The organism is Xanthomonas sp. WHRI 6108 (assembly GCF_040202385.2).
Taxonomy (GTDB): Bacteria; Pseudomonadota; Gammaproteobacteria; order Xanthomonadales; family Xanthomonadaceae; genus Xanthomonas; species Xanthomonas arboricola.
Genome location: NZ_CP168198.1, coordinates 3,487,576 through 3,602,918 on the forward strand (window position 1 = coordinate 3,487,576; position 115,343 = coordinate 3,602,918).

94 protein-coding genes, 1 tRNA gene, 3 pseudogenes and 1 riboswitch (2 of these 99 only partly in view) are annotated in these 115,343 nt (G+C 64.1%); of the genes and pseudogenes, 43 read left to right on the top strand and 55 right to left on the bottom strand.

What is annotated here, in order from left to right; all coding sequences use genetic code 11:
• Positions 1–779 carry the 3' portion of a type III PLP-dependent enzyme gene (locus tag ABQ039_RS14675; protein WP_349777998.1) on the top strand. The gene continues 508 nt to the left of window position 1, outside the view, so the window shows 779 of its 1,287 coding nt (coding positions 509–1,287); the start codon falls outside the window, past its left edge; it ends in the stop codon at positions 777–779.
• Here the strand turns inward: ABQ039_RS14675 and ABQ039_RS14680 are convergent.
• From ABQ039_RS14680 to ABQ039_RS14745, 14 genes and pseudogenes are all read right to left on the bottom strand, one after another.
• Positions 686–1,594, bottom strand: coding sequence for a GyrI-like domain-containing protein (locus ABQ039_RS14680; RefSeq protein ID WP_349777997.1), 909 nt, complete (start codon positions 1,592–1,594; stop codon positions 686–688). The genes ABQ039_RS14675 and ABQ039_RS14680 overlap by 94 nt on opposite strands.
• Before the next feature lie 76 nt (positions 1,595–1,670).
• Positions 1,671–1,872 (bottom strand): annotated as a pseudogene (locus ABQ039_RS14685) (histidine phosphatase family protein); the annotation flags it as partial.
• Positions 1,869–2,915, bottom strand: a complete 1,047-nt coding sequence (gene cobT, locus ABQ039_RS14690; protein ID WP_024940845.1) for a nicotinate-nucleotide--dimethylbenzimidazole phosphoribosyltransferase — start codon at positions 2,913–2,915, stop codon at positions 1,869–1,871. The gene cobT and the pseudogene ABQ039_RS14685, both read right to left, overlap by 4 nt.
• Positions 2,912–3,062: pseudogene (locus ABQ039_RS14695) on the bottom strand (bifunctional adenosylcobinamide kinase/adenosylcobinamide-phosphate guanylyltransferase); the annotation flags it as partial. The gene cobT and the pseudogene ABQ039_RS14695, both read right to left, overlap by 4 nt.
• A gap of 44 nt (positions 3,063–3,106) precedes the next feature.
• Entirely contained in the window at positions 3,107–4,984 is a 1,878-nt protein-coding gene (gene btuB / locus ABQ039_RS14700; RefSeq protein ID WP_349777996.1) for a TonB-dependent vitamin B12 receptor, read from the bottom strand.
• A 114-nt stretch (positions 4,985–5,098) separates the two neighbouring features.
• A riboswitch (cobalamin riboswitch) is annotated at positions 5,099–5,322 on the bottom strand.
• A gap of 748 nt (positions 5,323–6,070) precedes the next feature.
• The gene (locus tag ABQ039_RS14705) at positions 6,071–7,357 is read right to left on the bottom strand and encodes an aminotransferase class V-fold PLP-dependent enzyme (RefSeq protein WP_349777995.1); all 1,287 of its coding nucleotides are present in this window, start codon (positions 7,355–7,357) and stop codon (positions 6,071–6,073) included.
• A 143-nt stretch (positions 7,358–7,500) separates the two neighbouring features.
• Positions 7,501–8,412 carry a DUF6624 domain-containing protein gene (locus ABQ039_RS14710; RefSeq protein ID WP_184608740.1) on the bottom strand — a complete coding sequence of 304 codons (912 nt, stop codon included), beginning with the start codon at positions 8,410–8,412 and terminating at the stop codon, positions 7,501–7,503.
• Between the two features lie 125 nt (positions 8,413–8,537).
• Positions 8,538–11,123 carry an ATP-dependent chaperone ClpB gene (clpB, locus tag ABQ039_RS14715; RefSeq protein WP_024940653.1) on the bottom strand — a complete coding sequence of 862 codons (2,586 nt, stop codon included), beginning with the start codon at positions 11,121–11,123 and terminating at the stop codon, positions 8,538–8,540.
• Positions 11,124–11,321: 198 nt separating this feature from the next.
• The gene (locus tag ABQ039_RS14720) at positions 11,322–12,125 is read right to left on the bottom strand and encodes an ATP-binding cassette domain-containing protein (protein ID WP_349777994.1); all 804 of its coding nucleotides are present in this window, start codon (positions 12,123–12,125) and stop codon (positions 11,322–11,324) included.
• Positions 12,122–12,916, bottom strand: coding sequence for an aliphatic sulfonate ABC transporter permease SsuC (gene ssuC / locus ABQ039_RS14725; protein ID WP_054592220.1), 795 nt, complete (start codon positions 12,914–12,916; stop codon positions 12,122–12,124). The genes ABQ039_RS14720 and ssuC overlap by 4 nt, the downstream gene beginning before the upstream one ends.
• A gap of 127 nt (positions 12,917–13,043) precedes the next feature.
• Positions 13,044–14,042 (bottom strand): aliphatic sulfonate ABC transporter substrate-binding protein, encoded by a 999-nt coding sequence (locus ABQ039_RS14730; protein ID WP_349777993.1) that lies wholly within the window; start codon positions 14,040–14,042, stop codon positions 13,044–13,046.
• Positions 14,039–15,079 (bottom strand): L-glyceraldehyde 3-phosphate reductase, encoded by a 1,041-nt coding sequence (mgrA, locus tag ABQ039_RS14735; protein WP_046343907.1) that lies wholly within the window; start codon positions 15,077–15,079, stop codon positions 14,039–14,041. Before mgrA ends, ABQ039_RS14730 begins: the two co-directional genes overlap by 4 nt.
• A gap of 16 nt (positions 15,080–15,095) precedes the next feature.
• Positions 15,096–16,424, bottom strand: coding sequence for an LLM class flavin-dependent oxidoreductase (locus tag ABQ039_RS14740; protein ID WP_184433759.1), 1,329 nt, complete (start codon positions 16,422–16,424; stop codon positions 15,096–15,098).
• Between the two features lie 64 nt (positions 16,425–16,488).
• On the bottom strand, positions 16,489–18,744 hold the full coding sequence (locus tag ABQ039_RS14745) for a TonB-dependent receptor (RefSeq protein ID WP_349777992.1): 2,256 nt from the start codon (positions 18,742–18,744) through the stop codon (positions 16,489–16,491).
• Between the two features lie 271 nt (positions 18,745–19,015).
• Here ABQ039_RS14745 and ABQ039_RS14750 point away from each other — a divergent pair, with 271 nt between their 5' ends.
• Both ABQ039_RS14750 and ABQ039_RS14755 read left to right on the top strand, forming a co-directional pair.
• Positions 19,016–19,324, top strand: a complete 309-nt coding sequence (locus tag ABQ039_RS14750; RefSeq protein ID WP_349777991.1) for a GIY-YIG nuclease family protein — start codon at positions 19,016–19,018, stop codon at positions 19,322–19,324.
• A gap of 45 nt (positions 19,325–19,369) precedes the next feature.
• Positions 19,370–20,077 (top strand): glutathione S-transferase family protein, encoded by a 708-nt coding sequence (locus tag ABQ039_RS14755; RefSeq protein WP_349777990.1) that lies wholly within the window; start codon positions 19,370–19,372, stop codon positions 20,075–20,077.
• Between the two features lie 133 nt (positions 20,078–20,210).
• On the opposite strand, the gene ABQ039_RS14760 is transcribed toward ABQ039_RS14755, so the two are convergent.
• The 5 genes from ABQ039_RS14760 to ABQ039_RS14780 all read right to left on the bottom strand — a co-directional run bounded on the left by ABQ039_RS14760 (position 20,211) and on the right by ABQ039_RS14780 (position 26,101).
• The gene (locus tag ABQ039_RS14760; protein WP_349777989.1) at positions 20,211–21,026 is read right to left on the bottom strand and encodes a DUF3014 domain-containing protein; all 816 of its coding nucleotides are present in this window, start codon (positions 21,024–21,026) and stop codon (positions 20,211–20,213) included.
• Positions 21,027–21,840: 814 nt separating this feature from the next.
• Positions 21,841–23,010, bottom strand: coding sequence for a lysozyme inhibitor LprI family protein (locus ABQ039_RS14765; RefSeq protein ID WP_349777988.1), 1,170 nt, complete (start codon positions 23,008–23,010; stop codon positions 21,841–21,843).
• Positions 23,007–24,608: a hypothetical protein gene (locus ABQ039_RS14770; protein WP_102580633.1), complete on the bottom strand. Its 1,602-nt coding sequence runs from the start codon at positions 24,606–24,608 to the stop codon at positions 23,007–23,009. The genes ABQ039_RS14765 and ABQ039_RS14770 overlap by 4 nt, the downstream gene beginning before the upstream one ends.
• A gap of 135 nt (positions 24,609–24,743) precedes the next feature.
• On the bottom strand, positions 24,744–25,616 hold the full coding sequence (locus tag ABQ039_RS14775) for a hypothetical protein (protein WP_349777987.1): 873 nt from the start codon (positions 25,614–25,616) through the stop codon (positions 24,744–24,746).
• Between the two features lie 11 nt (positions 25,617–25,627).
• The gene (locus ABQ039_RS14780) at positions 25,628–26,101 is read right to left on the bottom strand and encodes a DUF3574 domain-containing protein (protein WP_024939416.1); all 474 of its coding nucleotides are present in this window, start codon (positions 26,099–26,101) and stop codon (positions 25,628–25,630) included.
• Between the two features lie 228 nt (positions 26,102–26,329).
• On the opposite strand from ABQ039_RS14780, the gene ABQ039_RS14785 reads away from it, so the two are divergent.
• From ABQ039_RS14785 to ABQ039_RS14815, 7 genes are all read left to right on the top strand, one after another.
• Positions 26,330–28,765, top strand: coding sequence for a TonB-dependent siderophore receptor (locus tag ABQ039_RS14785; protein ID WP_039525848.1), 2,436 nt, complete (start codon positions 26,330–26,332; stop codon positions 28,763–28,765).
• 125 nt (positions 28,766–28,890) lie between these two features.
• Positions 28,891–29,649, top strand: coding sequence for a trehalose-phosphatase (otsB, locus tag ABQ039_RS14790; protein WP_102580636.1), 759 nt, complete (start codon positions 28,891–28,893; stop codon positions 29,647–29,649).
• A gap of 48 nt (positions 29,650–29,697) precedes the next feature.
• Positions 29,698–31,476 carry a glycoside hydrolase family 15 protein gene (locus ABQ039_RS14795; protein WP_349777986.1) on the top strand — a complete coding sequence of 593 codons (1,779 nt, stop codon included), beginning with the start codon at positions 29,698–29,700 and terminating at the stop codon, positions 31,474–31,476.
• Entirely contained in the window at positions 31,473–32,840 is a 1,368-nt protein-coding gene (otsA, locus tag ABQ039_RS14800) for an alpha,alpha-trehalose-phosphate synthase (UDP-forming) (RefSeq protein ID WP_024939412.1), read from the top strand. Before ABQ039_RS14795 ends, otsA begins: the two co-directional genes overlap by 4 nt.
• A gap of 609 nt (positions 32,841–33,449) precedes the next feature.
• A complete protein-coding gene (locus tag ABQ039_RS14805; protein WP_349778090.1) occupies positions 33,450–35,888 on the top strand; it encodes a glucose/quinate/shikimate family membrane-bound PQQ-dependent dehydrogenase in 2,439 nt (812 codons plus the stop codon).
• Between the two features lie 49 nt (positions 35,889–35,937).
• The gene (locus ABQ039_RS14810; protein ID WP_349777985.1) at positions 35,938–36,255 is read left to right on the top strand and encodes a hypothetical protein; all 318 of its coding nucleotides are present in this window, start codon (positions 35,938–35,940) and stop codon (positions 36,253–36,255) included.
• A 170-nt stretch (positions 36,256–36,425) separates the two neighbouring features.
• Entirely contained in the window at positions 36,426–38,294 is a 1,869-nt protein-coding gene (locus ABQ039_RS14815; RefSeq protein ID WP_349777984.1) for a methyl-accepting chemotaxis protein, read from the top strand.
• A 265-nt stretch (positions 38,295–38,559) separates the two neighbouring features.
• Here ABQ039_RS14815 and ABQ039_RS14820 read toward each other — a convergent pair whose 3' ends face one another.
• From ABQ039_RS14820 to rluD, 4 genes are all read right to left on the bottom strand, one after another.
• Positions 38,560–38,985, bottom strand: coding sequence for a thiol-disulfide oxidoreductase DCC family protein (locus tag ABQ039_RS14820; RefSeq protein WP_181097756.1), 426 nt, complete (start codon positions 38,983–38,985; stop codon positions 38,560–38,562).
• Positions 38,986–39,055: 70 nt separating this feature from the next.
• Positions 39,056–39,580 carry a DUF4166 domain-containing protein gene (locus ABQ039_RS14825; protein ID WP_349778089.1) on the bottom strand — a complete coding sequence of 175 codons (525 nt, stop codon included), beginning with the start codon at positions 39,578–39,580 and terminating at the stop codon, positions 39,056–39,058.
• A gap of 2 nt (positions 39,581–39,582) precedes the next feature.
• Positions 39,583–40,398 (bottom strand): peptidoglycan editing factor PgeF, encoded by an 816-nt coding sequence (gene pgeF, locus ABQ039_RS14830; RefSeq protein ID WP_349777983.1) that lies wholly within the window; start codon positions 40,396–40,398, stop codon positions 39,583–39,585.
• A gap of 1 nt (position 40,399) precedes the next feature.
• Complete coding sequence (gene rluD / locus ABQ039_RS14835) at positions 40,400–41,395, bottom strand: 23S rRNA pseudouridine(1911/1915/1917) synthase RluD (protein WP_054592204.1); 996 nt, start codon at positions 41,393–41,395, stop codon at positions 40,400–40,402.
• A gap of 120 nt (positions 41,396–41,515) precedes the next feature.
• Here rluD and ABQ039_RS14840 point away from each other — a divergent pair, with 120 nt between their 5' ends.
• A complete protein-coding gene (locus ABQ039_RS14840; RefSeq protein WP_024939405.1) occupies positions 41,516–42,397 on the top strand; it encodes an outer membrane protein assembly factor BamD in 882 nt (293 codons plus the stop codon).
• A gap of 325 nt (positions 42,398–42,722) precedes the next feature.
• Entirely contained in the window at positions 42,723–43,709 is a 987-nt protein-coding gene (locus ABQ039_RS14845) for a hypothetical protein (RefSeq protein ID WP_184518091.1), read from the top strand.
• A 9-nt stretch (positions 43,710–43,718) separates the two neighbouring features.
• Here ABQ039_RS14845 and ABQ039_RS14850 read toward each other — a convergent pair whose 3' ends face one another.
• From ABQ039_RS14850 to ABQ039_RS14860, 3 genes are all read right to left on the bottom strand, one after another.
• Positions 43,719–45,359, bottom strand: a complete 1,641-nt coding sequence (locus ABQ039_RS14850) for an NAD+ synthase (RefSeq protein ID WP_184608707.1) — start codon at positions 45,357–45,359, stop codon at positions 43,719–43,721.
• A 201-nt stretch (positions 45,360–45,560) separates the two neighbouring features.
• Positions 45,561–46,382 (bottom strand): MBL fold metallo-hydrolase, encoded by an 822-nt coding sequence (locus tag ABQ039_RS14855; RefSeq protein WP_260297087.1) that lies wholly within the window; start codon positions 46,380–46,382, stop codon positions 45,561–45,563.
• 213 nt (positions 46,383–46,595) lie between these two features.
• A complete protein-coding gene (locus tag ABQ039_RS14860; protein ID WP_184608702.1) occupies positions 46,596–47,240 on the bottom strand; it encodes a DsbA family protein in 645 nt (214 codons plus the stop codon).
• 122 nt (positions 47,241–47,362) lie between these two features.
• Here ABQ039_RS14860 and ABQ039_RS14865 point away from each other — a divergent pair, with 122 nt between their 5' ends.
• Positions 47,363–48,262, top strand: a complete 900-nt coding sequence (locus ABQ039_RS14865) for a LysR family transcriptional regulator (RefSeq protein ID WP_221232316.1) — start codon at positions 47,363–47,365, stop codon at positions 48,260–48,262.
• Positions 48,263–48,480: 218 nt separating this feature from the next.
• Here ABQ039_RS14865 and sucD read toward each other — a convergent pair whose 3' ends face one another.
• Complete coding sequence (gene sucD, locus ABQ039_RS14870; protein ID WP_011038208.1) at positions 48,481–49,356, bottom strand: succinate--CoA ligase subunit alpha; 876 nt, start codon at positions 49,354–49,356, stop codon at positions 48,481–48,483.
• A 24-nt stretch (positions 49,357–49,380) separates the two neighbouring features.
• On the bottom strand, positions 49,381–50,550 hold the full coding sequence (gene sucC / locus ABQ039_RS14875; protein WP_039519379.1) for an ADP-forming succinate--CoA ligase subunit beta: 1,170 nt from the start codon (positions 50,548–50,550) through the stop codon (positions 49,381–49,383).
• A 231-nt stretch (positions 50,551–50,781) separates the two neighbouring features.
• On the opposite strand from sucC, the gene ABQ039_RS14880 reads away from it, so the two are divergent.
• Positions 50,782–52,395, top strand: coding sequence for a PAS domain-containing sensor histidine kinase (locus tag ABQ039_RS14880; RefSeq protein WP_039525813.1), 1,614 nt, complete (start codon positions 50,782–50,784; stop codon positions 52,393–52,395).
• Positions 52,396–52,587: 192 nt separating this feature from the next.
• Positions 52,588–53,982: a sigma-54 dependent transcriptional regulator gene (locus tag ABQ039_RS14885; protein WP_349777982.1), complete on the top strand. Its 1,395-nt coding sequence runs from the start codon at positions 52,588–52,590 to the stop codon at positions 53,980–53,982.
• Positions 53,983–54,195: 213 nt separating this feature from the next.
• Here the strand turns inward: ABQ039_RS14885 and pilB are convergent, their stop codons facing one another.
• Both pilB and ABQ039_RS14895 read right to left on the bottom strand, forming a co-directional pair.
• Positions 54,196–55,905, bottom strand: coding sequence for a type IV-A pilus assembly ATPase PilB (gene pilB, locus ABQ039_RS14890; RefSeq protein ID WP_349778088.1), 1,710 nt, complete (start codon positions 55,903–55,905; stop codon positions 54,196–54,198).
• 288 nt (positions 55,906–56,193) lie between these two features.
• Entirely contained in the window at positions 56,194–56,643 is a 450-nt protein-coding gene (locus tag ABQ039_RS14895; RefSeq protein WP_349777981.1) for a pilin, read from the bottom strand.
• A gap of 376 nt (positions 56,644–57,019) precedes the next feature.
• On the opposite strand from ABQ039_RS14895, the gene ABQ039_RS14900 reads away from it, so the two are divergent.
• Genes ABQ039_RS14900 through ABQ039_RS14915 form a run of 4 tightly spaced genes read left to right on the top strand, consistent with a single transcriptional unit; the run spans position 57,020 to position 60,041 of the window.
• Entirely contained in the window at positions 57,020–58,279 is a 1,260-nt protein-coding gene (locus ABQ039_RS14900) for a type II secretion system F family protein (protein ID WP_349777980.1), read from the top strand.
• A gap of 6 nt (positions 58,280–58,285) precedes the next feature.
• Entirely contained in the window at positions 58,286–59,149 is an 864-nt protein-coding gene (locus tag ABQ039_RS14905) for an A24 family peptidase (RefSeq protein ID WP_104559904.1), read from the top strand.
• A 13-nt stretch (positions 59,150–59,162) separates the two neighbouring features.
• Complete coding sequence (coaE, locus tag ABQ039_RS14910) at positions 59,163–59,786, top strand: dephospho-CoA kinase (protein WP_349777979.1); 624 nt, start codon at positions 59,163–59,165, stop codon at positions 59,784–59,786.
• A 9-nt stretch (positions 59,787–59,795) separates the two neighbouring features.
• Positions 59,796–60,041, top strand: coding sequence for a SymE family type I addiction module toxin (locus tag ABQ039_RS14915; protein WP_374057868.1), 246 nt, complete (start codon positions 59,796–59,798; stop codon positions 60,039–60,041).
• A 102-nt stretch (positions 60,042–60,143) separates the two neighbouring features.
• Here ABQ039_RS14915 and ABQ039_RS14920 read toward each other — a convergent pair whose 3' ends face one another.
• The 4 genes from ABQ039_RS14920 to rimK form a co-directional block, all read right to left on the bottom strand.
• A complete protein-coding gene (locus ABQ039_RS14920; RefSeq protein ID WP_016904089.1) occupies positions 60,144–61,478 on the bottom strand; it encodes a HAMP domain-containing sensor histidine kinase in 1,335 nt (444 codons plus the stop codon).
• Positions 61,471–62,148 carry a response regulator transcription factor gene (locus ABQ039_RS14925; protein ID WP_006448355.1) on the bottom strand — a complete coding sequence of 226 codons (678 nt, stop codon included), beginning with the start codon at positions 62,146–62,148 and terminating at the stop codon, positions 61,471–61,473. The genes ABQ039_RS14920 and ABQ039_RS14925 overlap by 8 nt, the downstream gene beginning before the upstream one ends.
• Before the next feature lie 31 nt (positions 62,149–62,179).
• Positions 62,180–62,650, bottom strand: coding sequence for a hypothetical protein (locus ABQ039_RS14930; RefSeq protein WP_258077002.1), 471 nt, complete (start codon positions 62,648–62,650; stop codon positions 62,180–62,182).
• A 226-nt stretch (positions 62,651–62,876) separates the two neighbouring features.
• On the bottom strand, positions 62,877–63,782 hold the full coding sequence (gene rimK / locus ABQ039_RS14935) for a 30S ribosomal protein S6--L-glutamate ligase (RefSeq protein ID WP_166767257.1): 906 nt from the start codon (positions 63,780–63,782) through the stop codon (positions 62,877–62,879).
• A 487-nt stretch (positions 63,783–64,269) separates the two neighbouring features.
• Here rimK and glgX point away from each other — a divergent pair, with 487 nt between their 5' ends.
• Both glgX and ABQ039_RS14945 read left to right on the top strand, forming a co-directional pair.
• Positions 64,270–66,402 carry a glycogen debranching protein GlgX gene (glgX, locus tag ABQ039_RS14940; RefSeq protein ID WP_349777978.1) on the top strand — a complete coding sequence of 711 codons (2,133 nt, stop codon included), beginning with the start codon at positions 64,270–64,272 and terminating at the stop codon, positions 66,400–66,402.
• Between the two features lie 226 nt (positions 66,403–66,628).
• Positions 66,629–66,895 carry a hypothetical protein gene (locus ABQ039_RS14945; RefSeq protein WP_349777977.1) on the top strand — a complete coding sequence of 89 codons (267 nt, stop codon included), beginning with the start codon at positions 66,629–66,631 and terminating at the stop codon, positions 66,893–66,895.
• Positions 66,896–67,051: 156 nt separating this feature from the next.
• Here ABQ039_RS14945 and ABQ039_RS14950 read toward each other — a convergent pair whose 3' ends face one another.
• Entirely contained in the window at positions 67,052–67,444 is a 393-nt protein-coding gene (locus ABQ039_RS14950; RefSeq protein WP_023904915.1) for an H-NS family nucleoid-associated regulatory protein, read from the bottom strand.
• Between the two features lie 88 nt (positions 67,445–67,532).
• Positions 67,533–67,919 carry a hypothetical protein gene (locus tag ABQ039_RS14955; RefSeq protein ID WP_026064907.1) on the bottom strand — a complete coding sequence of 129 codons (387 nt, stop codon included), beginning with the start codon at positions 67,917–67,919 and terminating at the stop codon, positions 67,533–67,535.
• Between the two features lie 826 nt (positions 67,920–68,745).
• Between ABQ039_RS14955 and ABQ039_RS14960 the strand changes: the two genes are divergently transcribed.
• A complete protein-coding gene (locus ABQ039_RS14960) occupies positions 68,746–69,087 on the top strand; it encodes a hypothetical protein (RefSeq protein ID WP_099206759.1) in 342 nt (113 codons plus the stop codon).
• Between the two features lie 52 nt (positions 69,088–69,139).
• Here ABQ039_RS14960 and ABQ039_RS14965 read toward each other — a convergent pair whose 3' ends face one another.
• Positions 69,140–70,744: a MobA/MobL family protein gene (locus ABQ039_RS14965; protein ID WP_260812208.1), complete on the bottom strand. Its 1,605-nt coding sequence runs from the start codon at positions 70,742–70,744 to the stop codon at positions 69,140–69,142.
• A 267-nt stretch (positions 70,745–71,011) separates the two neighbouring features.
• Here ABQ039_RS14965 and traD point away from each other — a divergent pair, with 267 nt between their 5' ends.
• Complete coding sequence (gene traD / locus ABQ039_RS14970) at positions 71,012–71,338, top strand: conjugal transfer protein TraD (RefSeq protein WP_260812207.1); 327 nt, start codon at positions 71,012–71,014, stop codon at positions 71,336–71,338.
• A gap of 525 nt (positions 71,339–71,863) precedes the next feature.
• A complete protein-coding gene (locus ABQ039_RS14975; RefSeq protein ID WP_349777976.1) occupies positions 71,864–72,259 on the top strand; it encodes a hypothetical protein in 396 nt (131 codons plus the stop codon).
• A gap of 99 nt (positions 72,260–72,358) precedes the next feature.
• Here the strand turns inward: ABQ039_RS14975 and ABQ039_RS14980 are convergent, their stop codons facing one another.
• The 3 genes from ABQ039_RS14980 to ABQ039_RS14990 all read right to left on the bottom strand — a co-directional run bounded on the left by ABQ039_RS14980 (position 72,359) and on the right by ABQ039_RS14990 (position 77,752).
• The gene (locus ABQ039_RS14980) at positions 72,359–73,009 is read right to left on the bottom strand and encodes a hypothetical protein (RefSeq protein ID WP_169705297.1); all 651 of its coding nucleotides are present in this window, start codon (positions 73,007–73,009) and stop codon (positions 72,359–72,361) included.
• 40 nt (positions 73,010–73,049) lie between these two features.
• Complete coding sequence (locus ABQ039_RS14985) at positions 73,050–76,943, bottom strand: hypothetical protein (protein WP_260812422.1); 3,894 nt, start codon at positions 76,941–76,943, stop codon at positions 73,050–73,052.
• A gap of 167 nt (positions 76,944–77,110) precedes the next feature.
• Positions 77,111–77,752, bottom strand: coding sequence for a DUF1629 domain-containing protein (locus ABQ039_RS14990; RefSeq protein ID WP_169708078.1), 642 nt, complete (start codon positions 77,750–77,752; stop codon positions 77,111–77,113).
• A 226-nt stretch (positions 77,753–77,978) separates the two neighbouring features.
• Between ABQ039_RS14990 and ABQ039_RS14995 the strand changes: the two genes are divergently transcribed.
• Positions 77,979–78,998: an exodeoxyribonuclease VII large subunit gene (locus tag ABQ039_RS14995; RefSeq protein WP_169705296.1), complete on the top strand. Its 1,020-nt coding sequence runs from the start codon at positions 77,979–77,981 to the stop codon at positions 78,996–78,998.
• Between the two features lie 43 nt (positions 78,999–79,041).
• On the opposite strand, the gene ABQ039_RS15000 is transcribed toward ABQ039_RS14995, so the two are convergent.
• The 3 genes and pseudogenes from ABQ039_RS15000 to ABQ039_RS15010 all read right to left on the bottom strand — a co-directional run bounded on the left by ABQ039_RS15000 (position 79,042) and on the right by ABQ039_RS15010 (position 80,406).
• Positions 79,042–79,239 carry a hypothetical protein gene (locus ABQ039_RS15000; RefSeq protein ID WP_169705295.1) on the bottom strand — a complete coding sequence of 66 codons (198 nt, stop codon included), beginning with the start codon at positions 79,237–79,239 and terminating at the stop codon, positions 79,042–79,044.
• Between the two features lie 69 nt (positions 79,240–79,308).
• On the bottom strand, positions 79,309–79,788 hold the full coding sequence (locus tag ABQ039_RS15005) for a RadC family protein (RefSeq protein WP_260812205.1): 480 nt from the start codon (positions 79,786–79,788) through the stop codon (positions 79,309–79,311).
• 394 nt (positions 79,789–80,182) lie between these two features.
• Positions 80,183–80,406, bottom strand: a pseudogene (locus ABQ039_RS15010) (hypothetical protein).
• 546 nt (positions 80,407–80,952) lie between these two features.
• On the opposite strand from ABQ039_RS15010, the gene ABQ039_RS15015 reads away from it, so the two are divergent.
• Genes ABQ039_RS15015 through ABQ039_RS15025 form a run of 3 tightly spaced genes read left to right on the top strand, consistent with a single transcriptional unit; the run spans position 80,953 to position 83,837 of the window.
• Positions 80,953–82,353: a site-specific integrase gene (locus ABQ039_RS15015; RefSeq protein ID WP_260812204.1), complete on the top strand. Its 1,401-nt coding sequence runs from the start codon at positions 80,953–80,955 to the stop codon at positions 82,351–82,353.
• A 60-nt stretch (positions 82,354–82,413) separates the two neighbouring features.
• Positions 82,414–83,478 (top strand): type II toxin-antitoxin system RnlA family toxin, encoded by a 1,065-nt coding sequence (locus ABQ039_RS15020; protein ID WP_349777974.1) that lies wholly within the window; start codon positions 82,414–82,416, stop codon positions 83,476–83,478.
• Positions 83,475–83,837 carry a type II toxin-antitoxin system RnlB family antitoxin gene (locus ABQ039_RS15025; protein ID WP_144368077.1) on the top strand — a complete coding sequence of 121 codons (363 nt, stop codon included), beginning with the start codon at positions 83,475–83,477 and terminating at the stop codon, positions 83,835–83,837. The genes ABQ039_RS15020 and ABQ039_RS15025 overlap by 4 nt, the downstream gene beginning before the upstream one ends.
• 59 nt (positions 83,838–83,896) lie before the next feature.
• On the opposite strand, the gene ABQ039_RS15030 is transcribed toward ABQ039_RS15025, so the two are convergent.
• From ABQ039_RS15030 to ABQ039_RS15050, 5 genes are all read right to left on the bottom strand, one after another.
• Positions 83,897–85,426 (bottom strand): DndE family protein, encoded by a 1,530-nt coding sequence (locus tag ABQ039_RS15030; protein ID WP_033474639.1) that lies wholly within the window; start codon positions 85,424–85,426, stop codon positions 83,897–83,899.
• Between the two features lies 1 nt (position 85,427).
• On the bottom strand, positions 85,428–87,506 hold the full coding sequence (gene dndD / locus ABQ039_RS15035) for a DNA sulfur modification protein DndD (protein ID WP_017154969.1): 2,079 nt from the start codon (positions 87,504–87,506) through the stop codon (positions 85,428–85,430).
• Positions 87,496–87,711, bottom strand: a complete 216-nt coding sequence (locus ABQ039_RS15040) for a DNA modification system-associated small protein (protein WP_017154970.1) — start codon at positions 87,709–87,711, stop codon at positions 87,496–87,498. The genes dndD and ABQ039_RS15040 overlap by 11 nt, the downstream gene beginning before the upstream one ends.
• A 20-nt stretch (positions 87,712–87,731) precedes the next feature.
• Positions 87,732–88,862 carry a DNA phosphorothioation system sulfurtransferase DndC gene (gene dndC / locus ABQ039_RS15045; RefSeq protein WP_260812202.1) on the bottom strand — a complete coding sequence of 377 codons (1,131 nt, stop codon included), beginning with the start codon at positions 88,860–88,862 and terminating at the stop codon, positions 87,732–87,734.
• Between the two features lie 174 nt (positions 88,863–89,036).
• On the bottom strand, positions 89,037–89,312 hold the full coding sequence (locus ABQ039_RS15050) for a helix-turn-helix domain-containing protein (RefSeq protein ID WP_374057869.1): 276 nt from the start codon (positions 89,310–89,312) through the stop codon (positions 89,037–89,039).
• A gap of 161 nt (positions 89,313–89,473) precedes the next feature.
• On the opposite strand from ABQ039_RS15050, the gene ABQ039_RS15055 reads away from it, so the two are divergent.
• The 5 genes from ABQ039_RS15055 (at position 89,474) to ABQ039_RS15075 (ending at position 92,851) form a co-directional block, all read left to right on the top strand.
• Positions 89,474–90,235 carry a hypothetical protein gene (locus tag ABQ039_RS15055; RefSeq protein WP_260812200.1) on the top strand — a complete coding sequence of 254 codons (762 nt, stop codon included), beginning with the start codon at positions 89,474–89,476 and terminating at the stop codon, positions 90,233–90,235.
• 41 nt (positions 90,236–90,276) lie between these two features.
• Complete coding sequence (locus ABQ039_RS15060) at positions 90,277–90,591, top strand: hypothetical protein (protein WP_260812199.1); 315 nt, start codon at positions 90,277–90,279, stop codon at positions 90,589–90,591.
• Entirely contained in the window at positions 90,588–90,968 is a 381-nt protein-coding gene (locus ABQ039_RS15065) for a hypothetical protein (RefSeq protein WP_349777973.1), read from the top strand. The genes ABQ039_RS15060 and ABQ039_RS15065 overlap by 4 nt, the downstream gene beginning before the upstream one ends.
• Positions 90,969–91,135: 167 nt before the next feature.
• Positions 91,136–92,002: a hypothetical protein gene (locus ABQ039_RS15070; RefSeq protein WP_260812197.1), complete on the top strand. Its 867-nt coding sequence runs from the start codon at positions 91,136–91,138 to the stop codon at positions 92,000–92,002.
• A gap of 186 nt (positions 92,003–92,188) precedes the next feature.
• On the top strand, positions 92,189–92,851 hold the full coding sequence (locus tag ABQ039_RS15075; RefSeq protein WP_260812196.1) for a phosphoribosyltransferase: 663 nt from the start codon (positions 92,189–92,191) through the stop codon (positions 92,849–92,851).
• Positions 92,852–93,142: 291 nt separating this feature from the next.
• Here ABQ039_RS15075 and ABQ039_RS15080 read toward each other — a convergent pair whose 3' ends face one another.
• From ABQ039_RS15080 to ABQ039_RS15090, 3 genes are all read right to left on the bottom strand, one after another.
• Complete coding sequence (locus tag ABQ039_RS15080; protein ID WP_260812195.1) at positions 93,143–94,705, bottom strand: site-specific integrase; 1,563 nt, start codon at positions 94,703–94,705, stop codon at positions 93,143–93,145.
• 67 nt (positions 94,706–94,772) lie between these two features.
• A tRNA-Gly gene (locus ABQ039_RS15085) sits at positions 94,773–94,846 on the bottom strand.
• Between the two features lie 104 nt (positions 94,847–94,950).
• On the bottom strand, positions 94,951–96,735 hold the full coding sequence (locus tag ABQ039_RS15090) for an autotransporter outer membrane beta-barrel domain-containing protein (RefSeq protein ID WP_102580655.1): 1,785 nt from the start codon (positions 96,733–96,735) through the stop codon (positions 94,951–94,953).
• 190 nt (positions 96,736–96,925) lie between these two features.
• Between ABQ039_RS15090 and thiS the strand changes: the two genes are divergently transcribed.
• From thiS to ABQ039_RS15110, 4 genes are all read left to right on the top strand, one after another.
• Positions 96,926–97,126, top strand: a complete 201-nt coding sequence (thiS, locus tag ABQ039_RS15095) for a sulfur carrier protein ThiS (protein ID WP_024939391.1) — start codon at positions 96,926–96,928, stop codon at positions 97,124–97,126.
• Positions 97,127–97,175: 49 nt separating this feature from the next.
• Positions 97,176–97,970 (top strand): thiazole synthase, encoded by a 795-nt coding sequence (locus tag ABQ039_RS15100; RefSeq protein WP_016903327.1) that lies wholly within the window; start codon positions 97,176–97,178, stop codon positions 97,968–97,970.
• A 173-nt stretch (positions 97,971–98,143) separates the two neighbouring features.
• A complete protein-coding gene (gene trmB / locus ABQ039_RS15105) occupies positions 98,144–98,902 on the top strand; it encodes a tRNA (guanosine(46)-N7)-methyltransferase TrmB (RefSeq protein ID WP_053045691.1) in 759 nt (252 codons plus the stop codon).
• Positions 98,903–98,977: 75 nt separating this feature from the next.
• Positions 98,978–100,840 (top strand): SLC13 family permease, encoded by a 1,863-nt coding sequence (locus ABQ039_RS15110; protein WP_024940321.1) that lies wholly within the window; start codon positions 98,978–98,980, stop codon positions 100,838–100,840.
• A gap of 19 nt (positions 100,841–100,859) precedes the next feature.
• Here the strand turns inward: ABQ039_RS15110 and ABQ039_RS15115 are convergent, their stop codons facing one another.
• Entirely contained in the window at positions 100,860–101,201 is a 342-nt protein-coding gene (locus ABQ039_RS15115; protein ID WP_039512348.1) for a Rieske (2Fe-2S) protein, read from the bottom strand.
• A 252-nt stretch (positions 101,202–101,453) separates the two neighbouring features.
• Between ABQ039_RS15115 and ABQ039_RS15120 the strand changes: the two genes are divergently transcribed.
• The 5 genes from ABQ039_RS15120 to ABQ039_RS15140 all read left to right on the top strand — a co-directional run bounded on the left by ABQ039_RS15120 (position 101,454) and on the right by ABQ039_RS15140 (position 105,921).
• Complete coding sequence (locus ABQ039_RS15120) at positions 101,454–101,729, top strand: hypothetical protein (RefSeq protein ID WP_053045694.1); 276 nt, start codon at positions 101,454–101,456, stop codon at positions 101,727–101,729.
• Positions 101,730–101,945: 216 nt separating this feature from the next.
• Positions 101,946–102,659, top strand: coding sequence for a fumarylacetoacetate hydrolase family protein (locus ABQ039_RS15125; RefSeq protein ID WP_349777972.1), 714 nt, complete (start codon positions 101,946–101,948; stop codon positions 102,657–102,659).
• A gap of 60 nt (positions 102,660–102,719) precedes the next feature.
• Entirely contained in the window at positions 102,720–103,151 is a 432-nt protein-coding gene (gene mscL / locus ABQ039_RS15130; RefSeq protein WP_024940317.1) for a large-conductance mechanosensitive channel protein MscL, read from the top strand.
• A 109-nt stretch (positions 103,152–103,260) separates the two neighbouring features.
• The gene (locus ABQ039_RS15135; RefSeq protein ID WP_039519353.1) at positions 103,261–104,679 is read left to right on the top strand and encodes a M28 family peptidase; all 1,419 of its coding nucleotides are present in this window, start codon (positions 103,261–103,263) and stop codon (positions 104,677–104,679) included.
• Positions 104,680–104,868: 189 nt separating this feature from the next.
• On the top strand, positions 104,869–105,921 hold the full coding sequence (locus ABQ039_RS15140; RefSeq protein ID WP_039525778.1) for a LacI family DNA-binding transcriptional regulator: 1,053 nt from the start codon (positions 104,869–104,871) through the stop codon (positions 105,919–105,921).
• A 236-nt stretch (positions 105,922–106,157) separates the two neighbouring features.
• On the opposite strand, the gene ABQ039_RS15145 is transcribed toward ABQ039_RS15140, so the two are convergent.
• Both ABQ039_RS15145 and ABQ039_RS15150 read right to left on the bottom strand, forming a co-directional pair.
• Entirely contained in the window at positions 106,158–109,094 is a 2,937-nt protein-coding gene (locus tag ABQ039_RS15145; protein WP_349777971.1) for a TonB-dependent receptor, read from the bottom strand.
• Positions 109,095–109,235: 141 nt separating this feature from the next.
• Positions 109,236–112,706 (bottom strand): LamG-like jellyroll fold domain-containing protein, encoded by a 3,471-nt coding sequence (locus tag ABQ039_RS15150; protein WP_349777970.1) that lies wholly within the window; start codon positions 112,704–112,706, stop codon positions 109,236–109,238.
• Positions 112,707–112,925: 219 nt separating this feature from the next.
• Here ABQ039_RS15150 and ABQ039_RS15155 point away from each other — a divergent pair, with 219 nt between their 5' ends.
• Positions 112,926–114,890: a glycoside hydrolase family 97 protein gene (locus tag ABQ039_RS15155; protein WP_349777969.1), complete on the top strand. Its 1,965-nt coding sequence runs from the start codon at positions 112,926–112,928 to the stop codon at positions 114,888–114,890.
• A gap of 84 nt (positions 114,891–114,974) precedes the next feature.
• On the opposite strand, the gene ABQ039_RS15160 is transcribed toward ABQ039_RS15155, so the two are convergent.
• On the bottom strand, positions 114,975–115,343 hold the 3' end of the coding sequence (locus ABQ039_RS15160; RefSeq protein ID WP_349777968.1) for a carboxylesterase family protein. Its footprint extends 1,146 nt past the window's final position; the window shows 369 of its 1,515 coding nt (coding positions 1,147–1,515); the start codon falls outside the window, past its right edge — the gene reads right to left on this strand; it ends in the stop codon at positions 114,975–114,977.

Below are 115,343 nucleotides of genomic sequence, written 5' to 3' on the forward strand. Positions count from 1 at the left end.
ACCCGGACGATCTGGACGCGGCGATCCAGCGGCTGCGGGCCAGCCCCTCGCTGTGGCTGGAAGGCTTCCATTTCCATCTGATGTCGCATCAGCGCGATGCCGGCGCGCAGCTGCATCTGATCGCCGCCTACCTGCACACCGTGCAGCAGTGGCGGCAGGCCTACGCGCTTGGCCCGTTGCGGGTGAATGCAGGCGGCGGCTTCGGTGTGGATTATCTGGCGCCGGAATCGTCGTTCGACTGGGCCGGCTTCTGCGCCGGCTTGCCTGCCTTGCTACGCGAACACGGCCAGGCGCTGCGCCTGCGGCTGGAACCCGGGCGCTATGTCAGCGCCAGCTGCGGCTGGTATCTGATGGACGTGCTGGACCTCAAGCGCAGCCACGGCGCGTGGTTTGCGATCGCCCGCGGCGGCACCCATCACTTCCGCACCCCGGCCGCGCAAGGCCACGATCATCCGTTCCGCGTATTGCGTGGCAGGCACGCGCCGGTGCTGCGTGACACCCCGGTCACCCTGGTCGGGCAGCTGTGCACGCCCAAGGACGTGCTGGCGCGCAACCAACCTGTCGCAGCGCTGGCGCCAGGCGACTGCCTGGCCTTCCCGCTGGCCGGCGCATATGCGTGGAATATCTCGCACCAGCAGTTCCTGATGCATCCGCCGCCGCAGATGGTGTTCCTGCCAGTGGCAGCTCAGGCGGCATCGGCGTCCGTCGCGGGCCGGACCGGCACGCGAATGTCGGCACGCAGCTCTGCCTCTGCCACCGCTTCGGGGTCGTCCAGGTAGAGGTAATGCAGCGGCGCATCGCGCAGGACGTAGCCGCTGTCGGGCAGCCATTGCGCGAGCACGCGGTCGAGCGCGTCTTCGATACCTGCATAAGAGCCCACATGGCGCAGCACCGCGTGCGCGCCGCCGTCGAGCTGGCGCAGTTGCAGCGGCGCCGGCGGCGACAGTGCGGCGTCGAAGACCATGCCGCATTCGAATAGATGCCGATGTGCCGGCACATCGCGGTGGTCGCTGAGCGGCAGGCCGATCAAGGCCTGCAGTTGTTCGATCGCACCGGCGCGCTCGGCCCAGGCCGCGATGCGGCCGAAGCCACGGTCCAGATCGTCGAAGGCGCCGCGCTGGCGCAGCACCACCACTTCCAGCGGATCGAGCATTTGCACCAGCACCTGCAAGGGTGCGCCGGACATCTGCGGCGGCAGCGAGGGCATGGCCAGCTGTTGCAGTTTCTGTGCGCGCACAGCGGGCGCGTTGCGCAAGCTGCTCGGGCTGGCCTGCAACAGGCTGCGGAACGCGCGTGCCAGCGCCTGCGGGGTCTGATAACCCACCGCCAGCGCCACCTCGGTCACCGTGCTCGTCGGCTCGCCCAGCAGATGCAGCGCATAACTCAGACGCAGCCGCGCGATGGTCTGCCCCAGGGTTTCGCCGGCCAACGCGCGATAGACCCGATGGAAATGATGCGGCGACTGCTGCGCCACGGCCGCCAATGCGGCCAGGTCCGGCAGCGGTTCGCCGGCGCGGATGCTGGCCTGCAGATGGGCGACGACGCGCTCGACGCTGCGCTGGCGATTGAAGACGACCGAAGCGGCTGCTGGCATGGGGCGACTCCTGTTGGACAGCCCCAGCATCGCGCAGATCGGCTGGGCCTGCGGTCCCGATCTTGCGCAGTGTCGCTGGCGCGTCCGGCTGCATACAACCCGGTGGCGAACCGGGCGCAGGTGTTACAGCGTCGAGGCCACCACCGCGTCCCATGCGCCGTCCGCGGTGGCCGCGCGCAGTTGCTGCCAGCCAGTTAAGCGAGCGGGTCGTCGAGCTGACCGCGGTCGCTGCGCTGGCCGGTGTCGCCGTGCCGCAGCAGGATGATCTGCACACTCATGCGTCGGACACGCCGGCTTCGGCAAATGTGGCCATGCCGTTGTGCAAGGCGCAGGCGTGACGCAGCAGCGGAATCGCCACCGCTGCGCCGCTGGCCTCGCCCAGGCGCAGATCCAGTTGCAGCAAGGGTTCGGCATCCAGTGCGCGCAGCAAGGCGGCGTGGCCGCGCTCCTGCGAGCGATGGCCGAACAACAGCCATTCGCGCACGCCGCCATTGAGATGGGTGGCGACCAGCGCTGCAGCAGTGCTGATGAAGCCATCCACCAGCACCGGAATCCCGGCCTGCGCAGCGGCGATGTAGGCACCGACCAGGGCGGCGATCTCGAAACCGCCCAGCCGGCGCAACCGCTCCAACGGCGTCGCAGCATCGGCATGCAGGGCCAGCGCACGGGTGATCACAGTGGCCTTGTGGGCGATGCCCTCGGCATCCAGCCCGGTGCCGGCGCCGGCCATCGCCTGCGGAAACTGCGACAGCAGCGCGCAGCCCAACGCCGCGGCCGAGGTGGTGTTGCCGATGCCCATTTCGCCGCCGACAAACAGCTGCGTGTCGCAACTCTTTGCCTGCGCGACGCTTTCGGCGCCCGCGGCAAGCGCGTCGCGCAGCTGGGTGGAGCTCATCGCCGGCTGCTCGCAGATATTGGCACTGGCCGGCGCGATCCAGGCACGCCGCACCCGCGGCAACTCGCCCGGGTCGTTGACCACGCCCAGATTGACCACTTCCAGGCGCGCACCGAGCTCGCGCGCCAGCACCGCAATGGCGGCGCCACCGCGGGCGAAATTGCGCACCATCTCGCCGGTGACCGCCTGCGGAAACGCAGACACGCCCTCGGCGGCGACGCCATGGTCGGCGGCATACACCGCGATCCAGACCCGCTGCACGGTGGGGTGCTCATTGCGCTGCCAGGCCGCCAGCTGCACTGCCAGCTGTTCCAGCCGGCCCAGCGCGCCGTGCGGCTTGGTCAGTTGCTCCTGCCGCGCCAGCGCAGCCGCGCGCACGCGCGCGTCCGGCACCGCACAGGCACCATGGATCCAATCGCTTGTCACACCGCCTCTCCCGTCAGAACCATCGGCAAACCTGCCATCACCAGCACCACACGCTCGCACTGTAGCGCCAATGCCTGGTGCAGCCGGCCTGTCGACAAATCGAGGCGTGAGTTCGCCCAGCGGCACGACGCCCTGCCCCGCTTCGTTGCGCGCTCACCCCACAGTGCGCATGCCCGGCGCAACAGCCGCGCTTACTGCGCGGCCTGATAACGCAACGTCAGCAGATAATTGCGCCCGGGCTGCGCGTACCAGCGTGCGGTTTCGTACTGGCGATCGAACACGTTGTTGGCGGTGAGCGAGACCTTCCAGTCCGCAGTCACGGCATAGCTCACGCGCAGATCCAGCAACCCGTAACCGGCCAGGCGCTCGGTGTTGGCCAGATCGTCGAAGCGCTTGTCGGACCCGAACAGGCTCGCCCCAACGCCGAATGCACCGAAGCTGCGGTCCGCATCGATGCGCCCGCTCTGCCGCGCGCGCCGCGGCAACCAGTTGCCGTTGTTGACCCCGCCATCGGCCTGCGGCTGCAGCCAGGTCAAGGCGCTGCGCACGGTCCAGCCGGCCAGCTCGGTGTCGTAGCCGGCTTCCATGCCGCGGATGCGCGCCTGATCGATATTGTTCGGCTGCCCGAACGGATGCGCCGCATCCACCAACGACGCGTCGTAGGCGATCAGATTGTCGATGCGGGTCTGGAACGCGCTCAGCGTCCAGGTGCCCCAGCCGTAGCTGCCACGCAGGCCGAGCTCGGCGCTCTTGGAGGTTTCCGGCCCCAGCAACGGATTGCCGAAATCGGGGTAATACAACTCGTTGAAGGTGGGTGCCTTGAACGCGGTGCCGTAGCTGGCGGTCAGGCGCAGATGCTCGGCAACATCCCAGCCCCACAGCAGGCTGCCGGTGGTCTTGCCGCCGAACTGGCTGTTGTCGTTGCGACGCAGGCTGGCCTGCAAGGACTGCGCACCGAAGCTCTGTTGCCACTGCGCGAATGCGGCGCGGTCGATGCGGCTGTCGGCATCGTAATTGTCGCTGCTGGCGATGGCGTCACGCTGCCAGTCGAAGCCGACCGTGAACAGGCCCGCGCCGGCAGCGATATCGGCCTGCAATGCGCCCTGCTTGCGGCGGGTGTCATAGGTGGACAGATACGCGCCGTCGTAATACGCATCGCTGAAGTCGGAACTGCTGCCGACGCTGGCAGTGAGCTTGACCGCATCGGTAGGCGCGTAACGCACACGGCCACCGACCGCCTGCTGCACGCCCTTTGACAGGTTGCCGCCGAAGGCCGAGCCGTCGTATTCGTTGCGGCTTTGCGCGCGCAAGGCATGCACGTCGGCGTCCCACTGGCGATTGAAGCGCCAGCCGCCCTGCATGCTCAGCGAATCGTTGCGGTAGCCATCGCGATCCGGGTCGTAGTCGCTGGAGCTGGTGTCCAGATACGCGTTGATGCCATCGGTTTCGTCATGCACCGCGTTGGCCGAATACCAGCCACCGCTTTCGCTCAGATCGCCTTCGCTGCGCCCGGCCAGGCCCGCGCTATAGCGGCGCGCATTGTCGCTTCCGGCCGCCGCGCTGAAGGTGGGTACGAAGCGGCCTTGCGGGCGCCGGGTAAAGATCTGGATCACCCCGCCCAGCGCCTCGGAACCGTACAGGCTGGAGAACGGACCACGCACGATCTCGATGCGCTCGATCTGCTCGATCGGCAGATCCTGCAACGCCGCCCCGCCCGAGGTGGCCGAGCCGATGCGCACACCATCGATCAGCACCACCACCTGATCGGACTCGGTGCCGCGCAGGAACAGCGAGGTCGGCTTGCCCGGGCCGCCGTTGTTGGCCAGCGCCACCCCGGCTTCGCCACGCAGCAGGTCCTGCAGCGAATTCACCTGGCGACGCTCGATCTGCGCGCGGTCGATCACGGTGACCGGCGCCAGCGTCTGGTCCTGGGTCTGCGCAGTACGCGAGGCGGTGACCACGACCTGGTCGAGATCGATGGCGGCCTCGGCATGGGCCAGGGTGGCCACGCACAGCGACAGCCCCACGGCCAGCACCGCACGACGCGGCAAAACGGAAGAAACGGACATCGACTGCTGCTCCTGGAACCGCGCCTACCCGCGCGGGGGCAATGGGGCGGCAGGCAGCAACGGGCCAGGCGTCCAACGCGGCAGCGCCAGACGATCAAGGCCACGCCCACCGCGTGCCGGTTCAATCCCTCAGGCCGGTCTCCGGGCTCGCGAGTGGAAGCCTGCGCCTCCGATGCCGCGCCTTCCCATGCGACTGCACAGTGGCGTGTTGCGGCATCTGACCTCGCCCACCGTTGCGGGGGCAGCTCCGGCATTGCAGTTCGCCAAGGCGATCCGCGCACCGGATTCCCGTTTAAACCACCGGCAAACCGGCAGTCACCTCAGGGGCGCGCATGGTAGCAGGATTGGCCAGAGGCGCTTCCGAGGTCTGTGGCAGGCGGCCAAGCGCAACGCGTCGCCACGCGTCTGGATGGCGAATGGCCGATTCCTTCTCCCACCGGGAGAAGGTGCCCCGAAGGGGCGGACGAGGGTACGGAGCGAAGCCTCATGCCATGGCTGAAAGCAGCATGCCGGGACTACCGGCATGGCCGCATGCCTGCCACCTTGCGTCATCTCGCACATGCGAGTGGGCTTCGCCCCCGTACCCTCACCCCACCCCCCGCTCCGCGCCCCGGCCCGCGCTTGCGGCGCGGGCGCTCCCTGGCACGCGCGCCCATGGCGCGCCAGCTTTGCCTCCTCTCCCCGACGGGAGAGGGGCTTCGGGTAACTTCGTCATGACCGCGTTCAGCACTTTTCGAAGTCGCGGCAACAACGTGCCGAGGCGGCAGCGTGGCCGGGGATCGGCGGAGAGCGGCACAGGGGTGTGCCGCGGCGGCGAGTCAGACAGGATGTCTGACCGAGCCGAAGAGCCGATCCCCGGCCACGCTGCCGCCCTGACCGAAGCCAGAGACAGACGGCGTACTTGGCGGTGCCTGGAGAACCCGTACCCTCACCCCAAGCCCCGCTCCGCGCCCCGGCCCGCGCTTGCGGCGCGGGCGCTCCAAGGCACGCGCGACCATGGCGCGCCAGCTGTGCCTCCTCGCCCCGACGAGAGAGAGGCTAGCTCGTCCCTTCCCGCACTCCTGCTCAGTTCACGGCTATCAAACCTCACGCCCCCTGCAGCGCCTGCTCCAGATCCGCCAGCAGATCGTCGATGTGCTCGATGCCGATCGACAGCCGCACCGTGTCTTCGCTGACCCCGGCATGTTCCAGTTCGGCCGGGCCCAGCTGACGGTGCGTGGTCGATGCCGGATGCGTTGCCAGCGACTTCGCATCGCCGATGTTCACCAGCCGCGTGAACAACTGCAGCGCATCCAGAAAACGCGCGCCGGCCGCGCGCCCGCCGGGCAGGCCGAAGGTCAGCACGCCCGAGCCATGCCCGCCCAGATACTTCTGCGCCAACGCATGCTCCGGATGATCCGGCAGCGCGGCGTAATTGACCCAGGCAACCCGCGGGTGCTGCTGCAGATACGTCGCAGTCGCCAGCGTGTTGGCATTGATGCGCTCCATCCGCAACGGCAGCGTTTCGATGCCTTGCAGGATCAGGAATGCGTTGAACGGCGACAGCGCCGCGCCGGTATTGCGCAGCGGCACCACGCGCGCACGGCCGATGTATGCCGCCTCGCCCAGCGCTTCGGTATAGACCACGCCGTGATAGCTCACGTCCGGCTCGTTGAGGCGTGGAAACCGCTGTTTGTGCGCCGCCCACGGGAAGCGCCCGCTGTCCACGATCGCCCCGCCGATGCTGTTGCCATGGCCGCCCAGATACTTGGTCAGCGAATGCACCGCGATGTCGGCGCCGAAGTCGATCGGCCGCAGCAGCGACGGCGTGGCCACGGTGTTGTCCACGATCAGCGGCACGCCATGCGCATGCGCCACCGCGGCCACGGCCTCGATATCGGTGATGTTGCCGCGCGGATTGCCGATCGACTCCACGAACACCGCCTTGGTACGCTCATCGATCAAGCCGGCAAACGCCTGCGGATCGCGATAATCGGCAAAGCGCGTGCTGATGCCGAACTGCGGCAAGGTATGCGCGAACAGATTGTAGGTGCCGCCATACAACGCACTGGAGGAGACGATGTTGTCGCCGGCCTCGGCGATGGTCTGGATCGCATAGGTCACCGCGGCCTGCCCGGAGGCCAGCGCCAGCGCACCGATGCCACCTTCCAGCGCAGCCACGCGCTGCTCCAGCACGGCGTTGGTCGGGTTCATGATGCGGCTGTAGATATTGCCCTGCACCTTGAGGTCGAACAGGTCCGCGCCATGCTGGGTATCGTCGAAGGCGTAGGCGACGGTCTGGTAGATCGGCACCGCCACCGCCCGCGTGGTGGGATCGGGCTGATAGCCGCCGTGCACGGCGATGGTTTCGGGCTTCCACTGCGGATCGGTCATGGCGCGGCTCGCTCGGACAGGACATTCGACAATACCCGGCTACCGGCCCGCACCTCATGCCAGCACGCCATGACGACATCGCCAGCGGTTAGTTCCGTTGACGCCCGGTTTGACTACGCGATTGCGTACCCAGTGCGCGACGATCAACGCACTGGCGTGTGATACGTCTCTTGCAGCATCCGCTTGTAATCGGCAATGGACGGCAACCCCACTGCGCGCCGCCGCGCATCGAGTCCCGCTTCGTCCTCGGTAGGTTGCAGCGACATGTGCCCGTCTGCTTCGGTCTCAAACTGCGTTCCGTAACGCTGCGGTTTGCCTTGTGCACGCAACACGCGATCAGTCAGCAACGCAACATGGTCTGCCGCTACATCTCTGCGGGAAAGCGCCGCTTCCAGCAACGGCAACATCTGCGCCTGAAACGTCGGATCTGCATCGGCATGCTGTACCAGTATCCACGCGGCCTCTGCGCCGTCCTCTCCAACCAGTTCATTGCCTGGCCAGCCTTGGCGTGCGACGACTTGCTTCAACCATGCGGTGTTATCGCGATCGACCGGTGCGATGCGTGCCCAATCTTCCGGCTTTCCGCCGGCAGCAATCGCGGCGCGACGGACCTGCTGGTCTTTTTCGACACGCGCCAGCAGTTCCTGTCGCAGCGCTTGATCCAAAAAAGCATTTTGCTGCGCACCAAGACGCTCTGCCTTCGCCAACAACGCTGGCCACGCCTCGGTCTTGCGTAGTCGATTGAGTCCGGGACGATCTTTACCACGCAGGTCTTCGACAGAGATACGACCGTGCGGAATCTCCGAATCGAGATAACGCAACGCTTCATCGGTGCGGCCAGCTGCCGCAAGACACTCCACCTGCAACAGCTGCGCATTTTGTGGAAACGGGATGGAAGCGCGTTGCAGCGAGCCTAAAATCTCCGCGCAGCGCGAATAGTCCTTTGCTTCATAGGCATCGACGGCAGCCACGAAATCCGGTGATTGGGCGGCGTGGCCCGCAACTGCCGAGCCTGTCCACATGACGATACCGATGATCAGATCAGCCATGCGCATCTGTGTTTCTTCCGTGGGTCTCTGGCCCGATAGTACCGGGAGACTGCTTGCCCCGGAACACCATCCGAACACGTTGCCCGACGTCAGCGGATCGTCCCGCATTCTGCGGGACGATCCTTACTCACTCAGCCCTTGCCAAACACCAGCCGCCCACCCTCGGCACGCACGCGCACGGTGTCGCCGCCGAGGTACTGGCCGGACAGGATCTGCTGGGCCAGCGGGTTTTCCACCTGCGACTGGATCGCACGCTTGAGCGGGCGGGCGCCATACACCGGATCGAAACCGACATTGCCCAGCAATTCCAGCGCGGCATCGTCCAGGTCCAGCTTGAGGCCGCGCTCGGACAGGCGCTTTTCCAGCCCATGCAACTGGATGCGCGCGATCGACTTGATCTGCGCCTTGTCCAGCGGGTGGAACACCACGATGTCGTCGAGCCGGTTGATGAACTCCGGGCGGAAATGCGCCTGCACCACGCCCATCACCGCTGCCTTCATCTGCGTATAGGCCTCGGCACTGCCGTCGCCGGACAGCTCCTGGATCTGGTGCGAGCCCAGGTTGGAGGTCATCACGATGACAGTGTTGCGGAAGTCCACCGTGCGGCCCTGGCCATCGGTCAGGCGGCCGTCGTCGAGCACCTGCAGCAGGATGTTGAAGACATCGGCATGCGCCTTTTCCACCTCGTCCAGCAGGATCAGCGAATACGGGCGCCGCCGCACCGCCTCGGTCAGATAGCCGCCTTCCTCATAGCCCACATAGCCTGGAGGCGCACCGATCAACCGCGAGACCGAGTGCTTCTCCATGAACTCGCTCATGTCGATGCGGATCATCGCCTCGGTGCTGTCGAACAGGAAGTCCGCCAGCGCCTTGCACAACTCGGTCTTGCCCACGCCGGTCGGGCCCAGGAACAGGAACGAGCCGCTCGGACGATTGGGATCGGACAGGCCGGCACGCGAACGCCGCACCGCGTCGGAGACGACCTTGATCGCCTCGTTCTGGCCGACCACGCGCTGGTGCAGCTCGTCTTCCATGCGCAGCAGCTTGTCGCGTTCGCCCTCGAGCATCTTGTTGACCGGGATACCGGTCCAGCGCGACACCACTTCGGCGATTTCCTCGGCGGTCACGCGGTCCTGCACCAGCTTGAAGTCGTGATGTTCGACCTCGTTGGCCAGCGCCATCTGCTTTTCCAGCTGCGGCAGCACGCCGTACTGGATCTCGCTCATCTTGGCGTAGTCCTGGCGCCGTTGCGCGGCCTCCAGCTCCAGCTTGGCGTGCTCGATCTGCTCCTTGACCTTGGTGGTGCCCTGCAGCGCGGCCTTTTCCGACTTCCACAACTCGTTGAGGTCGTAGAACTCGCGCTCGAGCTTGTCGATGTCGGTTTCCAGATCGGCCAGGCGCTGACGCGAGGCGTCGTCCTTTTCCTTCTTCAGCATCTCGCGCTGGATCTTGAGCTGGATCAGGCGGCGCTCCAGGCGATCAAGTTCCTCCGGCTTGGAGTCGATCTCCATGCGGATGCGCGATGCCGCCTCGTCCATCAGATCGATCGCCTTGTCCGGCAGCTGGCGGTCGGTGATGTAGCGGTTGGACAAGGTGGCGGCGGCAACGATCGCCGGGTCGGTGATCTCCACGCCGTGATGCACCGCGTAGCGCTCCTTCAGCCCACGCAGGATCGCGATGGTGTCTTCCACCGTCGGTTCGCCCACGAACACCTTCTGGAAGCGCCGCTCCAGCGCCGCGTCCTTTTCGATGTACTTGCGGTATTCGTCCAGCGTGGTGGCGCCGATGCAATGCAGCTCGCCGCGCGCCAGCGCCGGCTTGAGCATGTTGCCGGCATCCATCGCGCCATCGGCCTTGCCGGCGCCGACCATGGTGTGCAGCTCGTCGATGAACAGGATGATCTGGCCTTCGTTCTTGGACAGGTCGCTGAGCACCGCCTTCAGCCGTTCTTCGAACTCGCCGCGGAACTTGGCACCGGCGATCAGCGCGCCCATGTCCAGCGACAGCACGCGCTTGCCGCGCAGGCCTTCGGGCACTTCGCCGTTGATGATGCGTTGCGCCAGGCCTTCGACAATGGCGGTCTTGCCAACGCCCGGTTCGCCGATCAGCACCGGGTTGTTCTTGGTGCGCCGCTGCAACACCTGAATGGTGCGGCGGATTTCTTCGTCGCGGCCGATCACCGGATCGAGCTTGCCGCTCTCCGCACGTGCGGTCAGGTCGATGGTGTATTTTTCCAGCGCCTGGCGTTGTTCCTCGGCGTTTTCCGATTGCACGGTCTCGCCGCCGCGCAACTTGTCGATGGCGGCTTCGATCTTCTTCTTGTCGCCGCCGGCCGCGCGCAGGGCCACGCCCAGCGGGCTGGCATCGTCGGCGGCGGCCAGCACGAACCACTCGCTGGCGATGAAGGCGTCGCCATGTTGCTGGGCCAATTTGTCGGTCTGGTTGAGCAGGCGGTTGAGATCGTTGCCGATCGACAGGTTGCCTTCCTGCCCGGAGACCTTGGGCAGCGTGTCCAGCGCCTCGCCCAGCCGCTCGCGCAGCAGCGGCACGTTGACGCCGGCCTGCGACAGCAGCGGGCGTGTGCTGCCGCCACTCTGGTCGAGCAATGCGGCGAGCACGTGCACCGGCTCGATGATGTTGTGGTCGCGGCCCACGGCCAGCGACTGCGCGTCGGCCAGCGCCTGCTGGAACCGCGAGGTGAGCTTGTCCATCCGCATGGGGATAATCCTCTGAACTGGTGGCCGGCGACGCCGACGATACCGTGCAGATGCGGCTGCCGTGCGGGGTTTCAAGGTTTGGCGGCTGCGCAGGTGCCGATGCGGGGCAGCAGGACCGGCTCACACACGGTGGCGCCTGGGCTGGGCGGTGTGGGTTCGCCCACTGACCTGGACCACCCCAGGCAGACGGACACGTCGTTAGACGATCCGCCGCAGCGGTAGCGACGCAGGTGCCACGGCAGGATTCTCCGCAGCCGCTGACGCCGGAAGGTGCGATGCCCCCAGCAGACGCGACAGCACCTGCGCCTGGATTGCCGCCAGGGCCGGCGCGCCGGGGGCACGCGGATGCGGCACCGGCACCGGCAGATCCAGGCCGACCTGGCCGTGTTCGATCAGCACGATGCGATCGGCCAGCGCACTCGCCTCGGCCACATCGTGGGTCACCAGCACCAGGGTGAAGCCGTACTGCCGCCACAACTGCACGATCAGCTGCTGCATCTCGATGCGCGTCAACGCATCCAGTGCGCCCAGCGGTTCGTCCAGCAACAGCAGCCGCGGCCGATGGACCAGTGCGCGCGCCAGGGCCACGCGCTGGCGTTGACCGCCGGACAGCGCCGCCGGCCACTCGCCACCGCGTGCGCCCAGCGCCACCGCATCCAGCGCCGCCTGTGCCTGCGCACGCCCGGCACGCCCCAGGCCCAGCGCCACGTTGTCGATCACGCGCTTCCACGGCAACAACCGCGCGTCCTGGAACATCAGCCGCACCGCATCGCGCTGCGCTGCCAGCGCTGCATGACCGCTGTCGACGGTGCCGGTATCGGCTGCTTCCAGCCCAGCGATCACGCGCAGCAAGGTGCTCTTGCCGCAGCCGCTGCGCCCGACCACCGCCACGCAGGCGCCGGGCGCGATCTCCAGGTCGATGCCACGCAAGACCTCGCTGTCGCCGTAGCGCTTGCCGATGCCGCGCAGGCTCAGCGGCAGGCCGGTGTCGGCCGCGCTCACCGGCGCAGCTCCGCACGCTGTTGCTGCGCCGGATGCCAGCCCAGCCACCAGGCTTCCAGCCCGCGTGCGGCCAGATCGGCCAGCTTGCCGAGCAGCGCGTACAGCACGATGGCCACCACCACGATGTCGGTCTGCAGAAACTCGCGTGCGTTGGTGGCCAGATAGCCGATGCCGGAACTGGCGGAAATGGTTTCGGCCACGATCAGGGTCAGCCACATCAGGCCCAACGCAAAGCGCAAGCCGACCAGAATCGACGGCAATGCGCCGGGCAACAACACATCGACAAACAGCTGCGGGCCGCGCAGGCCGTAATTGCGCGCCATCTCGATCAAGGCCGGGTCCACGCTGCGGATGCCATGGTAGGTATTGAGATAGATCGGGAAGAATGTGCCCAGCGCCACCAGGAACAGCTTGGCGCCCTCGTCGATCCCGAACCACAGGATCACCAGCGGAATCAGCGCCAGATGCGGCACGTTGCGCAGCATCTGCAAGGTGCTGTCGAGCAGGCGTTCGGCCATACGCGACACGCCGGTGAGCAGGCCCAGCGCAAACCCGATGCTACCGCCGATGGCCAGGCCCACTGCCGCACGCCAGCTGCTGATGGCCAGGTGTTGCCACAACTCGCCGGTTTGCACCAAGGTCACTGCGGCACGTAATACCGCATCCGGTGCGGGCAGGATGCGCTGCGGCAACCAGCCGCCGGAGGCCGCGACCTGCCAGGCCACCAGCAAGGCCAGCGGCACTAACCAGGGCACCAGCACGTTGCCTAATCGCTGCGAGCGGCGACTCATCGCACGGCCTTGTTGGTTGGGCGATGCAGCGAAACAACGGCGTGCGCCTGCCCGCTCACGGGTGCTCGGCATGCGTTCTGGCCTGCGCATGCGCTCCTGCGTGCGGGTGTAGTACTGCTGGCGTGCATCACTTGCCCACCGCCTGCTTGCCTGCCGCTGGCACCGCGGCAACTGCGGGCGCACGCCACACCGCCGGCGCCACCAGCACGCGTTTGGGCAGCAGGCGCTGCGCGTAGAACAGATCGGCAGTCGCCTGCTGCGCCTTGATGACCTCGGCGCTGAGCGGTTGCACGCTGGCCGGCGGGCGATGCGCCAGCGTGCGCTCGACCACTGCAGGCGACAGCCCGCTGACCTGCGCCAGCACCTTGATGCTGCCGGCGCGGTCGCGCTCCAGCAAGCCATCGGCCTGGTTGAGCTGCAGCATCACCTGCTGCACGAACGGACCCCACGCGGTGGCGTAATGCCGCGAGGACAGAAAGAACCCGCCGGTCAATCCCAGCCCTTCGCCATTGGCGAGCAGGCGTGCGCTGCCATCCAGCGTCAATGCCGAATACCACGGGTCCCAGATCGCCCAGGCATCCACCTGCCCGGCCGCGAACGCCGCACGTGCGTTGGCCGGCGACAGATACAACGGCGTGATGTCGCGCATGCTCAGGCCGGACTTGGCCAACAACCGCAGCAGCAGGTTGTGCGCGCTGGAACCCTTCTGGAAGGCCACCCGCTTGCCCTTGAGGTCGGCCACGCGCCGCAGCGTGCTGCTGGCCGGCACCAGAATGGTCTCGGCCTTGGGCGTGGGCGGCACCCAGCCCACGTACAGCAGATCGGCACCGGCGGCCTGCGCGAACAATGGCGGAATATCGCCCGCACCGCCCAGGTCGATGCTGCCCACGTTCAAGGCTTCCAGCAGCTGCGGGCCGGCCGGAAACTCGACCCAGCTGATTCTGGTGCGCGGGAAGCGCTGCTCCAGCAACCGATGCTGCTTGGCCAGCACCAGGCTGGACACCGCTTTCTGATAGCCGATACGCAACTGCGCCGGCTCGGCCGCCGCTGCGGGTTGCAGCCACGCGATGCCGGACAACAGCAACGCAGCAATCAAAAAGCGGTAGCGCATCAGAGTGTTCCTCATTGCCAATCGGTGGACGGTTTTTCCCAGAGGTTGACGCCACCTTCGACCGCAAAGCGATCGATCTCGGCCAACTCGTCCGCACTGAACCCGGGCGTCTGCAAGGCCGCGACGTTTTCGATCAACTGCTCCGGGCGGCTGGCGCCCAGCAGTGCCGAGCTCACCCGCGGGTCGCGCAACACCCAGGTCAGGGCCAGCTGCGCCAGGCTCTGCCCACGCCGCTGCGCGATCGCATCCAGCCCGCGTGCGCGCTGCAGGTTGGCCTCGGCCAGATGTTCCGGCCGCAGCGAGTCGCCACCGGGACGATTCACGCGCGCATCGCTGGGTACGCCATTGAGGTACTTGCCGGTCAACAGGCCCTGCGCCAGTGGCGTGAATGCGATCACTCCGGCGCCGACCTCGTCGGTCGCATCGAACAGCTCATGCTCGGCCCAGCGATTGAACAGGTTGTAGGCCGGCTGGTGGATCAGCAGCGGCACCTTCCACTCGCGCAGCAACGCGGCGATCTCGCGCGTACGCGCCGCTGAATACGACGACACGCCCACATACAGCGCCTTGCCCTGCTGCACCGCGCTAGCCAGTGCGCCGGCGGTCTCTTCCAACGGCGTGTCTGCATCGAAGCGGTGCGAGTAGAAGATGTCCACGTAGTCCACGCCCAGCCGCTGCAGGCTCTGATCCAGGCTGGACAGCAGGTATTTGCGCGAACTGCCGCCCTGCCCGTACGGACCCGGCCACATGTCCCAGCCGGCCTTGGTGGAAATGATCAATTCATCGCGATACGGTTTGAAGTCTTCACGCAGCAGGCGGCCGAAGTTGATTTCCGCGCTGCCATACGGCGGGCCGTAGTTGTTGGCCAGATCGAAATGGGTGATGCCCAGGTCGAAGGCGGTCCGCAGCAATGCGCGCTGCGTGTCGATCGGCGTGCTGTCGCCGAAGTTGTGCCACAGGCCCAGCGACAGCGCAGGCAGGACAAGGCCGCTGCGGCCGACACGGCGGTAGGCGATACGGTCGTAACGATCGGGATGTGCGAGATAGGTCATCAGGGTATCCGGTGAGTCAGCGTGCGCTGAAGCGATTGACGGGGCGTGCCAGCCCCAAATGATCGCGCAGGGTGCGCCCTGCATATTCACGCCGGAACAGTCCACGCCGCTGCAACTCGGGCACCACGTGCGTGGCCACATCGGCCAGGCCGCCGGGCAGATGCGGCACCAGCACGTTGAAACCGTCCGCGGCCCCGCCTTCGAACCAGGCCTGCAGCTCGTCGGCAATCTGTGCCGGCGTGCCGATCAGGCTGTAGTGCCCGCGTCCGCCTGCGATGCGCCGACCGAGCTGGGCAATGCTCAGCTGCTCCTGTCCGGCCAGCTCGGTGAACAACTGCTGGCGGCTGCGCTGGCCGGTTTCGGTGAGCGGCAGCTCCGGCAACGGCCCATCGGGGGGATAGCCGGACAGATCGAAGTTGCCCAGCATGCGCGACAGCAGCGCGATGCCGACCTCCGGCTCCACCAGCTCCTGGAACTGCGCGAACTTGTCCTGCGCCTCGGCCTGGCTCTGCCCGACCACGATGAACACACCCGGCATCACCTTCAACGCATCGCGCGCGCGCCCGAACTGTTCCAGCCGCCCCTTGATGTCGGCATAGAACGCCTGCGCCTTGGCCAGCGACGATTGCGCGGTGAACACCACCTCGGCGGTTTCCGCAGCCAGCGCGCGCCCGGGCTCGGACGAGCCGGCCTGCACCAGCACCGGATGCCCCTGCGGCGCGCGTGCGATGTTGAGCGGGCCGCGGACCTGGAAGTGCGCGCCGCGATGATCCAGCACATGCAGCCGCGCCGGATCGTAGTGCACGCCTGCAGCGGTGTCGGCGATGAAGGCATCGTCGTCCCAGCTGTCCCACAGCCCCGCGACCACCTGCTGGAATTCGCGCGCCCGCGCATAACGCTCGGCATGCACGTAATGCGCGTCGCGGTTGAAGTTCAATGCTTCGTCGGCGGCATCGGAGGTGACCAGATTCCAGCCGGCACGCCCACCGGACAGATGATCCAGCGAGGCGAACTTGCGCGCCACGTGATACGGCTCGTTGTAGCTGGTGGTCATGGTGGCGATCAGGCCGATGCGCTCGCTCACCACCGCCAACGCGCTCAGCAGCGTGAGCGGTTCGAACAGGCTGGAGCGCGCCATCCGCGACGCCACCGGCCCACCGGCCGCAGCCAGGCTGTCGGCGACGAACACCGCATCGAACTTGGCGGCTTCGGCGATGCGCACCATCTCGCGATAATGGTCGAACACCAGCGGGTCGGCACTGGCCTGCGGGTGCCGCCATGCGGCCACGTGATGGCCGGTGGCCATCAGGAACGCACCGAGCGAGAGCTGTCGTGCAGCGCTCATCGCAGCCCACCGTGCGGTGCGCCTGCATTGCTCGAATCAGCATCAACAAACATCACGGACATCGTCAAAAATCCTTGTGCAGTTGCAGCCCGACATAGCGCTGGTCGTCGCGCGGCACCAGCCGGAACACGTTGCCGGTGGCATTGGCCAGCAACGGGGCATATGAGCGGTCGCCGAGATTGCGGCCGAGCACCGCCACGCGCCAACCATGCACATCGTCGGCAAGCGCGATGCTGGCATTCCAGATCGCGTACGGGCCCTGGATGGTCTGCGGGGTCTGGCTGAGGTCGTACTGCACGCTGTCCTGCCAGCTCACGTCTCCGTTGAATTCCAGTGCCAGGCTGCCGCGCAGCGGCACCCGGTAACCGGCGCGCAGATTGCCCTTCCAGTCCGGCGAAAACGGCAACGGCCGGCCATCGACATTGCAGTTGGCCGCCGCTGCCGCCGGGCATGCGAAGCGCTGGATGCGCGCCTGCGTATACGCCAGCGATGCGGCCAGGCTGAGCCGCTCGGTGGGCCGGTAGTCCAGATCCAGTTCCAGGCCCTGCGTGCGCACCTGCCCGGCGTTGATCAGGCGCGTCACCACCTGCCCGGCCACGGTGTCGAAGAAGTTGGCCTGGTAGTTGGCGTATTCGGTATGGAACAGCGCCACGTTCGCACTGAGGCGATCGTCCAGGGCGCGCGCCTTGAGGCCCAGCTCCCAGGCGTTGGAGGTCTCCGGTTTCAGCGCCGGCGTATCGCGCGGCTGCATGTTGAAGAACACGTTGTAGGCCGGGCCCTTGTAGCCGCGCGAATAGGTGATGTAACCGGTGGTCCGCGCGTCGACGTCGTATTGCAGGCCGGCGCGGCCGGACACGCCGTTTTCTGCGGTGCTGCCGCTGCTTGCGGTGGACGGCTGGATGCCGGTGGCTGCGGTTGCCGAGCTGGACACGCGCTGATGCCGGTAGTCGAGCGTGTCGCGGGTGAAGCGCGCGCCCAGCAGCGCACGCAGATCCGTGCGCCAATGCCAGGTGGCTTCGCCGAAGGCGGCATAGGTTTCCGCGCGGGTGGCGTAATCGGCCACGCCCATGTTGCTGGCGGTGGGCGTCGTCACCGTGCGGCGGTAGGTTTCGTCGTTGCGCGCATGCAGGTAATACAGCCCGGCGACCGCCTCCACCGCACGATCGCGCGGGGTCTGGATGCGCACTTCCTGCGAATACTGCGTGTAGCCCAGGTCGCCACGGTCGTGCGAGGACGGAAACGCCGCGCTGCGTTGCGCGGTGCGATCGCCATCCTGGAACTGGGTGTTGTCCCATTGCCGCCACGCGCTGATCGAGGTCAGCAGTGCATCGCCGAGCTGCTGATCCAGCTGCAGCGAGGCGCCCTTGTTGATGTCGTCCAGATACGTGCGGTAATCGCTGTTGATCTGCCGGTTGTCGTCCCTGGCGACGACCGGTGCCAGCGCCGCGGCGAAGTCGGCACGCGTGCTGTCCACCACCACACCGCTGGGCGCGTCGCTGTGCGATTGCAGGTAGTCGGCGAGCAGCGTCGCGTTCAAGCCAGGGTTCGGGCTCAGGTCCAGCCGCAAGCGCGCGCCGGCGCGCCGGTAGCCGTTGACGGTCTGGCCGTCGGCCACGTTGCGCACGTTGCCGCCGTACTCGGCCCACAATGCCGACACGCTGGCCTTGAGCAGCTCCGGCACCAGCGTGCCGCCGACACTGGCACGCACACGGTCTTCGTCGCCGCCACCGAAGTGCGAGTAATCCACATAGCCGCCGAACAACTCCGGCGCCGGCTTGCTGACGATATTGAGCACGCCGGCGGAGGCATTCTTGCCGAACAAGGTGCCCTGCGGCCCGCGCAGGACTTCGATGCGCTCGACATCGAGCAGGTCCAGCGTGGCCTGGCCCGGACGCCCCAGCACCACGCCGTCGATCACCGTCGCCACGCTGGGCTCGACCCCTGGCGAGGTGGAGATGGTGCCCACGCCACGCAGGAACAACGAGGTGTCCTTGTTGGAGGCACCGTTGCGAAAGCTCAGGCTGGGCACCAGCGCCGGCAAGTCGGCCACGCTGTTGCGGTTTTCGCGCTCCAGCGTCTCGCCCTGCACCACCGATACCGCCACCGGCACCTGCTGCAAGGTGGTTTCGCGACGCGTGGCTGTCACGGTGACCGCGCCCAGGGTCTGCGCGCCGTGCTCCGGCGTCGCAGCAGCCTCGCCCACTTCATCGGCCAGCACCGGCGCACATGCCCACGCCAGACTCCACGCCAGCACCTGCGGCCTGGCCAACCATCTCGAAGCAGCGAGGATCCTTGCAGGGGTCCGGTGTCGCGCAGGCATGTACGTCCTTTCGTGGCGTCGGCTGTCGTGCAGCAGCGTGGGGAGATTTTTTGCGAATTGGCGGTCGCCATGCATGTACGGCGACCCGTCGCAGTGCAGGCCGACACGGCGCTGCAATGCAGTAGCGCATGCTGTTTGCAGCGGCCGCGAGCGTCAAATAACCAATGTTTAGGTGGTTATTCACTCACGCGCCGCCGCGTGTCGACCACCCTGCCCAGCGCTCGCCAATATCTTCGCTGCACGACACCAGGCCAATGGCGATAATGGGCCCATGGATGCACCCAAGCCCTGGCACCTCTATCTGCTGCTATGTCGCAACGGCAGCTATTACGCCGGCATCACCAACGATCTGGAGCGGCGCTTCCAGGCGCATCAGCGCGGGACCGGCGCGCGCTACACCCGTGCAAACCCACCGCTGGAGCTGCTTGCCAGCCATCCGTATGCGGACCGCGCCGCCGCCTCGCGCGCAGAGTGGCAGCTCAAGCAGCAACCGCGTGCGCGCAAGCTGGCCTGGCTGCTGGCGCAGCCGCACGACGGCACCGGGTCACAGCCCGCTGACGCTTCGCTCACGCCCACCTAGCCGCGCGATTTCTACGCTGTAGCGCCATCGATCGCGGAGCAGCGCATGCACTATCAGCTCTATTACTGGACCGGCCTGCAAGGCCGCGGCGAATTCGTCCGGCTCGCACTGGAAGACGCCGGCGCCGGCTACACCGACGTGGCGCGTGTCGAAGGCGATGAGGTGATGAATGCCTTTCTGGAAGGCCACCAGGCCGGCGCGCAGCCGTTCGCACCGCCCTCCCTCAAGGCCGGCGATACGGTGGTTGCGCCGGTGGCGGCCATCCTGCATGTCATCGGACCGCAACTGCAGCTGGTGCCGGACTCGGACGCACAGCGCATCCAGGCATTGCAGTTGCAGCTGACCATCGCCGACCTGGTGGCCGAGGTGCACGACAGCCATCATCCGATCGCCACCGGCCTGTATTACGAAGACCAGAAAGCCGAGGCAGCAAAGCGCGCCAAGGATCTGCGCGACAACCGCCTGCCCAAGTTCCTGGGCCACTTCGAGCAGGTGCTGCAACAGGCCGGCGGCACGCATGTGCTTGGCACGCATTCCTATGTGGATCTGTCGTTGTTTCAGCTGATCAGCGGGCTGGAATACATGTTCCCCAAGCGCATGAAGACACTGTCAGCCGAGCTGCCAGGCCTGAAAGCGCTGCAACAGCGCGTGGCCGCCCGCCCACGCATCGCCGGCTATCTCGCCTCCGAACGACGCGTGGCGTTCAATACCAACGGCATCTTCCGCCACTATCCGGAGCTGGATGCGGCGTAAGCGATGGCGGCGCGTGATGCACCGCATGCCGCCGAAGTTGCGTTGTTTCCCTGCTGGGCTGGCGCACGACGCTGCATCCATGCATGCAAGGCCGCATTCGGGCGGCCTTCTCCTCACGTCATCACACGCTGCGTCAACGTCCCTGCAGCAACGCCGTCCGGATCCGCTGCAACTGCGCCTTCACTGCAGCCGCTTGCGCTGGCCCCAACCGCAGCAGCGCCTTTTGACCGACCGACAGCGACTCCAACGCGGGATCGACAAAACGATAACGGCCACGCTCGTCGCGCTGCACCTTGATCGGCTGTACCGGGTCGGGCGTGCGCAGCAGATGATCGATCACGTCGATCACGCGGTCGTTGAAGTAGCGGTCTGGCGCACCAAGATCGGCATAGGCCTGCTGGAACAGCGGATAGAAACGCACATAACTGCGCACCAGCGCCTGCGCATCCACCTGGGTGAACGCCGCCACATAAGGCGCATACCGCGCCGCATTGGCCTGATCGATCACCACACTGCCGCTGGCATCGGACACTGCCAATTCACCCGCCACCGGCTGCAGCACCGAGGCGCGACGGCTGATGCTGGGCTGGGTGAGATTGTCGATCATCACCACCACGCGTTCGATCAGGTGCTTGCGCAGCACGATCGACAAGGCGCCATCGTCCTGCACCAGTTCCAGCAAGGCCTGCCACGCAGCGGCATCGCTCTGTGCCAGCGCAGGAATCGCAGCGTCGGCGGCATCGGCCGAGGGCTGCTGCACCGGATGCCGCGGCCCTGCCGGTGCCGGCGGCGCTGGGGCCACCGCCGCTGCCACGGCGCTGGCGGTCTGGCTGATCGGCGCAGGCAACGCGCCCGGCGCCGTGGGTGACCCGCTGAATAGCCACCAGGCAGCGCCAGCCACCACTGGCACCGCCAGCAGCCACGGCCAACGCGAAGACTTGGATTGCATCGTGGAACTCCTTACATCGACGACATCCATGGTGTGACAACCAGATATCGCGGTGGTTCCATCGATGTGCGGCGATGACGCGATCAAGCAGACCATGTGCATCGCACAAGGGCGATTGGCCGCGAAGAGGACTGTTTCTGGCAGAGAACGCTGGCTGCAGCGCTAGAACTGGCAACGACATACGCCTGACCACCGTCCTCATTGCGAACCGATCACGCGCGCAGCGAAATCCGATGCAGTCACAACTCAGTGATCGAGGGGCGCGATGCCCTCACCGCTTGCGGGACACGCCGTGAATCCGTCCGTGGAGGCTCCTTGGCTGCATCCATGCCGCCAAGGGTCCCGCAACCGGCAAGGACACCGCGCCAGGAGGTTGGTTGGTGGTCGAATGAAAAGCTGCCTGTTGCGATTGCAAGTCTTGCGTCGGGACGCTGAAAAGTTTGCAGGTTGCTTTGTTGAGCCGCTGCCGTTACTCGGTCTGCGCTGGAAAGCTGATCGAACGCACGGTGATCCGAACAACGCACACCATGCTTTGCTTGCAACCAAACCACCGACCATCTCGACAGGTCCTTGCCCGCCCACCGTCGCGGGACCTTACGCGGCATGGATGCCGCGTAAGAGCCTACATGGACGTACTTGCGGCGTGTCCTGCAAGGGCCCTGCAGCCAGGCCACAGATCGCATGCTCCAGCTCTGGTTTGGCTTTGGCTCTCGCTCACCCACATCGCCAACGCTCGAACCAGAACGCCCAGCGTTGCCGCATCAAACGACAACGCCGCCCGCCCGATGGCCACGAGTGGCAATGTCCGCCGCTCTCAGCTTGCGAAATCCAGCCGCGCATTCACCCAGGCCGCCACGATGGCGGCGGCCGCCTGCTCGGCCTGCTTCGCAGGCAGGCGCTTCTCGCGCACCAGCCATGCGGCCGTGTCGGCGCGCACCTTCGGCAGTAACGCGCGCACGGCCCTGCGCTGTGCCGCCGGCCAGTCGCTGTCTTCCCCGGTCCAGGCGGCAATCTCCTTGTCCGGATCCTCGCCGTAGCGCTTGCGCAATGCCGGAGTCAGGTAGAGCAATGGCGATACCGACGCGCGTAACGCGATGATTTTCCACTCGGCGTAACTGGCGTAGCGAATGGTGCCGGCGTCCTTGCTCAGGGCCTCGATCAACCCGTCGAAGCCGGCATCCAGCTGCTTCCAGCTGGCCAATGCAAACAGACCGCCCGGCGGCTCGCAGATCGGCGCGAACCCGTCGCGTGTCGAGCCATACAGCGACCCGAACGCCTCATACGCCGGCTCGCCCACTGCAGCAAAGATGAAGCAATGCACGTAAGGACGATGATCGCTGTTGTCGCGTTCGATCCACATCCGCAGCAATGTCAGCACGCGTTCCTGCGCCTGCATGGCGGGCATGCCATCCACATCGTCGAGCAAGGATGCGGCGAAGTCGTCGACCTTGCGCAGCGCCTTGCGCGCACTTTCAAACCGCGCACTCGCCAGCTTTGCATCCACGCCCGCGGCGGGGACAAACTGATGCAGATACGCCAGCCACGCCGAAGCCAGCGGCGTGTCGTAGCCCTGCAGCTGGCGCGCGGCGTCGGCAGGCGCAGTGGGAATCAAGGCGATGATGCGATCCAGCGCCTGTTGCTGCGCAACGAGCGCCTTGGCCAGCACATCGGCCCTGGCCGTCAATGTGCGTTGCAGGCAGTCGTCCGGCTTGGCGTCCTGCGCGCAAGCATTGCGCTGCCGCAGCCAGGCGCGTTGCTGATCACGCACGCCCGCGACCGCGCTACGCGGCGTGGTGTCCAGCAGCGCCCGATAGGACTCGTCCAGCTGATCGTCCAGATTGCCCAGCGCCGGCACCGCGCACAGCCGTTTTTCGACCGCCGTGGCTGCCTGCTTGCAGTCGAACGACGCCGCCCAGGCACCGCCGGCGCCAAGCAACAGCGCGCCGCCGATAACCACCCGCAACACGCTGGAGCAGGCTGTCATTGCACTGCCTCCTTGCGTGCGGGCAGTAGCGAGAGCAGCAGCAGGGTCACCGCCAGCGCGACATAGGCACCCACGAACTGCCAGCTGATCACGCGCGCCAGGCCGTGCAGCGACCACGGCAGATAGATGCCGCCGCGCGGGTCCACCGAATGGATCAGGCCGAACAGCGTCAGCCCCGCGGCCACCAGCAGGAAGACCGCACCACGGCGCAGGCGGCCATCGATCATCGCTGCCACGGCGGCGATCCACAGCATCGCGGTGATGATGAAGCCATTGCCCAGCGCGAAGATCACCGCCAGCTCCGGCAGGCCATGCCCATCGAGTTTGGTGGTCAGTGCGACCAGTTGATCCGGCGCGATCCAGCCTGGTGCCTTGATGGTCAGCAGGTAGGCCACCGACGGCAGAAAGCCCAGCACCATCGCACCGGCGTGCTGCCTGGGCGTGGCCTGGAACGCCTGCGTGGTGATGTCGATCGACACGTACACGATGATCGGCGCCAGCACCGCCAGTGGCAGCCATTGCACCAAGCCGGAGATCACACCGAGCATGCCGCCGATGCCGACGAACAAGCCGGTCAGCAGCGTGTAGCCGGAGCGCGCGCCCATGTGCTTGTAGGCCGGCTGGCCGATGTAGGGCGTGGTCTGTGCCACCCCGCCGCAGACGCCTGCGACCAGCGTCGCCAGGGCTTCCACCAGCAGGATGTCACGGGTGCGGTAGTCATCGCCCGCAGCGCGTGCGCTCTCGCTGACATTGATGCCGCCCACCACCATCAACAGGCCGAACGGCAGCAGCAGCGGCAGGTACGCCAGCGTGGCGGGCAGGCCGTCGATGAAGCCCAGGTTCGGCAGCGGCAACACGATCTGCGGCGGCGTCCATTCCGGCACCGCGAAGCCCGGTGCACCCAGGCCGGCCAGTCCCAGCCCGTAATACAACGCAGTGCCGATCACGAACGCCACCAGCACGCCGGGCAACTTGGTCGGCAGCCGGCCCTTGGCCAGCAGCACGTACAGCAGCAGGCCCAGGGTGACGAAGCCGGCCACCGGCGAACGCAGGGTTTCCAGCAGCGGCAGCAAGCCCATCAACACCAGCGCGATGCCGGCGATGGAACCTAGCAAGGCCGCGCGCGGCAGCGCGCGCGTGACCGCCTCGCCAACGAACGACAGCACCAGCTTGAGCAGGCCCATCACCACCAGCGCGGCCATGCCGAGTTTCCAGGTGGCGATGGCAGCCGCCTGCGGGTCCAGTCCCTGCGCCTTGAAGCCGACGAACGCCGGGCCCAGCACCAACAGCGCCATGCCGATGCTGGTCGGCGCATCCAGGCCCAGCGGCATCGCGGTGACGTCGTCGCGCCCGGTGCGTGCAGCCAGCCGCCGCGCCATCAAGGTGTAGAGCAGGTTGCCCACCAGCACGCCGAACGCGGTGCCGGGAAACATGCGCCCGAACACCACCTCGGCCGGGAACTGGAACATTCCGACCAATGCCATCGCGATGAAGCCGAGGATGGAGAGATTGTCGACGACCAGGCCGAAGAAGCCATTGAGGTCGCCGGCGACGAACCAGCGCGGCGATGCCGCAGTACGCGAGGAAGGGGCCGACATGGGAGCCAGGAAGCGTGGGGATCGACCGATGGTAGCCGCTGCTCCGCACGCGCGACAGCGGCGCGGTGGATCAGAGCGTGTCGCCGCGATTGCGCCGGTCTGTTCCATGCCAGGCGGCTGCGTGGCGGAACGGCCCTACTTCATCGCCGCAGCAACCTCGATCCAGCCGACGATGTCGCCACGGCCGGCACTGCGATAGCGCACCTGCACGCGCGTGGCATCGGCACTGACATCCAGCGCGTCGGCCCGATCGCCCTGCACCAGATAGCGCTTGGTGCTGGTCGCCGTAGGGGTGGCGTAGAGCGGCAGACGCGCCACCTGCACGCGCAGTTGTACCGGCATCGGCGCGTCCAGGGTGGTGCCGATCTCGCTTGAAACCTTCGCCCCGCGCGCGTCGTAACTGGGCCACACCGAGAGCGGCATGCCATCGCCGGTGCCTGGATCCAGCAAGGTCTGGATGTCGGGCGAGGCGATCGGCTGCTGCGTCCTGGCCACATACAACCGCCCATCGGCCGCGTAGCGATACACATCGGCGTACCACATCGGCCCGCTGCGGCAGGAGCTGGTCAAGCTGCGCTGCTGCCTGTCGGGCGTCAGATTGAAGAAGCCTTCGCACTGCACTGCCGGGCGCGTGGGCGCGGTCAGCGCACGAAAGCGCCGTTGCGCCGGATCGAACACAAAGACCAGCACCGCTTCGTTGACCTGGCCGAGCATCGCCGACACCGCCAGATCCGGATGTCCGTCGAAGTTGTAGTCGTCGCTGTCCACACCGGCGGCGCCTTCGCCCTCGTCCAGGTTCGCGTCGAACCATTGCTCCTTGCCGCCCGGGCCCAACACCACATGCAGGCGTGCGCCGACCAGTGTGGCGGTCGCCTGTGTGTTTGCGTCGAGCGACACCTGCACGCTGGTGTCGCGCGCAAAGCACGCAAACGACAGCCCGCCCAGTGCGGCGAACAGCAGCTTGCGTGCAGCGCTCACGCGCAGCCGGTGCAGATGTTCAAGCCGCATGGTCGCCAGACTCAGAACGACACCTCCACCGCCTGCCGCGACCACAGCACCGACTGGTGGCCGGTGGCCTGCTTCCAGGCCAGACGGATCGCCTCGATGTCGTTGCGCCGCTGCGGGGTGTCCTCGTGCAGGATCACCAGCACCTTGGTGCCCAGACGGTTCGGCTCCTTGGCACCGCGGAACAGCCATTGGCCATAGGCGTCGAACACGGTCAGGCCGTCGGGAAAGCGCGGGGTCACTTCCTTGTCCAGAAACGCGCGCCATTGGGTTTCGTCGATGGTACGGGTCTGCGGGCGATCGGCCGGGCCGGTCTCCTCGCCCACCCCGAAGTACAGCTCGCTGCGCACCCAGCCGCGCGCCGCCGCCGGCCGCGCCGCATCGCCTTGGAGGCTGGCAGTGGTCGGGCCCGGCGCGCCGCCGGGGGTAGTGGCGCAGGCGGACAGCGCCAGCATGGCGGCAAGCAGGCAGGACGGCAGCAACTTCATCGACTTCTCCACAACGGGTACGTTTACGACGGATCGGGGGCGGGCTCATGCAGGGCCGGCATCAGCTGATGCCGGCGTGCGCGCACTGTGCCATCTCGCACGCGCCTGAACAACGCGATAATATCTCTCCATCCGGATGAATGTGGACGATCCGAACCCCTTTGCGCCCCTGCCCGGCCGGATGCCGTCCGCGCGGCGCGTTCGCAGTTGCTGTCGCAGGAGAGAGAGATGACCCGCCCCACCCTTTCGGCTATCGGCCTGGCCGTGGCCGCCGTGTTGAGCGCCAACGCCCAGGCCCAGCAGGCCGCCCCCGGTGCCACCACGCTGGACACCGTGATCGTCACCGGCACCCGCGCCAGCGACCGCACCGTGCTGGAATCGACCGTGCCGGTGGACGTGCTCACCGCCGAGGACATCCGCAAGGCCGGCGTGGTCAACGGCGAGCTGGGCAGCGCGCTGCAGGCGCTGCTGCCCTCGTTCAACTTCCCGCGCCAGTCCAACTCCGGTGGTGCCGACCATATCCGCGCCGCGCAGCTGCGTGGGCTCTCGCCCGACCAGGTGCTGGTGCTGGTCAACGGCAAGCGCCGCCACACCTCGGCGCTGGTCAATACCGACAGCAAGATCGGCAAGGGCACCACGCCGGTGGATTTCAACTCCATCCCGATCAATGCGATCAAGCGCATCGAAGTGCTGCGCGACGGTGCCGGCGCGCAGTACGGCTCGGACGCGATCGCCGGCGTCATCAACGTGATCCTGGACGACAACCCGGAGCGCGGCGAGCTGGAAGCCAGCTTCGGCGCCTACAACACCGACGTGGAGCCGATCAATCGCCGCGTCACCGATGGCCAGACCAGCTACGCCAGCGCCAAGGTCGGCAGCCTGCTCGGCGATGACGGCGGCTTCTTCAAGGTCGGCCTGGAGCTGAAGAATCGCGAGGCGACCAACCGCGCCGGCTTCGACCAGATTCCGTCGTTCGAGGAGCAGACCCCGGCCAACCTGGCGCTGGCCGGCAAGCGCAACTACGTGCTCGGCGATGGCGCCACCAAGGGCCTGAACGCCTGGCTCAACACCAAGGTGCCCTTCAGCGCCACCGGCGAGTTCTACGCCTTCGGCACCTACAACCAGCGCGACACCGAAGGCGCCAATTACTTCCGTTACCCGGACGGCAGCGCCAACTGGCGTGAGATCTATCCCAACGGCTACCGTCCGATTTCCGAAGGCGAGAACCGCGATCTGCAGGTCGTCGCCGGCGCACGTGGGCAGCTCGGCAGTTGGGACTACGACGCCAGCGTCAACTACGGCCGCAACGACTTCACCTACCGGCTGCGCAACTCGCTCAACGCCTCGCTCGGCCCGGGCAGCACCACCCGCTTCAAGACCGGCGATTTCGCCTTTGCGCAGACCGTGGGCAACCTGGATCTGACCCGCGTGTTCGATGCGGCCGGCGCCACCCACACCTTCGGCACCGGTGCCGAATTCCGCCGCGAGCAATACCGCACCCATGCCGGCGACCCGGCCAGCTATGCGGCCGGCCCGTTCACCGATCGCCCCACCGGCTCGCAGGCCGGCGGCGGCCTGACCCCGCAGGACGAGGCCGACCTGTCGCGCAACGTGGCCAGCGCCTATGCCAACGTGTCCAGCCAGTTCGGCGACAAGTTCTCCACCGACCTGGCCGGCCGTTACGAGCATTACCAGGATTTCGGCAGCCAGTGGACCGGCAAGCTGGCCGCGCGCTATGCCTTCGCCCCGGCGTTCGCGCTGCGCGGCGCGGTCTCCAACAACGTGCGTGCGCCCTCGCTCAGCCAGATCGGCTACGAAGCCACCTCCACCGGTTATGACGCCGCCGGTCGCCTGACCCAGGGCCGCCTGCTGTCGGTCAATAACCCGATCGCACGCGCGCTCGGTGCCACCGACCTGAAGCCGGAAAAATCGCTCAATTACAGCCTGGGCTTCACCAGCCAGCTGGGCGATCACTTCGACCTGTCGCTGGACTTCTTCCAGATCGATATCGACGACCGCATCGCGCTGTCCGAAGACATCACCGGCACCACGCTGACCGACTTCGTGCAGCAGAACTTCGCCGTCGCCGGCGTGCAGAGCGCCAGCTATTTCCTCAACGCCGCCGACACCCGCACCCGCGGCGCCGAGCTGGTCGGCAACTGGCGCCAGTACGCCTTCGGCGGCGACCTGCTGCTGACCGGCACCTACAGCTACGCCAAGACCGAGTTGAAGAACGTCATCGGCACCCCGGCGCAGCTGCTCGCGCTGGACCCGGACTACGTGCTGTTCGGTGTCGAGGAGAGCAACACGCTCACCGATGCCGCACCACGCACGCGCGCCGCGCTGGCCGCCAACTGGAACAACGAGCACTGGAACCTGCAGACCCGCGTCAATCGCTACGGCAGCGCCACGCGCGTGTTCGACTTCGGCGGCGGCTTCGTGCCACGCCAGACCTACGGCGCGGAATGGCAGCTGGACCTGGAAGCCGAGTACCACCTGGGCACGCAGTGGACGCTGGCGATCGGCGGCCAGAACATTCTCGACAACTACTCGGACCGCTCCATCGACGACATCGCCTACTTCGGCAACCTGCCGTACGACGTGCTCTCGCCGATCGGTAGCAACGGCGCGTATTGGTACGGGCGGGTGCGCTACTCGTTCTGACGCCGGGATGGGTGGATCGGGATTCGGGATTGGCAAGGGCGGCGCATCGCCAACCCCACTCCCGAATCCCCACTCCCCGCTGTTGCATAACCTGAATATCACATCGCCTTGCGCACACTAGCGCGATGGCAGACGTGCACTCCCCCCTTCCGTCGCCGCCATTGCTGGACGATGCCTGCGCATTGTTTCTGGACGTGGACGGTACCCTCATCGACTTCGCCGACAGCCCCGAGGCTGTGCGACTCCTTCCCGAGGTCCGCGCGGCCATCGGCCAGTTAAGCGACCGCCTGCACGGCGCCGTGGCACTGGTCAGCGGCCGACCGCTGTCGCAACTGGATGCCTTGTTCGCGCCGTTGCTGCTTCCGGCCGCCGGCCTGCACGGACACGAACTGCGCAGCGACATCGCTGCACGCGCGGCGATGCCGCAGGACACCTCCGAGTGGCTGCATGGCCTGCATCAGCGTGCCGCCGCACTCACGCACCGGCACCCCGGCGTGCTGGTCGAAGACAAGGGCGTCAGCGTCGCGCTGCATTGGCGCGCACAGCCGCTGGCCGGCCCCGACGTGCTCGCCTTTGCGCAGCAGGAAATCGCCCAGCTTTCCGGGTACCGCCTGCAACCGGGCGACCACGTGGTCGAATTCGTCCCCGAAGGCAGCAACAAGGGCCTGGCGGTCGAACAACTGATGCAGCAGGGCGCATTCGCCGGCCGCACGCCGGTGTTCGTCGGCGACGACCTCACCGACGAATTCGGTTTCGAAGCGGCCAACCGCCTCGGCGGCTGGAGCGTACTGGTCGGCGATCGCGCCCAGACCAGCGCGCGCTTCCGCGTCGACGGTACCGCCGACGTGCATGCGTGGCTGCAACGCAATGCGCGCCAGGCCTGAGCGCAGCGCGCCTTCCCCTCTTTTCTTCAAAAGGATCGTTCGCACTCCATGACCGAGCCAAACCTGGATCTGGGCGTCATCGGCAACTGCAGCTTTGGGGCATTGGTCGATCGGCAGGCACGCGTGGTGTGGAGTTGCCTGCCGGCCTTCGACGGCGACCCGGCGTTCTGTTCGCTGCTCTCGCCCAAGCGCGAAGGCGGTGACTTTGCCGTGGAGCTGGAGGACTTCGCCAGCAGCGAGCAACACTATCTGCCCAATACCGCTGTGCTGCGCACCGTGTTGCGCGACCACCACGGCGGCGAAGTGGAAGTCATCGACTTCGCACCGCGCTGGCGCAATAACGGGCGTTTCTACCGGCCCGTCAGTATCATCCGGCAGATCCGCCCGCTGGCCGGCAACCCGCGCATCATCGTGCGCGCCCGCCCGCTGGCCGACTGGGGCGGGCGCAGCCCGGAAACCACCTGGGGCAGCAATCACATCCGCTGGGTGCTGCCCGAATTCACTCTGCGCCTGACCACCGACGTGCCGGTGCGCTTCGTCCGCGACGGCCTGCCGTTCGTGCTCAGCCACCCGGTCAACCTGGTGCTGGGCGTGGACGAATCGCTGACCCGTTCGCTCACCGGCTACGTGCAGGAAGCGCAGGAACGCACCGAAGAATACTGGCGCGAATGGGTGCGCTACCTGTCGATTCCGCTCGACTGGCAGGAAGCGGTAATCCGCAGCGCAATCACGCTCAAGCTGTGCCAGTACGAGGACAGCGGCGCCATCATCGCGGCGATGACCACCTCGATCCCGGAAGCGCCCAACACCCCGCGCAATTGGGATTACCGCTATTGCTGGCTGCGCGACGCCGCATTCGTGGTGCGTGCGCTGAATCGCCTGGGCGCCACCCGCACGATGGAGCAGTTCATCGGCTACATCTTCAACATCGCCACCGCCGACGGCACCATGCAGCCGCTGTATGGCATCGGTTTCGAATCCCAGCTGGAAGAGCACGAAGTCGAAACGATGGAGGGCTACCGCGGCATGGGCCCGGTACGCCGCGGCAACCTGGCCTGGATCCAGCAGCAGCACGATGTCTACGGCAGCGTGGTGCTGGCGTCCACCCAGCTGTTCTTCGATCTGCGCCTGAAGGACCAGGGCGATGCGGACACTTTCCGCCGCCTGGAGCCGCTGGGCGAGCGCGCGTTCGCGCTGCACAACGTGCCCGATGCCGGTCTTTGGGAATTCCGCGGCCGCGCCGAAGTGCATACCTACACCGCTGCGATGTGCTGGGCTGCCTGCGATCGCCTCTCCAAGATCGCCGACCGGCTGGTGCTGCCCGAGCGCAGCGTGTACTGGCGCGAGCGCGCCCACACCATCCGCGAACGCGTGCTGGGCGAGGCCTGGAGCGAAGAACGCGGCCATTTCACCGATACGCTGGGCGGTCATCGCCTGGACGCATCGCTGTTGCTGCTGGCCGATATCGGCATCGTCGCCAACGACGATAGCCGCTTCGTGCGCACGGTCGAGGTGGTCGGCCGCGTGCTCAAGCATGGCGATGCGCTGTATCGCTACATCGCACCGGATGACTTCGGTGAGCCGGAAACCAGCTTCACCATCTGCACGTTCTGGTACATCGACGCGCTGGCCGCGATCGGTCGCAAGGAGGAGGCGCGTGAATTGTTCGAGCGCATCCTCTCGCGCCGCAATCACCTGGGCTTGCTGTCGGAGGACCTATCGTTTGAAGACGGCGAAGCCTGGGGGAATTTCCCCCAGACCTATTCGCATGTGGGCTTGATCATCGCAGCGATGCGCTTGTCGCGGAGCTGGCAGGAGGCGTCATGAGTCGTTTGGTGGTGGTATCCAACCGCGTTGCAGTGCCCGGCGAAAACCGCGCTGGCGGGCTGGCGGTTGGCCTGTTGGCTGCACTCAAGGAGCGCGGCGGTGTGTGGTTCGGCTGGAGCGGCAAGACCGTCCGCGGCGACAGCGGTGGCATGCACGAACAGACCGAGGGCGACATCAAGTTCGTCACCATGGACCTCAACAAGCGCGACATCGATTCGTACTACAACGGGTTCGCCAATCGCACGCTGTGGCCGCTGCTGCACTTCCGCCTGGACCTGGTCGATTACGACCGCGCCACCCGCGAAGGCTATATGCGCGTCAACCGGCTGTTTGCCGAGAAGCTGGCGCCGTTGCTGAAGGACAGCGACACGCTGTGGATCCACGATTACCACATGATTCCGCTGGGCGCGATGCTGCGCGAGTTGGGTGTAGGCTGCAAGATGGGCTTCTTCCTGCACGTGCCGATGCCCTCGGCCGACCTGATGCAGGCGATGCCGGATCACGCGCGCTTGTTCAGTACGTTCTACGCGTACGACCTGGTCGGCTTCCAGACCCAGCGCGATGCCGAGCGCTTCAAGGCCTATGTGCGCCTGTTCGGCGGCGGCCGCATTCTCGACGGCGACATCGTCGAAGGCCCCGGCGGGCGTCGCTTCAGTGCTGCGGCGTTCCCGATCGGGATCGATACCGACCTGATCGCCAACCAGGCCAAGGCCTCGGTCGGCAAGCAGGCCGTGCGCGACCTGCGCGAAAGCCTGCGCGGCCGGCAACTGGCGATCGGCGTGGACCGGCTGGATTATTCCAAGGGCCTGCCGGAACGCTTCCAGGGTTTCGAACGCTATCTGGAGCGTTATCCGGACCAATCCGGCAGCCTGACCTATCTACAGATCGCGCCGGTATCGCGTGGCGACGTCAACGAGTACCGCCAGTTGCGCGGGCAGCTGGAACAGATCGCCGGCCACATCAACGGTGGACATGCCGAGCCGGATTGGACGCCGCTGCGCTACGTCAATCAGAACTTCAGCCATGCGACGTTGACCGGTTTTTATCGCGCGGCCTCGGTTGGCCTGGTCACGCCACTGCGCGATGGCATGAACCTGGTCGCCAAGGAATTCGTGGCGGCGCAGGATCCGCAGAATCCGGGCGTCTTGGTGCTGTCGTTGCTGGCCGGTGCAGCGGACGAAATGAAAGAGGCACTGCTGGTCAATCCGCACGATCTGGACGGCGTGGCCGACGCGATCGCCACTGCGGCAAGCATGCCGCTGGCAACCCGCATCGAACGCTGGAGCGCGATGATGGATCATCTCCGCAAGAACAACATCAATCACTGGCGCCAGCGCTACCTGCAGGCGCTTGCAGATATCTGACTCCGGTGTCCGCAACGCAGGCTGCCAGCACCACGCTATCAGCACAGACGCGCTGCGCACCGGCAGCGCCCCCCTTTTCCCCTCGGGAGAAGGGGGCCGAAGGGCGGATGAGGGTACGCGTGTACGTACAAGTGGAAATGTCCGAAGCGCAAAGTCCAGCTTCTACAAATCCCAACTCCCGAATGCCAAATCCCCGCCTCACCGTTTGAGTCAATAACTCAATAGAACTACTGCAGGATCCTGCATTTGTCGCCACATGCGAATGCACCCAACACCGCCTGACACCCACAGCAATCTTCAGCCGCATCGAATTTGAGCAATTTCAGCGCCTCAACCGCATGGCCTGGAACGTTGGTTCTCATTCCGTCACGGACACAAGCGTCATTGCGGTCTAAAATATCTGCATGAGTAGCGCTGAGGACCCTGGGAGGGGCTGCGCGTTCATATCCGGACGTTCTGCTTTAGGACGTTTTTGTTGGATCCAAGGCCGCCCTTTGCCAGCCTGTGATCTTGCTCCCTCCACGACTCGCCACCGCCTGCCGGTGCCTGGGTCCTTCCTGACATCTCAAAATGACTGATCAATCCTCAAAACGTGGACTAGGCACCTGGTTGCTGGTGGTCTATGCCGTGGTGATCGCCGTGCTCGGTGCGGTGCTTGCCTACGAGGGCGGCCGCCTGGTCGCCGTCGGTGGCTCCTGGTATTACCTGCTGGCGGGCATCGGCCTGTTCCTGGCCGGCGTGTTGCTGGCGCTGGGCAAGCGTGCCGGCCTGTGGCTGTTTGGCGCCACGCTGGCGGCCACCATCGCCTGGGCGCTGTGGGAAGTGGGCCTGGATGGCTGGGGCCTGGTCCCGCGTCTGGCCTGGATGTCGGTGCTGGGGCTGGTGCTGCTGCCGTTCTGGGGCGTGGCCCGCCGCCGTATGCAGCCGCTGTCGGGGCTTGGCTATGTGCTGGTGACCGGCGTGCTGCCGATCCTGGGCGCGACGCTGATCCTGTGGCCACTGCTGGTGCCGCGCAATGTCGAACTGGCCGATGCCTCCAAGCTGCCGGCCGAGAATGCGACGCCGTTCAGCCGCGCCAACGTGCCCAGCCCGGACGGTAACGTCGCGGCCAATCACGATGCCAGCAACTGGACCTCGTACGCCGGCTCCAACCTGTCCAACCACTACACCCCCGGTGCGCAGATCACCCCGGAGAACGCCAAGAACCTGAAGGTGGCCTGGGAGTTCCATACCGGCGATCTGAAGCCGGCCGGCTCCAAGCTGGGCTACGCCTTCCAGAACACCCCTCTCAAGGTCGGCGAGCTGCTCTACATCTGCACCCCGACCCAGAAGGTGATCGCGGTGGAAGCAGCCAACGGCAAGGAGCGCTGGCGCTTCGACCCGCAGACCAATCCGAAGGCGATGGCCGGCGTTGCCGCCACCACCTGCCGCGGCGTGTCGTACTACCAGGCCCCGCAAGGCACCGCCGAGTGCCCGACGCGAATCTTCTGGCCGATGGTCGATGGCCGCCTCGGCGCGCTGGACGCGCAGACCGGCAAGCTGTGCACCAGCTTCGGCAACAACGGCTTTGTCGATCTCAATGCCGGCACCGGCAACACCAAGCCGGGCTTTGTCGGCCCGACCTCGCCACCGGTGGTGATGCGCGGCGTGGTGATCCAGCCCACCGGCCAGGTGCGTGACGGCCAGGAAGGCGATGCGCCGTCGGGCGTGGTGCGTGGCTTCGATGCGCTCACCGGCCAGCTGCGTTGGGCCTGGGACCTGGGCAACCCGGCGATCACCGCCGAGCCGCCGGCCGGGCAGACCTATACCCGTTCCACCCCGAACGTGTGGTCGCTGATGGCAGCCGATGACGAGCTGGGCCTGGTCTATCTGCCGACCGGCAATGCCTCGGGCGATTTCTTCGGCAAGGGCCGTACCCCGCAGGATGAGGAATACACCGCCTCGCTGGTTGCCGTGGATGCGGCCACCGGAAAGGAGCGTTGGCATTTCCGCACTGTCAACCACGACCTGTGGGATTACGACATCGGCCCGCAACCGAACCTGGTCGATTGGCCGGTCGCCGGCGGTGGTACCCGTCCTGCGGTGATCCAGGCCACCAAGTCCGGCCAGGTGTTCGTGCTGGACCGCGCCACCGGTGCCCCGCTCATGCCGGTCAAGCAGATCGCCGTGCCGCAGGGCACCGATCATGGCGACTGGACCGCGGCCACCCAGCCGATCTCGCCGGGCATGCCCAATACCGTGGGCGCACCGAGCCGCGAGTACGAAACCATCGTCGAATCCGACGCCTGGGGCATGACCCCCTTCGACCAGCTGGCCTGCCGCATCCAGTTCAAGCAGCTGCGCTACGAAGGCATGTTCACCCCGCCGACCCTGCAGGGCTCGCTGGCCTTTACCGGCAATCACGGCGGCATCAACTGGGGCGGCATCTCGGTCGATCTGCAGCGCGGCATCATGGTGATGAACAGCAATCGCCTGCCCTACACCCTGCAGGTCTACACCCGCGAAAAGATGAATGAGCTGGGCGTGGTGTCGGTGTTCGACGGCAAGAGCAAGACGCCCGGCTACATGGCGCAGAAGGGCCTGGCCTACGGCGCCCGCAAGGAGCCGTGGATGTCGCCGCTCAACACGCCGTGCGTGGCACCGCCGTGGGGCTACATCTCCGGCGTGGACCTGCGCACCCAGCAGGTGATCTGGCGGCGTCCGCTGGGCACCGGTTACGACCAGGGCCCGATGGGCATCCCGTCCAAGACCAAGTTCGAGATCGGCACGCCTAACAACAGCGGCTCGCTGGCCACCGCCGGCGGCGTGACCTTCATCGGCGCGACCCTGGACGACTTCATGCGCGGCTTCGACACCCGCACCGGCAAGCAGGTCTGGGAGACCCGCGTGCCGGCCGGCCCGCAGGCCGCCCCGCTGAGCTACACCATCGACGGCAAGCAGTACATCGTGGCCGCCGTGGGTGGGCACGACCGCATGGAAACCAAGTCGGGAGACAGCGTGATCGCCTGGGCGCTGCCGGATGACGCGGGCGCCAAGCCGGCGAAGTAAGCCGGTGTAACGTCAGCTAGTTGGGCATCGATAGACCGGTCATCGTGAGATGGCCGGTTTTTTTTTGGGAATCGGGATTCGGGAATGGGAAAGGCGCTTTTCTGTCGTCTTTCAGGGCTGGGCTGGATTGATGGCGCGCCCGATTCCCCAATCCCCACTCCCGATTCCCCGCGCTTCGATGCGTGTTCGTCGCGTTGCACCGATGGCGCCGCTGGCCAGTCTAGGTGGCGTGCATGCGATCGGACTACGCGGCGTCGAGGTCTACGAAGTGTTTACGGAGCCCGCCGATATTTCACGTGAAATTTACTATTGCAAGACCGATATCCGGCTGCAAATCACGGTTTCGCAGCACGTCGGGCAGCGCTGAAACCGCTTCCAAATCAACTACATCGGTGTTTACAGGGGTCTGGTCGGCAGATTCCGACGAACGGTGATTTCACGCCGTCATGATTCGGGCTCGGCCGCCGATACCCCATAGCAGCCCATGCAGCGCAGGACGCCGCTCCCCACTCCGAATCACTCAGTTGGACTCAGCCTATGTCGCCCTCACCCGATGCCACCGCCGTCTCCCGCCCGCCTTCCGGCCGGAACCTTGCGCGTGCCAGCACGGCCGCATGGCTGCCTGCCGCTGCACAGATCGGGCTGCTGGGCTTGCTGACGCTCTACGCCGCCACGCTGCTGCCCGGCGGTGTCTGGACCGGCTTGGGCCGCTTGCTGCCGGCGCTGCTGGTACTGGGCGCGGCAAGTGCCGGGCTGTGGTGGTGGGCACGCCGTCGCGGTGTGGCGCAACTGCAACAGGCGATCGGCACGGTGACCGCCATCGGTGAAGGGCGCTTTCAGCGCCTGGATCTGCGCACCGCCTCCGGCGAACTCGCGCCGTTGCTGCACGCCCTGCAGGCGACCCAGGACAAGCTGGCCATCCGCCTCGATGTGATGGAACAGGGGCTGCGCCACGGCCAGTTCGTGATCAAGGCGCTGGACGATCTGGACACCATGATCCGCATCGCCGACGACGACGGCCAGGTGCTGTTCGCCAACCGCAAACTGCTGGCGATGCTCAAGCTGATCGAGCCGGATGTGCAGAGCTTCCGCCCCAGCTTCCATGCCGAAGGCTTCGTCGGCGGCAGCATCGGCGACATCTATCCCGACAGCCAGGCCGCGATCGACCGCATGCGTGCGCTGACCGCCTCCAAGGCGGTGCGCGCGCCGTTCTTCGGCCGCCAGATCGACTTCGTCTACAGCCCGATCATTGCCGCCGACGGCACCAAGCTGGGCACCATCGCGCAGTGGATGGACGTCACCGCGCAGGTCAACGCCGAGCAGGCGCTGATCCAGATCATCGATGCCGCCGCGGCCGGCGATTTCAGCCAGCGCATGCAGATCGACGGCATGGACGGCGTGCTGCTGTCGCTGGCGCAGGGCATCAACCGCATCTACGACTCGGTGGAAACCCACCTGGCCGCCTTGGCGCGTGTGATCGGTGCACTGGCCGAAGGCGACCTCACCCAACGCGTGGAGGGCGATGCGCACGGCATCTTCGCGCGCCTGCGCGACGACACCAACCAGACCGTGACCCGGCTGACCGAGATCATCGGCGACATCCAGATCGCATCGGACACGATCCGCCGCGCGGCGGTGGAAATCGCCGCCGGTAACGCCGACCTGTCCGAGCGCACCGAGCAACAGGCCGCCAATCTCGAAGAAACCGCCAGCTCCATGGAGGAGCTCACCTCCACCGTGAAGCAGAACGCCGACAGCGCGCTGCAGGCCAACCGGCTGGTAGTGGGCACCGGCGAAGTCGCGCACAACGGCGGCCAGGTGATGGACGATGTGGTGTCCACCATGGGGCAGATCAGCACCGCCTCGCGCAAGATCGGCGAGATCATCGGCGTCATCGACGGCATCGCCTTCCAGACCAATATCCTGGCGCTCAACGCCGCGGTGGAAGCGGCACGCGCCGGCGAACAGGGCCGCGGCTTTGCGGTGGTCGCCTCGGAAGTGCGCGCGCTGGCGCGGCGCTCGGCCGATGCGGCCAAGGAGATCAAGACGCTGATCGCCGACTCCACCGACAAGGTCGAACTGGGCTCGGGCCTGGTGCACCGCGCCGGCGCGACCATGCGCGAGATCGTCGGCTCGGTCAAACACGTCACCGACATCATGAGCGAGATCACCGCCGCCAGCGCCGAGCAATCCAGCGGCATCGAACAGGTCAACCGTACCGTCGCGCAACTGGACGAAGTCACCCAACGCAACGCCGCGCTGGTGGAAGAAGCCACCGCCGCCGCGCGCAGCCTGGAAGAACAGGCCGTGGAACTGGCCGATGCGGTGTCGATCTTCCGCCTGCAGCCTGCGCACAGCGGCAACCCGAAAGCAGCGCCCGCAAGCTTCAAAAACGCAGCCGCGTAAGCCGCCGTCACGGAATCACCGTAGGAGCGCACCCGGGCGCGACGAAGCCTTCCCGGTAACGCCGCATCGCGCCCAGGTGCGCTCCTACACAAAGCAGGCATGCCTGTCCGCCACCACAGATCCAGCGCACGCGGCCGAACAGTACTCCGTATCGACAAGCCATCAGAGAAATCAGCGCGCAGTCGTAGGAGCGCACCCGGGCGCGACGAAGCTTTCCCGGTAACGCCCATCGCGCCCAGGTGCGCTCCTACGTCTAGCTGGGGCGCTAGTCGAGAAACCGCTCGCGCTGCTCCGGTGTCGGCAGCATGCAATGCTCGCTGCGACCGAACCAGCGGTAGCGATGGCGTGCGATCAGGCGATAGCCGATGTCGCGCACGCGACGCGGCACCACGCGCAACACCGTGGCCAGCCGCCAGAAGCCGCCCAACCCGGCCAGCACCCGCACGATCGCGTCGCTGTCGGTCCACGCACCGCGGTCATCCACCAGCAGAAACGACAACGGGTCGTCCGGATCCAGCCCATGCTGCTGCAACAGCGCACGTCCGGCCTGGCCCTGCATTGCGGCAAAGCGATAACGCCCGCGTCGATCGTGACGCAGCAGGAACCTGACCCAGCCATTGCATAGCAGGCACACGCCATCGAACACGATGGTCGCGGGCACAGCACCTGGCTGACGGCCGGGCGGCTCCACGCGCGACGGCTTCGAGTGAGCAGGCTCCAACCGAGACGACTCCAGCTGAGACACGTCAACGAGCGGTGGATCAACGCGGTTCAAGCCAGCCCTCGTAACGAATGAACGGGCCGACCAGCGGCAAGTGCACGTCGACCAGGAATCCGTAACGCCCGGCGTCGGCATGCTCGCGGCAACGCACCTGCTCGAACCAGCGCGCAGGCAACCGGATCCAGCCCAATGCCCACACCCGCGTGGCCTGCCAGTACAGCGATTGCGCGTCGGCGCGCAGCGCGAATTCAAACCGCACCGCGCCCAGATGTTCGCGCAGGCGCATGCCCTCACGCCACAGGCGCGAATGCATCGGCAGGCCGCCGAACCGCCGATGCCAGCGCTCGCCCGCCGCGTCTGCAAGAAACTCCACTTCGACCTCCACCTCGCCACTGCGAGGCAAGCGGCTCAACAGCGCCAGTAACGGGACCAGCGCATGCGTGCCGCGTTGAATCCTTGCCCGGCCGGCGAAGGTCTGCCGCTGCTGCACCGAATGCAGCGCGCGCACCGGCGCAGGCAGCTGCGCGAACGCGTCCTGCCCCAGCACCTGCGCAAACAACGGCACGCTCAGGGCGCGATCCATGCCAGCGTGGCCATGCGTCCGCTGCGGCGGTCGCGACGATGCGAGAAGAAACGTTGCGGCTCGGAAATGGTGCACAGCCCGCCGCCATGGATGGCGCTGGCCGGCACACCGGCATGCTGCAGGCGCTGACGCGCCAACGCATACAAGTCCACCCGCCAATGCCCCGGGCGGGTCGCAACAAACGCGCGTTGCGCCTGCGCATCGTGCGCGACGAAGGCGTTGAACACGTCTTCACCGATTTCATAGGCCTGCGGCCCCGCTGCCGGCCCCAACCATGCCAACACCTGCTGCGGCGGCGTGCGCATCGCCGCCACGCTGCGCTCCAGCATGCCGTCGGCCAGGCCGCGCCAGCCTGCATGCGCGGCGGCCACTTCGCTGCCATCGGCAGCGGCGAGCACGACCGGCAGGCAATCGGCGGTGAGGATCGCCAGCACCACGCCGGGCACGGCGGTCACCGCTGCATCGGCGACCGGTTCCCGCGCGCCTGGCGCGACAGTGCCCGCTGCAGGCGGCTGTTCGCCGGGCGCGAGCACGGGCGCGTCGACACGCAGCACCTCCACCCCATGCACCTGACGCAGCCACTGCGGGGTACCGGGCAGTGCCAGCGCCTCGACCAGCAGCGCCCGGTTGCGTTCCACCTGCTCCGGCGCGTCGCCATCGGCACTGTTGCGGTTGCCGAGGTTGAGCGTGTCGAACGGCGCCAGCGAGCCGCCCAGGCCGTGACGCAGCGTGGTCAGCGCATGGATGCGTGGTGGCGCCGGCCAGTCGGCCGGCAGCACGAAGGGTGCGGCGGCGGCCACGTCAGCGGCGTGCCAGCTCGGCGGCGCGTGCGCTGTCTTCGCGCAGGGCCGTCATCAGCCGCTGCAGGTCGGCCGGCACCGGCGCGCTGGCGCGCACCGGCTCGCCGCTGACCGGGTGCAGGAATTCCAGGGTTTCGGCATGCAGCGCCTGGCGCTTGAAGGTGCGCAGCTCGTGCACCAGTTCGTCGGTGGCGCCCTTGGGCAGCTTGAGCGCGCCGCCGTACAGCGGGTCGCCGACGATCGGCGACTTCAGATGCGCCATGTGCACGCGGATCTGATGGGTGCGCCCGGTTTCCAGCCGGCATTCCAGCGCGGTGTGCGCGCGGAAGCGCTCGCGCAGGCGGTAATGGGTGACCGCATCGCGGCCGTCGTCGCGCACCGCCATCTTCAGCCGATCGCGCGGATGGCGGTCGATCGGCGCGTTGGCGGTGCCGCCGGAGACCAGCGCGCCCACCACCACCGCCAGGTACTGGCGATGCACATCGCGTGCGGACAGCTGTTCCACCAGCGCGGTCTGCGCCTGCACGGTACGCGCCACCACCATCACCCCACTGGTGTCCTTGTCCAGCCGGTGCACCACGCCTGCGCGCGGCACCGCCGCCAGCGCCGGGTCGCGGAACAGCAAGGCGTTGACCAGGGTACCGTCCGGATTGCCCGCGCCCGGGTGCACCACCAGCCCGGCCGGCTTGTCGATCACCAGTACCTGGTCGTCTTCGTACAGCACGCTCAGCGGGATGTCCTGCGGCGCGGCGTGGGTCTGGGTTTCCAGCACCACCTGCACCTGCACGCTCTCGCCGCCGCGCAAGGTGTCGCGCGGGCGCGCCATTTCCCCGTTCAGCAGCGCATCGCCGGACTTGATCCACTCCGACAAGCGCGAGCGCGAGAATTCGGGGAACAGCTCGGCCAGCACCGCGTCGAAACGGCGTCCAGCGGCGTTGTCGGGCACGATGGCCTGGCGGATGGACGGGTCGAGGGGGTCGGCAGATGGGTCGGACATGGACACGGGCACTCAGGCAAAAGCGGGAATTTGGCGGTCCGGGCGGCGGGAGTCAGTCGCCGGACAGGCCACTAGGCTATCATCGCGCTCTCGTTTTCCTGATGCGTCCTGCCCAGACCCATGATCCGACGGTCCACGTTTTCCGCGCCTGCGCGCCTGATTGCCCTCATGCTGGTCATGGCGTTCGTCGTCACCGGCTGCCACCGCGGCGCCAAGGACAAGAATCCCGATGAGGGCATGCCGGTCGAGCAGCTCTACGGCAAGGGCCACGGCCTGATGGAGAAAGGCAACTGGGCCGGCGCCGAAGCCAGCTACAAGCGCCTGATCGCCCAGTACCCGTACGGCCCGTACACCGAGCAGGCGATGATCGAAACCGCCTATGCCCAGTACAAGGCCGGCAAGCACGACGACACCGTCTCCAGCGTCGACCGCTTCATCCGGACCTATCCGACCCATCGCAACATCTCGTATCTGTACTACCTGCGCGGGCTGGCCAACAGCAACCGCGATACGGTGTTCCTGCGCCGCGTGTGGTCGCTGGATCCGAGCCGTCGCGACCTGTCCTCGCCGCAGCAGGCCTACAACGACTTCAACACCGTCACCGACCGCTACCCGAACAGCCGCTACGCGCCGGATGCGCGCAAGCGCATGATCGAGCTGCGCGACGTGTTCGCCCAGCATGAACTGGACAACGCGCTGTACTACCTGCGGCGCAATGCCTGGGTCTCGGCGGCCGGTCGTGCCAACTACCTGCTGGAAACCTATCCGCAGAGCGCCTACCAATACGACGCGGTCGCGGTGCTGGCCGAGGCCTACACCCACCTGGGCAACAAGACCCTGGCCGCCGACGCACGCCGCGTGCTGGAGCTCAACAGCCCGCAGCACCCGTGGCTGACCGGCGACTGGCCGAAGTATCCCTGGGCCATCCGTAAGCTCAACCCGTTCGCCGGCGAGAAGTCTGCCGCCACCGGTCAGCGCAACGCACAGATGAGCCGCGACTGAGACAGTAGTCGCCGGTGTAATGAGAAAAAGGGGCCGCAAGGCCCCTTTTTATTGCGGTAACGCGCCTGCGGCGGTGACGGCGCGCCGGCTGCCGCAGGCACTCGCGATGCCTGGCGACAGTGACGCCTGATCGACCGGGAGATCGGCCGTCCCGCATTCCGCGCCCGCGCCCCACCCTCTCCCGCAACGCGGGGCGCGCCTGCCCGCGACAGCTGCAGGCACCTCGCCAGACCCGGCACCAGGTCACCGAACCGCGCCTGTGCGCTGCCTATACTCGGCCCTGAAGAAGACCCGACTCCCCGCTGGCGCCCGCCCAGGAGGCCGCATGTCCCGCTGCATCGTCCCGTTCCTGCTCGCCCTGTTGCTGGCGGCGATGACCAACACCGCCACCGCGGCGCCGATCGTCTACGGCGTCAACGCTCACGACAATCGCCCCGGCTATTCCATGGCCCAGGCCGAGGCCCGCTTCCAGCTGCTGGCCGCACGCAATCTGCGCAGCTACCGCTTCGATGTGGACCCGCGTGACTACGCAACGCTGGATGCGCTGGTCCCGCTGGCGCGCAAGTACGGCATCACGCTGCGCCCGATGGTCTACCCGATGTCGCGCGAGATCGGCTACCAGCTGGCACGCCGCTATGCGGCCGACATCAAGGTCTGGGAGATCGGCAACGAACAGGACCTGGTGCGCGCCGAGGCCGATGCCCGCATCGCGGCAATGACCACGATGTACCTGGGCATGCGCCAGGCCTCCAACGAACTGGGCGCCGGCCTGCGTTTCACCATCAACATCACCGCCTGCAACAGCGACGACCGCAGCGCCAACGCACGCTGCCCCGGCGATCGCAATGGCTCGCTGTGGTTCCTGGCCAAGGCCAAGGCGGCCGGCTTCAATTTCGACCACATCAGCTTCCACTACTACGCCTTCCACCAGGATGCCGGCTACTGGAGCGCGTTGTACCTGGGCCAGCTGCGCACCGCGGCGCAGACCTACAAGACCCCGGTGTTCTTCAACGAGCTCAACTGTGCGGAGATCTACACCGGCAACACCACCGGCGGTGCGGAAGGCGACCGCGGCTGCTACGACAGCCTGGCGCAGTTGCTGCGCAACGTGCGCGACAACTATGCCGACGTGGTGTCCGAGGTGAACGTCTACGAATTGCTGGACCAGACCACCATCCAGGGCGCCGAAGGTCATTTCGGCCTGATGTACGACCTGACCCGGCCCAAGCCGACCCTGGACCTGCTCACCCGCTTCGCACAAACACCGGCCACCGCAACGGCAGCCAATGCAACGGGCGACCGACCGCAATAGCCGTTCGGGCTACTGGCCGGAATAGCCATTGGTGATCGGGTAACGCCGCTCGCGCCCGAACGCGCGCCGCGACACCTTGGGCCCGGGCGCGGCCTGGTGGCGCTTCCATTCGTTGAGCCGCACCAGCCGCAGCACGTGCTCCACCGTGTCGGCGGCATAGCCGGCCGCGACGATGTCATCGCGCGACTGCTCCTGGTCGACGTAGCGGTACAGGATGCCGTCCAGCACATCGTACGGCGGCAGCGAATCCTGATCGGTCTGGTTGTCGCGCAACTCGGCCGAGGGCGGGCGCGAAATCACGGCCGGCGGTATCACCGGCGCCCCGCCCACGGTGTTGCGCCACTTGGCCAGGCCGAACACTTCGGTCTTGTATAGATCCTTGAGCGGGGCGTAGCCGCCGCACATGTCGCCGTAGATGGTGGCGTAACCCACCGCGTACTCGCTCTTGTTGCCGGTGGTCAGCAGCAGCCCGCCAAACTTGTTGGACAGCGCCATCAGGATCACCCCACGGCTGCGCGACTGCAGGTTTTCTTCGGTGATGTCCGGCTGGGTGCCTTCGAACATCGGCCCCAGCGCGGCGAGCAGGCCTTCGAACGCCGGCTCGATCGCGATGGTTTCCAGCTTGACGCCCAGCGCGCGGCATTGCTCGTCGGCCAGATCGTTGGACAGGTTGGCGGTGTAGCGCGACGGCAACCGCACTGCGGTGACGTTGTCGCCGCCCAGCGCATCGACCGCCATCGCCAGCACCAGCGCCGAATCGATGCCGCCGGACAGGCCCAGCCAGACCTTGCTGAAGCCGTTCTTGCGGCAATAGTCCTGCAGCCCGCGCACCACAGCGCGCCAGGCCAGCGCATCCATGCTCTCGTCGCCATCGTCCACCCACACCACCGGGGTGAAACTGCGCTCGCCGGCGGCGTAGTCCACCACCAGCCACTGATCGACGAAGGCGGCAGCGGCCGGATGCACGGTACCGTCGCCATCGGCCACCACCGATGCGCCGTCGAACACCAGCGCATCCTGGCCGCCGACCACGTTGAGGTAGGCAATCGCCGCCCCGCTCTCGCGGGTGCGCTCGGCCAGCAGGGCATCGCGCTGCACATGCTTGCCGCGCTCGTAGGGCGAGGCATTGGGCACCAGCACCAGCTCGGCGCCGGCCTGCACGGTCCTGGCCAGCGGTTCGGCAAACCACAGGTCCTCGCAGATCACCACACCCACCTGCACGCCCTTGACCGTGACCACGCAGTTGTCGCCATCCGGGTCCACGTCGAAGTAGCGGCGCTCGTCGAACACTGCGTAATTGGGCAATTCGCGCTTGCGATACGTCGCCTCGATACGCCCGTCGCGCAACACGCTGGCGGCGTTGTAGACCACGCTGCCGGCACTCTGCGGCCAGCCGACCACCGCCACGATGCCGCGCGTACTGGCGGCGATGCGCGCCAACGCTTCCTGGCAATGGGCGAGAAAACCGGGCCGCAGCAGCAGATCTTCCGGCGGGTAGCCGCTGATCGCCAGCTCGGGAAACAGCACGATGTCCGCATCGAACTCGTCGCGCGCTGCCGCGATGAAGTCGATGATGCGATCGGTATTGCGCGCCACGGCGCCGACCGGGAAGTCGAACTGCGCCATGGCGATGCGGAGCGTCTGGGACATTGGAAGGCCTATGCGAATGCAGCGGGGAAGGCGTGGCTGCGCCGCATCCCGCAACAGACCGGGATGCAGACCGGCGTCGCCGCCAAGCCTGCATTATTCCAGAAGCGCAGCGGCGTGCAGGGATCTGCCGCGCCTCGGTGTTACGCGTCCGCTGCGTGCACGGCGCCTGCGCGGACGATGTCCGGCTGCGCCGTCATCGCATCAGCCCCACTGCATCTCGCCGGTGGCGACCTTGGCACCGATCTGCAGTGCCACCGTCATGCCGGCATCGGGGTAGCGCGCGGTCATGGCCTTGATCAGGTCGGCACTGTTGCTATGCCTGGCCAGCTCTTGCTCGAAAGCCAGCAGATAATCGCGCGTGTAGGCGATGGCCGAGGCATCGGTGGGCGCGCCCGGCAGCAAATGGCCGGCCACCACCACCGATGGCAAACGCGCCGCCATGCGCTCCAGCGTCTTGCGCCAGGCGGCACGGCCTTCGGCGCCGCGCGTATCGGCGGTCCACACATGCGTGCCGGAGAACACCAGCACGCCACCGAAGATCGCCTTCAGCGCAGGCACCCAGACATAGCGTCGATTGGCCAGACCGTCGGCTTCGACGATCTCCAGCGCGTGGCCTTCCAGTGTGAGCGCAGGACCATCGAAGGGCTCCGGCATCACGATGTCGGCCAGGCGCTGCGGGCCGTTTTCCTTTAGCTGCGGGCCCCAGGTGGCCAGTTTCTTTTCGACATTGCCCTTGATCGCCGCAATGGTGGCCGAGGCGGCGATGACGCGCGCCTCGGGGAAGGCAGCCTTGATCGGCGCCAGGCTGAAGTAGTAATCCGGGTCGCTCTGGCTGATGTAGATGGTGGTCAGCGTCTTGCCGCTGGCGCGGATCGCCTTGGCCAGCGCCTTGCCGTCGGGCAGGGTGAAGCCACCATCGATCAGCACCGCATCGTGCGTGCCGGAAATCAGCACCGGCGCGCGGAAGAACCCATGTTCGCCGGCGGGGAAATGTTGATACGTCAGTGTGGTCGGTGCAGCCATGGCGGTATTCGCTCCAGGGAAGGCGGTTGCGACACTCGCAACGGCCAGGGTTTTGATGACGTCTCGTCGGGTTGGCATTGGTTTGGCCTTTGGGGATGGCGATGGTTGGGGTGAGGGTGCGGCGGAAGACAGCCAAGTCACTGGAGACGTGTGTGGGGAAAGGTCAGCTGCAAGAAAGCCAACCCCATGGCGAGAAACCAGTCCCCCAGATGCCTATAAATGCCCATCATCCAACTGCCGCAGGACGACATCGGGGTTGCCATAACCCGCCCCGACATCCAGCAACCACCGCTTGCCGGACGACTGCGCAACCAGCGTCGGCACGCCGCGCACATCGAATTCCTGCAACAGCTCCAGCGCCTGGTCGATGCGCGCCTGTGTCAGCGCAAGCAGCTGCGCATCCGGCGCGGCGATCTGCTTTGCGGCCTGCTCCAGCCCAAGCGATTCCAGCAGGCCCACCAGCGTGTCCAGCGCGGTCACATCGTTACCCTCGACATAGCGCGCCCGCTGGATGGCCCCCAGCACCTGCACTTCGCGCGACGGAGCGACACGCGCCACCGCCGTCAGTGCCAACGTCGCCGGAGCGCTATCGAAGCGCTGCTGACGATTGCCGAGCACGCGCTGCCGATACTGGGCGCTGAAACCCTGGCCGGTCAGCTGCGCAATGCGTTGGTCGTTGGACCAGGCGTAGCCGGCGAAGGTGTCGTCCATCGCCCTGGCGCCCGCGCCCAGAAACAGCCCGGCTGGCAGCAGTTGCAGCGTGACATCGGCCCGTGCCTGCAACGCCGACACCACCGCGCTGGCGCCATAGCACCAGCCGCACAGCGGGTCGTAAATGTAATGAACGGTGGTGGACATGGCAGCGGCATCCGGTGGCGAGGAAGGCATCCTAGGCCCGCGCCGTTGACTCTTAAATCCATCCGCCATAAACATACCGTATGCCAAAGACACACAATCGAAGCGAGACCGGGCCAGGCGGCTTGGGCAATCTGCGCCGCCTGGCCTACTTCGTCGCAGTGGTGGACACCGGCTCATTCACGGCGGCCGCCGAGCGCCTGGGCATCACCAAGGCGGTGGTGAGCCAGCAGGTCGCCCGCCTGGAGCGCGAATGCCGCACCTCCTTATTGGTGCGCACGACCCGCAGGGTGCGCACCACCGAGCTCGGGCAGGCGTTCTACCAGCGCTGCGCGGCCATCCTGCGCGATACCGACGACGCCTTCGACGCACTCACCGACACCGCCGCCGAACCGTCCGGGCTGCTCCGGCTCACCGCCCCGCTGGACTACGGCGTGCGCGTGGTGGTGCCGGCGATCGCAGCCTTCACCCGGCGCCATCCGGCCTGCAAGGTCGACGCGATCCTCAGCGACCAGACCCTGGACCTGATGACGGCCAACATCGAGCTTGCGATCCGCGTCGGCTGGCTGGCCGAAAGCAGCCTGCAGGCACGCAAGATCGGCGCGTTTCGACAGTTGCTGGTCGCCCCTTCCACGATGGCCGCGCAGCTGGCCCGAATCGCATCGCCGCAGGACATCGCCACCCTGCCCTTCGTGGCCAACACCGCCCTGCGCGATCACCAGCGCTGGCAATTCGCGCACGCCACGCATGCGCCGCAGAGTGTGGAGGTGCAGCCGGGCATCTTTCTCGACGCCACCCTCGCCGTGCGCGAAGCGGTGTGCCAGGGCGCAGGCATCTCGGTGCTGCCCGATTATGTGGTCGCTGACGATCTGGCTGCCGGTCGCTTGCTGCATGTGCTGCCGCAGTGGCAGTTGCCGTCCGGCGGCATCCACGCCGTATCTCCGGCAACGCGCTTTCGACCGGCAAAAGTGCGCGCGTTCGTGGAACTGTTGCTTGAGCTCAATGCGCAACAGCACGAGCTTTGAATCGAACGCTGCAAGCCGATCGAATCCGCCGCCAAGCCGCAGCAGGCAACGGCGGCCGGCGAAGGCGCTGGCACAGCCAGCCATTGGCCAGCGGAAATGGCCACGTCGGCCATTGCAACAAATGACTCGCCACAGACCGCTGGCTAAAGTGGCTAGCCACAAAAAAGGCCGCCCGAAGGCGGCCTCTCCGACGCTACGCGCTTGCGCGCGCGGCGTGCTTACTTCACCAGCGCAGCAATCGCCGCACCCAGATCGCCCGGCGAACGGACGGTCTTGACGCCGGCGGCTTCCATCGCCGCGAACTTGCCTTCGGCAGTGCCCTTGCCGCCCGATGCGATCGCACCGGCGTGGCCCATGCGCTTGCCGGCCGGCGCCGACGCACCGGCGATGAAGCCAACCACCGGCTTCTTCACGAACTGCTTGATGTACTCGGCACCGGCTTCCTCGGCGTCGCCACCGATTTCGCCGACCATGATGATGCCTTCGGTCTGCGGGTCTTCGTTGAACAGCTTGAGGCAGTCGACGAAGTTCAGGCCGTTGATCGGGTCGCCACCGATACCGATGCAGGTGCTCTGGCCCAGGCCCACTTCGGTGGTCTGCTTGACCGCTTCATAGGTCAGGGTGCCCGAACGCGACACGATGCCGATCTTGCCCGGCTTGTGGATGTGGCCCGGCATGATGCCGATCTTGCACTCGCCCGGGGTGATCACGCCGGGGCAGTTCGGCCCGATCAGCACGGTGTCCGGATGCGAGCGGGTCAGCACGTTCTTGACGCGCAGCATGTCCAGCACCGGGATGCCTTCGGTGATGCAGACGATGACCTTGATGCCGGCCGCGGCCGCTTCCAGGATCGCATCGGCCGCGTACGGCGGCGGCACGTAGATCACCGACGCATCGGCGCCGGTGCTCTGCACGGCATCGGCCACGGTGTTGAACACCGGCAGGTCGATATGCGTGGTGCCGCCCTTGCCCGGCGTCACGCCGCCGACGACCTGGGTGCCGTACTCGATCATCTGAGTGGCGTGGAAGGTGCCCTGCTGGCCGGTGAAGCCCTGCACGATCACCTTGGTGTTCTTGTTAATCAAAACGGACATGGATAGTTCCTTCGGTGTCGTGGATCAGGCGGCGTTCTTGACAGCTTCGACGACCTTCTTGGCACCGTCGTTGATGTTGTCGGCCGGGATGATGGCCATGCCGCTGTCGCGCAGCAGCTGCTTGCCTTCTTCCACATTGGTGCCTTCCAGGCGCACCACGACCGGGACCTTGACGCCCACTTCCTTGACCGCAGCGATGATGCCCTCGGCAATCATGTCGCAACGGACGATGCCGCCGAAGATGTTGACGAAGATGCCTTCGACCTTGTCCGAGGACAGGATCAGCTTGAACGCCTCGATGACGCGCTGCTTGTTGGCACCGCCGCCCACGTCCAGGAAGTTCGCCGGCTCGCCGCCGTTGAGCTTGATCACGTCCATGGTGGCCATGGCCAGGCCTGCGCCGTTGACCATGCAACCGATGTTGCCGTCCATGGTGACGTAGTTGATGTCCAGCTCCGACGCGGTCACTTCGGTCTCGTCTTCCTGCGTCTTGTCGCGCATGGCGATCAGCTGCTTCTGACGGAACGCGGCGTTGTCGTCGCTGTCGAACTTGCCGTCCAGTGCGTACAGGTTGCCGTCGTCCAGGATCGCCAGCGGGTTGATTTCAACCAGCGCCAGATCCTTTTCGTTGAACAGGCGATACAGGTTCACCATGATGCTGGCGAACTGGCCGGCCTGCTTGGCGGTGAGGCCGAGCTTGAAGCCGAAATCGCGGCCGTGGTAGCCCTGCACGCCTTCGACGAAATCGACGTTGAGCGAGTGGATCAGCTCCGGCGTCTCGGCGGCGACCTGCTCGATCTCCACGCCACCCTCGCTGGAGGCGATGTAGGTGATGGTCTTGGTGCCGCGGTCGACCAGGATCGACAGGTACAGCTCCTTGACGATCTCGCCGGCGGTGGTCACCAGCACCAGGTTGATCGGCAGCTCGACGCCGGCGGTCTGGTAGGTGGACATCTTGGTGCCGAGCATCTTGGCCGCTGCGGCCTTCACGTCGTCGGTGGTCTTGCAGAACTTGACGCCGCCAGCCTTACCGCGACCGCCCGCGTGGATCTGCGCCTTCACCATCCAGGGGCCCTTGCCCAGGGAATTGGCGACTTCAACCGCTTCGTCCGGGGTCGCCGCGACCTTGCCGGCCGGAACGGGGATGCCGTACTCGGCAAGCAGCTGTTTTGACTGGTATTCGTGGAAATTCATGCGTCACCGTGGGAAAAGGAAACGACCGCTGCGTGCAACGCAGACCGCCTGGGCGGCACGTCAAGAGACGCGAACGGGCCGCCTATTGTGGCCGACCACGCCGTGCGGCGCAAAAGTCGGCGCGCGCGGCCTGCCGTTTGCACCGCTTGCACGCAGCCCGGCACTGTGCGCAAGCGCTGCGCGGGCCGCGCACCTGCCTATACTCGCGGCTTGCTCCAGCGGGGAATCGGCTTGCCATCCAGCCCATCGCTTATCGACCGGATCCAGTCCGCGCCGCAGCGCGAGCTGTACTTCTTTTCGCTGTACCGGGTGCTGGTGGCCGGGCTGATCGCCGCGCTGGTGTTCAGCCCCCTGTCCGACGCGATCCCGGAGCCGCGTTACCCGCGCCTGGCGGCCGGCGTGGCGATCGGCTATCTGTCGGTGGCGATCCCGCTGCTGTTCTGGGGCCGCAGCGAGCGCCGGCTGACCACCACCGTGTTCTGTTCGGTGCTGGCCGACATCGCCGCGGCGACCCTGGCCACGCATGCGCTGCCCGGCGCGAGCGCCGGCATCGCGATGATGCTGCTGTTCAATGTCGCCGCTGCCTCGATCCTGCTGCGCCTGCGCTACGGCATGAGCATCGCGGTGCTCGCCAGCGGCGCCATCGTGCTGGAATACCTGTGGACCCTGCTCGAAGGCGGCGGCGCCGCCCGCCCGGTCGCGGAACTGGCGATGTTCGCCACCAGCTACGTCGCGGTGGCCTTCATCTGCGAACAGATCGGCTCGCGTGCGCGCCGCAATCAGGTACTGGCCGAAGAACGCGGCGCGCAGGTCGCCAACCTCTACGAGATCAACGAACTGATCATCCGCCGCATGCGCACCGGCGTGCTGGTGGTCGATACGCACAACCGCATCACCCTGGCCAACGAGGCGGCGCTGGCGCTGCTCGGCGACGGCGACCAGCGCAACGCCCCGGTCGACCTGTCGCTGGCGGCGCTCACGCCCGAACTGTTGCGCCGCCTGCAGCGCTGGCGCAGCGGCTGGCGCGAGGAAGAGGCTCCGCTGCAACTGGGCGCCGACCGCCCGGAAGTGCAGCCGCGCTTCGTGCGGTTGCTCGCCGACAGCGACCTGGTGCTGGTGTTTCTGGACGATGCCAGCGTGGTGTCGCGGCGCGCCGAATCGCTCACCCTGTCGGCGATGGGGCGCTTTTCGGCCAGCCTGGCGCACGAGATCCGCAATCCGCTGGCGGCGATCAGCTACGCCTCACAGCTGCTGGAAGAATCCCCGGACATCGGCGATGCCGACCGCCGCCTGCTGCAGATCATCCACCAGCAATGCCAGCGCACCAACGGCATTGTCGAGAGCGTGCTCGCGCTGGCCCGCCGCGAGCGCGCAAGTCCGGACAACCTGGATCTGGCCGCCTTCGTGCGCCGCTTTGTGGTCGAGTACCGGCAGACCCTGTCGATGGAGACCGACATCCTGGAGGCCAGCATCCAGGGCAATGCCGTGCATGCCTTGATCGACCCAAAGCACCTGCACCAGATCCTGACCGCGCTGGTGCACAACGCGCTCAAGTACGGCCGGGTCATGGACGAACCGGCACGGGTGAAACTGCGCGTGGAGCGCATGGAGCGCATGGCGGTGATCGACGTGGTCGACCGCGGCCCCGGCATCCCGGAGACGGTGGCCGCGCAATTGTTCCGCCCGTTCTACACCACCTCCGAGCACGGCACCGGGCTGGGCCTGTATATCGCCCAGGAACTGTGCCGCGCCAACCAGGCGCAACTGGACTACGTGTCGGTGCCGGGCGGCGGCGCGTGTTTCCGGATCCTGTTGCAGGGGCCCAATAGCCTGCTCGGGAAATGAGCGAGAGCGCTGCGTCATGCCAGCAGCAAGCCAATGGCGCTGTGGCCTGCGCTAGCGCTGCGATCGTGTCCGTGCAGCCAGCCGCTGCGCATCGTGCTGCGCCCGCGCACCATCGTGTGATCGCGTGAATCGTTACGCCCGGACCCGGCCGGCAATTGTCGACGGTCATCGCCGTGGGCTATCGTGCGCGACATGAACGAACCGAAAAGTGCCCTGGTTGTCGATGACGAGCGTGACATTCGCGAACTGCTTGTTCTCACCCTGGGCCGGATGGGCCTGCGCATCAGCACCGCCGCCAACCTGGCCGAAGCGCGCGAGCTGCTGGCCAACAATCCCTACGACCTGTGCCTGACCGACATGCGGTTGCCCGACGGCAACGGCATCGAGCTGGTCACCGAAATCGCCAAGCACTATCCGCAGACCCCGGTGGCGATGATCACCGCGTTCGGCAGCATGGACCTGGCGGTGGAAGCCTTGAAGGCCGGTGCCTTCGACTTCGTCAGCAAGCCGGTGGACATCAGCGTGCTGCGCGGCCTGGTCAAGCACGCGCTGGAATTGAATAACCGCGACCGCCCTGCCCCGCCACCGCCGCCACCGGAACAGGCCAGCCGCCTGCTCGGCGACTCCGGCGCGATGGAAGGCCTGCGCGCCACCATCGGCAAGGTCGCGCGCAGCCAGGCGCCGGTCTACATCGTCGGCGAATCGGGCGTAGGCAAGGAGCTGGTCGCCCGCACCATCCACGAACAGGGCGCACGCGCGGCCGGCCCGTTTGTGCCGGTCAACTGCGGCGCCATTCCCGCCGAACTGATGGAAAGCGAGTTCTTCGGCCACAAGAAGGGCAGCTTCACCGGCGCACATGCCGACAAGCCCGGCCTGTTCCAGGCCGCGCATGGCGGCACGCTGTTTCTGGACGAGGTGGCCGAATTGCCGCTGCAGATGCAGGTCAAGCTGTTGCGCGCGATCCAGGAAAAATCGGTGCGTCCGGTGGGCGCCTCCAGCGAGTCGCTGGTGGACGTGCGCATTCTCTCGGCCACCCACAAGAACCTGGGCGACCTGGTCTCCGACGGCCGTTTCCGCCACGACCTGTACTACCGCATCAACGTCATCGAACTACGCGTGCCGCCACTGCGCGAACGTGGCGGCGACCTGCCGCAACTGGCCGCGGCCATCATCGCGCGCCTGGCACATAGCCACGGCCGGCCGATTCCGCTGCTGACCCAGTCCGCGCTTGACGCGCTGGACCAATATGGCTTTCCCGGCAACGTGCGCGAGCTGGAAAACATCCTCGAACGCGCCCTGGCCCTGGCCGAAGACGACCAGATCAGCGCCACCGACCTGCGCCTGCCCGCCCACGGCGGCCATCGCCTGGCCGCCACCCCCGGCAGCGCCGCCGTCGAACCCCGCGAAGCGGTGGTCGACATCGACCCCGCCTCGGCCGCCCTGCCTTCCTACATCGAGCAACTGGAGCGCGCCGCGATCCAGAAGGCGCTGGAGGAGAATCGCTGGAACAAGACCAAGACCGCCGCGCAGCTGGGCATCACGTTTCGGGCGTTGCGTTACAAGTTGAAGAAGTTGGGGATGGAGTAAAAGGCCGGGAGTCGGGATTGGGGAATCGGGAATCGTAAAAGCACAGGCGCCGCTTCGATGGTTCTTGCGGGACACACCGCCGTGGATTGGCTAATGCATTACCTCGCGGTGGCCCGCCGCAATCCTTGAGGCTGTTGTCCAAACAAAAAAGCCTGGGACGTACAGGCCCCAGGCTTTTGCGATTCCCCAATCCCGATTCCCGATTCCCAGCACTCAGTCCTTCGTCACTCGGTTGATCTCGGCCAGGCTGGTTACCCCGTGCGCGGCCTTGACCAACGCCGACTGGCGCAGGTCACGGATGCCGATACTCTGTGCCGCCTCGGCGATCTGCATCGCGTTACCGCCTTCCAGCACGATCGCGCCGATCTCGTCGGTCATCGGCATCACCTGGTAGATACCGGTACGGCCCTTGTAGCCTTCGGTGCATTCGTCGCAGCCGACTGCCTCATACAGCTCGATACCGGCAGCGAGCTGCTCTGCAGTGAACCCTTCTGCCAGCAACGCATGCTCGGGCAAGGTCGATTTGCGCTTGCAGTTGTTGCACAGGCGCCGCGCCAGACGCTGCGCGATCACCAGGGTCACCGACGAGGTGATGTTGTACGGCGCGATGCCCATGTTCATCAGGCGCGCGATGGTCTGCGGCGCATCGTTGGTGTGCAGCGTCGAGAGCACCATGTGGCCGGTCTGCGCGGCCTTGATCGCGATCTCGGCGGTCTCCAGGTCGCGGATTTCGCCGACCATGATGATGTCCGGGTCCTGACGCAGAAACGAGCGCAGCGCCGCGGCGAAGGTCATGCCGCGCTTGTTGTTCTGCTGCACCTGATTGACGCCGGGCAGGCGGATTTCTACCGGGTCCTCGGCGGTGGAGATGTTGCGCGTCTCGTCGTTGAGGATGCCGAGTGCCGTATACAACGACACCGTCTTGCCCGAACCAGTCGGCCCGGTCACCAGCACCATCCCGTACGGCTTATGGATCGCCTCCAGGAACAGCTTCTGCTGGTCCGCCTCGTAGCCCAGCTTCTCGATGCCCAGCTTGGCCGCGCTGCCGTCCAGGATACGCAGCACCACCTTCTCGCCGAACAACGTCGGCAAGGTGCTCACACGGAAGTCGATCTGCTTGGTCTTGGACAGGTTGAGCTTGATGCGCCCGTCCTGGGGCACCCGCTTCTCGGCGATATCCAGCTGCGACATCACCTTCAGACGCGCCGCGATGCGCTGGTTCAGCTTTACCGGTGCCTTGGCCACATTCTTCAGCAGCCCATCGATGCGCAGCCGCACCCGGTAGTCGTCTTCATACGGCTCGAAGTGGATGTCGGAGGCTCCCCGCCGGATCGCATCCACCAGCACCTTGTTGACGAACTTCACCACCGGCGTGTCGTCGCCCTTGGCATCGACCCCGGAATCCCCGCCGGCGCCCATGTCCTCGTCCCCGGCCGACACGTCCAGGTCGCCCATTCCCTCATCGTCGTCACCGAGCGACGAGCCAAGCGCCGCATTGCTGGCTTGCCATTGCTCCAAGGTGCGACGGATCTGGTCCTCGTCGACCAGGATCGGCTCGACCACCAGGTTGGTATGGAACTTGATGTCGTCCAGCGCCCGGGTCTGGGTCGGGTTGCTCACCCCCACGAACAACCGGTTGCCGCGCTTGAACAGCGGCAGCACCTGGTACTTCTGGAGCAACTCTTCACTGACAAGCTTGACTGCGTTCTGGCTGGCATCAAATACTGATACGTCCATAAGCGGCATGCCGAATTCAACCGCGTTGGCAGCCGCCAATTGTGAAGCCGTTACGAGCTTTTTCTCGGAAAACCATTGCGGCAACGGCACCTTAGCTGTAGATGCTTGGTCCATAGCAGCGCGAGCTACCACTTCATCTATCGCGCCATCTTGTACTAAGCGCCGGGCTATCCCGGTTATACCCACCAAATTGATAGAAGTCGCTGCGCTCATGTTGAGAACCCCTTGATTAAGCGAAGTCAATATATCGCACTACAAAAGATAAGCAATAATCAGTCAACTCTATCCTACTTAACAGCATGAGACCAAGACGAGTCTCGTCAGGGCATCGCAAGGCCAAACTTAATATCCACACCAACCAGATGCCGGCACCAAGAACCCAAGTGGCCCTGCTAAATATTTCTATCAAAACACAATTGAAAAGCCCCGGTGACGACCGGGGCTTTTGGAAATTCAACCAACTCAACTAACCAATCAGGTTCCAGTGCACGCAGTGGGTAGATACTTCTGGGCAGCATCGGAGGTACACGCCCATACGTTGGAGCCCTTGTCAGCATTAGACAGAGTCAGCGTCAGCTTCTTGCCCTGGATGCCGGCAGCAGCGCCGGTACTCTTCATGGTTGCAACGATGGTGCATCCGCCAGCTGCTGCCGCAGTTCCGCCGACAGCCACCTGAGCGACGTACTTACCATTGATATCGGTAGCAGCGGCAAAGCCGTTATTGCCGTTAGTCGGGCAAGTACCGTTGTTTGCAAATACTTCAGAAACACCCACCTTCTGACCACTAGCCAACGTCATCGCCTCGGACATCTGCGCACGAGCGATGTAATCCTGATACGCAGGAATAGCAATGGCCGCAAGGATTGCGATGATAGCGATGACAATCATCAGCTCGATTAAGGTAAAACCCTGTTGCTTCTTCATTTATGACCCCTAGATTTTAAAAATTTAACAGGACACCCCTGAACACCTCTGCGAGATCCTGACAGCCCATCACAGATGACCTCAGGCGTCGCCGCAACGAAGCTTCTAGCAGGAAGCGTGCCAACTACAACTCACATCCCCATCCGCTTCGAGGTCATGATCGCACTGTCCCCAGCGATGAGATAGGGCTAATGCCTATTTTTGCTACGTTGGCTGCAATGTGACCCTCAACGTCACTTTTGAGCGAACTATATGTCCAACTTTGCACGCCGCGTATGGTTGCGCCTGGCACTCAAGCTAGGTGCTAGTGTCCGCAGAAGCTTGTACTATCAGCCTTACAGATCTGGCCTGGGGATGGCTGGACGGAGAACGAAAAATGTCCGCAAGCCGTACAGCCATTGCGAAATCGTCAGCATCACGTGACACAAGCCCATTGTCTTTGTTTGTCTGGGAGGGGACGGACAAGCGAGGCATCAAAATGAAGGGCGAGCAGGTTGCCAGAAATGCCAACATGCTTCGCGCTGAATTACGGCGACAAGGGATTACACCCAATGTTGTAAGATCGAAACCGAAGCCTTTATTTGGTGCAGCGGGCAAGAAAGTTACCGCCAAAGATATCTCGTTCTTCAGCCGCCAGATGGCGACTATGATGAAGTCTGGCGTACCTATTGTAAGTGCGCTTGAGATCATTGGTAGCGGCCAAAAAAACCCACGCATGCGCGACATGGTTGGTAAAATTCGCACAGATATTGAAGGCGGCTCGTCTCTGCACGAAGCAATCAGCAGGCATCCCGTGCAGTTCGATGAACTGTACCGCAATTTAGTGAGAGCCGGCGAAGGCGCCGGCGTGCTTGAAACGGTCCTAGATACAATTGCATCTTATAAAGAAAATATTGAAGCACTTAAAGGGAAAATTAAAAAGGCTCTCTTTTATCCAGCAATGGTGATGGCAGTTGCGCTGATTGTTAGTTCAATTTTGCTTATATGGGTAGTCCCACAATTTGAGGACGTCTTTAAGGGCTTCGGCGCTGAACTTCCAGCTTTCACTCAGTTAATCGTAAACGCGTCTCGCTTCATGGTTGCCTGGTGGTGGCTTATTTTATTTATCGCCTTAGGCACGGCCGCTGGCGTCTTCTTCGCTTACAAACGTTCGCCAGCCATGCAGCATGGGATGGACAGACTGATCCTCAAGGTCCCTGTAATTGGGCAAATTATGCATAACAGTGCAATTGCCAGATTTGCGCGCACTACCGCAGTCACTTTTAAAGCCGGCGTACCGCTTGTAGAAGCGCTTGGCATTGTTGCGGGAGCCACTGGAAATTCTGTATATGAAGCTGCAGTACTACGCATGCGCGACGACGTGTCCGTTGGCTATCCAGTCAATGCTGCTATGAAACAAGTCAATTTATTTCCTCATATGGTGATCCAGATGACAGCGATCGGCGAAGAAGCTGGTGCACTGGATGCCATGCTGTTCAAGGTCGCCGAGTACTTCGAACAGGAGGTCAACAATGCTGTGGATGCGCTCAGCAGCTTGCTGGAACCAATGATCATGGTATTCATTGGCACCATCGTAGGCGGCATGGTCATCGGCATGTATCTTCCGATCTTCAAACTCGGCGCAGTGGTTGGATAAGACGTAATGGCATTTCTCGACCAGCATCCCGGTCTCGGCTTTCCCGCCGCGGCCGGACTGGGACTGCTGATCGGCAGCTTCCTGAACGTGGTGATCCTGCGCTTGCCCAAGCGCATGGAGTGGCAGTGGCGGCGCGACGCGCGCGAGATCCTGGAGCTGCCGGACATCTATGAACCGCCGCCGCCGGGCATCGTGGTGGAGCCGTCGCACGACCCGGTCACCGGCGACAAGCTCAAGTGGTGGGAGAACATTCCGCTCGTTAGCTGGCTGATGCTGCGCGGCAAGTCGCGCTACAGCGGCAAGCCGATCTCCATCCAGTACCCATTAGTCGAGTTGCTGACCTCGATCCTGTGCGTGGCCAGCGTCTGGCGCTTCGGCTTCGGCTGGCAGGGCTTCGGCGCCATCGTGCTGAGCTGCTTCCTGGTGGCGATGTCGGGCATCGACCTGCGCCACAAGCTGCTGCCGGACCAGCTGACCTTGCCGCTGATGTGGCTGGGCCTGGTCGGTTCGATGGACAACCTCTACATGCCGGCCAAGCCCGCCCTGCTGGGCGCGGCAGTCGGCTATGTCTCGCTGTGGACGGTGTGGTGGCTGTTCAAGCAGCTCACCGGCAAGGAAGGCATGGGCCACGGCGACTTCAAGCTGTTGGCCGCGCTCGGTGCCTGGTGCGGGCTGAAAGGCATTCTGCCGATCATCCTGATCTCCTCGCTGGTCGGCGCCATCCTCGGCTCGATCTGGCTGGTGGCCAAGGGCCGCGACCGTGCCACCCCGATCCCGTTCGGCCCCTACCTGGCCATCGCCGGCTGGGTGGTGTTCTTCTGGGGCAACGACCTGGTGGACGGCTACCTGCACTTCGCAGGCCTGCGTTGATCAGGGCACGGCGATGAGTGACTTCATCGTCGGCCTCACGGGTGGCATCGCCTCCGGCAAGAGCGCCCTGACCGCCGAGTTCGAGAAGCTGGGTGTGACGGTCATTGACGCGGATGTTGTTGCGCGGCAGGTCGTGGCGCCTGGCCCCATTCTCGACGCCATTACCGAGCAGTTCGGCCGCGAGATTCTGTTACCGGATGGAACGCTGGACCGCCAAGCGCTGCGCAAGATCGTCTTCGCCGATCCAGTCCAACGGAAAGCGCTGGAAGCGATCACCCACCCGGCCATTCGCGCAGAGCTGCAGCGCGCCGCGCTGGCAGCCGTGGGCCCTTATACGATCGTCGCGATTCCCCTGCTGACCGAAGCGGGCGGACGAGCGACCTATGCCTGGCTGGACCGCATTGTTGTCGTCGATGTGCCAGTGTGGCTCCAACATGCCCGCCTGATGCAACGCGACGGAAGCACATCGGTGCTTGCCGATCAGATGATTGCCGCGCAAGCGTCTCGCGAACAACGATTGGCCATTGCCGATGACGTAGTCAGCAACGAAGGCGACACGGACCGTCTAGCGCAACAAGCGCGAAGCCTGGATGCGAGCTACAGGGCAACTTTACAAACGCATCGAATCGGGCGCTGACATCTACGGCTGCGCACCCAAAATACTGCTATGGCCAGTCGACTGCCGTTACCGCCGGCGAGATCGCTAGCACACGAAGCGTGGCATCCATTACTCCCTTACTACGATGCAGAACCCGGCCGGCCTCACAGCCAGCGCATCCCCAGTGTGCGTTTGCGCGGGCTGTGGCTGGAGCAGTTGGGGTTTGCGGTTGGGTGCAAGCTGCAGATCACTGCGCGTGCGGGCGAGTTGGTGGTGACGGCGGTGGAGCGCTGAAAGGTGTTTTGGGTGCGGATGTTGTCTGCAAACCCCGACGTGAGAGCGTCATGGGTAAGGCTGTCGCGCCCGGGTGCGCTCCTACGGGAGTGTGGGTGGTGGTTAGCGATGGAAGGCTAGTGTTGCGATGACGCCGCGCTGCTGGCCTGGGCGTACGCTGACGCGCCAGCCGTAGAGGTCGCACAGCCGGCTGACGATCGACAGGCCGATGCCGCCGCCTTGCGAATGGCCGGCGTGGGTGCCGCGGTAGCCGCGCTGGAACAGTTTGGCGGCGTCTTCTTCGCTCAGGCCGGGGCCGGAGTCGATCACTTCCACCGCATCGCCAAGCACGCGCACGCGCACCTGGCCATCCTGGGTGTACTTGACCGCGTTGCCGATCAGGTTGCCCAGCGCCACCGACAAGGCGGATTCGGGCGCGTCAATGACCAGGTCGCGCTCGCCTTCCAGCAGCAGCTCCAGCTGCTTGCCGCCCAGCTGGGCGCGGTGCGCGTCGATCAGTTGTTCAGCCACCTTAGCGACATTGCTGCTGCCCTGCCCGCGTTCGTTGCGCGAGAGCAGCAGCAGCGAGCCAATCAGGTCGCTGCACTGCAGTTCGGCGCGCTGGATGCGCTGCAGGCGTTGCAGCATCTTTTCGTCGAGATTGGGCTTGGTGAGCAGCAGTTCGGTGGCGCCGCGGATCACCGCCAGCGGCGTGCGCAGTTCGTGGCTGACGTCGGCGTTGAATTCGCGGTCGCGCTGCACCACCTCGGTGAGGCGGGCAGAGTAATCGTCCAGCGCTTCGGCCAGCTGGCCTACTTCATCGTCGGGGAAGTGCGCGGCCAGCGGCTTGGGTTCGCTGGTGCCGCCGCGGTAGGCGCGCAGGCGTGCGGCCAGGTCCGACACCGGGCGCATGACCTTGGACGCGGACCACCAGCCGATCAGCAGCGAGAAGCCGCTGAACACCAGCACCGAAAGCATCAAGGTGCGCTTGAGCTGGATCTCGCCCTTGATGGTCTGAGTCATGTCGTAGGCGAGGAAGAACCACTCGCTCGGCGTCTTGCGCACCGCCAGCTTGTACGAATACGCGTTGCCGTTCTCGTCCACGCCGGAGATGGTGTGGATGCCGTCCGGGAACTGATACCACTCCGGCTGTTCCAGCCGCAGCGCTTCGAACTTGTCGCTTTTGACCACCCGCCCACGCATCTGCTGCACCGGCAGGTCGGGGTTGCGCAGCGGGTCGGAGTAGAAGCGCTGCGCAAAGGCGTCGATGTTGCGGTTCATCACGTCTTCCACCAACTGGTTTTCCACGCGCGAGCGCGCCCAGTTGGTGGCGAAGGCGAACAGCGTGGTCAGGCAGAAGCCCAACAGCACGAACGACAGAATGATGCGGCTGCGTAGGCGCCGCCGATAGCGGCCGCGCCTGCGGGCGGGCCGCGCGCCGTTATTGCTTTCAGGCATCGGGCGAGGCGATGCGATAGCCGATGCCGTGACGGGTCTGGATCATCGGCACATCGAAAGGCTTGTCGACCACCGCACGCAGGCCGTGGATATGCACGCGCAGCGAGTCCGAATCCGGCAGCTCCTCGCCCCAGACGCGGGTTTCCAGCTCCTGGCGGGTGACCACGGCCGGCGAGGCCTCCATCAGCGACTGCAGGATCTTCAAGGCAGTGGGGTTGAGCTGCAGCAGCTTGCCGCGGCGACGCACTTCCAGCGTGTCCAGGTTGTATTCCAGATCGCCGGTTTCCAGCACGCGGGTGTGCACGCCCTTGCCACGACGCGACAGCGCGTTGAGCCGCACTTCCACTTCCTGCAGCGCGAACGGCTTGATCAGGTAGTCGTCCGCGCCGGAGTCGAAACCGGCCAACTTGTTGTCCAGCGAATCGCGTGCAGTGAGCATCAGCACCGGTGTCTGCTTGCGCGCTTCGTTGCGCAGCTTGCGACACACCTCGATGCCATCCATGCCGGGCAGGTTGAGGTCGAGCACGATGGCGTCGAACTCGTGCACCACGGCCAGGTGCAGACCGGTCACGCCGTCGGCGGCAAAGTCCACCGTGTGGCCGCGGTCTTCGAGATAGTCGCCCAGATTGGCGGCGATATCGCTGTTGTCTTCGATTACTAGAATTCGCACTGAAACCTCAATAACTATGGTCGGGGTGGACTTAGGAGCCCGGGTCGGTGGCCTTGTGTCTCCGCTGCATGGAGCTCATGTCACGCTCGCCGCTGTCACGCAAGCGTCTGCGTTCGGCAACGGTTTTGCAGATCGAAGTGGTGTGATGAGAACCCGTCGCCTTTTCACGCGTACAAACCAGGCGACTTTCCTCACCCGCCCTCGTCAAAATTGTATTGATGAGCTCTTGGTCGTTGTAGACCGCTGCCTTTCGGTCCGGCGTCAACGCCTGTGCATCACCATTTTCTGCCACTGCAATTTCTATTCTCGTGAGCGCAGAAAGCACCTTAGCGCGGTCTTCCTGACTGATCTCGGAGTACTTGGTGCCGCCATCCAGCTCGTTGCGCACTTGAGCGGCCTGCTGGGCGAAAGGCTTCTTGACGTCTACTGTTGCCGAGGCATCCGCAACATTTGCTAGCAAAAACACAGACAAAGATGCCGCATAACAGAAAGCCTTGAGCATGATCGTTCCTTGTTCCATCGTCCGTTTAACATTTCCTCACTTTAGACTCGACGTCGCTGGTGGGGCAAGCGTGCCTAAGTAAAAAGGCCCAAGTGCGACAACGCACTTGGGCCAAAAGTTCATCCCGATCACCGTCACTGCCGAGAGCGGAGCTACGGTCGGGTGAGGCTAGCGAGGAAAGGATTAGATTTTCGTTAAATTTTTGCTAACAATACTCCCGGTCCGATCAGCGGATCGACTGCTCCAGGTGCTGGATGATCGCCGCCGCCACGTCCACCTCGCAGACCCCTTCCACGCCCTCCAGTCCGGGAGTCGAGTTGACCTCGAGCACCAACGGCCCGCGCCTGGAACGGATCAGGTCCACACCGGCCACGGCCAGGCCCAGCGCGCGCGCCGAGCGTACCGCGACCTCCTGCTCCTGCTCGGTGGCCTGGGCCACCGCAGCGCTGCCGCCCAGATGCAGGTTGGAACGGAAGTCGCCCTCGGCCGCCTGCCGGCGCATGGCGGCAACCACCCGGTCGCCGACCACGAAGCAGCGCAGGTCCGCGCCCTCGGCCTCGCCGATGAATTCCTGCACGATGAAGTTGGCATAGAGCCCGCGCAGCGCCTCGACTACGCCGCGCGAGGCGCTGGCTTTCTCGGTGAGGATCACCCCGGCGCCCTGCGCGCCCTCGTTCAACTTCACCACATGCGGCGGCGGGCCCAGCATCGAGAGCAGATCCTGGGTGTCGTCCGGGTTGTCGCCGAACACGGTCACCGGCATGTCGATGCCTTGCGCGGCCAGCAACTGATGCGCGCGCAACTTGTCGCGCGAGCGCAGGATGGCGTCGGACGGGTTGGGCGTGTAGGTGCCCATGAATTCAAGCTGGCGCAACACGGCGGTGGCATAGCGCGTGACCGAGGCGCCGATGCGCGGGATCACCGCATCAAAGCCGGTGATCGGCTTGCCCTTGTAGTGCAGGCTGAAACCGTCGGCGGCGATGCGCATGTAGCAGCGCAGCGGGTCGAGGATGCGCACGGTATGACCACGCTTGCGCCCGGCCTCGATGAGCCGCCGGGTCGAATACAGCTTGCTGTTGCGGGAAAGAATGGCGATTTTCATCGCGGCAGGTGTACGGCGCGGCCTGGACATGGTCGGAGTCTGATGACGGAGTGACCCAAGTCCGTAGGTATGCCGGCCGATTGCACGCGCGGGCAGCGTCCCTGCCCTGCACGTTGCGTTCGACGGGTGTGCGACGGCCCCGAGAATGGGAGGTGGAAGTGACGCAGCAAGGCAGCTGTAAGACTGCACGCGCGGCGTGGCTGCGACGGCCCGGATGCTAGCAGGGCGGCTGCGCAGCGCTCAAGCGCGCTGACGTACCTCGGCACAGGTGATGCACGGCGCAGGTTTGCCCGCGACAGTCGCGCAGACAACCCAGCAGACATGCGCGACTCGACGTCTCAGCTCCATCCGCGTCAGCGCGCGCGCTTCCGTCACCTCGGGCGGAATGACCGGCCGCCGCGTACCGCATCGACCGCCCTCACGCCGCCCCCCTGTCGTCGTGACGCAGTTTGCACAGCGCAACCCGCAATGCTTGAGTTCCCTCAATGCCGGCATGCCGGCGCACCCGAGACTCTCAATGCGACGTCCAGCAAGCGCGGCTTACGCCAACCCCTCCCGCATCCGTCAAGGACGCCCGTTTCCGCGCGGTGCCGTCTTCGATGGCCAGGGCACCAATTTTGCGTTGTTTTCCGCGCATGCCACGCGCGTGGAGCTGTGCCTGTTCGACGAACAGGGCACCGAAGTGCGGGTGGATCTTCCGGAATACACCAACGAGATCTGGCACGGCTACCTGCCTGACGTCAAACCCGGCCAGCGCTACGGTTACCGCGTGCATGGCCCGTATGAGCCCACCGAAGGCCACCGCTTCAACCACAACAAGCTGTTGATGGATCCCTATGCACGCGAGATGGATGGCGACCTGATCTGGGCAGACGAACTGTACGGCTATACCGTGGGTCACCCGGATGGCGATCTGAGTTTCGACGAGCGCGACAGCGCGCCGTTCATGCCCAAGTGTGTAGTGGTCGAAGACACCTACGACTGGGAAGACGATGCGCGCCTGCTCAAGCCCTGGAACGAGACGGTGATCTACGAAACCCATGTGCGTGGCTACACCATGCGCAACCCGCAGGTACCGGAGGCCGTACGCGGCACCTTTGCCGGCCTGGCGCAGCCGCAGGTGCTGCAATACATCAAGGACCTGGGCATCACCGCAGTGGAGCTGTTGCCGGTACATGCGTATCTGGACGACCAGCATCTGCTGGACAAGGACCTACGCAATTACTGGGGCTACAACACCATTGGCTTCTTCGCGCTGAAGTCGCGCTACCTGTCCAGCGGACATCGCGATGAGTTCCGCGACATGGTCAAGGCCATGCACAAGCAGGGCCTGGAAGTGATCCTGGACGTGGTCTACAACCACACCGCCGAAGGCAGCGAGCTGGGACCGACGCTGTCGTTCAAGGGCATCGACAACGCCAGCTATTACCGCCTTGCCGAAGACAAGCGTTACTACATCAACGATACCGGCACCGGCAATACGCTCAATCTGAGCAACTCGCGGGTGATCCAGTTCGTCAACGACTCGCTGCGCTATTGGGCCGGCGAAATGCATGTGGACGGCTTCCGCTTCGACCTGGCCACGATCCTGGGACGCGAGCCGAGTGGCTTCGACCAGCGCGGCGGTTTCCTGGATGCGTGCAACCAGGATCCGTTGCTGTCGGAGGTCAAGTTGATTGCCGAACCCTGGGACTGCGGCCCCGGCGGCTACCAGGTCGGTCACTTCCCGCCGGGCTGGTCGGAATGGAACGACAAGTTCCGCGACAACGCGCGCGAGTTCTGGAAGGGCGAGGATGGCAAGCTCGCCGAGTTCGCCACGCGCTTCACCGGTTCGGCCGATCTGTTCGATCGTCGCGGTCGCCGCCCGTGGGCGTCGGTCAACTTCATCACCGCGCACGATGGATTCACCCTGCGCGACCTGGTGAGCTACAACGAAAAACACAACATCGCCAATGGCGAGGACAATCGCGACGGTTCGTCCAACGACGGTTCCTGCAACTACGGCGAGGAAGGCGATACCGACAACGCGGACGTGCTGCAGATCCGCGAGCGGCAGATGAAGAACCTGCTCGCCACGCTGCTGCTCTCGCAAGGGACGCCGATGATGCTTGCCGGTGACGAGCGTGCGCAGTCGCAGGGCGGCAACAACAACACCTATTGCCAGGACAACGAGATCACCTGGCTGGACTGGGAAAACGACCCGACCGATGGCCGCCTGACCGACTTCGTCAAGGCACTGACGCAGTTGCGCAAGCGCTATCCGATCCTGTCGCGCGGCCGCTTCCTCAACGGCCAGTACAACGAGGAGGCAGGCCTGCGCGATCTCACCTGGCTCAATCCGGGTGGCACCGAAATGGACGACGCGCACTGGACCGATGCCGGCGCGCGCTCGATGGGACTGCTGCTGGAAGGCAAGGCACAGACCTCCGGTGTCAAGGAGCTGGCCAACGACGCCACGTTGTTGATCGTCATCAATGCCTACCACGAAGGCGTAACCTTCACCCTGCCCTCGGCCGACGAACCGGTGCACTGGAAGCTGGCGCTCTCGACCGACGAAGCACTGGAGGTGGACATGATGCCGGCCGGCGCCAGCGAATTCCTGGCCCCGCCGCGCAGCGTGTCGGTGTTCGAGTGCAAGAACGACCAGTAACACTGATGCGGTAATACGAACTCGCGGCCTGCCGGAAACCCGGTAGGCCGCGAGTTTTTTATTGCTTCGACAGCGGCGACGGAGGCTACGGCTTTGACAGGATCTGCGCTATCGATTCATGGATGCCGATGCAGCAGTGCAACTCTGAAGGTGACAGCCAGACTCTGCGCCGAGCGCGGGGAAGCAGAATCGCTGCCGGCGCGCCGCAATCGCAGATAGAGCTGCAATGGCTTTGCTTGCCAAACAGCTTGGAGCAGCGGCTTGGTCTCTAGTGGCGCGCGTGGCAATGCGGCCTGGTGCAGTATTTATCGAGTTACCGCTCGCCTTTATCGATAGCCGATCAACCAACTTAAAAAAGCCGAAACAGTCGCACCCGGCAATCACGCATTTCGAGTACATCTCGAAAAACCCGCCGCTTAGTCGCGACGCACTGTGCTTAAACAATTACATCGCCACAGCAAGCTGGACGCGCAATTCTCTGGCTCTGGCCTAAAACACGGCGACATCGGCAAGCATCACCACACCCAGACGTGATTGCACGATCCGGCAGCGTCTCGAATGCGGCAATGACGGCGATAAAACCAAAGTACACGACGGCCGTGAATCGCTAAGCGTTACGCGCCCTAGCCAGACCTTGAAGACGCAAAACTCAGCCCGGATACAGCGGAAATCGCTTGTCCGGATGATTGGCCTTCCATTCCTTGTAGGAGCTGGTGCCTTCCCAGGCCTTGAACGCACGCGGCGTGCGACCACGCCCGGACCAGGTCTCGCCGGAATGCGGAATCCAGTACTTGGCCACCACTTCGCCTGTGGACGACAACGGCCCCTTGGATTTGCCAGTCATTGCCAGCGAGGCAATCTGGGACTTCTGCTTGGCATTGAAGCGGCTGCCGAATTGGGTCAGCACCTCGACCACCTGGTCGAAGGCTTCCAGCGTCTGGGCGTACTTCAGCTGGGCTTCTTCCTGCTCGAGCTTGCGCAGCTCTTCCAGCAATTGGGCTTTGGCGGCGGCAGAGGGTGAAGCGGGCGGAACCTGGCGCATTGGCAAAACTGAGGTTGGACGGGTCAGCGAGTATTGCCGCTGCGCCGGCTAGCGTAAAGCGGCAGGACGCGCCCGAGTCTGGCTGCGCTCAGCGATGGCGCAGCAAGGCATGCTCGCGGGCCATGGTCAGCACCGGCCCGATGCGCCCGGCCCGGATCAGCTCACCGCAGTGCTTGCCGACAAACTCGACCCTGGGCGCAGAAAACCACTGCACCACCCGATCCAGCTCGCCGGCGTTGATGGACCAGGCATGGCAGACCGCCTCGCCCAGTTCTTCCACGCCCACCAGCCCCAGCTCGCGAATCTGCTCGGAATCCAGCGCGAACATCTCCAGCACCTTGCCCGCATCGTCCGGCGTGCCGTAACCAAAACGCATCTGCTCGGCGCGGTGAGCAACCGAGGCGGCCCGCGCGGATTCGGCGCGGCGTATGCCCTTGAGAAGTGCGCCGATGAGTTGAGGATGCGTGGCGGTCATGGTGCTCGCTCGATGATGGCTGCCACTATGCCCATCGCTGCAAACCCGCTCAATCAGGAGGTTCCTGACCAAGGGGAAGGAAATAGCGAAGCGCGCAACTGGCGTTATTCGCTCCAAGCGCGCTGCAATCGGTGCCGGTCCAAACACTAAATGTTATATCCGGCTGCATTGTCGCAATCGGTTGTAGCCGACGAAAACACCCCATCCAGGGTTAAAAAGCCGACAGCTGAAAGACAATCGTTACCATCGACTGCTGAGGCTTAAGCTGCGCCCTGAAATTGCATGTCAGGGAGTAAGTGCAATCGCGCAGCGACCGACCCAGAGGGTAAGCAATTCAGTTAGGACGGATCGGATATCGAGCAATCCGCGCTGGCCTAGTGGACAAGATCGTCAGAGGCCACTGCCGGACATGGAGCGGGCGATGGGAACAGAATCCTCCCACGCCAACCAATTGATTTCCCTAGCTTATCCTGGTGCGGGGTGATCCAAAAATGATACCCCGCGTGATACCCGATCATAGCTAAGCCAGCGGCAGCGCATCAAGGCCCTGTGCCCGCGAACCTTGGACAGCTTGGAGATCGGACAGGTTCCGGCGGGATGGTGGCCGTTAGGCCTCCCAAGCCTGATAGGCGCATTTCCTCCAGCAAGGCAGAGCCCACTATTTTCCGGCTGACCAGGAGCGATGGGACTCCACCTATCAACATTGGGCATACCAAAACTGAAATTTTTCCTCGTATTCAAATTTGTGAAGCGGGGCCCGAAGCGAGCTCTTGCTTAGCTGAGATTTGTTGGTTGGATGAGGACTTCCCCACACGCAGGAGTTTTCATGACCACCAACCCCCAACAACTTGAGATTGCCGGCCACTTGCTCGCCGGGCTGATGAGCCAGACCCTCTCCGACGAGCCACTGGTGCGCCAAAAAAATGTTTGCAATGCCTGGGCGTCCGCCGGCGAACTGATCGTCTACAGCCAGAAGAAGCCACCAGGTGGGAGCGCCGCCGCCCAATCCTTGGAGCATGCCCCGCCCCAGCCATCCCAGGCTGTGCGCACCCGGGAGGCCGTCATCGTGCGCGAGTTCCCGTCGGTGGAGGAATGGCGCGCGGGCCGGAATAAGAAAGACGCGCAGTTGGATCCAGTCCGCAGCAAGAAGCGTCCCACCCTTCACTGAGGCGGCCAAGGGCCCACAAGCATTGAGCCCCGCGCTGCGGGGCTCTTTGATTTCAATGGAAGCGCGGCGGCTTGGGAACGTAGGTAGGAGCCGGAGGGGCAGGAGGGGCGGATATGGCAGGACTTGAACGAGGCTGATCAGGATCAATCGCCATGTCGAGCTGCAGGGGATAGCGCTGAAGCATGTCCCGGCTCCAAGCCTCCAGGTGCGCCGCGCTGGCCGACGCCTCTTTCCCACAGAGGGCTTGTTCCTCCGGGGTCACCCGGGCCCTTGCATCGGCCAGATCTGCGGCTCGGGCTTCGAGGGTGCTCAACCGACGCCCGCGCCGCTGCTTCCAGTCTCCCTGCGTCCACGAGGTCCCCGCCTCGGGATTGTTCGCCAAAAAGTCGTGCCACGCGTTCTCGGCCATGTGGTGCAGCTTCTCGGCTCGGCGCACCGCCAAGAGCCGCCGGGCGAATTTCATGGTCGCTGCCGTGAAGCGCCGTAACCGCCGCAGTAGCTCGTTGAGGTCCGGGCGCAGCCGGGCCTCTTCGGCGAAGGCAGCCACGCGTTCCCTGATCCACTGCAGCAGGTCCAGTGTTACGTGGAGTGTTTTCGCCAAGCGAGGATCGGCTTGAGCAGCCACTCCCCATTCGTCGCTGGCCTCTTCTGCGAGCTCCGCGACTGAACGTGGCGCGCGCGACGGCTTGGCCTCCTCGGCCTCCATCAGTCCCAGCCCACGGGCAAGGGTCGCCATGCTGCGGGACACCTCGATGCGCCCTGCCCCAGGCCCGAGCGGCAAGGACAGCCCATCAGAAGGCCGGCGAGCCTCGCGCTCGGCCTGGGCCTGGCTGTGACCGTCGGGCACCGGCATGGCGCGCCCTTCCTGCTCGAACACGGCGATGAGTTTTCGGAAGGTCTCCTCATTGGTTTCTTCGATTCGACGGTTTGCGTCCGAACGCTCCGACGGCTGGCCCCGTCGAGCCAGCGCGGTGCCGTTTTTGCCGACGTGCTTGGTCGGCTCCCGGGACAGGATGGCAGCCGCGGCCAGGTCGCCACGCGCCAAGGCGTCACTTGCCTGTGCTTCCAAACTGCGGTGGTCCACCCGAATCTCAAGCGCTGCCTTTTCGAGATGGGCGTTGATGGTGGAGGCGATGAGTTCGCGCACCCATTGCACTTCGACACGCCCCGAGGGCCCGCCATCCAGTTCCTTGGTTTTGTCCGTGAGACCGTCCGGACCCATGCGACGCGTCGTCGCCAGGACATGGACGTGCCAGTTCAGCCCATCCTTGGAACCAGGACTGTGGATACTCGCTTGGGCCGCGAACCCATAGCGACCGACGAGCGCACGGGTGACTTCCACGGCCAAGTCGGAACGCTGGAGGTCATCGAGTTCGTGGGGCAAGGCAAATTCAAACTCGCGCGCAACCGTGGAGTCTTTGCGGCGCTCAGCCGCCTCCGCCGCCGGCCAGAGCTGCGCGGGGACCAGGGCCCAGTCGGGTGCGCCTTCGGGTGCGATGCAGCGCGTTTCGACCACGCCGTCCCGGCGGCGGTAGTCGTGGCGCATGCCAGTGATGGCGTCCTCAAGCAGCAGGCCGGCGCGGTAAGCGGCCGCTGCGATCGAGGAATGCCCTTTGGCGCGACTGAAGGTTTTGACGTTGGCGTGGTAGATGGCCATGAAGCATGGGTCCCGAAGCGGTTGAGTTCGCTTCGTTTATGCCGTGGATTCAGATTTTCGCAAGGGCTGAAAGCACTTGGGGTTCAAGGGGCGAAGACCCTTGCGCACGTGTCACGCAGTGACACCTAGGTGCGCTCTTGCTTCTTTCTTCTAAGCCCTGTTTTTCAGCTTTTTCGATTCTCGGTCCGAACGAAATTCGAGACCACCCTAAAACTTGACGCGAGCCGTTTTCCTGATTGACTCATTTCCACAAGGCAGGAGAAACGCATGACCGCAACGAATCACTATCGGGACCAAATCCAACGCGCCACGGAACGCTTAGCTCAGCATCAAGCGCGCGAGCTTTTAGCGCAACAGCGCCAAGCGGTGAAGACCAAGGAAACGCAGCGCCGCGAAGAAGCCAAGCGGCGCACGCGGGTGGCAGAGATTGTTTTCCTGGCAGGCGCAGAAGCGCTGGATGACAACGAGTTGTTAGGAGCGCTATTGGCGCACGTGAAAAATCGCAATGACCACGCAGTGCCCAACCAGGCGCATTCAACCGGTGCGTTGCGGATGGCGGTGGACAGCGCTGGCGAAAGTCACAGCACCCACTGATTTGTGGCGCGAGAAGAACTCAAGCGAACACATCTTTAAAGGTCATGGTGATAGCAAAAAGTTTTCTGAACTTTGCAGGATTACCGACATCGAATTTTAGTCTCACGCATGGGATCTATACCCACTTGATCCATGCGATGGCAAAGTCCACTATTCATGAAAGGGAACGGCGCCTTTCTGGCTTACCGTAGAGCACAGGGGACGTGATTAATGGTGAGGAAGGAAGGGCATGCTGTGCCTACAACACTCGAAGACTGGCTTAACGGCCGGCCTAGTTGGTTGCGCATGGCGGCTACTATCGTTATTGAGCACCGTCGCATACCGACAGAAGAAGAGATGGAGGCACTCGCTTCCCATTGCTTGGCAGAAGCTGCCAAAACGCTAGAGGCCCCGCATCCACCCTTGGCACCAGGAATCATCTTGGGAACGCCATCGGCCGCAGATCTTCGCATTGACTCGGTCTCCTGCATCCGAGGCGTCAACGCCATCGGGGAAGACGCCGTCCTAGATCTTAGGCAGGGCCAGATGACGGTAGTTTACGGTCCCAACGGAGCCGGCAAATCGGGCTATGCCCGCCTAATGAAGCACGTGTGCGGGGCAAGGGCCAAGGGAGCTATTTACGGCAACGTGTTCAAGCACGGCCCCGCTGCCGCCTCCGCTTTGATCAAGGTCAGCACGACGCGGGCCGATGGCGCCAGTGTGTCTGCCGATCTCTCATGGGAAGAGGCCCAGGGCCCCCATCCGAAGTTGAAAGCAGTCCCGGTCTTCGATTCTGCGACGGCGCTAGAGTTCGGGGACACCGCTACCACCGCCACCCACCTTCCGCGTGCCATGCGGTTTGTGGGCATGCTCATCAAGATTTCGGACGACGTTGCCGCTCGATTCACCGCTCGCGGCTGTTTAGAAGTAGCTCACTCCTGATTTCTTGCGGTGCGTAAATTTACTTCCCTAGCCATCCACAGGAACATGCTTGGCGCTGCTAGGGCAATAAATCGCGCACTCAGCCCACACGCAACAACATCATCGCGCAGTCGGAGCAGCGCGCAGGTTGATCGCCCTGTATTGCCTCTGGTTGCCGTAACGCGGCCCATTCTTCTCGAGTGTGGCACAAAGCCGGCCTTCGCCACAGGGAGCCACGTCCGCACGCGACACGCGGTCCAGGTAATCGATGGACGATCGAAGCTGTGCGAGTTCGGTTCGCTTCTCGTTGATAATGCCCACCGAGTAAGCCACCGCCCCCAGTCCCAACACGCCCGCCACCAGCATCGTGGCGGATGCAATGCCCATGCGTCGCGTGATCTTTGTTTCCAAGGACTGCTGGGACTGCGCGTAACGTCGAGTGGCTTGCTGCAGTGTCTCATCCGCAGTGGCCATTTCTTTGTTGAATCGCTTGGCGGCTGGCTCGAGCGTCTGCGTCAACGCCTGATTGGTCAGCTGCGTCAAGCGCGGCAACGCATTCTCCAGCACTCGATTGACCTTGGCATCGGCGCTGCTGGCCGCGTGTTGGACTACCTGAAGTTGCTCGGCAACCACCTCGCGCAACCGTTGTTCGCGCTGCTGCATGGATGCCACCAACGTCGTCAGCACTTTGACCGTCTCTTGCAACGAGGTGTTCGATGCATTCAACGTGGCCATCATTTCCGCCATTGCGGCGGCGTCTTGCCTGTCCATGAGGTTTCCTGAGCTCGGCTGGTCACGGAAGCGATTTTGACTAACCGCCGCCCCCACCACCACCACCGCCTCCTCCCCCGCCGCCACCGCCGTCTCCACCCCCACCGCCGTCCCCTTGGGGACCGCTTTGCATCGGTCCCTTGGCAAACTCCGGCAGCGTCATCACCATGACCGGCCCGCGGCTGGTGTTGATTTCCGCTGAGACATCCATCCCCAGCGCTTGGCGTGTGGCCGCGAGCTCCTGGGCCTCCTGCTGGGCCTGCGCCTCAAGGAACTCGTTGCCTCTTTTGATGAGCGCCTGCGTCGCTGCGCTGTTGGCGACTCGGTTCAGCGCTTGCTCGATCGCCAGTTCGTTCTTGCTGTCGAGCGCATAGAGAACTTCGTCCACGTCCGGGTCGCCCGTGATGGATTTCCGCGCCACCTGCGAAGAATCGTCTGGCGCATCCCTTCCCCCTGGACCGAAGAAGCCCTGAGCCTGAGGCGGGAAGACATTGGTTTGCTCAGCCGTTTCGCTAGGAGAGCGGCGATCCAGTTGGTGCGCGCTGAATGCATCGATGCTGCCACCCTCTTGGTCTAGCGCCCTCTTTTGAGCGAAGGGATAAGGTTCTCCACGATCGCGATACTCCTTCCATTCCTGGTGGAAGCGTTCGTCTTCCCGATCTGCCGCCTCAATCTCCTGTTGCAGCTGGCGCAGCGAGCGCATGGTCTCTTCCAGGAATAGAGCACCGCCCGGGTCTGCGGCGCTGCGGTCCTGCGCTGGGGTCGATTGAGTGCGTTGGTTTTCTGCGTCTGCTGCCCCGACGGAGGAGCGACTCACGGCACTGGCTTCTGGGGACTGCTCGTGTGCTTGCGCGAGGTGTTGAGGTGGCAGCAACGGCGCACCATGAGCAGCGATCAAGGTGTCTGAAGGACGGGGCTGCTCTGCCTTGGTCTCTTGCTCAGGAGTTGAAAGCGCCCTGGCCTGTGGTGCCATCAATGGGTCTGCTGTCGCAGGCGTTGTTGGGGCCATGACGCGAACCGGCTCTGTCTCTTGCTCACGTGCCGCGTCTTGCTGGCGGATCGGCGCTTGCTCCATCTCCGCCTGCTGCGTTTGCACCTGGTGATACAGCGCCGGGGTCACCGCATCGGCCTGCACGCTTTGCACAGGTTGGTCGCTGGGTTCCCGGCCCCCAGACGGAGACACTTGGAGGTGCGCAGCATCGCGACTCTCCAACGTCTGCCTTTCCAGCGCGCGCGCCGCTTCTTGTGCTTGATGCGGCTGCACGTCACCTAAGCCCGCTGTTTGCTTTGGTGGGTCAGGTGGGTTGTGAGCCAGCTGTTCGCCTGTCTGTTGGCTCTGGACTTCAAACTGCTGACGCGCGTCTTCCTGCGGCAACTCGGTCCGTGGCGTTTGTTGAGCCAGCGCTGCATTCGGAGCGTGCGGCCGAGGGTCGGCTTGTTGCGAGGCGTGCTGGCTGGGGTCTTGCTGCTGCGCCTGCCGAGCCCGATGTTCTTGGACCTCAGTTCGCGTTGCTTCTTGAGCCTGGCGGTCTTGTTGCTCCCGCTGCCGGCTGTCGGCCTGGCGCTCTTGCGCCTGACGTTGCTCGACATCCCTCTCCTCACGCTCCTCCAGCTCTCGCTGCTGGCTGGCCTGTGACTGCCACTCTTGTTGCTCGCGTTCTTCCTGTTCGCGTTGCTGCGCTGCTTGGCGTTGCCCTTCCAACAGCGCCTGTGCCTGAACTGCCTGCTCGCTCTGCGCCTGTTCTTCGTGCTCAGGCTGTGCCTGCTGGAGGTGCTCGCGCACTTGCGCGACGTGCTGCTCGTGCGCAACACGATCTTGCTGTTCGCGTTCTTGTCGCGCCTGCGCCGCAATAGAAGCCTGCATGCGTGCCTGGAGATCGAGCACTCGCTGCGGACTGGAAGAATCGGAGGTCGAGGTGTCGCCATCTCCCGTCGCTTCGGACGCCCGAGCAGCGGTTGCGGTTGCCGTGTCCTGTCGGTGGTCCCGCGCCTCACTCAACGCCTGCCGGATGTCGTCGCTGCTGGTGACGGCTACCACGCGAGTGATCCCATCGCTGCCGCGCTGGAGGTGCGCGATGGGGCTGTCATACCCGTATTGCCCCAACTCGTTGCGTTGTAGCTGCTGCATGGTCGGCCCGGTGATGCCGTTGGCGTCCCTGGTCCGCTGTGCGGCCAGCTCCACGGCCTGTTGGGTCTGCGGGTTGACGTTTAAATCAATGCCTGCCGCACGGTAACGATGCAGCAGTTCGTTGTGCTCCATCTGCGCAGCCGTCGGCGCGGGAAGTGCCTGGATCGCCGCCAAGGTTTCCTGGGAGCACTCGATTGAGGGCTGCCGCAGTCGGTCGGTCAGTTCCAGCTCCATCGCCAGATTGCCACTGGCGACGCCATCCTTGCCGGCCCACTGCCCTGACTCGTTCCGCTGGTAGACCTGGCCGTCGTGTCCCTGCACGTGACCTTGCTTGGCGAGGACGCTTTCCACTGCCGCAGGCACTTCGACACCGTAAGCCTGGGCACGTTGCGCGGCATGGTTTTCCACGTAAGCGGCGGCGATGGCTTCGCGCCCGGTGGCGATGTTGCTTTCGATACGGCCCAGGGCTTCTTGGTTAAGCTGACGCGCGCGTTCCGGGGAAGCGATTTGGTGTTCGTAGCTGCCTCGGTCGTTGGCACCGGACACGACTGTTTTGACTTGGCGTTCCCAGAGCTCGGTGGTCGGATTGCGATGCCAGTTCTGGTTGTCCAATCCCACTTGGTCGCTTGCTTGGGCCGGGAGGTTGAACGGGTCCTGGGGCGCAGGCACCTTACCTAGCGCCAACTCCACGGCCTTGGCGTTGGCCAGCGCACCCAGTTCCTGGGATTTTTCGTAGCTCGCAACCACGGGCTGCTCGCCGCTCGTGCGCCGGCCATCCTGGGCGAGGTCGATGGCCGCATCGCGCTGCCAGTTGCGACCGTTGAATTGCCACTCCACACCGGCCTTGTCGGTCTGGTGGTAGATGGCGCGGTTATCCAGCAAATCGGCGCCTTTGTCGAACGCCTTGCTCATCAACAGCGCGTCGCCAACCACCAACGCCGCCGGGACGAAGCCGCTTCCACCAATCGCAGCGGCGGTGGATGCGCCACCGGCCCAGCCGCCGACATTGCGCGCCAAAGCATGGGTTACCTCGGACTGCGCGGCCGTGGCATTGCCTTGTTCCAGCAACTCGGCAGATCGGCGAGCAGTCATCATTGCGTCTGCGCCGGTCGCCAACAAACCGCCCGAACGCACCAAGGTGCTCGCCGACGCATTGCCCAGCAATACTTCCATGGACGCTGCACCGCTTTGACCGCGAGGAACTCGCAAAGGTCTGGCGGCCTCTTCGCCCAAGGTGTTCTCAACCACAGCCACGCCATTTGGTGACAGCGTCAGCTTCCCACCGTGGTAAGCGTCGGAGATGGCCTGACTTAAGCCATGACGCTGAAGATCGAGGTTGCCGCCGCGAGTCAACGGTTGCCCTGAGCTTTGAAAGTGGTTGAGCGTGGAAACGATCCGGCCTTCGTTGTGGGTGACCACCGCCCATTGCCGTGTGCTCCAGCTCGCCTGCCCGTGCGCGTCCATCTGCGCAACATTCTTCGAGGCGTAACTCGTTGGCAGGTTACTGATCGGGTCATCGAAAAAAGCGTTGGTGATGGCCCTAGCCTGGTCCCTGGTTTGGTTCAGACCGGCGTTGGTGTGGAGTTCGCCATTAATCAATGCAACCTGCGCCGCATCGCTTAACCGTTGGACCTTCATCGCCATCCGGTCCAACGCGCCCGCATCGCCGGCTAACGCGGCGATGCCGTCCTTCGTTGAAGCCAGGTCCTTTAATACCTGTGTTGAGCCGATCTTGTAGTCCTGCAGCGGTCCTCCCGAATGTGGCGAGACTCCCAAGGCATGGGCAAGCGCCCTGTCCTTGGGCATGTTGATCAGGTTTGTGGCCGCATCCTTGTTAAACCGACCCGAATCCACCAACGCTTCTAGCAGCGGATCTCTTGCAAACGTCTGTTGCTCAAGGGCGTGATGGCCCTGAAACAATGGGGTGTCTTTTTTTGGCACGGCTTAGGCTCCTTCCTTGTAGCCCGGCGGCATCAAATATCTGATGCGTCGATAAAAGAGATACCGCTAGCTTCGGCGCTGTCAGGAATGCCGGCTGCGAGGACTGCGGCCTTGAACACTTGGTCGCAGAAAGCCGTGGGATTGAAGGGCGTCCTGAAGACGTGAGCCCCCTTCAGCGCTTCGCTGCGGAAAGCCAAGCTTGCGCCGCCAGCCAGCGAATAGAATTTCCCACGCACGTAGTCGTCATCAATCTTGATCTTCAACCGCGATCCAGCCTCATCGAGCGCATCTCGCTCGCGCACCACGTCGCAGAGGTAGTGGCGGGGGCCCGGAGTGCCATTGGCCAGGCGGTAATCCACCTCCGCAAAGGCAAACGCCTCGGGATCGACCGATGCCATCACGTCATGGAGGCGGCCGGATATCAGCCAGTAGCCACTGAAACCCGCCTCTAGGTCTCGGGGCTCGGGGCCTGCACTGGGCTCAAGAGTCAGCAGCGGGAGTTCTCGCAACGGCGGGAAGCCACCATCTTCCGGCCGCAGAATCAGCCGTGGCGGTGAAAGAAGCTGGCGCTTGTTGGTGAACTGCACCCCGCAGGCCGAGCGGTTGCTCTCCACGTCCGGCTCGAACATGTAGTGAGCGCCTGGTTCGGGCTTGTTTGGGGTGGCTGAGTCCATGTGCTGCGTCTCGTCCATATTGGATTTGCCTTCGCGTGCTGAGGAAAGCTTACCCCCATCAACGGAGCTGTTGGGTAGGACCATGTTCTGCATGCACCCGCTCGAGCATATTTGGATTGGAGGCGAACGTTCGTTGTGTGACCACAATCCCGGTCTAGGGCACGGTTCGTGGGCTGTCTCTTTGTTGCTAGGCTACCTTTGGCGAAACGCATTTCGCGATGTGCCCATGCCCCAGCCAAACCAGACCTTCGACTCAACGATTCAAGCTGCCAGTGCCCCCTGGATCACCGCTGACCAAGTGTTGCCTCTTGTGCGCCTGGAAGGCGGAAAGCTACCACTGCGTGTGGCCGGGAGAGCCAAGAAACTCATGCCGTGGAACCAGTTCTGCTATGGGGTTTTTGAGCCTTATCCCGGCATCGAGTTGAGCTTCAGGATTCCCGCGGATGAGCAACCTCAAGACGACGCCCCAATCATCATTGCAGGCGTATTGACGGTGAACAGAAAAATGTCCGTAGAGCTCCAGGGACGTGTGGAGGGCCCCTGGCTCACGGTCACGCGCGAGCCAGTGGTGCCCATCCCGGATCGAGGACGCAATCCAGTGGCGATCGGGGAGTTCCTCGGGAAAAACGGCCTTTCTGGGCTTGGCTTTCTCGCGAGCAAGACCGGCTGGGACGACATCTGCTCAGCAGCGCGACTCCCGGAACTGCGCAACAACTCGCATGTGACGGCAAACTTCGGGGATGAAACCAAGTTCCTTGAAGCATTGAAGCAGCTCACTGGGACCGGCGTAAAAGGACTGGTCATCGCGCGAGGGGGTGGGGAACGCTTGGAGACCATTGGCGACTCGCGCAATGTCACCCGTGCCCTGATCGAAACAGGCCTGCCCTTCTATGTCGCGCTGGGCCATGCCAACGACGTGCTGTTGCTGGACAAGCACGCCGACGATGTTTTCCTCACGCCCAGCGATTTCGGTCACCGACTGCGAGATTGCCTGGATGCAGCTCAAGAGGCAGAAGATGCACGAGCCGAAGCAAGCGATGCCGAGGACAAGTTGATTCAACTCTCGACCAAGCTTGATCGGAGAGAGTCAGAGCTTGACGAAACCCGCCGTCATTTGAACGAACTGTTGCAGCAAAGCAAGCTGGATGGCCAAGGCCTAAAAGCCGAACTCCGACAATGGAAGGTGTTCGCCACCACTGCGGGGGCTGGCTTGTTCTTGCTTTTGCTGTGGCTAGCCATGCGTTAAAAAGCTCACATGCTGGACAGAAGACGAAGAGCTTGCTTCAGCACTACCTCAATCTCCTGCCATGGCCGACATCATCAACCTCTTCTACGAAGGCGATTTCGCTCACCAGCCAGCCGTATGCATCGCTGAGCGCATCGGCGATAGCCTCTTCACTCTCGCATTCGACCGTGGCTTCAGCGGGCAATGACGGACGCTTGCCGTCGGTCTCCCACACGATCCCACGCACGTGAAACGCCTTCATTCCTGCTCCATGGATGTGGATCTGCCTTCGCAGTCTAGCGTTGGCTGACTGCATAGGTGAAGGGGCGGGCTATGCCCACCCCCTGCTGGCCAGGCTGACGCTCTTCTGACCACCGATAACCAGATGGTCTAGCACTCGGATGTCCAGGAGGCCCAAGGCTTCCTGCAGGCGTTGGGTGACCTTACGGTCTGCTTCGCTCGGCTCCGGATTGCCCGAGGGGTGGTTGTGAAACAAGATGAGCGCGACCGCGTTGAGCTCCAGCGCGCGCTTGGCGACGACTCGGCTATGGACTTCGCAGCCGTCGATGGTGCCTGAGAACAAGTGCTCGGTAGAAATGATGTGGTGCTGGTTGTCCAGGAAGACGACACCGAAGACTTCGTGCGGCAGGTGAGCGCAGCGGGCAACCAGGTAGCTGCCGGCCTGCTCCGGGCTGTGGATCCGACCTTGGCGCTGAAGCCGCCCTTCGAGGATGCGGGCTGCTGCGAGCAAAATACCCGCCTCGTCCATCTGGAGTTGATACTGGACTGCTCGGTCTTGGGTGCGCTTCATCGGTTCTTCTCCACCAGCGCGTTGTGCGCCTCGTGGGAACCGGCAAGCGAAGCGTCCGGCCCTACCGCACCCGGGAGTGAGCACGGCGCAAGCGGCGCGCAGCGAAGGGCCGTAACAAAGCGCCAGCGACGAGAAGGAGGCCTGTCCTTGCGGTCGGGACAGTGGAGCTAAGGTCCCTTTAGAGGCCCAGCGCTGGTGGAGACAGCACCATGCATGCCCTACAAGGCCTGCGGGCTAAACGGCATTCGGATGGGAGGGGGTGATCGATGTCAGCAGGCGGCGCCTGGGCTTTGCAGCCAGTGGGGCTTCTGCGGACCTGTGCCTGCCTTACGCACGCATCGCTGCGCAGGAGAAGCACGCAGGCATCGGAATGGGCTGGTCGACCCCAACGGGCTCAGACGTGTTCGTCTATGTTTCCCAGTCCGTGCCACGACAAGATTTCCTCGGCCCGACGGCCGACGAACTGCGCGTCCTCGCTCGTCATCGCCTTGCTCTCGATGGCAGCAGCCATATTGGCAAAGGCTTGCCAAAATGACGGCGATCAGGACTTGAGGCCCGCAGGGCGGGCACCGCAGCATCCAGGCGTTCGAGGTGACGGCGAAGCTCGGCTCTGTCCATGGACCTGAGTATCGGCAGTGCGGTCGCACTGCTTGAGACGCCGCGGCCAACGCAAGACAGCTAGCCCCTTCAGGTGCCGAGATGGCGCTGCTCAAGCGCCGCGTAGGGTGAGCGACCATTGGGTCCCACGTCCGGCAAGGTCAGATTGCGCTCCTGGCATTCGTCGCACCATCGGTGTCGCGCCCCATCGGATGTCAGAAAGTTCTGAACCAAGCAGATCGCTGCTTTGAATATAAATAATACTAACAATAATAGGCTAACATTTAACTTAAATTCATCTTTAAAATCGAATATCAAACTCATTTAGTTAGCTTATTTACTGCAAACAGTACGCAATTGACTGCGATAAATCGACACAAATTCTCTTGAAACCCTTGGTTTACAAGGCTTCTCACCGGATAACGAATTGGCGGACCCGGGAAGCACTCCATTGGGAATATCCCAACACCTAAGGACTGCGCCGCCGCCGCAAATTTTTGTATCGCCCCCGTTGACGAATTTTCGTCCTGTCATATCCCTACTTCCATCTCTCGATGGAAGTGACCCATGACCAGCAACCCCGCCGCAACACTCAACGATTACATCGCCTCGCCGTTTGGCCTCCTGCAGTTGGAAGGCATCCACATCGGCCGGTTCCGCATCGACCGCGCCATCATCCGAGGCAGGGAAGCCGCCATCAACCTGCAGGAATGCATCCTCGCCGCGCTCGACGAAACCGGACGAAAGAGCGGTCTGAAGAACAACACACGCTACCCAGCGCAACTGCCCATGGGCACGCCTTCGCGCCCCTTGGCCAAGGAGATCGAAGATCATCTGGAGGACATGCGTCGCCGCCAGCTCGACCCGAAGACTGTGCAGTCCACCGAGCGCACGTTGAAGCTGCTGCTTCTTACCTGCGGCAACATCTCCGCGGCTCGAGTTGACTACTACCACATCCAAGCGCTCTGGACGCTGCTGCGCTGGGCCCCAAGGAACTTATTGTCGGATCCGCTGCTGAAGGACCTCTCCTTTGATGAAGCGATCGCACTGGGGAAAGAGCAAGACGTGCCGCCGCTGGCGCCTGCCACCGAGGAGCGCCACCGCCGATTTCTCGTTGCCTTCTTCAACCACCTGGTCAACGGGCAAGCCATCGACGTGTCACCGATGAAGGCCTTCCGAAAGCCCAAGAAGGACGACACCATCGATCCCGACAAGGCGATCCGCCTATTCGAGGACGCAGACCTGCAAGCCATTTTTGACCCCGCGATATTCATTCCTTGGGCCAAGAAACCGCAGTATTGGTGGGCACCGATGATCGGCTTGTATACCGGTGCCAGGGTCAACGAAGTCTGCCAGCTGAAGTTGACCGACATCATCGAAGAACGCGGCATCTGGTGCATCGCCTTCCAGAAGACGTTGGACCAGGACTTGGCCGCGGACCCGAAGCGACGGCGGCGCAGCCGGCAAAGCATGAAAGGCGCGGGGTGCATGCGCATCATCCCCATCGCCAAGCCGCTCTTGGAGGCAGGATTTCTGGAGTTCGTGGAAGACATGAAAGCGATCGGCCACCCTCGCCTGTTCCCGCTGCTCTCCGCGGGCGTGAATCGCACGACAGGGGAAACGAATGCGCGTTACAGCCAGCAGTTCGTCGTGGACTTCGGGCGCTACTTGAAGAGCCTCGGCTTCCCCAAGGGCGTCGGATTCCACGCCTTCCGCCATACCCTTGCCACCGAGCTTGATGTCAACGATGTTCCAGAGAAGGAGATTGCCTTGGTCACCGGCCACAGCACCGATCCCCGCGACCGGGTCCAGGTCTTGCGCCAGCACTACCTCCACAAGAAACCGCAGGTGACGCGAAGCAAGCAAATCAGCGCCTTGGAGCTCTATCAGCCCAACGTGGAGCTGCCGCGCTACCAGCGGGGACAGTTCGCTTCGCAGTTGTCGGATACATCTAAGTTTTACCCATGAGGCTTGACTAGCCAGAAAACCTGTTATAATAGTCTGTTAGACCTATCGAGACACACGGAAGTGGCAGTCAATCCATACAAGAGCATTGCCCTGGACCACTTGAGGATCCGCAGTTCGCTTGAGGGCCTAGGGTGTGAAGACCTTCACCAAGTTCAGCAGAACGGTGGGAAGTTGATACAGCACAGCGGAACGCATGACGGAAAGAGGTTTCTACTGAATGTCTTCGTGTCAGGAAACGGAAAATGCACCATTGGCTACGCCGTTGGATTTGATCGCGAAACCTTCGATTTCCTCGCCAGATCGATTTGCGAAACTTGTGGATATGGCGCGTCCTCAGCTTTAAACACATCAATTCCTCGATTCAGCGATGCGAGCTTTAAGCATTTAATTTCTTTCCTTCAAGAGCAGGGAGCTCAAGTTGAGACCGACGAGGCAAGGGACGTTTATCGTCTAATGCGGGTGAAGGGTCCTAACGGCGACAAGCTTACAATTAAGCATTTCAACAACAAGACATTGCAGCTTCAAGGTTTCCATGCGCAGGTCGCAGCATGGGCGCTTGATCTTGTTCAGACCTTAATGCCGCTGGACGAGGTCTTAGCTCATCAGAAAGCTGTATATGAGGTTCCTTTAACCGTTGCGCAGATAAAGCAAGATCTGGAAAGCCGAATTCCGCATGTCCATGACCGCTTAAGGGAAGAAGTGAGGGTTCAGCTGTCTTCAGCTCTGGCACTTACGAAGGTGGGCATTTGTCTCGAAGATCATTCGGCCATCGCCTTTCCGGCGCTTCGAGGGCTCGAGGGCTACTGCTTCCAGCTATTGGCCGAAGAAGTTAAGGTTCAGCTTGAAAGCAAGTGCAAGTTGGGTGAGTTCTTTGATACAACAGGTTCTTCACCATCGCTACTTACCATCTACCATGGGACGGCAACGCCCCGGGTTCAGGGAAAGTTAGTCGAGTGTTACACACTTTGGCTAGATCAGCGTCACAGGTTGTTCCACATGGATGCACAAGGCGTCAACACTCGTGTCCTTGAGTCCCGCGATGTCGCTGTTGCGCTCGTTAACGATGTTTTGGACACGATTGAAGTTGCTCACCAACACATTGAAGGAACTATGGGAGGCACATGAAAAACTTTGTTGTTCTTCACTCGCCTACTGAGGCTTTCGCTGTTGTCGTGATGTCCACGGGCGCATCCCTACCCCAAGAAAATCTTGAGGAAGTAGCGCAGGAGCTGCGCCAGCGCCATGTCAATGGCGAAGTCGTATTCGACCTACTGACGTCAAACGGCTCCAAAACCCGACGCTACTTCTCAACCGGTTTTGATGGCAGAGAGTTTGCTCCTGGTGCTTATCTAAAGCGCGTGCAAGCTGACGTTGCTTTACGAGAAGCGGCTGCAAAATATATGCATGAACACGTGTCTGAGTTTGACCTGAAATTGCTCACACCTGCGATGCGCTATGCCGCTAGGCAAGGCATCCCTCTCTAATCTGATAAGCATGCGCTGGGCCAGTTCGGTCCAGCGCATGCTCCAGACTAGATGTATCTTTATTTCCAGGCCAAAACCTTGCGCGATTTCATGTCGCCGCGGGCGCGAACATAAGCTTCGCCCTTCTTGAGGGAGGTCAAAGACGCCCCTGCCCCCAAGATGCGCTTGACCGAAGCCTCTCGTGCATTTGTTCCAAAGCACACCAGAAGCCCCATCTCCGACAAGAAATCGTCGTCCTCGCCCTCGAAATCGTCCGGCTTCTGCGAGATGAGCATGACGGCCGCACCCTTCGAACGACCAAGCCGGATGAGGTTCGACAAACCCGGGAGCCTGGCTTCCAAAGCGCGGTGCGCCTCATCGATAACGCACATGATGCGGAGCGAGCGATTGCCTTCGGCATCGGTGTTCGAATCTTGCTTAGAGTTGATAAAGCGCTCCAAGGCATCCGTCAACAACGCAACAACCGTCACTCGAACGAGTTCCGGGACACTGGCGGGCAATGAGATGATCCACGACCGCGAGAAGAACTCCTCTGGCGTCATCTTGGGCTCAAAGAGCGGAAGCCTACACAGATCCACCAGCATGGAGACTGCGCCATCCTCCTTGACCCCGGCAGACGCATAGACGTCCTCAAGACACTCTTTCACGTCTTCAAGCGTGCAGGGATGGCGAGTGCGTAATGCCTCTTCCAAGGCATCATTGAGCCTGCGGCGCTGCTGGTCTCCCAGCTTGTTTTGCTTGAGATTGCTCAGGCTGTCTCGCAAGCGCTGTGCGGTATTGACTACTCCATGCTTGCTGTTGTCTGACAGGGCAAAGACGTCCAGCGGAATAGTGATGTTCGGCGGCGAAAGAACGACCGCGCCGAAGGCTTTGTCCAACGCATTGTGCTTGTCCGCCATGTCCCCCTTGAAGTCGAATGCCAACAACGGGACGTTGGTCTGCTCAGCGATAGACCTCAAGACAAAAGCAGCCGTCCGGGTCTTACCACTGCCCACGCCGCCCATGAAAGCGCTATGAGGACTGCCTCCTGGGGCATTGAGCGTCCAAATGACTTCTTCATTGTTCGAAACGTCGTGGCCGATCTCACCCATGCGCACGGGGACCGGGCCGGGCGACGTATCTGCCACGACTGGGGAAGTTCCACTACGACGCTTTTCCGTCACTTCTGGCAGAGCACTCTCAGCCAGACGGCGCCAGAACTCGGAATTGTCGCCATCTGAAGCATCGAGCTCCTCAGACAGAATCTTCATGCCTCTGGCCCAGTGTCGCTGGACGACGCTTTGCAGATCCTTGATGGTGAGCGAACTGCCAGCATGCTCGATAAGGAGCGACACCCAACTGGCTAGGTCGGCCCCCGTCCCAAACAGCACGTCGCCCTTGATAACCCGGCCCACCTCGCCCTCCACCTTGGAGGGCAGCGCAGGTATGGCCAAAGAGCGGGCTAATGCCAGTCTTGCAGGAATGTTGAAGGACCCGAACCCAAGTCGATCTTTGACTCGCTGAGACAGTTCATCCGTGTCAGCAGTCGAGCGAAAAGCCGTGCCGGCAATCACTTCTAGGGTCAGATAGTCGTTTGCTCCATTGCTCATCTCAGACTCCCTGCCCGTCAAAATAGCCTTCCTCGCACCAGCTACGAGCCACGCCACCCTCTACCTTGTTTCGGATGATGTAGAACTTGGACACCTTGGCGCGTATCGCGGCAAGGAACTGACCGACCACTTCTGTATCCGTCGAGATCAGGATGACCTGCCCTTTGCGGCTGGTGATATGTTTCAGCACGTTCAGTCGATGGTTCTCGTCCAGACGACCCAACGGGGTGTCCACAACCAATGGGAAGGTGCGCTCGGACACTTCAGCGATGGCTGAAAAAAGCGCTTGGGTAAAGATTTGCTTTTCGCCGGCCGACAGGTCGTATTGACGTAGATCTCGGCCGTCTGGGGAGGCCAGTTCAACAGCGCCGTCCTCATTGATTGTGACGTCCCGCAAGTAGTCGCTGCGGTGAGCCATGGCACGAATACCACGGGTCATCGCCTCCGCCACGGCGTCGGACTGCAAGGGCCACGCTTCTTCAACCAAATTTCCCAGCATTTCCGCGACCTTTTCAGCACGACCAGCCAACTGCGCCGGCCGCTCTGATTGGTCCAGATGCCCAGTCAAGCGACCCAGCTCGCGCCGCTTCTGTTCTAGGTCGGCTCCACGAGACTTGACCATATTGGTCAGCGAGCCGCGCTCTTCGCGCATCAGGCCCACCTTTGTGTTCACTTCGTTTAGCTGGTCGCGCTTTTCTTCGACCTGAGGCGTGGCTCCCTCCGTCGAACGGATGACAGCAGAGACTTCACGCAGCTTGGCTGAGCTGCTCTCCATGGTCTCAAGCAGCTCCACGATGCTTGCTGAGGAGACCGCCTTTGCATCGCGAAGACGATCTAGGACTCGCTGGAGCATTGGGCCGCGGGCGTGCGCATGCCTGAAAGAATCGGCCACATCGCCTGGGGGCGGGAACCACAGCCGCTCCAGAGCCTTTTCCACGGCCGCGCGGACGCCAGCCACCTGACGCTCAAGAAGCTCGGGCTCCACCGTCGGCAACTGCTCGTTCAAGAATTCAAGGACGCTGGCGGTGCGGTCGTCACGTTGAGAGAGCGCAGCTTCCCACTGGTCCAGACGCGCCTCTTGGTCAAGGCGGGCTTCAACCTTTGAGAGCAACACGCCGCCAGCAAGCGCGAGCGGTAGATCTGACTGCGCTGCGGTGACCAGCTGGTCTTGTGCAGAGTTGTAGCGCTTTTCGTAGTCGGCCTGCTCACGGGTGAGCTCCTCTAGCTGGGCTCTGGTGCCTGCCCCGTAGCCAAGTTCTCGCGTCAACGAATCGCGCAATGTTTCGCTGTCGCGGATTTCATTCTCAATGGCCTGCAGCCGCTCTTCGTAGCGCGCTAGCTCTTCTTCCATGCTGCTGACAGCCGAATCCAGCTCGGCGATGGCCTGATTGCTGACCCCTTTTGGAACCTGGCTGCGCTTGGAGTTTGCATAGTTGCGCAGGTCCTTCTGCAACTGCTTGAGCCAGTTCAGACCTAACAGCCCTTCAATGCCCTCCCGGACTTGCGAGCCCATGTCGCGCTCGGCATACACGGCGGCGGACTCGCCGTCGAAAAGGAAGAACCCTGCCAACGACGTGGGAATGAAGGTTTTAGACACCCAGTCACGATACCAACCATCCACGTCATGCTCAGTTCGACCGGGCCCAATGACCCGCCGACCAATGCCCTGAAAAATCTTGAGTTGCTCGGCCGACTCGCCAGCTTTTAGCTTGCCTTGGTCATTGAAATACCAAGTCCTCTCGATCCAAATCGGATCGCCGCCATCATCCATAAACTTCAGCTCGATACGGCAGGAAGAACGGCCGTTTGCAAGCGCATTACCGAAGAGGGCTCGCTCCATGAACTCTTTGAATGACTGCGCCCGCCCTTGTTCGTCGCTGGCAACGCCTGCGCGCAGCACCAGCCGCAAGCCATCGCGGCCAAACAAGCCCAATGCCAATGCCTCAAACAGCGAGGTCTTACCAAACCCGTTGCGCCCTCCGATAACAACGACGTTCTTAGTCTTGCCGGGCGTAGGAAACTCGAAGGTAGCCGACTCGAAAGCCTTCCAGTCTCGCAGACTGATTGACTCAAGATGCATTGTCGGCCTCCTCTTCATACGTCTCGCCCAGCACCTCGTCGAAGGCCTCCCAAAGGCCGTGGCGGCGCTGCATGGTGCTCTTATCAACAACCTCCTCAACCAGTCTGCGAAGGTCGTTCACCGGCAAGCCGATCTGACGGCAGTGTTTACGAATCAACTTGTTGCCCGCCTCTTGAGCGAAAAGCGTTACGACGTCACGTGGCATCTAAATCTCCCCCTGTGTCCTTACTTGGAACCTGCAACGGCCCGTGCTTCATCCACGGACCTGGTAGCAAACATGCTGGCGTCTTCGGCCCAAATCTCTCGAATTCGGATGACCTCCGACTCCTCAATGATTTTGCTCTTGGTTTCCTGCTCGAGCGCCAGAACCCGGTCTAGAACCTCCCGACGCGTTTCCAGCGTGAAGGGGCCTGGAATGAAGACCCCCTCATTGGTAATGGTCAGCTTGCCATTTCTGCGACGAGCCAGACGGCGCTCGGGGTCATTTCGGATCCCAGCCAACCAGTCTCGGAAGTCGACTAGAGGAGTGAACTCGCCATAGCCCGCCTCGACGAATCCCATCAGGCTCTTGTCCTTCTCCACCACTGTGCATGTCCAGCAGCCAAACCGAGAGTTCGAGGTTCCACAGCCTGGCGCATCATCCTGGGATAACACAGTCGGGCACTCGGCCGCGCCCGCATCCATGTAGAGCTGGATCAGCGCGCTGTGCGACCCTCCCCACGGCGGGGGCGTGAAGGCTAAATATTCCCAAACCTCGTCCGTGGACAGCTCCACGATGGGGCGGAAGACCATGCAGTTGAGAAGGTCGTTATGCCGATTGAGCCGTTCGCCATTGTCGTAACGGGCAACCGTAGCGGCGCGCGTGGAGCTCTCCGAGCGTCGGACGCCCAGAAGAAGGATCACCTGCCCTGCCATGTCCGCTTGCGAACGAATGTATTGGCTCGTCGGCTGGATTTTCATACGGTCAGTGCACCAGCGAAACGACCTATTCGGGGGCGGATAGCCCCTGCCAATCAGGTTCACCCAGAAGGTGGAATCCGTTTCTGGGCGTGTGGTCACCACTCGAACCGGCATCCGCCAAGCATTAGCGGCGTGGTCGATTTCAGACTGGACCGTGGCAACGTGAGTGACGACCAGCGGGCTTTCCACGAGGGTGTCGTTGGACACGATATGAACTTCTCGTGTCCGCTCGTGCGGAGCAAGAGACATCAGGACATCGAAGACTAGATGCGTAACAAGGGTGCTGTCTTTGCCACCGGAAAAGCCGATGACCCAGGGGTGTTGATGGTCGGCCAGGTATTCCTCTCGGATGTCCTGCTGAATACGCTGAATTTTCTTCCCCAGCTCGGGGTCCATCTGGGGGCGGGGTCGTGCAATGCTCATCGTCTGATTGTCTCATAGGCTCCGAGGAGCCAGACCGAGCGAGGCTGCGAAAAAGGCCTCACCACTGTGAAATAGTCCGTATCAGTTCGGCCAACGCGCCAGCGGTTTGAGGGTGCTCGCTGGCCTCTTTGGGATTAGCTGAGCTAGCTAAGGCTCTGTCGAGGTCAGATGGTCCTTGATGAGGTCAAGCACTCCCTGCTGACGCTCTGCGGGCAAACGAGCAACCAGCAGGATGACCTCGGCCAGCACGTCTGAACTTGCGTGGAAGTATGCAGGCGGCACGCCTAGCACCTTGCTCAATGCCGCCAGCGTCTCGTGGTCGGGCTCCCGCTCCCCCCGCTCGTAGCGGGAGAGTCGTGACGAGGCAGCTTTCTCGTTCATCCCCAGCAGCGCTCCCAGTTCGACTTGAGACAAGCCCGCCACGCGCCTGGCCGCACGCAGGCGACGACCAAAGACGGAACTTGTGGGCAGAGAAGCGGGCATGGAGATCTAACTGAGGGCTGACCTCCAAGTCTGCACCGAGTAGCATCCTAACGCACTTATCTGCCAATATGGCAGATAGAACCACACCTAGCAGAGGCCACATGGAACTTTCAGGACACGGAGCGTTCGCTGCGCTCCTGGCGTTGACCCTCGTCTCCCCGTTCACCGCCCACGCTCAAGACACTCCGGAGCAGGAGCCAAGCTTCTTCCGCCAGCTCGGAAAGAGCTTGGCCGACTCGGGGAAGCAGATGGTCGGCATCAAGCCGCACGCCGGCACCAAGGCGGGCAGCCAAGGCACTGGCTCGATTTATGAACCTCTCAGCGGTGCAGGAAAGCTGCCCGACCTCTTTAAGGGCTACAAACACCAAGCAGCACAGCTTGGAAAGCTGGACTGGCCCCGGGTGGCGCTCACGTTTCAGGAATGGGGCGCCTCCCTGCCCTGCTGGACGGTGGAAGCGCGCATCTGGACCAGCCCCACGGCTTCGACCACGGAGACTTTCCGGACCTGCTTCGATGCCCCGCTGACCGAGACCGATGACCTGGGCGAGAAAGCCGAGCTCAACACCTCCGCTCTGTGGAAAGGCCGAGACACCCTCAACGGCATCCGCGTGCCGCCCAGCAAGCCCAACACGGGCTCCCAGCGTTCCACTGGTCCCAACCCTCCGGCCCAGCCCTTTGTCGTCAACGTGAGCCGGCCCGGCGTGGCTGACCGCGCCGTCGATGTCGCCCTGCGCGTCGCCTGGGTGTCGGGATTCCTCCAGACCGCGGACCTGCACCCGGGACCCTCCGGCCTCCTGACGCCCTTCAAGGACACCAGGCTTTGGATCGCCGGGTTCAAGCCCGAAGGGAACCGCGACAAGTAAGCACCCACCTTCCATTCCTACTCACTGAGCAAAGGAACGAAATGAAAAACGCATGGATTGGCTTGGCCGCATTGACCATGGCCCTGGGCCTGACCGCCTGCGGCGGCAAGCCCTCATCTGCCAACGCCAAGGAGGCCTTTGTGCGGCTGCTGAAGGACAGCGGCGCCGGCCAAGTGACCGACGTCCAAAACTTCGAACTGACCGGCTGCGTGGAAGCGGAAGGCGCCGACGGCTATCGGTGCGACACGCGCGGCCAGGCCGTGCTCAACATTGAGGGCCGGCAGGTGCCGATCCCCGTCAGCAAGAACCTGAGGTATGCCAAGGAATCCGGAACCTGGAGGGCCTACGCCAAATGAGCACGAAGACCGATTCGATGGCAGAAACGCCCGTCGATGCTGTGGGAAGGGCTGGCGGGGACGGCGCGCGGCGCGCTGTTCCCAGGAAGGTCATGACCCCGCACAACCGCTTCTTCTGGTGGTTTTCGCTGAGCATACTCTTCCTAGGCCCCTTCGGCTTCGTCGTCGGGCCGCTCATGGCTAGGCGGGGCCTGCGAAAAGCGGAGCGCTTTTACGCTTTCGAGGCTCATATGGCACGTCAGCGTGATCGTGGCTTCAGCTGGTGGCAGTGGTGGGTCATGACGCCGCTGACCGTGATGGGAGCGTTCTGGGTCACATCGGTGCTCAGCGGACTCCCTATGGTGCTGCTGGTGTTGTGGCTGCAGTTGACCAGTTGAGGACACCTTGAAAAGACGCCATCAGAAGCTTGGCTACTTCGCATTTAGAGCTTATCAGCCGCCATTTTTTTAACGCAGATCACAAACCCTCTTACCACTGAGCCCCAAGTCGCGCCCTTTGAGATTCCACACCGCTACTGTCTCTCCACATCCAAAGGGAGCGCAGTATGGAAGTTGCGGAAAGGCTAGATGCGGCACCGGCAAAGGCATCGATTGCTGAGAGGGTAAAAACTTGGTGGCTAAATCATCACTGGGTGATTCGTCTCTACCTAGGCGGCGGCGTATGCATGCTTGCGTCCATCGCTCTTTTCCTAAGATCGCCAGGCTCTTTTTCTTCAGACGTATCCTTCTATGCCAGTTGCTCGCTGTTAGCTATCGCTTTCTTAGGAGACACTTACGCGTGGGTAATGCCCAAACTGGCCCATCCTTTGATGAAGATTTCTGTCACGGTATTTGGAGCAATAGCACTCGCAGCAGCAACAGGGGTCGGCAGAGTCGTAGTCAATGAGGCAACCAGCCAGCAGGCGTCCCTCTTCCCAACCTCGAGTGCATTGCTCAGCCTGCTCTCCATTGTGCCCGTGACAGCAACCCTGATGACCGTCCTTGGCGCCATCCCAGCCTTTCTTGCCATGGGATGGGGTCTACTGAAGCTTTCCAGATCCGAAGCCACAAATGGTCACTTAGATGTAATCGTTACTCTGATCAGGGGGCTCTCTGCATTTGTGGTTTTATTTGGAGCATCTGCCCTATCGAATAGCCAATCTGTCGTCTACCCAGCTATGCGATGGGTTGCCGCTTACAGTGCTTTCTTCCTTGATTTGCAGCAGGACGCGGCATGCGCTCCACTTGAAGGCGACAAAGTAGCTCGCATCAACGACAACTTGGTGCTTGTCGGCCGGCTTACGGAAGCGGGACCACAGTTCGTCCGGAGAAGTTGTGCTATGACCTCTGAAAGCACCGTTTTGCGGCCCCAAGCTCGGGAGAGAAACGCATCAACACCGCAATCTGCTAAGACAGCTCGGGCGACCGAGTAACATCATCACGCTCTCTCCAAACTACCGCCCGTGTTCCGTATGCTGTGAACCTGAATGGAACCAAGATCACTACTGCCTTAATGTTTTAGCAATGAGTCTATGGCATTGAGGGCCCACCAAAAACGCACCCTGCTACTAATGCAAAAATTCGCGCCCCGAACCCCTTGGCGGCACTTTCCGCCAGTCTTGATTCATGCTGAAGAGTTGAACGTAAAAAAACATCCAGCTTATGCAGCGGCGAAGGCTGGTGACGCAGAAGCGGCTCAGATATTAGTGGAGGAAACGATTTCAACGGAAGCGATAGATGAACTCATCAAGCTCACAGAGCAAATGCAACCAATTCTCGTTTCCGCCCATGCCTTTGAGCAAACTGGGGTCAATGCTATCCCAGAGGTCTTAGCAGATGAGATTGCTCACCGAACAGGTCTTGCTGTAGAGCAACAAATTGTGCAGACCAATGTGGTTGGTCATACTGGGGCCAAGGGTGATGCTCGTCTCGCTAGACAGGCTCATTTCGCTGGACCGGTCGAGGCGGGTAGACGCTATATCCTTGTAGACGACTTCATCGGCCAAGGAGGCACTCTAGCCAATCTAAGGGGTCACATTGAGACCCTTGGCGGACAAGTGGTAGCGGCAACCGTATTGACAGGGAAGCCATTTTCAGCGATTCTTGAGCTAACGTCAAATAGGTTGGACTCCCTCAGGAGGAAGCATGGACATGTCTTGGAAAATTGGTGGCTGGAACACTTCGGTCACGCCTTCGACTGCCTTACTGAATCAGAAGCTCGATACATCGAGCGGATCGAGGATGCTGACTCCGTCCGAGATAGAATTACTGCGGCAAAGTAAGCGGGAAATTCAGAACAGCGCCAGCTTGCGGAGATCTACTTCGTACCGTTGACCTGCGTGCCAGATCAAAGTCAAAAAAGGGCCGTATGACGGCCCTTTTTTGCTGCCTTAAAAATTAAACAGTTGTCTCTTCGAACTTCAAATGACTGCCTAAACGTCCTTCTTGTAGAGATTAGCTGCGAGCCCGTAAGCCGTTACATTGATATGTCACAAAGCAGGACACCCTCCTGGTTTTCAAGTTGCAGGAGAGTCAGGAAGTTCGCGCGGAATCAGCACAATCCTCTCTGTCCATCACGTCGCCCGCTTCAAACTGTTTTCAAATTGCCTTGGCTGGTAGCCAGGCAGCGCAGCCGGAACATTCAACTTTGCCAGCGTCGCCACCCGGTCAGGCAGGCTCCGCCTGTCGATATAGAACTTCTCCAGGACAGTCTGACCAGTTCCGTGCCCGGTTAGCGCCCCGATTGCCGAAGCAGACACTCCGGCCTCGTCCAGCTTTGAAGCGATGGTATGGCGGAATCCGTGGAAGCCCTGCCCCTTCTCGGACACCCCTTGCCGCTTGATGTAGACGGAGAACTGGCGGCTCAGCTGACGCCCATAGCCCAGCCCTGTCGAGTTGGGTAGGTCCGGGAATAGCCGCTCCACTCCAGCCTGCCGTGCCTCTTCCACGTAGGTGAGGAACCCGGCCTCAATGACCGGATGAGCCAGCGGGATGAACCGCCGACTATGCTTGTTCTTGATGCTCTGCTTCTTCCCGATCTTGCGGACGAAGAAGCCAGGCACGCCGTCGATGGTGTCGATGTCCTCAAGCCGCAGCTGCGCGATCTCGTTGACGCGAGCGCCCGAGTAGAGCCCCAGGATCGGGCCAAACCACCGATGGGGGTATTTCGACGCCCACTTCGGGAACTCCACCGGGTCAAAGATGGCCTTCAACTCGGCATCGGTAAACGGAGAGCCGGTATCTTCCGAGTCCGGCGTGGAAATCGCCCGGATGCCTGCCAGCGGGTTTACCGCCAGGTGCTTGCCCTCGACCAGCGACACCAAGAAGACGCTCAGTCGCTGCCGGTGCTTGGCCATGGTCCACGCCGCCGGTTCCGGCTCCTGGTTCTTCTTCGCCAGCTTGATGACCTCGGGCACCGGCAGGTCGCGGTAAGCCGGCCGCTTGGTCGCATTCGACGGCCAATAGCGCACGCCCTCGAAGAAGGCTCGCACGTGATCCTGGGTCAGCGAGGCCACGGGCACGTCCTTGCCGATGATCCCGGCGAACAGGCGCAGGGTGTGACGGCTCTCCAGCACGGTCTTTTGATGCAGGCGCGCGCCGGCCAGGTCACTCAAATGATCGGCCATCGCCTTGGACAGCATCAGCGCCTTGGGGGCATCGCCCGAGATGCGTTGACTGCCCTCGCGCAACTGTTGCCGACGCTTGGCCACCCTCGCCGCCATGACCTCAGTGGGCTCCGTCTGGCGCGCCCGCACCATCAGGTCTCCGAACATCACGGCATCGGCAGGATTGTCCAGCTGCGCCTGGGCGATGCGCGTGCCGTCCGGCAGCGTCACATCTTTCAGCGTCAGCTCTTTGATGTCCCCACTGCGAACCTTTTCCAGCAGTTCTTCCAGATCCACGGTCATCCCTTTCCGCATGGCATCGAATGCCATCGATAGTGCCATTCCCATCGTGGCCGCCGCCAGCCTGGCGTGGTCCCCACGACGGTTTCCCAGCGATCGGACAAGGTAACGCGAGCCAATCGAGGCTCGGAGATCGGTAGGGACAAAGAAGCGCGCATACAGGCCAGCCGAGCGCGACATCATCAGAGGTTTGGGCAAGATTGATACCTCGATTGATACCTCAAGGGGCATCGCTCGGAATCATCAATCGGCCAAAATATCCAGCCAAGTCAGGCACTTAGAGACTTGGCGAAAGCTCTGGAGCGGGCGATGGGAATCGAACCCACGTCAGTAGCTTGGGAAGCTACAGCTCTACCATTGAGCTACGCCCGCACGGCGTTGCGAGAGTTTAGGCGGGTGCGGGGGCCGGGCGCAATGCGTAGATATGACGAGGGCCGGTTGCCCGGCCCTCGTTTGCAACGCGTGTGGTGCTTGGATCAGAAGTTGCCGCTGAAATTCACGAACAGCGTCGCGTCGCGGGCGCTGCGCTGGGCGGTGGTGGTGCTCAGGCCGATGTTGCTCTGCAGGCCCCACAGGCCGGTGCGGGCGCCCAGCACGACGGTCGCATAGTTACGATCGAAGTTCTGGCCCGGGACGGTGTACATGCCCACGTCCGGCATCGACTGCAGCCAGGCGCTGGCTTCGGTGCCGTCCTTGAACTCGTGGTCGTAGGTCGCCTGCAGGTACGGCTTGACCATTGCACCGTCCAGGCGCACCTGGAAGCCGATGCGGCCGACCATCGAGTCGATGTCCTGATCGGCGTAGCCCAGTGCGGTGGAGCTTTCGTTGCTCTCGGTGTAGCCGTCGAGCTTGAGCTTCTGCCAGGTCAGGCCGACCACCGGGCCGTACTTGACGTTGCCTTCGCCCAGCGAATAGCCGGCGTTGACCGCGGCGGTGAGGTTGCTGCCATCCGGCGAGCCGCTGTGCACGCGGGTGGCCGGCCCCAGCTGTACTTCGCGGTCGACGTCGTAGCTCAGCCAGCTGTAGCTGACCTGCGCGTTGACCCAGACCGGGCCGGTGTACCAGCCGAAGAAGCCGCCCAACGTGGTGTCGTCCTGCTTGAAGCTGCCGTTACGGTTGCCGAAGTCGGCGTCCATGCTGCCGAAGCCGGCAAAGCCGCCGAACACCAGGTCGCCCGCAGTCCAGTCCACACCGAACAGGCCGGCCGGGGCCATGCCGTCGTACAGATCGGCGTGGTCGTAACGCTGCATGTCGCCACGCACGCTGCCCCACCAACGCAGGCCATCGGCGTCCGGCTTGCCGTCCAGATGCCAGGCCACCTGGTCGGCGCGCGCGCGGCCGATCGCCTGCGCCGAATGCGTCAGCACCTGCTGCAGACGCGGGGCTTCCAGCAGCGAGATGGCGTACTCGCCCAGAATCTGGTGGGTGGCGGTGGTCGGGTGGATGCCATCGGCGAACACATAGGTGTTGGGCGCGTTGGCGGCGACCAGGCTGGTCGGGTTGCAGGCCGGCAGCGGCACGGCCGGGTTGCAGGCGGTGCTGGTGACGTTGCTGAAGCCGTAGGTGCCAGGATTGGCGACCACTTCCTGCAGGATGTGGAAGGTGTCGACCGGGATCACGCGCAGGCCGGCCGACCGCAGGCCATTGAACAATGCGGTGTTGTAGGCGGTTGCCGCAGCAGTGCCCTGCGCCATCGCGGCGGCACCGCCGGCACGGAAGCGCGGGGTGATGCCCACGTCCGGAATGGTCGGCACCATCACATAGCGCGCGCCGGCGGCCTGCAAGGCGCCGACCGCACCGACCTGCGCGGTGACCGCGTTGCCGATGATGGCCTGCGCCTGGGCCGGCACGGCTGCAGCGGCGAGCAGATCGTTGGCGCCGCCCCATACGGTGTAGAGCGCATTCGGGTTGGCCTGGCCGCCGTTGGCGCTCAGGTAGGTGTTGATCTGGCTGGTCACCGAAGGCGCGGCACCGAGCACGCTGGTCGAACCGGCCTGGATGCGGGCGCCGCCGGCGGCGTAGTTGTCGCCGGTCTGGCCATTGCCATTGGGCGCGGCATTGGTGCCGTAATGGTCGGCGACGTACTCGGCCCAGACCCAGCCCGGGTTGGTGGTGAACTTGCCGGTGACGGCGCGCGAGGCGGCCGGCAGCAACGGGTTGTAGTAGCCGCTATCGGTGAGGCTGTCACCGAAGAACACGGTCTGGTCGAACGCAGACGCGGCCATGGCCGGGGTGGCCGCAATGGCGATGGCCACAGCCATCAGGGAACGGATCGGGCGAAGGGTTGAAGCCATGGGAGTGCCTGCTCAAGGTAGTGTGGAACTGGACCGGACCTGCTGACGTACGCCGGCGAATGGCACATGGTTTCACCCTCGCCGCCCGCGCTCACGCTGCATTGCCGCATAACGCAAAAACGCGCGCCCTGGCGGCACGCGATGCCACAATGATGACATGAACATTCAACTCAACGGCACCCCGCGCGACGTTCCCGACGATCTGCTGCTGGCCACCCTGCTGGAGCAGGAAGGTCTTGCACAACGGCGCGTGGCGGTGGAGATCAATGGCGAAATCGTGTCGCGCGGGCGGCATGCCACGCACCGGTTGCGTGCCGGCGATGTGGTGGAGATCGTGCACGCGCTGGGCGGCGGTTGATGCGGCACACAGGCCGGCGCAGCTGCGCGCGATCGGTGATAATTGCCCGATGACCAATACCGCCCCCTCTGATGCGCTGATCATCGCCGGCAAGCCCTACCGTTCGCGCCTGCTGACCGGCACCGGCAAGTTCAAGGACCTGGACGAAACCCGACTGGCCACCGAAGCGGCCGCCGCGCAGATCGTCACCGTGGCGATCCGCCGGGTGAACATCGGCCAGGACCCCAACGCGCCCAGCCTGCTCGATGTGCTGCCGCCGGATCGCTACACGCTGCTGCCCAACACCGCCGGCTGCTACACCGCCGAAGACGCGGTGCGCACCTGCCGGCTGGCGCGCGAGCTGCTGGACGGCCACAACCTGACCAAGCTGGAAGTGCTCGGCGACGAGCGCACGCTGTATCCGGACGTGGTGCAGACGCTCAAGGCTGCCGAGCAGTTGGTTGCCGATGGCTTCGACGTCATGGTCTACACCTCCGACGATCCGATCCTGGCCAAGCGCCTGGAAGAGATCGGCTGCGTGGCGGTGATGCCACTGGCCGCGCCGATCGGCTCCGGGCTGGGCATCCAGAACAAGTACAACCTGCTGGAAATCATCGAAAACGCAAAGGTGCCGATCATTGTCGATGCCGGCGTGGGCACGGCATCGGATGCGGCGATCGCGATGGAGCTGGGCTGCGACGGCGTGCTGATGAACACCGCCATCGCCGGAGCGCGCGACCCCATCCTGATGGCGAGCGCGATGCGCAAGGCGATCGAGGCCGGACGCGAAGCCTTCCTGGCCGGGCGGATTCCGCGCAAGCGGTATGCCTCGGCGTCGAGTCCGGTGGATGGTGTGATTGGATGAGTGGGTGGGCTGCGTTGACATTGCCGTCGATGCGCACCGCTTGGCCGTGTGACGTGCCGGATGTGGCCGTTGCTGGATCGCGCGTCGCTGCACGTGCTCCCTTACGCCGTACCCTCACCCCAACCCCTCTCCCCAAGGCAGAGGGGCTTTTGTTTTTTGATGTGACTTAACTCATGACTGATCCTTTCACCAGCGACGGCGCCAAGATGCCGCCCAAGCCCTTCACCATCGAAGAGGGCCGCCGGCAGGTGCGCAGCTTCGTGCTGCGCCAGGGCCGCTTTACCCCGGCGCAGCAGCGCGCGTTCGACGAGTTGTGGCCGCGCTTCGGCCTGGACTACAGCGGTGCGCCGCGCGATCTCGATGCGGCCTTCGGCCGTCCCGCACCCAAGGTGCTGGAGATCGGCTTTGGCAATGGCGCGGCATTGCGCTTTGCCGCGCAGCAGGACCCCAGCCGCGACTACATCGGCATCGAGGTGCATGCGCCCGGCGTCGGTCGCCTGCTCAATGCGCTGGACGAGGATGGCAGCACGCATGTACGCCTGTATCACCACGACGCGGTGGAAGTGCTCGAGCACGAGATCGCCGATGGCGCGCTTGACGAGGTGCGCATCTACTTCCCCGATCCGTGGCACAAGAAGCGCCACAACAAGCGCCGCCTAATCCAGCCGGCGTTCGCGCAGCTGGTGGTGCGCAAGCTGCGCGATGGTGGCCGCCTGCATGCGGCCACCGACTGGGCCGATTACGCCGAACAGATGTGGGACGTGCTCGACGCCACCCCGGGCCTGGTCAATCGCGCCGGCCCGCGCGGCCACGTCGAACGCCCCGCCTGGCGCCCGCAGACCCACTTCGAAACCCGCGGCCAGAAGCTCGGCCACGGCGTGTGGGATCTGGTTTATGACCGGGATTCGGGAGCGGGGATTGGGGATTCGTAACAGCGCTTCCCCGCATACTCGACGCCGCAGTCGCCTGACCAATCCCCACTCCCGAATCCCGAATCCCGGCCCCTAATGGACACCGCGCTGACACTGACCAACGATATGAAGCTCGTCCTCGGGCTGGTCGGTTTCACGATGGCGATGTTTTTGTTCGAGCGCATCCGCGCCGACGTGGTGGCCTTGATCGTGCTGGTGGTGCTGGGCGTCACCGGGCTGGTGGCGCCGGAAGAATTGTTCGGTGGTTTTTCCGGTAACGCGGTGATGAGCATCATCGCCACCACCATTCTTGGTGCGGGGCTGGAGCGCACCGGTGCGTTGAATCGCCTGGCGACCTGGTTGCTGCGGCGCTCGCACGGCAGCGAACAACGCCTGATGATGATGACGCTGGCCATCTCCGGCTTGAATTCGTCCTTCATGCAGAACCCGTCGGTGATGGCCTTGTACCTGCCGGTCGCCTCGCGGCTGGCCACGCGCACCGGGCTGACCCTGCAACGCATGCTGCTGCCGATCGCCGCAGCCATCGTGATGGGCGGCGCGCTGACCATGGTGGGCAATTCACCGCTGATCCTGCTCAACGATCTATTGGTCTCCGCCAACAACAACCTGCCCTCGGGCATGGCCAGCATCGAGCCGTTGACGATGTTCGCGCCGCTGCCGATCGGCGTGGCCTTGCTGATCGCCGCACTGCTGTACTTCCGCTTCTACGGCGACCGCAAGCTGATCGAAGAAGAACGCCTGATCAACGAAGGCGTCACGCCCTCGCGCACCGAAAGCTATTTCGCCAAGACCTACGGCATCGACGGCGACGTGTTCGAGCTCACCGTCAGCGCCGAAAGCCCGCTGGTCGGCATGACCCTGGGCGAGGCCGAAGCGCTGCACGACGCGCCGTTGCTGCTGGCCCTGAAGACCGGCAACGACACCCGCCTGGCGCCGCCGGCCGACATGCGCATCTGGGTCGGCAGCGTGCTCGGGGCGATGGGGCCGCGCCAGGAAGTGACCGACTTTGCGCAGAACCAGTTCCTGCGCATGTCCTCGCGCCTGCGCAACCTGGGCGATCTGTTCAACCCCAGCCTGGCCGGCATTTCCGAAGCATTGATCCCGCCCAACTCGCGGCTGATCGGCAAGACCGCGGCCGAGTTGCGCCTGCGCAAGCAGAGCGGCATCAGCCTGCTGGCGATCAACCGCGACAAGCAGGTGATCCGCGAGGACGTACGCAACGTGCCGCTGCGTGGCGGCGACATGCTGGTGTTCCACAGCATCTGGCAGGACCTGGCGCAGGCGGCGGAAAGCCGCGACTTCGTGCCGGTGACCGACTTCCCCAAGGGCGAGCAGCGCCCGCACAAGTTCAAGATCGCCATGGCGATCTTCGCCTTCACCATCCTGATCGCGCTGACCTCGCGCTTGCCGGTGGCGCTGACCTTGATGACCGGCGTGGCCTGCATGCTGGTCAGCGGCGTGCTGCGCATGGACGAGGCCTATGCCTCGATCAACTGGAAGACCATCTTCATGATGGCCGGCCTGATTCCACTCGGCTGGGCGATGGACAGCAGCGGCACCGCGGCCTGGGTGGCCGGCCACACCATCGACCGCCTGCCCGAAGGCATTCCGGTATGGGCGCTGGAAATCAGCCTGGCGCTGCTGACCACCGCGTTTTCGCTGGTGATCAGCCATGTCGGCGCCACCATCGTGATGGTGCCGATTGCGGTCAACCTGGCGCTGGCCGCCAATGGCAACCCCACCGCATTCGCGCTGATCGTGGCGCTGTCGGCGTCCAACAATCTGATGACGGCCTCCAACCCGGTGATCTCGATGGTGGCCGGCCCGGCCAACTATCAGCCGCGCGAGCTGTGGCGCGTGGGCGCACCGCTGTCGCTGATCTACATCGTGGTGATGGTGTCGATGATCAACCTGATGTTCTGGTGGGCAGCGCGCTGAGCCGCACCACTTTCAGCAGTCACCCAAGCACCACCTGCTCACCCTCGATGCGCACCGGCACCGCCAGCAGCGACTGACCGCGGCACGGGCCGCTGATGCATTCGCCGCCGGTGAGCTCGAACGCTGCGCCATGCGCTGCGCACACTAGATGGCCGTCCTTGGTCTTGAGGAACTGGCCCGGCGCCCAGTCCAGCCGGCGGCCGGCGTGCGGGCAGACGTTCAACCAGGCGCGCACCTGGGCGCCGTCGCGATACAGCACCAGGGACTCCGGGCCGCCGTCCCAGACCGCTTCGACTTCCAGAAATCCGGCGTCGGGAATCTGCGCCAGTTCGACAAGCGTGGTGGACGATGACGAAGACATGCAGTCTGCTGTTCGAGAACGGATTGCGATTGTGGCATGCGCCTGCATCACCCCGACGCCACGCGGCGGGCTGCAATTCGCCCGCTTGCCGGCCTGTACGGGCGGTGCTCCGGGCTGCCAGAGCGACAATCGCCCAGCACACCCGATGTGATGGATTTAACAAAACGAGCGAATGTTTAACGAAGTTTTCACTCAATGACATGAAACCGCAACGATACTGCCTGCCTGTTTCCTGCCCGGCAGCCCACCGCCATGCCTGCACGCATCTTCCAACTCGGTAACCTCCACCACCTGTTTGCCCCGCGCAAGCCGCGTCACCCGCTGGTGCGCGTGGCCGCCGGCCTGGCTGGTCTGGTCATCCTTGCGGTGCTGATCTTCTTCAGCGTGTTCGTGGGCGCGGCGATGATCCTGGGCGGCATTGCCTGGAAGCTGCTGAGCAAATCGAACCGTCGCACACCGCAGCACACCCGCGTGGTCGAGGCCGAATACCGCGTGGTGCGCAAGCCTGCGCTGCCGTTGTCGCACTGAGGCGTCATTCCACCGCCTCCAGCGCGGTGAGCATCCAATCCCGAATCATTCGCGCAGGTATTGACCGGTCTGCGCGAGTTTGCGTGCGCCGATGCAAGCCGTGATTGCAGACCTGCCAGCCAGACGTTGCGCCACACTGCGCGCTGCAGCACGGCGGTTCCGTCATGCACGGGCAAACGGCTAGACTCACGTGCCCCGTTCCCCAAGGATGCGCGCATGACCCACGATGTGATTCCCGCCGCCGATGTTCCGCGCATTCCGGTGGTTGGTGGCGGCAACTTTCCGGTGCACCGCATCTACTGTGTCGGCCGCAACTTTGCCGATCACGCGCGCGAGATGGGCGCCACTGCGCCTGCCTCCAAGGCCGAGCGTGGCCAGCCGACCTTTTTCATGAAGCCTGCCGATGCGATCGTGGTCGGCCACGGCGACCACATTCCGTACCCGCCGGGCACCAAGGAACTGCACCACGAAGTGGAACTGGTGGTGGCACTGGGCAGTGATGCGCCGGCCGGCGAGTTGCAGGTGGAGCAGGCAGAGGCGCTGATCTATGGCTACGGCGTGGGCCTGGACCTGACCCGACGCGATCTGCAGGCAGCGGCCAAGGCCAAGGGCCTGCCGTGGGACATCGCCAAGGGCTTCGACCACTCCGCGCCGATCAGCGAGCTGGTGCATGCCGGCGAAGTGGGTGCGCTGGAGGCCTTGAACCTGTCGCTGGAAGTCAACGGCCAGGTGCGTCAGCAGTCGTTGCTGGATCAGATGATCTGGAACGTGCCGGAGATCTTGCATGAGCTCTCCAAGCTCTACGCATTGCGCGCGGGCGACCTGATCTTCATGGGCACCCCGGCCGGTGTCGGCCCACTACTGCCCGGCGATCAGTTCAGCGCACGCCTGGAAAACGTTGCCGAGCGCCACGGCATCATCGCGGGCTGACACGCGGCCCGCTACGATCACCCTGCGGCAGTTGGTCCGCGACCGCATCTGGAGTGCGCTATGGGAATGGTCAGCGAATTCAAGCAATTCGCGATGCGTGGCAATGTCATCGACCTGGCGGTCGGTGTGGTCATCGGTGCAGCGTTCGGCAAGATCGTCACTGCACTGGTGGAAAAGATCATCATGCCGCCGATCGGCTGGGCCATCGGCAATGTGGATTTCTCGCGCCTGGCCTGGGTGCTCAAGCCGGCCGGCGTCGATGCCACCGGCAAGGAAATTCCGGCAGTGGCGATCGGCTACGGCGATTTCATCAACACCGTCGTGCAGTTCGTGATCATCGCCTTTGCGATCTTCATGGTGGTCAAGCTGATCAATCGCCTGACCCACCGCAAGCCGGATGCTCCCAAGGGCCCGAGCGAAGAAGTGCTGTTGCTGCGCGAGATCCGCGATTCGTTGAAGAACGACACACTGAAGACACCGGGCGTGCCGTAAGCGGACACATCCGCTGCGCAACTTCGCGCGGGAGGATGACCTTTCGCACGCAGACGGGGGACCTCGCGCTGATAAGCTCGGGGTCCCCTTGTCGTTGGAGCCGCCCTGCATGCGTCGCCTCGCTGTTGCCATCTCTGCCCTACTCGCCTGCACACCCGCGCTTGCCGCACAGACCACCATCGCCGATGGCGCGCTGCGCACCGCCGCGCAGCTGCGCGAGCAGGCCCTGGCCGACACCACCGGCTTTGCGGTGGTGGAATCGTTGACCACCGAAGTGGGCCCACGCATTGCCGGTGGCGAGGCCGATCCGCGCGCGGTGGCCTGGGCCAAGGCCAAGTTCCAGTCGCTGGGCTTCGACAAGGTGTGGACCGAGCCGGTGAGCTTTCCCAAGTGGCAGCGGCGCAGCGAACAGGCGGCGGTAATCGGCGCGCATGCGCAGCCTTTGCACATCACCGCACTGGGCGGCAGCCCGGGCGGCACCGTCGAAGGCGAGGTGGTGCGCTTCGAAAACCTGGCCGCACTGCAGGCCGCACCGGCCGGCTCGCTGGCCGGCAAGATCGCATTCGTCGATTACCAGATGACCAAGGCGCGCGACGGCAAGGATTACGGCAATGGCGGCGCGGTGCGCAGCAAGGGCCCGTCGGAAGCGATCCGCAAGGGCGCGATCGGCTTCGTGATGCGCTCGGCCGGCACCGACTCGCACCGCGTGCCGCATACCGGCATCACCCGCTTCGATGAAGGCGTGACGCCGGTACCGGCAGCGGCGTTGTCGGTGCCCGATGCCAACCAGCTCGCGCGCCTGACCGCGCTGGGCAGCACGCGTGTGCGGCTGGCGCTGGATTGCGGCTGGGACGGCACCGCGACCTCGTACAACGTGATCGGCGAAATCACCGGACGCAGCAAGCCGAAGGAAGTGGTGGTGATCGGCGGGCATCTGGATTCGTGGGATCTGGGCACCGGCGCGATCGACGATGGCGCCGGCGTGGCGATCACCATGGCCGCGGGCCACCTGATCGGCCAACTCAAGCAGGCGCCCAAGCGCAGCATCCGCGTGGTGGCCTTCGCCAACGAGGAGCAAGGCCTGTACGGCGGCAAGGCGTATGCGGCCGCGCACGGCAAGGATGCCAAGGACATGGCGCTGCATCAGATCGGCGCGGAGAGCGACTTTGGTGCCGGGCGCATCTATGCGTTCAACACCGGCTCGGCGGCACCGGACGCGTCGCGCGCAGCGACCAGACAGATTGCCGAGGTACTCGCGCCGTTGGGCATCGCGTATGAGCCGAGCAAGGGCGGCCCCGGCCCGGATGTCGGGCCGATTTCCGCCAAGGGTGGCGCCTGGGCATGGCTTGCGCAGGATGGCACCGACTACTTCGATCTGCACCACACCGCCGACGACACGCTGGACAAGATCGACCCCAAGGCGCTTGCGCAAAACGTCGCGGCCTACACGGTGTTTGCGTACCTGGCGGCCGAAGCCGATGGCGATTTCGGCAGCCGCGCAAAAAGCGTGCAGCCGCCGAGCGAATAACTGCATTTGCAGACGTCGCGGGCACTCCTCGGTTGAGTGCGCGCGGCACAGGGCACGCGCACGCTGCGCGTGATCTGTGCCGATCCCGATATCGCAGCGACGATCGCCAGCGGCCAGGCACGTCCTGGTCGCTGCGGGCCTCAAGCACGCCACCTGCCTTTCGCTTCCACTCCAGGACGAGCATACACAATGGCGGCCAAGCGCCAACGCAGTGCGAACAACGCGGCAACCCTGCTGGATGTCGCCAAGCACGCCGGGGTCTCGCCGATGACCGCTTCGCGCGTCATCAACCGCCACCCGCATGTCGGCGAGGAGATGCGCGTGCGTGTGGAAGCCTCGGTCCAGGCATTGGGGTATCGCCCCAACCTGGCCGGCCGTTCGTTGCGCACCAGCGGCCTGTTGCGCATCGGCGTGCTGTACAGCAATCCCAGCGCGGCCTATCTCAACCAATTCATGCTCGGGCTGCTCGAACAGAGCAGCCTCAATGGCAGCCAGGTACTGGTGGAAAAATGCGGCGCCATCCGCAGCCAGCGTGCCGCCACCGAGCGTTTGCTGGCGGCCGGTGTGGACGGCGTGATCCTGCCGCCCCCCCTATGCGATTCGCGCCAGACCATTGCCGAACTCGATGCACGCGGCATCCCGGTCGTGGCGGTGGCGAGCGGTGCACCGATGGCGCAGATTAGCTCGGTGCGCATCGACGATTACCAGGCCGCGCGCGCCATCGTCGATCACCTGATCGAACTGGGCCATCGCCGCATCGCCTTGATCAAGGGCGACCCCAAACACACGCCCAGTGCGTTACGTGCCAACGGCTATCTCGACAGCCTGCAGGCTGCCGGCCTGCCCGTAGCCGAAGAATTGATGGCAGACGGTCTGTTCACCTATCACTCCGGCCTGCTCGCCGCGCGCAGCCTGCTTGCGCAGGCGCAACCGCCCACCGCCCTGTTCTGCAGCAACGACGATATGGCGGCAGCCGCTGTTGCGGTCGCACACGGCCTGGGCCTGCGCGTGCCCGAAGATGTATCGGTCGCCGGCTTCGACGACACCCCGGTCGCCACCACCATCTGGCCCGAGCTCACCACCGTGCATCAACCGGTCACCGCGATGGGCCGCGCGGCGGTGTCGCTGCTGGCCGATGCGATCCGCCAGCGACGCAAGGGCGATCCCGCGCAGGGCGTGCATCAGGTGATGAAGTACACCGTGGTCAAGCGCGGCTCGACGGCCGGGCCACCGGCGCGGTAAGCGCTGCATCGATCGGCATCGGGTAACGCCTGCGCCATCACGCAAAAAAACGGCCACATCGCTTCCCGACGATGCGGCCGAATGGGAGGGTGCCTGACGTTGCCGTCAGGCGTACTGCAGCGCCGCACTCAGCGGCGACGGGAAGAAAGCGCAATGACCGCTTGGAGAGCGACAACAGCGAAACATGCGCGACCCAGCGCGGGGGTTGCGCTGGGTCGCACAACGGTGCAGCCGGATCAGAAGCGCAGACGCAAGCCCGCGTAGTAACGACGTTCGAAGATGTTCTGGTCGTAGTAGTGGTTGGTCCACTGCGCGTAGCGCCGCTCGCTTTCGCCGGTCAGATTGGTGGCCTGGGCGTACAGGGTCAGGTGATCATTGACGTCGTAGCTGAAGGACGCATCGAGATAGCCCACGTCGTCGTTCCAGATCGCCAGCTCGTCGCCCCAGGCACCGCTGTTGACCTGACTGAAGCGCTTGCTGCGCCAGTTGTAGGCCACACGCGCCTGCAGCTTGTCCTTCTGGTACCACAGCACCGCGTTGGCCTGGTGCTTGGAGTTGTCGCCGATCGGCAAGGTGTTGCCGTCGATATCGGTGTTGTCGGTGTCGGCGTCGGAGAAGGTGTAGTTGATGTTGGTACCGAAGCCACTCAACCAGCCGGGCAGGAAGTCGAAGGCTTGCTGATACCCCACTTCAAAGCCCTTGATCTTGCCGCCACCGCCGTTGACGATGCGCTCCACCGGGCCACCCAGCCGCGCCACGCCATCGGCGTCGGGCAACAGCTCGATATTGGTCACCGTGGTGGGGAACGACTTCACATCGATCAGGAACGCACCCACGCTGACCAACGACGCATCGGAGAAATACCATTCCCACGAGGCGTTGTAGTTGGTGGCGCGATACGGATCGAGATCCGGATTGCCGGAGCGGCCATTGAGGAACAGCACCGCATCCGAAGGCAACGCGGGGTTGCGCGGTGGCGTGCCGTTGACCGCATAGAAGCTCACCAGCCCGCGCCCGAGATCGGGCAGGTCCTGGCGCGCCACCGCCTTGTTGTAGGCAAAGCGCAGCTTCTGCGCATCGGTGATGTCCAGCGACAGGTTGGCGGTGGGCAGCACGTCGGTGTATTGGCGGTTCAATCGATTGGTACCGATCGCCGGGCTGACGCCGTTCCATTCGACATTGCCGATGAACACATTGCCGCTGCTCAGGTACTGGTCGATCGCCAGCTTGGTCTGCACGATGCGCGCGCCGATGTTGGCCGTCCACGGGACCGCGCTGCCGGTACCGCCTTCCAGATTGGCCAGAAAATACGCTGCGGTGCTCTTTTCGGTGACCTTGTACGAATCGGCGGCCTGCTGGTAGGCCACGTTGCCGGGGTACAGGCTGTTGAGATAGCCCACCGGGTCCTTCATGACCTGCGGGTTGATCGCCGGCAGGCCCTGGCTGCCCAGGCCGGTGACCTTGAGCGGATCGAAATCGTTGAAATACGCCCAGTAACCGGGAATCGAATTGAACGGCAGCAGGCGCGCTTCGGACACGCCGCTGCAGGTGTCCACGATTAGCGGATCCTTGAAGTAATACAGCGAACGGTTCGGGTCGGCGCAGCTGGTCGATACCGGCGACAGATAGCGATAGGTATCCAGCTTGACCTCGCGCTCGCCGTAGCGGATGCCGAACTGGAAGCCGCGCACCACGCCCTCGTCGAACTCGAAGGTGCCATCGGCGCGGAACGCGTCCATCGTCGCTTCGATCTTGTTGCCCTGCGCCCAGGTCGACATCAGCTGCCAGTTGTCCGGATTGGACACGTCGGTGCCGAGGTTGACCGCCGGATAGGTGCCACGGAAATCCACCGAGGCATCCACTGTCGGCAAGCCGTTGGCGTTCGCCCACTGCGTGATGCCGCCGGCGCGCGTGATCTGGTCGCCACGCGTCACCACCGCATCGGCACGCGCTTCGTCGTAGGTGCGCTGCGCATCGCCATGCACCCAGCGGAACGAGGCACGCAAAGGGCCACCATCATCGAAGCGCAGCTCCAGGTTGGTGTTGAGCGCGTCCGAGTCGGCAACCCCGGCCATCGAGTGGGCCTGGAAGCGGTTGTAGCGGAACTGGCCGTATTCCAGCACGCCGTTGGAATCGACCACCGACCCGGGCTGCAACTGGTTGGTGGCCCAGCCGGTGTGCAGCTGCGCGGCCACCGAGGTGTCCTGGTCTTCGAGCTTGGTGTAGGCCGCATCGGCCAACACCGTCCACGAATCGTTGATGTTGAACTGGAACGAGCCGTTGATGCCGGTGCGCTGGCGATCGGTGCTGCGGTTGTCCAGTTCGGTGGCGACCCAGTTGTAGAAGTAATCGCGCGGCAGATTGCTGGGGTCGGTGTTGCTGCCGATGCGCCCGTCGCCGTTGAAATCGAAGCCCACATTCTGCTCGGTGGATTTCTGCGCGCCGTTGGAATACACGCTGGGGTGCTTGTTCTCCAGCGTGGCGTCGGAGTACGACACGGCCAGCAACGCGCCCCAGCGCTCGGTGCGGAAGCTGGCCAGGCCCGAGTACAGCTCGTTGAGTTCCTGCACGCGGTCGCCGTAGGAGCCTTCGGCCTGGCCGCTGAAGGTCCAGCCTTCCGGCAGGTCGAACGGGCGCCGCGTCTTCAGCGAGACGGTACCGCTGATGCCGCCATCCAGATCGGCGGCGGTCGGCGACTTGATCACGTCCACGCCACTGAACAGCGTCGGCGGGATATCGACGAAATCCGGCTGCGCGCGGCCGATGTTCGGCTGGCCGTATTGGTCGCCGCCACCGGCGCTCAGGTACAACTCGCCGTTCATGGTGGTCTGCACCTGCGGCATGCCGCGGATATTGAGCTGCGAGCCCTCGCCGGCCGAACGCCGGATCTGCACGCCGGGCACGCGTTGCAGCGAATCGGTGATGGTGACGTCGGGCAACTTGCCGATGTCTTCGGCAGAGATCGAGTCGATGATCTGCGCGGCGGTGCGCTTGTTCTCGATGGCCTCTGCCTGCGCGCCGCGCACGCCCTTGACCATGACCTTGTCCAGGTCGGTGACCCCGGCGGCGTTGCCGGCGTCCTGTGCGCCTGCGCTGCCGGCAAGCAGGGTGAGTGCAGCCGCGAGTGCGGCGGCCAGTGGGGTGTGGCGGGTGTTCGAATGCAGCTTGTTCATGGTCCCCTCCCAGGGATGACGACAATCCACGACCGTTTCGAATGGCATTGCAGCAACGGCAATGCGGTATTGGCTGACGCGCAATCGGCGTGTCAGTGCGAACGCCGTGCGCGGGCACGGCGCGGCAACGCGCTGGCGCCGCTACGGAGGCCCGTTGGCAACGCCTGTTGATGGTTCGACATTCCAGCCGCGCACCTGCAGCGTGGCATTGCGCAGGCTCGCCGCGGACGGGCCGCGGATCTCGATCTCGCGCTGCTCGCCCGGCACCAGGCTGAGATAGTTGTCGCTGTAATACGCCGGCAGGATGCGTTGGCCTTGCGCGTCCACCAGGGTCAGCTTGGTGTTGAGCGCAACCTGCTGCGAGGCATTGCGCACGCTGGCGCGCAGCACCGGTTCGGCGCCCTCCTGCAGCTGCGTGCTGAGCTGCACCGGCACTGCCGCCAGCGCATCCAGACCGCGCATGGCCGCCGCATCGCGCGCCACCCAGTAGAAATTGCGCGAACGCACGACCGCGTCGCGATCGAGCAATTGCAGCCGCACAAAGCCCAGGCCATTGGTGTCCTTGAGCAACGGCGCCAGTTGCAGCACCGGTGCCGATACCGCAACCGCCGCGGCCTCCAGCGTTTGCTCGCTCTGCTGCAGCAACTTTCCGTCGGCGGCATAGACGTCTGCGCGCACGCGCAGGCCGCTCACCGGCTCGGCCGCATTGTTGACCACCACCACCTCGTGGCCGGGCAGGTTCATCTGCACATGCAGCATCTCTGCCGCATTGCGCACACCGTAGTAGGCCGCGTGGGTGTCGTAGTCGTGGCTGTAGATCTGCCACATGTTGCTGGGCCAGGCCGGATGGCTCATCCATAGCAGCCGCCCGCTGTTCTTGCTCCACAGCTGCGCGTTGAAGCCTTCGAAGATGGCGCGGTGCGTTTCGTAGTTGAGCAGCTGCGCCTTGCGTTCGAAGTCGGCCAGGCTGGTCGGCGCGCCGAGCTTGTCGGTCAGCGAGCGCATGAAGCTGGCGGTGTCGCCGTTACCGGACTGGTGCCAGTCGTGATACGCCCAGGCATCGCCGATCGGCCACTGGTCCTGCGCCGCAGGTACCGATGCCTGGAACGACTCCAGGGTGGAGAACGAGGGCGTGCCCACCTCCACCGAAAAGCCCTGCGCCAGCTTGTTGAAGTACGCCACCGGCTCGCGGTAGTTGTACGGGCCGCTGCCCTGCAGATTGATCTCGTTGGAGCTGCCGGTATACCAGCGCGTGCCATCGAGTTCGGCCACCAGCTGGTCCAGGCCTTCGTTGAGGATCGGCGCCGGCACGCCTTCGTTGCGCCCGAACCACAGCACGATGGAAGGATGATTGCGGAAGCGCTTGATCACCTCGGCGGCGTTGTCCAGGAACAGCGCCGCGTCGGCCGGCTCCATGTTGTAGTTCTGGGTTGACTGCCAGAAGTCGTTGAGCACCAGCATGCCGTATTCGTCGGCCAGCTCGAAGAAGCTGGCTTCGGTGTTCTGCCCCACCCAGTTGCGCACCACATTGAAATGCGCATCGCGCTGCAGGCGGAAGTATGGCTCCAGCCGCTCGCGCGCGACCCGCTTGCGCCAGTCGTCCATGCCCCAGTTGCCGCCCTTCACCGCAATACGCACACCATTGATGCGCAGTGCCAGATGCGGGGCCAGGCTGCTGTCGTCGAGCTGCTGCACCGCTGGCGACGACAAGGCGCCGGGATACAGGGATTGCGCATTGCCGCCGGGTACCGGACGGATCGCTGCATGCCGCACGTCGACGATGCGCTCGCCGCGTTGCCGGGCCTGATTGAGATCGACCAGGACGCGGCGCAACGCGCCATCGTCGTCGAACAACGACAGTTCGTAGGTCACCTGACGAATGCCGAAGCGCAGCTGCTGCGTGTCCGACGGCGTACCGGCCACTTCGACACTGGCCTGCAAGGTGTACAGCGCCGGCTCGCCATAGCCGTTGGGCCACCACAAGCGCGGATTGGCGACGACCAACTGCGGCGTATCCGCAGCAGTAAGCTTGAGCGTGCTGCCACCAGCCGGCACCGTGACGTCGCGCTGGATGCGTACATCGCCGAAGGCCAGCTGCAACGTGCCCTGCACTGCTGCGGCAGTGTCGTTGCGCAATGGCACGTTGATTTCGAGTTCCGCGCGGTGATGATCCGGTGCCAGCTTCGCGGTGATCACTTGCGTATCACCGAGCGCCACTGGACCGGTGGCATGCAGCTGCACGTCCTGCCACAGACCGGCATTGCGATCGCGCACCGCCGGAATCCAGTCCCAGCCTTCGCTGGCGATGAAGGTCGGCCCGTCCAACGCCTGCATGCCGCCATTTTCGCCGACACCGGCCGTCATCGACTGTTCGTGCGCGATGCCGGGATGTGGCGGCGGCGACACCCGTACCGCGACGACGTTCCTGCCCGGCTTGAGCTGCTTGCTGACATCGAAGCGACCGCGTGCGAATGCGCCGCGGGTACGGCCGACCTGGGTGCCATTGACCCAGATCTCGCCGGCATAGTTGATGCCGTTGAACAGCAGCTCCAATCGCTTGCCTTGCAGTGCTGCAGGCAGATCGAAACTGCTGCGGTACCACCAGTCCTGCCGGCTCAGCGATTCGGGAATCGCCATGTTGTTGAGGCCGATATCCGGATCCGGATACACACCACGATCGACCAGCGTGGTGAGTACCGTGCCCGGCACGGTCGCGGCGCGCCAGCGGGTCTTGCCGGCAGCGTAATCGCTACGCGACAGCGTCGCACCGCTGGCCTGACCGAGCTCTGGTGCCGCAGCGAGTTGCCATGCACCGAGCCGCCATGCGGCGGCATCCAACGGCTGCAGCGCAGGCGCTTCCGACACCGGCCTGGCGACCGGCGCCGGGAAGGGCGCAGCACTCCGCGGCAGGGTCGCCGCCGCTTGCGGTGCGAGTTGCCCTGCCATCTGCTTGACCTGCACACGCCAGCCTGGCGATGCGTCTTCAAAGCGCTGCAGTGCAGGATCTGGCGCCTGTCCGGCAAGCCGTGCGATGGCTGCCGCATCCAGGGCACCGGCCTGTGCGGTGAAGCCTGCAATCTCGCCGCCGAAGTGCTGCGTATACGCCGCCGGTTGCTGGCGCGGACCGAACACCAGCGTGGGCGCGACCGCAGTTTGCTGCACGTTGCCGCTGGCCACCTGGCGGCCATTGGCATACAGGCTCAGGCGCGTGCCCTGCGCAATCGCGGCAACCTGCGTCCAGACGCCGGCGCGCAGCGGCTGCTTGCTGCGCAGCACATGCTCGGCGCCTTGGGCAAAGCCCAGCAGGCCGTTGTCGATGACGAAGAAACGGCCAGCCGCCTGCGGATCACCGAGCCCGGCAATCAAGGCCGGGCCGGTGGTCCCGCTGGAGGGCCGCACCCAGGCGGACAGGCTCCAATCCGCATCGGCGGCCAGCAGTGGGGTTCCGGCAGCGAGCTTCTTGCTCAGCCCGAGACCGCCCGCGAGCACGCGCACGTCGTAGGGACCGGGCGGATCGGCATCGGCGGGTGCAGCCTCCACTGCAGTCCAGGCGATGCAAACACACAACAACCACAGCGCTCCACGGCGGAACGCCTTGCGAACCATCAGCATTAGAGGCCTCTCCCAAGCTCTACTGCCAAGCAACGGTGCACACCACCTGGACGCAACCGCCAAGGCGACGCGTCGTCGCCTTGTCATTGCATCTGTCGTGATGCCGCCCGTGGCTGCCGCCCCTGTTTCAGCGGCCATGGTGCGAGGTAACGTTACCCCAGGTGGATATCGACGACAACCGTTCTGCGTTAGGGTTGGCGCTCCCAGGAGGAGGGGCTCATGCGAAACCTGATCCAGTCCGCATTACCGGCGGCGTGCGCGCTGCTGTGTTCGATCGCGTTGCCTGCAGCTGCGCAGCGTTTGCAGGTGCAGTCGCCCGACGCACGTACGCAGGTGGAATTCACGCTGCGCGAGGGCGGCGTGCCGACCTATCGCGTGCTGTATCGCAACAAAGTCGTGCTCGACGACGCTCCGCTCGGACTGGATCTGGGCCGCGCCGACACGCTCGGCAAGGCGATGACGTTGCAGGGCAGCACCAACGAAACACATGACAGCCGCTTCGCCCTGGCCGTGGGCAAGACGCGTCAGGCACGCGATCACTACCGTCAATTGCGCGTGCAGTTGTCAGACCCCAAACAGCGACGTCTGACGGTGGAATTGCGCGCCTACGACGACGGTGTTGCGCTGCGTTATGTGCTGCCCGACGCCGGTGAGGTGCGGATTCGCAATGAGCTCACCGGCTTTGCATTCCCCAGCGATTACGCATGCTGGAGCTTGAACCTGGGCCGCTTCGGCACCAGCCATGAGGGCGAATACGATGCGATCGCCGCATCCAGGTTGCGCCCGCACAATCTGCTCGAGTTGCCGCTGGTGTGCCAGACCGATGCAGGCGGCACCACGCTGGCGATTGCCGAGGCGAACCTGCGCGATTACGCCGGCCTGTATCTCACCGGCCGCGAGGATGGCAGCCTGGGCGTGTCGGCGAAATTATCGCCACGCCTGGACGACCCCACGCTGGCCGTCAGCTTTGATGCCAAAGGCCGCGATTTCGCCACGCCGTGGCGGGTGATCATGCTGGGTGACAGCCCGGCCAGCCTGATCGAATCCAATCTGATTTCCGCACTCAACCCGCCGCCGGCCTTCGATGCGAGCTGGGTGCGCGCGGGCAAATCGGCATGGGATTGGTGGTCCGGCTCACTGGCCAGCGGCGTGGCCCAGCCGGGCATGAATACCGCCACGATTCAGCGCTACATCGATCACGCGCAGCAATTGAAACTGCAATACATGCTGATCGACGACGGCTGGTATTTCGGCAGCACCGGCGATGGCCAGTACAACGTCGATGCCGATATCCGCCGGCCGGTGGAGCAGCTCGACCTGCCGGGCCTGGTGGCCTACGCACGGCAGCGCGATGTCGGGCTGTGGCTATGGGCGCATTGGCGCGCGCTGGATGCGCACATGGACGAAGCACTCGCCTGGTATCAGCAACTCGGCATCAAGGGCATCAAGGTCGACTTCATGGACCGCGATGATCAGCAGATGGTGGATTTCTATCACCGCCTGTTAGCCAAGGCCGCCGAGCACAAACTGCTGGTGGATCTGCATGGCGCCTATCACCCGACCGGCCTGACCCGCACCTATCCCAACTACCTCACGCAGGAAGGCGTGCTCGGCGCCGAGTACAACAAGTGGACCACGCGCATCACCGCCACCCACAACCTCACGCTGCCGTTTACGCGCATGTTGCTCGGGCCGATGGATTACACACCGGGTGGCTTCCGCAATGTGCGTCCGGCCGAGTTCAAGATGCAGCACATCGCGCCGCAGGTGATGACCACACGTGCGCAGCAACTGGCGATGTATGTGGTCTACGAAAGCCCGTTCGCGGTGGTCGCCGACAGCCCGGAACAATACGAAAACGTACCGGCAGCGCAGTTCCTGCGCGATGTGCCGGCGAGCTGGGATGAGACACGCGCACTCGATGGTGCGATCGGCGAGCACATCGCGCTGGCGCGGCGCAGCGGCAAGGACTGGTACGTAGGCGCGATGACCAACGAGCAGGCACGCACGCTGACCGTGCCGCTGGCATTCCTGGGCAAGGGCAGCTGGACCGCCACCATCTATGCCGACGGCGCGGCCCCGACGGAGGTGCGTATCGATACGCGCAAACTCACCTCCAACGACAGCCTGCAGCTGCCATTGGCTGCAAACGGCGGCGCCGCCGTGCGACTGCAAAAAAAATAAGCTCGGCGGGACGGGCTACGTCCGCTGAGTTGAGCCAAGTTGAGTTGAGTCAAGCGCGCGTACCGTGGCGGTACGCGCGATCGATTACGGCAGGTCCACGCCTGCGCACATCGCCGGGCGTGCATCCTTGAGCGGGCGCACGCCACTGGCGTCGAACTGCAATGCCGCATGCTTGGGCGCAAATGCCGGCCAGGCCGGCAAGCCCTTGGTGTTGGGATTGCCACGCTGCACGAACGCGGCCCAATAGCGCTGCAGACTCACCGGCGGCTGGCCGATCGGCAGACCCTTGAACAGGAACGGCAGCTCGGCGCTATGCGTGACCCGCCCGCCCGGTGCGGCGGTATCGAACACGTAATGCCACACCGGCACGCCGAGCGCGGCCTGATGCTGGGCCACGTTCACTGCCGGGCAACGGAAGGTCAGATCGGTGGACAGCTGCATCGCTGCATCGCC

What these genes read in the sequence shown, in the direction of transcription:
- ABQ039_RS14680 (WP_349777997.1), bottom strand. Translation starts at nt 1,594, where the DNA reads ATGCCAGCAGCCGCTTCGGTCGTCTTCAATCGCCAGCGCAGCGTCGAG.
- btuB (WP_349777996.1), bottom strand. Translation starts at nt 4,984, where the DNA reads ATGTCCGTTTCTTCCGTTTTGCCGCGTCGTGCGGTGCTGGCCGTGGGG.
- ABQ039_RS14705 (WP_349777995.1), bottom strand. Translation starts at nt 7,357, where the DNA reads ATGACCGATCCGCAGTGGAAGCCCGAAACCATCGCCGTGCACGGCGGC.
- ABQ039_RS14710 (WP_184608740.1), bottom strand. Translation starts at nt 8,412, where the DNA reads ATGCGCATGGCTGATCTGATCATCGGTATCGTCATGTGGACAGGCTCG.
- clpB (WP_024940653.1), bottom strand. Translation starts at nt 11,123, where the DNA reads ATGCGGATGGACAAGCTCACCTCGCGGTTCCAGCAGGCGCTGGCCGAC.
- ssuC (WP_054592220.1), bottom strand. Translation starts at nt 12,916, where the DNA reads ATGAGTCGCCGCTCGCAGCGATTAGGCAACGTGCTGGTGCCCTGGTTA.
- ABQ039_RS14730 (WP_349777993.1), bottom strand. Translation starts at nt 14,042, where the DNA reads ATGAGGAACACTCTGATGCGCTACCGCTTTTTGATTGCTGCGTTGCTG.
- mgrA (WP_046343907.1), bottom strand. Translation starts at nt 15,079, where the DNA reads ATGACCTATCTCGCACATCCCGATCGTTACGACCGTATCGCCTACCGC.
- ABQ039_RS14740 (WP_184433759.1), bottom strand. Translation starts at nt 16,424, where the DNA reads ATGAGCGCTGCACGACAGCTCTCGCTCGGTGCGTTCCTGATGGCCACC.
- ABQ039_RS14745 (WP_349777992.1), bottom strand. Translation starts at nt 18,744, where the DNA reads ATGCCTGCGCGACACCGGACCCCTGCAAGGATCCTCGCTGCTTCGAGA.
- ABQ039_RS14750 (WP_349777991.1), top strand. Translation starts at nt 19,016, where the DNA reads ATGGATGCACCCAAGCCCTGGCACCTCTATCTGCTGCTATGTCGCAAC.
- ABQ039_RS14755 (WP_349777990.1), top strand. Translation starts at nt 19,370, where the DNA reads ATGCACTATCAGCTCTATTACTGGACCGGCCTGCAAGGCCGCGGCGAA.
- ABQ039_RS14760 (WP_349777989.1), bottom strand. Translation starts at nt 21,026, where the DNA reads ATGCAATCCAAGTCTTCGCGTTGGCCGTGGCTGCTGGCGGTGCCAGTG.
- ABQ039_RS14765 (WP_349777988.1), bottom strand. Translation starts at nt 23,010, where the DNA reads ATGACAGCCTGCTCCAGCGTGTTGCGGGTGGTTATCGGCGGCGCGCTG.
- ABQ039_RS14770 (WP_102580633.1), bottom strand. Translation starts at nt 24,608, where the DNA reads ATGTCGGCCCCTTCCTCGCGTACTGCGGCATCGCCGCGCTGGTTCGTC.
- ABQ039_RS14775 (WP_349777987.1), bottom strand. Translation starts at nt 25,616, where the DNA reads ATGCGGCTTGAACATCTGCACCGGCTGCGCGTGAGCGCTGCACGCAAG.
- ABQ039_RS14780 (WP_024939416.1), bottom strand. Translation starts at nt 26,101, where the DNA reads ATGAAGTTGCTGCCGTCCTGCCTGCTTGCCGCCATGCTGGCGCTGTCC.
- ABQ039_RS14785 (WP_039525848.1), top strand. Translation starts at nt 26,330, where the DNA reads ATGACCCGCCCCACCCTTTCGGCTATCGGCCTGGCCGTGGCCGCCGTG.
- otsB (WP_102580636.1), top strand. Translation starts at nt 28,891, where the DNA reads ATGGCAGACGTGCACTCCCCCCTTCCGTCGCCGCCATTGCTGGACGAT.
- ABQ039_RS14795 (WP_349777986.1), top strand. Translation starts at nt 29,698, where the DNA reads ATGACCGAGCCAAACCTGGATCTGGGCGTCATCGGCAACTGCAGCTTT.
- otsA (WP_024939412.1), top strand. Translation starts at nt 31,473, where the DNA reads ATGAGTCGTTTGGTGGTGGTATCCAACCGCGTTGCAGTGCCCGGCGAA.
- ABQ039_RS14810 (WP_349777985.1), top strand. Translation starts at nt 35,938, where the DNA reads ATGGCCGGTTTTTTTTTGGGAATCGGGATTCGGGAATGGGAAAGGCGC.
- ABQ039_RS14815 (WP_349777984.1), top strand. Translation starts at nt 36,426, where the DNA reads ATGTCGCCCTCACCCGATGCCACCGCCGTCTCCCGCCCGCCTTCCGGC.
- rluD (WP_054592204.1), bottom strand. Translation starts at nt 41,395, where the DNA reads ATGTCCGACCCATCTGCCGACCCCCTCGACCCGTCCATCCGCCAGGCC.
- ABQ039_RS14840 (WP_024939405.1), top strand. Translation starts at nt 41,516, where the DNA reads ATGATCCGACGGTCCACGTTTTCCGCGCCTGCGCGCCTGATTGCCCTC.
- ABQ039_RS14845 (WP_184518091.1), top strand. Translation starts at nt 42,723, where the DNA reads ATGTCCCGCTGCATCGTCCCGTTCCTGCTCGCCCTGTTGCTGGCGGCG.
- ABQ039_RS14850 (WP_184608707.1), bottom strand. Translation starts at nt 45,359, where the DNA reads ATGTCCCAGACGCTCCGCATCGCCATGGCGCAGTTCGACTTCCCGGTC.
- ABQ039_RS14855 (WP_260297087.1), bottom strand. Translation starts at nt 46,382, where the DNA reads ATGGCTGCACCGACCACACTGACGTATCAACATTTCCCCGCCGGCGAA.
- ABQ039_RS14860 (WP_184608702.1), bottom strand. Translation starts at nt 47,240, where the DNA reads ATGTCCACCACCGTTCATTACATTTACGACCCGCTGTGCGGCTGGTGC.
- sucD (WP_011038208.1), bottom strand. Translation starts at nt 49,356, where the DNA reads ATGTCCGTTTTGATTAACAAGAACACCAAGGTGATCGTGCAGGGCTTC.
- sucC (WP_039519379.1), bottom strand. Translation starts at nt 50,550, where the DNA reads ATGAATTTCCACGAATACCAGTCAAAACAGCTGCTTGCCGAGTACGGC.
- ABQ039_RS14885 (WP_349777982.1), top strand. Translation starts at nt 52,588, where the DNA reads ATGAACGAACCGAAAAGTGCCCTGGTTGTCGATGACGAGCGTGACATT.
- ABQ039_RS14895 (WP_349777981.1), bottom strand. Translation starts at nt 56,643, where the DNA reads ATGAAGAAGCAACAGGGTTTTACCTTAATCGAGCTGATGATTGTCATC.
- ABQ039_RS14900 (WP_349777980.1), top strand. Translation starts at nt 57,020, where the DNA reads ATGTCCGCAAGCCGTACAGCCATTGCGAAATCGTCAGCATCACGTGAC.
- ABQ039_RS14905 (WP_104559904.1), top strand. Translation starts at nt 58,286, where the DNA reads ATGGCATTTCTCGACCAGCATCCCGGTCTCGGCTTTCCCGCCGCGGCC.
- coaE (WP_349777979.1), top strand. Translation starts at nt 59,163, where the DNA reads ATGAGTGACTTCATCGTCGGCCTCACGGGTGGCATCGCCTCCGGCAAG.
- ABQ039_RS14920 (WP_016904089.1), bottom strand. Translation starts at nt 61,478, where the DNA reads ATGCCTGAAAGCAATAACGGCGCGCGGCCCGCCCGCAGGCGCGGCCGC.
- ABQ039_RS14930 (WP_258077002.1), bottom strand. Translation starts at nt 62,650, where the DNA reads ATGCTCAAGGCTTTCTGTTATGCGGCATCTTTGTCTGTGTTTTTGCTA.
- rimK (WP_166767257.1), bottom strand. Translation starts at nt 63,782, where the DNA reads ATGTCCAGGCCGCGCCGTACACCTGCCGCGATGAAAATCGCCATTCTT.
- glgX (WP_349777978.1), top strand. Translation starts at nt 64,270, where the DNA reads ATGCGACGTCCAGCAAGCGCGGCTTACGCCAACCCCTCCCGCATCCGT.
- ABQ039_RS14945 (WP_349777977.1), top strand. Translation starts at nt 66,629, where the DNA reads ATGGCTTTGCTTGCCAAACAGCTTGGAGCAGCGGCTTGGTCTCTAGTG.
- ABQ039_RS14950 (WP_023904915.1), bottom strand. Translation starts at nt 67,444, where the DNA reads ATGCGCCAGGTTCCGCCCGCTTCACCCTCTGCCGCCGCCAAAGCCCAA.
- ABQ039_RS14955 (WP_026064907.1), bottom strand. Translation starts at nt 67,919, where the DNA reads ATGACCGCCACGCATCCTCAACTCATCGGCGCACTTCTCAAGGGCATA.
- ABQ039_RS14960 (WP_099206759.1), top strand. Translation starts at nt 68,746, where the DNA reads ATGACCACCAACCCCCAACAACTTGAGATTGCCGGCCACTTGCTCGCC.
- ABQ039_RS14965 (WP_260812208.1), bottom strand. Translation starts at nt 70,744, where the DNA reads ATGGCCATCTACCACGCCAACGTCAAAACCTTCAGTCGCGCCAAAGGG.
- traD (WP_260812207.1), top strand. Translation starts at nt 71,012, where the DNA reads ATGACCGCAACGAATCACTATCGGGACCAAATCCAACGCGCCACGGAA.
- ABQ039_RS14975 (WP_349777976.1), top strand. Translation starts at nt 71,864, where the DNA reads ATGACGGTAGTTTACGGTCCCAACGGAGCCGGCAAATCGGGCTATGCC.
- ABQ039_RS14980 (WP_169705297.1), bottom strand. Translation starts at nt 73,009, where the DNA reads ATGGACAGGCAAGACGCCGCCGCAATGGCGGAAATGATGGCCACGTTG.
- ABQ039_RS14985 (WP_260812422.1), bottom strand. Translation starts at nt 76,943, where the DNA reads ATGCCCAAGGACAGGGCGCTTGCCCATGCCTTGGGAGTCTCGCCACAT.
- ABQ039_RS14990 (WP_169708078.1), bottom strand. Translation starts at nt 77,752, where the DNA reads ATGGACTCAGCCACCCCAAACAAGCCCGAACCAGGCGCTCACTACATG.
- ABQ039_RS14995 (WP_169705296.1), top strand. Translation starts at nt 77,979, where the DNA reads ATGCCCCAGCCAAACCAGACCTTCGACTCAACGATTCAAGCTGCCAGT.
- ABQ039_RS15000 (WP_169705295.1), bottom strand. Translation starts at nt 79,239, where the DNA reads ATGAAGGCGTTTCACGTGCGTGGGATCGTGTGGGAGACCGACGGCAAG.
- ABQ039_RS15005 (WP_260812205.1), bottom strand. Translation starts at nt 79,788, where the DNA reads ATGAAGCGCACCCAAGACCGAGCAGTCCAGTATCAACTCCAGATGGAC.
- ABQ039_RS15015 (WP_260812204.1), top strand. Translation starts at nt 80,953, where the DNA reads ATGACCAGCAACCCCGCCGCAACACTCAACGATTACATCGCCTCGCCG.
- ABQ039_RS15025 (WP_144368077.1), top strand. Translation starts at nt 83,475, where the DNA reads ATGAAAAACTTTGTTGTTCTTCACTCGCCTACTGAGGCTTTCGCTGTT.
- ABQ039_RS15030 (WP_033474639.1), bottom strand. Translation starts at nt 85,426, where the DNA reads ATGAGCAATGGAGCAAACGACTATCTGACCCTAGAAGTGATTGCCGGC.
- dndD (WP_017154969.1), bottom strand. Translation starts at nt 87,506, where the DNA reads ATGCATCTTGAGTCAATCAGTCTGCGAGACTGGAAGGCTTTCGAGTCG.
- ABQ039_RS15040 (WP_017154970.1), bottom strand. Translation starts at nt 87,711, where the DNA reads ATGCCACGTGACGTCGTAACGCTTTTCGCTCAAGAGGCGGGCAACAAG.
- dndC (WP_260812202.1), bottom strand. Translation starts at nt 88,862, where the DNA reads ATGGACCCCGAGCTGGGGAAGAAAATTCAGCGTATTCAGCAGGACATC.
- ABQ039_RS15055 (WP_260812200.1), top strand. Translation starts at nt 89,474, where the DNA reads ATGGAACTTTCAGGACACGGAGCGTTCGCTGCGCTCCTGGCGTTGACC.
- ABQ039_RS15060 (WP_260812199.1), top strand. Translation starts at nt 90,277, where the DNA reads ATGAAAAACGCATGGATTGGCTTGGCCGCATTGACCATGGCCCTGGGC.
- ABQ039_RS15065 (WP_349777973.1), top strand. Translation starts at nt 90,588, where the DNA reads ATGAGCACGAAGACCGATTCGATGGCAGAAACGCCCGTCGATGCTGTG.
- ABQ039_RS15070 (WP_260812197.1), top strand. Translation starts at nt 91,136, where the DNA reads ATGGAAGTTGCGGAAAGGCTAGATGCGGCACCGGCAAAGGCATCGATT.
- ABQ039_RS15080 (WP_260812195.1), bottom strand. Translation starts at nt 94,705, where the DNA reads ATGCCCCTTGAGGTATCAATCGAGGTATCAATCTTGCCCAAACCTCTG.
- ABQ039_RS15090 (WP_102580655.1), bottom strand. Translation starts at nt 96,735, where the DNA reads ATGGCTGTGGCCATCGCCATTGCGGCCACCCCGGCCATGGCCGCGTCT.
- thiS (WP_024939391.1), top strand. Translation starts at nt 96,926, where the DNA reads ATGAACATTCAACTCAACGGCACCCCGCGCGACGTTCCCGACGATCTG.
- ABQ039_RS15100 (WP_016903327.1), top strand. Translation starts at nt 97,176, where the DNA reads ATGACCAATACCGCCCCCTCTGATGCGCTGATCATCGCCGGCAAGCCC.
- trmB (WP_053045691.1), top strand. Translation starts at nt 98,144, where the DNA reads ATGACTGATCCTTTCACCAGCGACGGCGCCAAGATGCCGCCCAAGCCC.
- ABQ039_RS15110 (WP_024940321.1), top strand. Translation starts at nt 98,978, where the DNA reads ATGGACACCGCGCTGACACTGACCAACGATATGAAGCTCGTCCTCGGG.
- ABQ039_RS15115 (WP_039512348.1), bottom strand. Translation starts at nt 101,201, where the DNA reads ATGTCTTCGTCATCGTCCACCACGCTTGTCGAACTGGCGCAGATTCCC.
- ABQ039_RS15120 (WP_053045694.1), top strand. Translation starts at nt 101,454, where the DNA reads ATGCCTGCACGCATCTTCCAACTCGGTAACCTCCACCACCTGTTTGCC.
- ABQ039_RS15125 (WP_349777972.1), top strand. Translation starts at nt 101,946, where the DNA reads ATGACCCACGATGTGATTCCCGCCGCCGATGTTCCGCGCATTCCGGTG.
- mscL (WP_024940317.1), top strand. Translation starts at nt 102,720, where the DNA reads ATGGGAATGGTCAGCGAATTCAAGCAATTCGCGATGCGTGGCAATGTC.
- ABQ039_RS15135 (WP_039519353.1), top strand. Translation starts at nt 103,261, where the DNA reads ATGCGTCGCCTCGCTGTTGCCATCTCTGCCCTACTCGCCTGCACACCC.
- ABQ039_RS15140 (WP_039525778.1), top strand. Translation starts at nt 104,869, where the DNA reads ATGGCGGCCAAGCGCCAACGCAGTGCGAACAACGCGGCAACCCTGCTG.
- ABQ039_RS15145 (WP_349777971.1), bottom strand. Translation starts at nt 109,094, where the DNA reads ATGAACAAGCTGCATTCGAACACCCGCCACACCCCACTGGCCGCCGCA.
- ABQ039_RS15150 (WP_349777970.1), bottom strand. Translation starts at nt 112,706, where the DNA reads ATGCTGATGGTTCGCAAGGCGTTCCGCCGTGGAGCGCTGTGGTTGTTG.
- ABQ039_RS15155 (WP_349777969.1), top strand. Translation starts at nt 112,926, where the DNA reads ATGCGAAACCTGATCCAGTCCGCATTACCGGCGGCGTGCGCGCTGCTG.